Genomic DNA, 115,343 nt, shown 5'->3' on the forward strand with positions numbered 1-115,343 from the left:
GGTGCCTGCCGTGGGCTCGCCGCACCCCCCCCGGGGGGGCGGGGCGCCGCGGGCCCCCCGCGCCCGGGGGCGGCCGGGCTCCCGCGGGGCGCTGGCCCGCCGCCAGCAGCTCGCCCCCGCCCCGGGCCGGCCGGCGATTCGCTCAGGAATCGAAGCCGAGGCCGAAGCGGTCGAGGGTGCGCAGCCAGAGGTTGCGGTGTCCGGCGTTGGCGTCGGCGCGGGTGAGGGCCCACTGGGTGATCCCGATGCCGATCGAGCGGGCCGGCTCGGGCGGGAAGGGCAGCGGCTTGCGACGGACCATCTCCAGGGCGGTGCGTTCGGTGCGGGCGCCGGCCAGGAGGTCGAGCATCACCTCGGCCCCGAAGCGGGTGGCGCCGACGCCGAGGCCGGTGTAGCCGGCCGCGTAGGCGACCCGCCCGTCGTGGGAGAGGTCGAAGAAGGCGCTGAACCGGGTGCAGGTGTCGATCGCGCCGCCCCAGGCGTGGGTGAACCGCACGCCCTCCAGCTGGGGGAACGTCCGGGCGAAGTGCCGGGCGAGGGTGGCGAAGGTCTCCGGCCGCTGGTCGCGTTCGGCCCGGACCCGGCCGCGGAACCGGTGGACCACGTCGTAGCCGCCGAACAGGATGCGGTTGTCGGCGGAGAGCCGGACGTAGTGGAAGTGGTTGGCGCTGTCCGAGAAGCCCTGGCGGTTGCGCCAGCCCACCGAGGCGAGCTGGGCGGCGGTCAGCGGTTCGGTCATCAGCGCGTAGTCGTAGACCGGCACGGTGTACGGGCGGTGGCGGCGCAGCAGGGAGGGGAAGGCGTTGGTGGCGAGTGCCACGCGGCGGGCGCCGACGCGGCCGTACGGGGTGCGGACGGTGATCCCGCGCGGGGAGTCGGTCAGGCCGGTCGCGGGGGTGTGTTCGAAGATCCGCACGCCCTGGTCGAGGCAGGCCCGCTTGAGGCCCCAGGCGAGGCGGGCGGGGTTGAGCATGGCGACGCCCTCGCGGTCCCACAGCGCGCCGAGGAAGGTGGGGGAGTCGATCTCGGCGCGGACGGCCTCGCGGTCCAGGACGTCGGGCCGGCTGCCGTAGCGCGCGGCGAGGTCGGCGAACTCGTGCAGCTCGTCGACCTGGTGGGGCTCGGTGGCGACGACGAGGGAGCCGGTGCGCTCCCAGTCGCAGTCGATGCCGTGGCGCTCGACGGTGTCCTCCATGGCCTGGAGGTTGGCGGCCCCGAGGCGTTCCAGCGCGTCGAGTTCGCCGGGCCAGCGCTGGTACCCGTTGGCGAGGCCGTGGGTGAGGCTGGCTTCGCAGAAGCCGCCGTTGCGGCCGGAGGCGGCCCAGCCGGTCTCCTGCGCCTCGATGAGGACGACGTCGAGCGAGGGGTCGCGTTCCTTGGCGATGAGTGCGGTCCACAGTCCGCTGTAGCCGCCGCCGACCACGAGGAGGTCGCAGCGCACGTCGCCGACGACGGCGGAGGCGGCGGCGGGCCGGGCTGGGTCATCGAGCCAGAACGGCAGGGGCTGGGCGTCCTGGAGGGCACGGACGGGGTCGGCCATGGCGGTGGCTCCTTCGGTGCATGGCGGCGGTGCACGGAGGCCGGGCCTCCGTATGCCGCCATCAGACCGTCGCGCCGGATTCAACGTCAATGGTGTTGACATAAGGGTTGGGCCGACTGCCGTGAGCCCGATCCGGTCCGGGATCCCGGCTGGTGGGGTGTGCTCAGGATCCGGCCGGACGCGGGGGCAGGCCCGTGCCCGCGGCGGACAGCCCGCTGGCCGGCCTGCGCGTGCTGCTGACCAACGACGACTCCATGCAGACCGCCAAGGCCTCGAACGCCGACGGCCCCGGTCTCTACGAGCTGCGCCGCGCCCTCTGCGCGGCCGAGGCGGACGTCGCGCTGCTGCTCGGCTTCACCGCGCACGAGTTCGCCGCCCCGGGCTCCCAGGGTGACCGGTCGGACACCGAACTTCCCCTCCTGCTCAGCGCGTTGGGCCTGGACGAGCACCGGGCCGCGCGCTTCCTGGCCGAGCGGCCGGGCGCGGCGGAGGGCGAGGCGATCACCGACTGGCTGTTCCGCGCCCCGGCCCTGGCCATCGCCGAGGCCCGCGCCGAATGCGAACGGCCCACCTGGCTCTACCAGTTCGACTGGTCCGGCACCGCTCCCGGCCGCACCGGCCAGGCCTACCACTGCATCGACCTGCCCTTCGCCTTCGATCTCCTGCACGCCGAGGGCGTCACGGCGGCTCTCGGTACGGAGCCACCGCAGGATCTGGCCGACGCCGTCCACGGCGCCTGGGTCGCCTTCGTCCGCGACCTCGCCCCGGGTGCCGCCTGGCCCCCCTACCGGGACGGCCGCGCCACCATGCGCTGGCACGCCGAGCCGCGGCCGGAACGCGACCCGCTGAGCTCCGTGCGGGAGATCTGGCTCGGTGCGACATGCCCGCCGCCCCTGGGAGCCGCCCGGCGGATCGTGTGACTGTCCCCCGATCGGATCGTCGCTCCGATCGGGAGCGGCAGGGGAATCGGGAGGCGATGGTGCGGGCCTCTGCCCCACCTGGCCCTGCCCCCGGCGGTGCGTCGGGGGCAGGGCGGCCTGGTCGGCGTCAGTCCTGCGGCACGACCAGGGCGATCGCGAGCGGCCGGTCCCCGGCGCTGCGGCCGGCCTCGACGGTGTGCACGCCCGGGTTGACGCGCCAGGCGCGGGCGGCGGTGTCCCAGCTTTCCACGGCTCGGCGCGGGACGGTGATCCGCGCGGTGGCGACGGCGCCCGGCGCGGCCTCGACCACCGCGAAGCCGGCCAGCTGGCGGTCCGGGCGGCTGCGGTCGGAGCCGTCGGTGGCGAGGTAGACCTGCACCACCTCGCGCCCGGGGCGCTCGCCGGTGTTGCGCAGCCGTACGGTCACCTCGGCGAGCGCGTCGGTGGTGCCGTCCACCAGCCGTGCCTCCAGGCTCTCGTAGGACCAGGCGGTGTAGCCCTCGCCGGCTCCGAACCAGTACGCGGGTGCGGCGCCGGCCCGGCGCTGCCAGGCGCGGTAGCCGATGAACAGGCCCTCGCTGTAGTCGAGCCGGCCGTCGGTCGGCGTGACCTCCCGGACCGGGCTGTCGGCCTCCTCGGCGGGCCAGGTGGTGGGCAGCCGGCCGGTCGGCTCGACCGTGCCGAGCAGGACGTCGGCCAGCGCCTCGCCGGCCTGCTGGCCGGGGAACCAGCCGAGCAGCACGGCCGCCACCTCCTCGCGCCAGGGCATCAGGACCGGGGCGCCGGCGTTGACGACCACCACGGTGCGCGGGTTGGCGGCCGCGACCCGGGCGACCAGCTCGTCCTGGCGGCCGGGCAGCCGCAAGCCGGCCCGGTCCACGCCCTCGCTCTCCACCTCCTCGGTGGTGCCGACCACGACCACCGCGACCTCGGCGTCGCGAGCGGCCGCGACGGCCTGCTCGATCAGCTCCTCCGCGGAGGCGGCCGGCTCGGCGTGGCCGAGGGCGAAGGAGACCAGGCCGAAGCCGGCGACGTCGCCCGCCTCCGGCATGGTGTACGTCAGCGCGACCGCGACCTGTCCGTCCTCGGCGACGTCCAGTTCGACGCGGTGCTCCGGCGGGTTGAGGAAGGCCGCGGCCGGGTCCTCGCCCTCGGCGTTCAGCAGGCCGTCGAAGAGCACCCGGCCGTCCGCCTCCAGCCGGAACCGGCCGACGCCGCGGACGGCCAGCTGGTGCCGCCCGGCCGCGTCGGCGGTCAGGGTGCCGGTCAGCCGGACCTCGCGGAGGTCCTCGAAGGGAACTCCGCCGGGCAGGGCGCCGAGCCAGCGGACACCGCCGTCGGCCAGCGCGGTCGCGCCCAGGGAGCCCTCGGCGCCGCGTAGTTCGGCGCGGCACGGGAAGGCGGCCGGGGGGAGGAAGGTCCGTGGGTCGGCGCCGACCGCGTGGACCAGGCGGGTGCGGTCGCCCAGCGCGGCGCGCAGGCCGTCCAACGGGGTGACCAGTGTGGTCGGGAAGACCTGGGCGCTGCCGCCGCCGCCGATCCGGGGTTCGGCCGCGGCCGCGCCGAGCAGCGCCAGCGAGGCGGGGGCGGGATCCAGCGGCAGTACGCCGCCCTCGTTGCGCAGCAGGACGAAGGAGCGCGCCGCCAGCTCGCGTACCAGCGCCTCGCCGTCGATGGGCGCGGGCAGGTCCGCCGTCGGGACGGCGGCCGGCGAGCCGGCCAGCAGGCCGACCCGGGCGGCCAGCCGCAGGACCCGGCGGGCCATGTCGTCGACCACGGTCTCGGGCACCAGGCCCTCGCGGACGGCCCGCACCAGGTGTTCGCCGTAGACGGTGGCCGGGCCCGGCATCGCGACGTCGAGGCCGCCGAGCGCGGCCCGCACGGTGTCGCGGGCCCCGGTCCAGTCCGAGACCAGGATGCCGTCGAAGCCCCACTCCTCGCGCAGCACCGTGGTGTTGAGCTCGGTGTGCTCGCTCATGGTGGGGCCGTTGACGGCGTTGTAGGCGGCCATCAGGCCCCAGGGGTGGGCCTTCTTCACGATGGTCTCGAACGGCGCCAGGTACAGCTCGCGCAGGGTGCGCTCGTCCACCCGGACGTCGACGGTGTACCGGTCGGTCTCCGAGTCGTTGGCGACGAAGTGCTTGGGCGTGGTGCCGACGCCGCCGTCCTGGACGCCGGAGACCAGGGCGGTCCCGATCTCGCCGGTGAGCAGGGGGTCCTCCGAGTAGCACTCGAAGTGGCGTCCGCCGAGCGGGCTGCGGTGCAGGTTGACGGTCGGCGCGAGCACCACGTGGGCGCCCTTGCGCCGGGCCTCCTGGGCGAGCAGCCGGCCGGCCCGGCGGACCAGGTCGAGGTCCCAGGTGGCGGCGAGCGCGGTCGGCGAGGGCAGGGCCACGGACGGGTCGTCCGGGGTCCACTGCTCGCCGCGCACGCCGGCCGGGCCGTCGGACATCACCAGCCGGCCGAGGCCGATCTCCTCGTCGGCCGGCAGTGACCACATGTCGGCCCCGGCGAGCAGGGCGACCTTGGCGGGCAGGTCCAGGCGGGCGAGGGCGGTGTCGACGGCGGCCTCACGCCGGGCGTCGGTGGTCACGGAGGTCTCCCTGAGGTGTTTCTCGCGGTGGTTCACGGTTCAGATCCACCCTTCCAGCGCGGCCATGAAGCCGGCGTGGTCGTCCCGGTGGACGGTGTGCCCGGCGCCCGGCACGGTGCGCACCTCGAAGCCGCGCCCGCGCAGCAGCTCGGCGTCCGAGGCGCTCACCAGGAAGCTCTGGTCGGCCAGGACCACCAGGGAGGGCACGGCGGGGGCGGTCGGCAGGCCGGACTCCTGGCCGGGCATGGCCAGGGCGGAGTCCGGGTCCCAGGCGGCGAGGGTGGCGAGCTCGACGTCGATGTCGGCGTCCTCCCAGCGCGGGTTGAGGGCGGCGACCTGGTCCCGGGTGGCGTTGCGGAATTCCACGAACATTGCCGGGTCGACCCCCTCGGCCTGCGCGAACTGCCAGCCCGGGTCGACGTAGACGGCGCGGGCCGGCTTCAGCCGCTCGACGGCGCGCAGCAGGGTGATGCCGCCGAGCGAGTGCCCGATGGCCAGCTCGGCCCCGGCGGGCAGGGTCTCGACCAGGTCCTCGGCGTAGGCGTCCAGGGCGTAGCGCTCCTGCGGGGTGCCGCCGGTGCCGCGCGGGCTCAGCCCGTGGCCGCGCTGGTCGACGGCGATGACCCGGTAGCCGCGTTCGGCCAGGGCCGGGCCGACCCGCCGCCAGGTGCGGTGGTCGGACATGATGCCGTGCACCAGGAGCGCGACGCGGTCTCCGGTGCCCCACTCGTGGGTGTGCAGCTTCATAGAGGAGAAACCTTTCTGGTGAATGACCGGAACGTGGGCTAGCGGACGCCTCGGATCGGGCGGACCGCCAGGGCGCCGGCCGCCGCGAGTGCGGCGCCGAGCAGGAACAGGGGGGTGTAGCCGCCGAGGCCGACCACGGCGGAGGCCACGAAGGGCGCGACGATCTGCGGCCCGGAGTTGGCGATGTTGAGGACGCCCATGTCGCGGGCGGCGTCCTCGGCCTTGGGCAGCACCATGGTGACCAGCGCGGTGTCGACGGCCATGAAGCAGCCGAACGCGAGGCCGTTGACGGCGGAGAAGACGATCATGGCGGGCCAGGTGGGGCTGATCACCGGGATCAGCAGGGCGATCCCGGAGAGCGCCGCCGAGAGCGAGACGAACAGCTTGCGGCGGTCCAGCCGGTCCGAGAGCACCCCGCCGACGACGGTGGAGACGGCCATGGCGACCGAGGAGACCGGGGTGAGGATCGCGATCGCGCCCTCGGGGGAGAGGCCGCCGGGCAGGTCGATGTGGTCCTGGAGGATGTACAGCTGGTAGCCGACGACGGCGAAGTAGCCCAGGACCAGCAGCGCCCGGCCGACGAACGCCCAGCGGAAGTCCGGCACGCGCAGCACGCCGAGGAAGGCCGCGGCCTGCTCGCGCAGCGGCGCGGGCTGCTTGGCGGGCATGCGGCGCTCGCGGGCGAGGCCGCTGAAGAGCGCGGCAGCCAGGGCGACCAGCAGTCCGAGTACGAGGTAGCCGGTGCCGATGCGGTCGGAGAAGGCGGAGGCCGCCAGCACGCCGAGGGTGGAGCCGACCGGCAGGCCGAGTCCGACGGCGGCGGAGGCGGTGCCCCGGCGCTCCGCCGGGACGCGGTCGGGCACCACCGAGGTGAGCGCGGCCTGGTAGAAGTTCATCGCCGCCTGGCCGAGGCACCAGGCGATGCAGACCAGCAGCACCGAGTTCACGCTGCCGAGCAGGGCCATGGCGGCCACCGTGGCCAGGCCGCCGCCCAGGATCCACGGGTTGCGCCGGCCGGAGCGGTCGGACAGGGCACCGGCGAACGGGTTGAAGAAGGTGGCGAAGATCGCGGCCACGCCGCTGACCAGGCCGAGGTTGGCCACCTTGGAGGCCGGGTCGAGGTGCTCGATGTGCAGCGGTAGCAGCACGCTGCCGATGCCGAGGTAGAGCGCGTACATCGCCGTGTTGCCGGCGAAGAGCAGCGGCAGCAGGCCGCGGGTGGCGGGCGCCGGGTCGTCCGTACGGACTCTCGGGCCGTCCTGCGGCACGTCGCGGGCGGGGGAAAGGGCCACATTGCCCTCCGGGAGAGAGTGCCCGGCGGTCGGGTGGGGACCGGGCGGCGGATCTGGAATCAGGTTACACGTGTAACGGTTACTCGTGTAACCAGCTGTTTAGCAGGGGATTCCACCCCACGGCCAGAGCCGGCCGTGAAAAGATTCGAACCGTTATGAACAGAGACCCCACCGAACCCAGCGCCCCGCCGCCCACCAGCGCCGATGTCGCCCGGCTGGCCGGCGTCTCCCGCGCCACGGTCTCCTTCGTGCTCAACAACACGGCCGGCGGCCGGGTCAGCGAGCAGACGCGGGCCAAGGTCAGGGCCGCCGCCGACCGGCTCGGCTACGTCCCACACGCCGCGGCCCGCTCGCTGCGGGCCGGCCGTACGGGCCTGGTGCTCCTGGCCGGCGCCGCCGTACCGATCGGCCCGTTGTTCAGCGGCTTCCACCGTGAGCTGCAGGAGGCCCTGAACCGCCGGGGCTACACCGGGGTCCTGCACGGCTCCACCCCGGGCGGCGGCGAGGACGCCGCCCGTGCCTGGGCCGAGCTCCGGCCCACGGCCGTGCTCTGCCTCACGCCCGGGCTCACCCCCGACGGCGTGCGGATCCTGCGGCGCTCCGGCACCCGGGCGGTGCTCACCCTCGGGGCCCCACCGGTGTCCGGCGCGCACGCGCTGATCATGGACCAGCGTGAGGTCGGCGTCAGTGCCGTCGCCCACCTGCTGGACCGTGGCCGCCGCCGGATCGGCGTCGTCATGCCGACCGACCCGGGGCTCGCCCTCTTCAGTGGCCCCCGGCTGGCCGGTGCCCGGAGCGCCGCCGCATCGGCGGGCTCCGGTGCCCTGGTCGAGCCGCTGCCGCTGGACTACACCGAGGAGTCCGCCGCCGAACTCGCCGTCCGGTGCCGCGAACTCGCCCTGGACGGACTGTTCGGCTACAACGACGAGTACGCGATGCTCGCCCTGCGCGCCTTGCAGGACGCCGGTCTGGACGTCCCCGGGGCGGTGGCCCTGGTCGGTGCCGACGACCTGCTGCTCGCCCGGCTGCTGCGGCCCCGGCTGAGCTCGGTCCGGATGAGGCTGCCGTCCGGCGAGGAGCTGGCCGAGCTCGTCGACCGCGTGGTCTCCGACCCGGAGGCACCCCCGCTCAACCGGGACCTGATGACCGTCGAGCTGATCGCCCGCGACTCCTCGTAGAACCCTCCTCGAACTTCCGTCGCCGGCCGCCGGCGGGGACCGCCCCCGGGTGCCTGGACGCCCGGGGGCGGCGTGTTGACGGACCGGTCGACGGCCGATCGCCGAAGGTGCGGCAGCGCGACCAGCCCACCCTTCGTCCTGCGGTTGTGGAGACCGGGCCCTCCGGTCCGCCGGAGGGCCCGGGCGCCATGTCGGTTCCTCCGGCGGGAAAGGGGAAACGGCCCCACCGCCCAATCGCGGTGGGGCCGCCTTCAATCCAGGAACGGGGCGTCAGTGCCGGTGGCTCCGACGGCGGGAGGCGAGGACGAGGGCCGCGCCGCCGAGGACGACGGCGGCGCCGATGCCGCCGATCAGCGCGACCTGGCTGCCCGTCGCGGCGAGGCCGCCGCCGCCGCCGCCGTTACCGCCGGCGCCCGGCTGCTGCGTGCCGGTGGGCTCCGGGTGGGAGCTGGGGCTGCCGGTCGCCGTCGCCGAGGGCGAGGACGTCGGGGACGGCGTCGACATGGTCACCGTCACCGTGGCGGTGCACTCGCCGGCGGTCGAGCCGACCGGGCAGGTGCCGCCGGGCCGGTCGGACACCACGGTGTTGCGCAGCGTGTGGTCCCCGGCGGCCGGGTCGTTCACCTTCACCGTGTACGTCACCCGGGCGCTGCCGCCGACCGGCAGGTCGCCGGTCCAGCCGAGCACCGGCTGGGCGTAGGACACCTTGCCGGAGGTGGCGGTGGCATCACCGTTGTACGTGGCGTCGTCGAGGACGGCGCTCAGGTCGTCGGTGACGTTCAGCCCGGTGATCGGCGCGTTCCCGGTGTTGGTGATGTCCACCTGGTACTTCACGGTGTCACCGGGCAGGGCCTGGGCCTTGTCGGCGGTCTTGGCGAGCCGGTAGCCGGCGTGCTCGGAGACGGTGTTGCGCACGGTGTTGCTGGTGCGCTGCTGGTCGCGGCCGGTCTGGGCGCCGCGGTAGGCCAGCGAGGAGGTGTTGTCGAGCTTGGTGCCCGGCGCGAGCCCGGCGTCGACCCGGGCGCGGAAGGAGACGGTGGTCTCGGCGCCCGGCGCGAGGTCGGCGGCGGTGCAGGTGACGTTGCGTCCGGCGGCGGTGCAGCCGGGGCCGGAGCCGTCGACGTAGCCGGTGCCGGTGGGCAGCACGTCGGTCAGGGTGACGCCGGTGGCGGTGTCGAGGTCGGCGGTGCTGCCGTCCTTGCGTCGGTTGGCGACGGTGAAGGTGTAGGTGATCTCGGCGCCGGGGTCGACGGTGCCGGGCGGGTTGTTCGTGGTGGAGCCGGCCGGCTTGTTGGCCTTGGTGATCTGCAGATCCGGTTCGAGCGCGTCGACGGCGAGCCAGGCCGCCTGCGGGTGCAGCGCGTCGCCCGCGCCGTTGATCCGGAGCACGGCCTGGGTGCTGCCGGCGGGGATCTTGCCGGTGACGTCGATCATCCGGGCGTCGTAGCCGTAGTTGTTGACCGGCGCGGGGTCGCGGGTCGTGATGTTGGTGCCCGTCCCGTTCGCCGCGACGTGGTCGATCCGGCCGGCGAAGGCGTTGTCGGTGGCGGCGCCGGCGGGGCCGGGCATCGACAGCAGCGTCAGGTTGTCGGTCGAGGAACCGATCAGCAGCTGGTCGCCCTGGATCGGTGCGTCGCCGTCGCCGACGGTGACCCCCATGGTGGCCCGCGGGGCCGTGGCGGGCGTGTGGATGCCGGAGAGGGTGAGCGTCGCCAGGTTGTCGGGGTGGCGCAGCAGTTGGAAGCCGTCCCAGACCTGGAGGTAGCGCAGCGGCTCCGCCTGGTTCTCGTAGGCCACCACCAGCGACCAGCCGCCCCAGCAGCCCACGTTGTTGCCGCCGTAGTTCTGCGCGGAGGAACGTCCGGCGCACGCCTGGATGTTCGAGACGGTGTAGTTGCCCGGGCCGGCGGCCTTCACCTGGGCGGTGACGTCCTTCACGCCCGCCCCGGCGAGCAGCGGCTCCGGCGGGTTGCCGCCGACCTGCTGGTCGAACCAGTCGTAGGTGTCGGCGGTGAGCTGCTCGTAGGAGGAGCCGCCGGGGACCTTCCAGGACACCGTGTTGCCGGTGTTGATGTCCCCTGAGGTGCCGCCCGCGTTGCTGGTGTTGGTCGGGTTGAACTGCCAGTACAGACGGGCCGACAGCACCTGGGACCCGGCCGGGATCGCCAGCTGCGCGGAGGACGCGTTGTTGCCGGGCGCGTTCGGGTCGGTCTTCACGTACTTGGTGCGGTTGTTGTTGGTGCCCTCGGTGTCGTTGCAGACCGAGCCGTCGCTGTCGTCGCAGGTCAGCACCGAGTTGGACGCCATGGTGAGGTTGCCGTGCGCGAGCAGGTCCACCGTCGGGGCCGGGCCGATCGGCCGCTGGGCGGCGGCCCCCCGAGCGGCCTTGCCCGCCGGGGCCTTGTCCGCGGTCGGAGCGGCCGACGCCGAGGGGGCGACGAGCGCCGCGGACGGGGCGAACGCGAGCGCCGAGGCGGCGAGAACCCCGAGGACCGCCCTGCCGGGCAGGCGCCGGGGCCGGCGTTCGGCTGCCGGGCGTTCCCCGCTGCTGGCGGATGGTATGCGGTCTCTCATGGGGGACTCCAGGAGTTGTTCGGGGGTTCAGGAGGGTGAGGGTGTGCCCTCCGGGAGGAATCGTGACGATACGTCCGGATTCGACCGGGCCCAATAATATGTCACATCCCTTTGTTCATCGCTCAACAGTTTCGCCGCAGCCACCGAACAGGAGTCCGGGAAGCCCCGGTGGCCGCGCCGGACCTCTTTGCCGAACGCGCGATCGACCCCGTCGACACCCGCGACCGCGCCGCGCCGGCCGCCGCCGTGGCCACCGGCGCGGCGCCCAAGTGGCCGGTGTTCCGGGGTCATCAGGAGCAGCGCGACGGGGAGCTCGGGGCCGGGGTGGGAAGCGTCCCGACCTGGGGCCGTGGCTCACCGAGGGCCAAGGCGAGTGGGACGCGATGGTGTGGGCGGTGGTCGCCGACGTGACGTTCACCAGCGCCGACCGCCCGGATCACCCCTCGGTGTTCACCAGCCGTCGGTGAGCCGGAAGGGGCGTGTGAAGGAGGCTCCGCCCGTGTTGACCCATTCGTCGAGGACGCCGTAGGTGTCGTTGCGGGCGATGAGGTCGGCGTGGCCGGTGCCGCGGAAGTCCCCGGCGAGCGTCTGGGAGAACGGGCCCCAGCCGTCGGTGACGAGGACGCGGCTGCCGAAGGTGCCGTCCCCGTTGCCGGGCCACAGGTACAGGTTGCCCGTCGGGTCCTCCCGGGCCATCAGGTCGGCGTGGCCGGGGCCCAGTAGTCGTACCTGGCCGGGAGGTCGGCGCCGTCGGTGTCCTGGCTGTGGTCGGCGCCGTCGCCGGGAGCGGAGGTGTAGGAGGTGGTGAGCGTGTAGGGGTGGTAGGGCGCGGTGGTGATCCCGTTGGGGATCCAGAGGCTGACCAGCTGGTTCTCGTCCGCGGCGACCGGGAAGGCGGTGGGGTCGCTGTAGATCTCGCCGCCGGGCGGGATGACGGCCTGGCCGGATCGCCGAACGTCAGGGTGACGGGCGCGGCGGTTGCCGTGGCCGGGTTCCCGCTCCGGGCCGCGGTCCCGTCCTGGGCCGCGATGGTGGCGTGCCCGATGGTCACCGGGGCCGGGCTGAAGGTGTTCGCCAAGCGGATCCGGGCGGAGCTGCCGCCGATGCTGGTGTGGATGACCATGCGCAGCGTCTGCCGGCCCGTCACGCCCGAGGAGGCGGGTGGTCCGGCCAGGCTCATGGCGGTGCCCCAACTCCCGGTCCAGGCCGAGGACGCGGGCCGGGGTGCGCTCGGGCCGGACGCCGGCGCGGCAGCCAGCGGCCCGCAGCCGGTGGTCGCGTACGCGGGGGCCGTGGGCGGCAGGGTGACGAACGCGCCGACGACGACAGCGGCCGCCGTCATGGCGGACGAGCACCCGACCGCGATCGTCGACGGAAACGGCGTCCTCCACGTGTTCGCCGTCGGCACCGACGGCCGCGTCTACTTCCGTGCGGGCACCTCGGCCACCGGCTTCGGCGGCTGGCAGGGCCTGCCGCTCTGACCGCACGTCTCGCCGGCCGGTCGGGGGCGGTCCCGACCGGTCGGCGGGCCCCAGGTCGGCGGGCCTCGTGTGGCGGGGTGGGCCGAGAGGCCCGCTTCGCGCATGGAGGGCTTTCTCCGTGCCGCGCGGGCCGTTCCCGGTAGCGGGATCGATCAGCCGGACGGGAGCCACCGCGGGACGCCGGCCGCCGAGGTGGTGGACGAGCAGCCGTCCGCGGTGGTCGTGATGGTCCTGCCGTTGACGGCGATCGGTGAGAGCGGTCCGTGCTGTCGGCGCCGCCGGCGCTGTCCGCAGCCCCGCCCCGCCCGGCCCCGGCACCAGGGCGGGGCCCGGCCGGGCGCACCCGATCGGGCCGCCCAACCGCGCACCCGGTAGAACGCCGGCTCGTTCCGCAAGGCGTCAGCCGGCCCGGGCGGTGGGGGACCTCCTGTGAGCGTGAAGACGGCTACCCGGCAGCTGCACGGCGGGTGCCTCCACTCCTTCCGGGAGTCCGGCGCCCCACTCCCGGAAGGCGGAGGCGCCTGACCCGGCGTACGGGAAGGGGCGGGGCGCGCTCAGGCGCCGTGCCAGGACTTCCACAGCGCGGCGTACCCGCCGCCGGCCGCCAACAGCTCTTCGTGACTGCCCAGTTCGGTCACCCGACCGCCTTCCATGACCGCGACCCGGTCCGCGTCGTGGGCGGTGTGCAGGCGGTGGGCGATGGCGATCACGGTGCGTTCCCTGAGCACGGCCGCCAGCGAGCGCTCGGTGTGCCGGGCCGTGGTCGGGGCGAGCAGGGAGGTGGCCTCGTCCAGGATCAGCGTGTGCGGGTCGGCCAGGACCACCCGGGCCAGGGCGAGTTGCTGGGCCTGCTGAGCGTCCAGGCGGAGCCCACCGGCACCGAGTTCGGTGTCCAGCCCGTCCGGCAGCTCGTCCACCCAGTCGATGTCGACGGCGGCCAGCGCCGCGTGCAGGTCCTGGTCGGCCGCGGCGGGCGCGGCGATCAGGAGGTTGTCCCGGACGGTGCCGAGGAAGACGTGATGTTCCTGGGAGACCATGACGACGTGTCGGCGCAACTGGGCCGGGTCGAGCTCGGCGACAGGTACCTGCCCCACCGTCACCCGTCCGGTGCGGGGCGTCTGCACCCCGGCCAGCAGCCGGCCCAGAGTGGACTTGCCGGCTCCGGACGGGCCGACGACCGCCAGCCGCTCGCCCGGACGGACGGTGAGGTCGACGCCGTGCAGGACGTCCCGCTCGCCCTGGTAGGCGTACCGGACGTCGACCACGTCGATCCGGTCGTCCGCGGGCCGGCCGCCGCCGGTCACGGCCGGGGCGTCCACCTGGCCGACGCCCTCGACTCGGGCGAAGGAGGCGTTGCTGCGCTGGAGTTGGTCGAGCCAGAGCAGGACCTTGTCCAGCGGCTCGGAGAGCTTCCAGAAGTAGAGAGCACAGGCGACCACCGCGCCGGTGGTGACCGCGCCGGTGTCGCGCAGGGCGGCGCCGAGCAGCAGGATGCCCGCGACCGGGGCGATGTACGAGAACTCGACCACGGGAAAGAGGACGGTGCGCAGGTTGAGGGTGTGGGTACGGGCGACCCGGCAGTGCTCCACCGCCTCGGCCGTGGCGGCGATCCGGCGGTCCTGGAGGCCCAGGGCCTCGACGGTGCGGGCCCCTGCCGCGGTGGAGGTGAGGATCTCGATCAGCGCGGAGTTGGCGGCGCCTTCGGCGAGGTATCCCGCGTGTGCACGGTGCAGGTACCAGCGGGTGGCGAACCAGATCCCGGAGAGGCAGAGCAACCCGCAGATACCGAGCAGCGGGTTGACCGCGAGCATGGCGACCAGGATCAGGAGGATCTGGACGAGCGCCACCGAGACCTCCGGCCCGGCGTCGCGCAGGGTGGTGCCGACGGTGGCGACGTCGGCGGTGCCGCGCGTCAGCAGGTCACCGGCGCCGGCGCGTTCGGCCACCGAAGCGGGCAGGGCGAGGGAGCGGTCGACGAACCGCTCTCGGATCCGCGCCAGAGTCCGCTCGCCGAAGCGGTGAGCGGCGTAGCGGGCGAAGCGGCCGAGGAGCAGCTGCGCGAGCGCGAAGCAGAGGATGCCGAGGGCGAGTCGGTCGACGTGTCCGACCCCGGCGCCGCCCCGGACGTCGTCGATGATCCGGCCCAGCAGCCAGGGGCCGCCCAGACCGGCGGCCGCGGCCAGTCCGTTGAGGGTCAGCATCGCGGCGACCGCACGGCCGTCCTGCCCCATCAGGCGCACGGCGGCCCGGCGGACCTCGGCGGGACCGGCAATCGGGAGCCGTCCGGGGGCGGTCTCGGTCTGAGCGGTCATCGGACGGCCTCCTCGGCGGGCGTGGACCCGGTGGCGGTGTCGCCGCGGGCCACCAGCGCGCGGTAGCCGGGCTCCGATGCGAGCAGTTCCTGGTGCGGGCCGGCCGCCGCCAGACGGCCGTCGACGAGGTAGCAGACGGTGTCGGCCTGCTCCAGGAGGACGGGGGAGGTCGAGGTGAGGGCGGTGGTGCGCCCGGTCCGCGCCCGGCGTAGCCCAGCGGCCATGGCGGCCTCGGTGTGGGCGTCCACGGCGGAGGTGGGCTCGACCAGCAGGAGCACCTCCGGGTCCGCCAGCAGGGCACGGACCAGCCGCAGCCGCTGGCGCTGACCGCCGGAGAGGTTGCTGCCCTGGGCCTGGATCACGGTGTCCAGGCCCTCGGGCAGTGCCCGCACGATGTCCTCCGCCGCGGCGTCTCTGACGGCCTGGGCGATGAACGGGCCGGTGTGCTCGGACCGGCCGCCGACCACGGTGCGCAGCGTGCCGGAGAAGAAGTCGGCGTCGTTGTCCGCCACCACGATCCGGCTGCGGATCTCGGCCAGGGCGACCTCGGCGAGCGGCACGCCGCCCCAGGTCGCAGCGGATGCGCTGTACCGGCCGAGCCGGTCGACCACGGCCGCGGAATCGGCCGGGCGAGCGCTCACGATCGCGGTCAGCCGACCCGGGAGCAGTTCCACACCGGTGTCCGCGTCGTACAGGACTGAGGGCTCGTCACGGACTGGCCGGAGTGTTGCGGCGTCTTCGAAGGCGGGCTTCAGGTCGAGCATCCGGACCACCCGACGGGCGGCCACCAGACCCCTGGTGAGGTCGTATCCGCCCTCGATGAAGTTGGAGACCGGCACCACCAGGACGGCGACGTAGCCGTAGACGGCGACCAGCGTGCCGATCGTGATGGTGCCCTCGGCGGCCATCCGGGCGGCCAGCCAGGTCACCAACGCGAGGAAGAGGGCGGGCAGGCCGACCGAGAGCGCCTGGATCCAGCTGGTCACGGCGCCGACCCGGTATCCCTCGGCCTGCAGGTTCTGCGATCCGCGCAGGTAGCGGCCGGCCATCATCTCCTTGCCGCCGATGCCGTTGAGTACGCGCATGCCGCCGACGATGTCCCCGAGCCGGGCGGTCAGCGCCCCCTGCTGCTCGCGGTACTCGGACTCCGCGCCCTGGAGGCGTTCCAGTAGCGGCCCGACCACGACCGCGAGCAACGGCACCCCCAGCAGGACCACGAGGGCGAGCGGGACGGAGACCGACATCAGCAGCGCGGCCGCCACCAGGTACGCGACGACAGCACCGACGCCCGGGCCGGTGATCGTCAGTGTCTGGCTCATCTGCGCGACGTCGCCCACACCGATGCCGACCACCTCGCCGGCCGTCACCTTTCGGGGCAGTTCGGCACCCAGCCGAGTGGAGTGCGCGACCACGACCTTGATGGTCCGGAAGGTGGCGTCCATCCGGACCCGCGTCATGATGCGGTGGCGTATGATGCCGAGCCATGCGTTGAGCAGCGCGGCGCCGACCAGTGCGGCCACCCAGCCGACCAGGACGCCGGTCTTCCCCCGCTGGAGCCCGTCGTCGATCGCACGCTGCATGAGGTACGGCGGCAGCAGGAGGCAGACCATCCAGAGGGTGCCGATCACCGCACCACCTGTCACCCGTCGGCGCTGACTCATGGTCAGCCACCACAGGTAGCGCGCAGCACTTCGGTGGTCCGGGGTTCCCGGGTCGGCATACGAATCCGTCATGAGTGGAACCCTAACCACCTTTCCTGGTCCTTGTCCGGAATTTCCTTCCATCTCCCGACCGACCGCCTGTGGCTGTAGCCGCCACGGGCAGGAGCTGCTTCATCATGAAGAAGCAGCTTCGCGGAATCTGTGCGGGCTGCTGGAACCGGCTCGACCAGGCCACGGGATGCCGAAGTGCGGGGGAGAAGCGTTTCACCCCGCATTCTGCCGCCCTTCAGAATATTCGCCGAGGATAATCCGGCGAGAAATCCGCCAGGGAGTTCTCGACCCCTTGGACATATTGATCAGACCGGCCTCGATCGACGCCGCGAGAACGGCTGGGAGATTTCCGTCGAGATGGTCGCGGCTCGCGTCCACTCCTGAGGATTCCCTTCCCTGTGGCCACTGCCGGGTGGAAGTTCGGCCCTGACCGCCGGGTGGACGGACGCCGCTCGATCCCGGTGCGCGGGGGGATCCGGCCCCAGGCCTCGGTCCAGTCCCGGACGCCCAGTTGCCGATCCGACCCGGGGCGCGCGCCCGGCGGCCGGTGGGGCCGCGTCATGGCCCCACGGTTCCGCGTCCCGAGCCGGCCGCACCGGCCTCGGAGCGAACCCGGACGAGAGCGGCTCGACTTCGGCTGACCTGTCGCCCCCCGGCACGTCGCGTAGCCGGACCGGGTCTGCCCGCCCGTGACCTGTGGGAGTGCCACCGTGGCACGGAGCGGGACGGCTGCCTACGCGGATCGCAACCTGGAAATACTGCCGCATTCCGGGAAAGTCGAGCAGGGTAAAGCCCTGGAAAGGCCGGGGCAGTGTGGGGGCAAATGTTCCGTTGAATCAGCGTTGTGTGCCGGGGCACTTGTGTGCTACAGTTTTGCTGATTATAAATGGGCTCGCGCGAGGGGTGGGGTCGGTGGGCTCGCGACGGCGATCGGGTCCCGCGGCGGTGCGCGGATAAGCGTGTGAGGCCACGATCGGTGGCCCTGTGGGGTGCGGTTCGGAACTACTTTCAGCCCGTGGGCGTTGTGCTTTTGGCGTGACTTTTCCCGGTCATGAGTACATGGGGGTAATCATGATTCAGTTTCGCGTGCTCGGCCCGTTGGAGATCGTTCGGGACGGCGAAAGAGTCGTTCTGGGGGGCGTGAAGCAGCGTGCGCTGCTGGGGCGTCTCCTGCTCGAATCAAATCAGGCGGTCGCGGCCAGTCGATTAGTGGATTCCCTGTGGCCGGACGGTGAGCCGCCCATTACGGCGAGGAAGATCCTCCAGAATTCGGTGTGGTCGCTCAGGTCGGTCCTGCGGTCGCTCCAGGAGCGCGAGCCGCATCCGGCGCTGATCACGCGGTCGCCCGGCTACCTGCTCCACATCGACGAGGACACGGTCGACGTGCACGTTTTCGCCCGGCAGCTGGAGCTCGGGCGCAAGAAGATGGCCAACGGGTTCCCGGCGGAGGCGGCCGCGATCCTGCGGGACGCGCTGGACCTGTGGCGCGGGGACGTCCTGGCGGATCTCGCGGAGGTCGGGATCGTCTGGCCGGAGTCGAACATCGTCGAGAACGCGCGGATCGACGCCCAGGAACTGTACTTCGAAGCCAAACTGGACTGCGGCCACCACCGTGAAGTGATCAGCGGCATCGAGAAGATGGTGGAGGCGGAACCGCTGCGCGAACGGGCCCGCGGGCTGCTGATGCTGGCCCTGTACCGGTCCGGCCGCCAGACCGAGGCGCTCGACGTCTACCACCGCACGCACACCGACCTCGTCGACCGGCTCGGCCTGGAGCCCGGTCCGTGGCTGCGGGACCTGCAGCGGCGCATCCTGTCGCACGATTCGACGCTGAACGGGCTCTCCCGGGCCGAGACCGCCGGGGAGGAACCCGAGTCGGCCGGCGGGCCGGTGGTGGTCGACGCGGGTGTCCGGCCCGCGCCGTACGAACCCGCCGACGAGGACGGGCTCGTGTACGGCCTGCTGGATGTATCGGGCCGGCCGGGGGACCAGGCGTCCTCCCAGACGCGGTCGCACCGGCGCGAGGTGACGGTGATGATCGTCCGGACCCACGTCGGATCCGGGGCGGGGACGGGGCACCCCGTCGGCGTCGACGAGCTCCTCGACGGCATCCACACCCTGGTCAGGGCGGGCGTGGAGTGCAGCGGGGGAGAGGTCGTGGCCTCCGTGGGCTCCGCGACGATCGCCCTCTTCGACCTGGACGACCCGCGGAAGGGCGCGGCACGGGCGACCCAGCTCGCCCTGCTGCTGCGGGACAGCCTCGACGTGTCGGACGAGAACCGGCACGGGCTCACCATCCGGGCCATGGTGGCGACCGGCGACCTCCAGCGGCACTTCGACCCTGCGCCCCGCCGGAGCCGGGTATCGGCCAACGGCACGCTGCTGGACCAGTGCTGGGAGATCTTCCCGCAGGTGCCGGTCGGCATGATCTGGGTGTCCGACCGCACCAGGTCGCTGACCCTCGACCAGGTGTCGTACCTGACCATGGCGGCCGGCAAGCTGCCGTACTGGGTCGCCGAGGCGCGCTCGGTGGAGTACCCGGTCGAGACCAAGCCGTTCATCGACCGGGACCACGAGATGGAGATCCTGCAGCGGACCTTCGAGCGGGTCGAGCAGCGCAGCCTTCCACACCTGGTGACCGTCCTCGGCGACCACGGGACGGGGAAGAGCCGCCTCCTGATGGAGTTCTGCCAGTTGCTGGAGGAGAAGGCCCGGACGGCTCCGCTCATCGTGAAGTACCGGGTGAGGAGGTCGGTGAGCATCGACCCGTCGGCGTTCGTCGAGCCACTGCGGTCGCTCCACCGCGAGGTCGGACCGCTCGCCCCGCCCGAGGCGGCCGGTCCGATCCGCCCGGAAGCGGCGAGCGACGTGCACGAGGCGGAGGCCCTCGTGCACGCGCTCGCCCGCAAGCACCCGGTCGTCATCGCGGTGGACGACCTGCACCTCGCCGACGAGGCCACCCTCGCCTTCTTCGACGGCCTCGGCGCGAGCGGCCAGTCCGGCAGGCTGCTGATCGTGGCCTGCGCCAACGAGGACTTCCACCGCAGGTTCCCGCAGTGGGGGCTGGGCCGGCTGAACAGTACGCGGATCCTGTTGGAGCCCCTGTCGGTCGACGCCGTCGGCCAGCTCTTCGAGAACCTGATCGCGACCATCGGGGACTGCATCTCCGAGTCGACCTGGCGGACCTTCCACCGCATCTTCGGCGATCCCGCTTCCGCTTCGGCGAAGCGGGCGCGTCTGCTGCGGGCGCTTCCGCTGGTCGTCGGGACGAATTCCTTTCCCGGCGACCACGCGCCCGACGAATGGGTCAGTAGCCCTTGAAGAATCCGTACAGCCGGTTGATCCGGCCGCCCTCGAAGGTGGCGACGTCGAATCCGCTCGCCACGGGTGCGCCCCCTGCGGGGCCGACCTGCCAGGAGAAGTGGACGGCGTCGTGATGGGTCAGGACCGGGCCGAGGGTGAAGAGCATTCCTGTGAAGTTGTGCTGCGCCATGGCGAGGTAGTCGCCGATGGCCGCCGCGCCGTGGGCCACGATGTTCGGATCGGTGTACGTCGCGTTCGCGGTGAATACCTCTTCGATCAATTCCCGCCGGATCCGGCCGTCGGATTCGTTCCAGATCCCGATGTATTTCCCGACCAGTTGGTCGACGCCATTCCTGTCCATGAGTCAGCACCTTAGCAGTGGATGTGTGATTGATTGGGTCGTTCGGTGGAATTGCTCCGGTCGGCCGGAATGCGGCGGAACAGCCACCTTCCGGCCGACCGGAGCGGAGCCCCGACCGGCGGGTCAGCCGGTCGGCGGCCCCGGACGGGACGGGTCACCCGAGGTCGTCGACCATGGCGAACAGGTCCTCGTCATCCGCGTCCTCCAGGTCCCTGAGCTCCTCCTCGAGCCGGTCGTCGCGGCCGTCGCCGGCCGCCGGAGCGCCGCCGACGAGCTGCCGGAGCCGGTCCAGCTCGTCCGGGCCGAGCCGTCCGTCACCGATCAGCGCCTCCAGCCGGTCCAGGAGCGGCGCGGCCTGACGGGCCGCCACGATGGCGCGCAGCCGCTCGGCCAGCAGGGCCGGCGTCGGATGGTCGAACACCAGCGTGGTCGGCAGGCGTTCGCCGGTGAGCGCCGTCAGCCGGTTGCGCAGCTCCACCGCCGTCAGCGAGTCGAATCCGAGGTCCGTGAACGGCGCGTCGGAGGCGATCGCCGACACTCCGTCGTGCCCGAGGGCGGCCGCGACCTCACGGCGGACCAGTTCGAGCGCGGCCCCCGGCCGGTCCCACGGGATGTCCGCCGACTGCTGCGCCGCCGGCCGGGCCGCTCCGCCGCGCGTGGCGGCGGCCGGTGCGGGCCGGGGCGCGAGATCCCGGAGCACCGAGGGCGGGTTCGGGGCAGCGCCGAGGGCGGCCCGGTCGACGCCGGTCACCGCGAACACCGCGTTCCGGCCGCCGTCGGCCGCCGGGCCGGTGAGTTCCGCGGTGGCGGCGTCGAAGGCGGCCAGCGCCTCCGGCACCGCGACCGGACGCAGCCCGAGCGCGAGGATCCGCCTCAGGTCCGCCCCCGACAGCCCGTCGCCCATCCCGGTCTCCCACAGCCCCCAGGCCAGCGAGACCGTCGGCAGGCCGCGGGAGGTGCGGTACTCGGCCAGGGCGTCCAGGAAGGTGTTCCCCGCCGCGTAGTTCGCCTGCCCGGCGGTGCCGAGCAGCCCGGCGATCGAGGAGTACAGCACCAGGGGCCGGTCACCGGCCTCCTCGTGCAGATGCCAGGCGGCGTCGATCTTGGGCCGCAGCACAGCGTCGACCTGTTCGGGCGTCAGCCCGTCCAGCGTGCCGTCGTCCAGCGTCCCGGCGGCGTGCACGAAGGCCACGGGCCGGTGGCGGGCGACGAGTGCGGCCAGTGCCGCGCGGTCGGCGACGTCGCAGGCCGCCGCGGTGATCTCGACGCCGTCACCGGCACCCGCGATCTCCGGGGCCGTCCCGCTCCGGCTGACCAGCAGCAGCGAACGGGCGCCGTGCTCCGCCACCAGGTGCCGGGCCAGCTCCGCGCCCAGCGCACCGCTCGCGCCGGTGATCATCACGGTGCCCTCGCGCCAGGGGAGCGCCGCACCGGCCGGGGCGTGCGCCCCCGCCGTGGGCTCCGCCTCCTCCGGCCGGGTGTCCGCCGACCGCCGGTACCGGGCCAGCCGCGGGACGAGGAACTCCCCGTCCCGGACCCGGACCTGCTGCTCGTCCAGGTCCCCGGCCGTGGCCAGGAGTTCCCGTACGGCGTCCCGGACGTCGCCCGAGCCGTCCCAGTCCGGGTGGTCCACCAGCAGGAACCGGCCGGGGTGTTCGGTCGCGGCACTGAGGACCAGGCCCCGGACGCCGGCGTGGGCCAGGTCGGAGCCGACCACCACGGCGAGCCGTCCGCCGGTGTCGCGGTCCAGCCGGTCGCGCAGCACACCGAGGGTGTGATGGACGGCGTGGCGGGCCCGCTGGGGCAGGTCACCCGGGCCGGCCTCGGCCTGCACCACGGTGTGCCCGGTGCCGTCGGCCACCGGACCGGACGCGTCCGGCCGGCGCCAGACGGGGGTGTACAGCAGGTTCTCGCCGGCCACGGGGGCCGGGAGGCCGGTGAGCGGACGCAGCACCAACTCGTCGACCTCGGCCAGGACCCGGCCGTCCTCGCCGCAGACCAGCAGGCGCACCGTGTCCGGACCCGTGGGCGTGATCCGGGCCCGCAGGACCGTACCGTCGGCCCCCGCGGCCGCGTGGAACCGCACCCCGCTCCAGGCGAACGGCAGGGCGGCCGGCCGGTCGTCGTCGGCGACGCCGGGCAGCAGCGCGTGCAGGACCGCGTCCAGCAGTGCCGGGTGCGCGGCGAACCCCGCGGTCGGCAGGGCCGGTTCCGCCGGGGCGACGACCTCGGCGAACAGCTCCTCGCCGTGCCGGTGCAGCGCCCGCAGCCCCCGGAAGGCGGGGCCGTACGCGTACCCGTGCTCCGCCACCCGCTCGTACAGCCCGGTCAGGTCGATCTCCGTGGTCCCGTCCGGCCAGGGCTCGGCCTCCGGGACGGTCCCGGACGTCTCCGGTGCCAGGGTGCCGACGGCGTGCCGGGTCCACCCGGGGCCGTCCGGACCGGCGTCCCCGCTCCGGGACCAGAGCGTGACGTCGCCGCCGTCGACCACCAGCTGGAGGACCAGGGCGCCGGACTCCGGCACCACGACTGGTTCGGTGACGGTGAACTCCGCGAGGTCGCCCGCCGATGCGGCCAGTTCCACCAGCGCCGTGCCGGGGACCAGGACGACGCCCCGCACCCGGTGGTCGGCGAGCCACGGCTGCCCCGCCAGGGTCAGCCGGCCCGTCGACACGGTGGCGCCGCCCTCGCCGGTGGCGCCCGCGGCGAGGTCGACCGCCGCACCCAGCAGCGGGTGTTCCGCGGAGCGCAGCCCGGCACCGGCCACATCGGTCCGGCCGGCCGGGGCGAGCCAGAACCGCTTGCGCTGGAAGGCGTACGTGGGCACGTCGGCCGGTCCGGCACCGGGGAACACCGCGCTCCAGTCGATCCCGACGCCCCGGGTGAACAGGGCGCCGAGCGCGCCCGCGACGCCGTCCGCCTCGGGCCGGCCGTGCCGCCGAAGCGGTACGGCGACCGGGGCGTCCGGCTCGTCGGCGGGGAAACCGGCGGCGATCATGCCGGTGAGCACCGCGTCGGGGCCCACCTCCAGCACCGTGCGCACGCCCTCGTCCCGGGCGGTCTCCACCGCCTCGTGGAACCGGACGGTGGCCCGCACCTGGTTCACCCAGTACTCGGGGTCGGTCCACTCCCCGGCGGACCGACCGGTGACCGTGGAGATCGCGGGGATCACCGGGGCGTGGTACGTGAGCTCCCGGGCCACCTTCCGGAACCCGGCCAGCATCGGCTCCATCAGCGGGGAGTGGAAGGCGTGGCTGACGGACAGCCGCTTGGTCCGCCGGCCGGCGAACCGCTCCTCGACGAAGGCCAGCAGCGGCTCCTGTGCGCCCGACAGCACCAGCGAGGCGGGGCCGTTGACCGCGGCGACCGCCACCCCGGCGGGCAGCTTCGTGCCGTCCAGTTCGGTGGCGGCCGCCTCGACGGCGACCATCGCGCCGCCGCGGGGCAGGGCCTGCATCAGGGCGCCGCGGGCGGCGACCAGCCGGGCCGCATCGGGCAGCGACAGCACGCCCGCGACGTGCGCGGCGGCCAGCTCGCCGACCGAGTGGCCGAACACCACGTCGGGCCGGACCCCCCACGACTCCGCCAGGCGGAACAGCGCGACCTCCACGGCGAACAGCGCGGGCTGTGCCGTGCCGGTCTCGTCCAGGCCGTCCCCGTCGGCGATCGCCGCCCGGACCGTGGCCCGCAGTGTGGCGTCGAAGTGGGCGCAGACCTCGTCGAAGGCCGAGGCGAACACCGGGTGCGCGGCGGCCAGTCCGAGGCCCATGCCGATCCGCTGCGCGCCCTGTCCGGTGAACGCGAAGGCCAGTCGGCCGCCCGCCGCCCGGACCGGTACGGCGTCCCGCAGTGCCGCCGGGCAGGCCGCCGCGATCCGGTACGGCAGGGCGGCGCGGGTGGCCAGGGTGTACGCCTCGTCCGCGGTGGACAGGTCCGCGACCCGCTGCGCCTGCTCGGCCAGCGCCTGCTCGGTCCGGGCGGACAGCACCCACGGGACCGGGGCCGGCGCGGGGCCGGCCGGTGTCGCGGAGACCGGGGCCGGGACGGCCTCGGCCTCCTCGACGATCACATGGGCGTTGGTGCCGCCGAACCCGAAGGAGGACACCCCGGCCCGGCGGGGCCGGGCCCCGCGCGGCCACGGGCGGGCCTCCGTCAGCAGCTCGACGCCGCTCCCGGACCAGTCGACGTGCCGGGACGGGGTGCCGACGTGCAGGGTGGCCGGGGCGATCCCGTGCCGCATGGCCTGCACGACCTTGATGATCCCGCCGACGCCGGCCGCCGCCTGGGTGTGCCCGAGGTTCGACTTCAGGGACCCCAGCAGCAGTGGCTGCTCCCGGTCGCGTCCGTAGGCGGCGATCACGGCTTCGGCCTCGATCGGGTCGCCCAGCTTGGTTCCGGTGCCGTGCGCCTCGACGAGGCCGACGTCGGCCGGGGCCAGGCCGGCCGAGTCGAGCGCGGCGCGGATCACCCGTTCCTGGGCGGGACCGTTGGGAGCCGTCAGCCCGTTCGAGGCGCCGTCGGAGTTCACCGCCGAGCCGCGCAGCACGGCGAGCACCCGGTGCCCGTTGCGCCGGGCGTCCGACAGCCGCTCCAGCACCAGCATGCCGGCGCCCTCGGACCATCCGGTGCCGTCGGCGTCGTCGGAGAAGGACTTGCACCGGCCGTCGTCGGACAGCCCGCGCAGCCGGGAGAACTCCACGAACGGCGTCGGCGTGGCCATCACGGTCGCGCCGCCCGCCACCGCGAGCCCGCACTCGCCGCGGCGCAGCGCGCTCGCGGCCAGGTGCACCGCGACCAGCGACGACGAGCACGCCGTGTCCACGGTGAGGGTCGGTCCCTCGAACCCGAACGTGTAGGCCAGCCGGCCGGAGGCGATGCTGCCGGCGCTGCCGCTGTACAGGTAGCCCTGCACGCCCTCCGGCGGCAGGTTCGGCCGGGAGCCGTAGTCGCTGTACATGACCCCGACGAACACGCCGGTCCGGCTGCCGCGCAGGGACTGCGGGTCCAGCCCGGCCTGCTCCACGGCCTCCCAGGTGGTCTCCAGCAGCTGCCGCTGCTGCGGGTCCACGGCGAGCGCCTCCCGCGGCGACAGGCCGAAGAACTCGGCGTCGAAGCGGTCCGCGTCGTGCAGGAACCCGCCCCGGCGGGTGGTGGAGGTGCCCGGGTGGTCCGGGTCGGGGTGGTACAGCCCGGCCGGCCAGCCGCGGTTCACCGGGAACTCCGAGGTGGCGTCCCGGCCGTCGGCGACCAGCTGCCACAGGTCCTGCGGCGAAGCGACCCCGCCCGGGTACCGGCAGGCCATGCCGACGATCGCGATCGGCTCGTCGAGGTTCCCGTCCGTCGCCGGCCGGCTCGCGGCCGCCGGGGGCAGCGGCCGCTCCCCGGCCGCGGCGAGAGCGAGCAGGTGCTCGGTCAGCGCGGCCGGGGTGGGGTGGTCGAACACCACGGTCGCGGACAGTCGGTGGCCGGTCGCGGCGCCGAGCCGGTTGCGCAGCTCGACGGCCGTGAGCGAGTCGAAGCCGAGCTCGCTGAACGAACGTTCCTCCTCGACCTCGGCCGGGTCGGCGTGGCCGAGCACCGCGGCGATCTGGTCGCGGATGATCTCCCGCAGGTCGGCGCCGCCGGCCCCGGGCGTCTGCGCACCCGGCAGGCCGGATTCGCCGTCCGGTACGGCCGCCGGGGTGGCCGCGGCCGGTCCGGCCAGGTCACGCAGCATCCCGGGGAGGTCGGTGCGGCCGCGGAGCGCGGAGCGGTCGAACCGGGTCAGGGCGAGCACCGCGGCACCGTCGCCGGCGGCCGCGCCGAGGGAGGCGTCGAACAGGCCCAGCCCCTCCGCGGTGTCCAGCGGACGCAGGCCCGAGCGGGCCAGCCGCCGGACGTCGGCGTCGGTCAGCCCCTCGGAGATGGTGCTGGTCTGCGCCCACAGGCCCCAGGCCAGCGAGACCGCGGGACGGCCCAGGGCGCGGCGGTGCTCGGCGAGGGCGTCCAGGAAGGTGTTGGCCGCCGCGTAGTTCGCCTGGCCCGCGGTGCCGAGCAGCCCGGCGACCGAGGAGTACAGGAACAGCGGCCGGTCCCCGGCCAGTTCGTGCAGGTGCCAGGCCGCGTCCACCTTCGGGCTGAGCACCGCGTCGATCCGCTCGGCGGTCAGCCCGGCGATCGTGGAGTCGGCGACGACTCCCGCGGTGTGCACCACCGCGGTCGGCGCGTGGGCGGCGAACACCCGCTCCAGGGCCTGCCGGTCGGTCACGTCGGCGGCCACCAGGCTCACCTCGGCGCCGAGGCCGGTCAGTTCGTCCCGCAGGTCCGCCGCGCCGGGCGCGGCCTCGCCGCGGCGGCTGAGCAGCACCAGGCGCCGAACCCCGTGCCGGACGACCAGGTGCCGGGCCAGGACGGTGCCGAGGGTGCCGGTCGCGCCGGTGATCAGCACCGGGCCCGCGGTCAGGGCCGCGGTGCCGGCCGGGGCGTCCGCCGCGGTGCCGGCCGGGCGGGCCAGCCTCGGCACCAGGATCCGGCCGTCCCGGAGCGCCAGTTCCGGCTCGGGTGTCCGCAGTGCGGTCTCCACCTGCGCCGCGTCGGCGGTTTCGTCGGCCTCGACGAGCACCAGTCGGCCCGGGTTCTCCGCCTGGGCACTGCGCACCAGGCCACGGATCGCGGCGTGCGCCAGGTCCGGGGTGATCACGAAGGCGTGGCGGCGCCCGTCGTCCTCGGCGAGGACCGCCCGGAGTTCGCCGAGGACGGAGTGCACCAGGGCCTTCGCCCTCGTCGGGACGTCCTGCTCCGGGCCGTCGGCCACGGCCGCCACCCGGTGCAGGACGGCCGGTTCGAGGCCGGCCCCGGGGGTGGGGGCGTCCCGCCAGAACACGGTGTGCAGGCCCGCCGGCGCATGGCTGCCGCCGACCGACAGCAGCGCCAGCTCGTCGACCGTCAGCACCGCCCGACCGTCGCGGTCGTGGACCGCCAGGCCCGCCGTGCCGCCGCGGACCGTGACCCGCGCGGTCAGGGCCGTCGCGCCGGTCGCGTACCGGGTGACCCCCGTCCAGGAGAACGGCAGGACCGCCGGGGCGGCGGGGTCGACGACGCCGGGGAGCAGCACGTGCAGCACCGCGTCGAGCAGGGCCGGGTGCACGCCGTAGCGGGCCGCCTCGCTCCGGTGGCGCTGCGGCAGCTCCACCTCGACGAAGCGGTCCTCGCCGGTGTGGCGCACCGACCGCAGGCCCTGGAACGCCGGGCCGTACCGGTAGCCGTGCCCGTCGAGCCGCTCGTAGACGCCGGTCAGGTCGGCCTCCTCGCCCACGGGTTCGGCGGCGGCCGGGGCCGCCCGCCGCCCGGGGGCGAGGACGCCGTGGGCGTGCCGGGTCCACTCGGCGAGGTCACCGGCGGCCCGCGGGCGGGAGTGGATCAGCAGCGCGCGGCTGCCGTCCGGCTCCGGGGCCTCGACCCGGACCTGGACCGTCACCCTTTCGCCGTCCGGTACGGCCAGCGCGGTGGTGAGGGTCAGTTCGGCCACCGTCGGGCAGTCCACCCGGGACCCGGCGTGCAGCGCCATGTCCAGCAGCGCCGTGCCGGGGACCAGGACCTCGCCGCGGATCCGGTGGTCGCCGATCCAGCCGCCCGCACCGATCTCACCGGTCAGCACGGTGGCGCCGTCGACGAGGGTGACCGCGGTGTCCAGCAGCGGATGCTCCGAGGACGGGGTCTCCAGCCAGTACCGGCGGTGCTGGAACGGGTACCGCGGCAGCGGGACGGGCCCGGTCGTCGGAAGGACCGCCGACCAGTCGACCGGCACGCCCCTCAGGTGCAGGGCGCCGAGCGCGGAGAAGGCCGTCTCCACGTCCCCGCGTCCGGACCGCAGCATCGGTACCGCGGTGCCGATGCTCGGGTCGGCGTCCCCGTCCTCGTCCGCGACGGCCTGTCCGACCATCGCGGTCAGCGCGCCGTCCGGGCCGAGCTCGACGAACTCGGTGACCCCGCCGCGGCGCAGGGTGCGCACCCCGTCGAGGAACCGTACGGCTTCCCGGACATGGGTCACCCAGTAGTCCGGGGAGGCCAGCTGTTCGGCGGTGGCGATCTCGCCGGTGACGTTCGAGACGACCGGGATCCGCGGCTCGTGGAAGACGACGGTGTCCAGCGCGGCGCGGAAGCCGGCGAGCACCCCGTCCATGTGGGGCGAGTGGAAGGCGTGGCTGACCGAGAGCCGCCGGGTCCGCCGGCCGAGGCCGGACCAGTGCGCGGTCAGCGCGGTCACGGCGCCCTCGTCGCCGGACACCACCACGGCCCGGGGGCCGTTCACCGCGGCGATCGCCGCGCCGGGAACCAGCGACTCGCGCACCTCCTCCTCGGAGGCCTCCAGCGCGGCCATCGCACCGTCGTCGCGGGCGGACTGCATGGCGGCACCCCGGGCGGCGACCAGCCGGCAGGCGTCGGGCAGGTCGAACACGCCGGCCACGTGCGCCGCGGCCACCTCGCCGACCGAGTGGCCGAGCAGGTAGTCGGCGGTGACGCCGTGGTGCTCGGCGAACCGGTGGAGCGCCACCTCGACCGCGAACAGCGCGGCCTGGGTGTACGCGGTCTGGTCGAGCAGCGCCGCGTCGGCGGTGTCGGGCTCGGCGAACAGGACGGCGGTCAGCGGCCGGTCGAGCACCGGGTCGAGGTGGGACGCCACCTCGTCGAGCGCGGCGCGGAAGACGTCGGACCGCTCGTACAGTTCGCGCCCCATCCCGGCCCGCTGGGCGCCCTGTCCGGTGAACAGGAAGGCGGTGGCGCCGCGGCCGGTGCCGTGTCCCTGGACCACGCCCGGCGCGGCGGTGCCCGCCGCGACGGCGTCGAGGCCGCGCAGCACGGACTCCCGGTCGGAGCCGAGGACCACGGCCCGCCGCTCCAGCAGGGCGCGCCGCCCGGCGAGCGTGCCGGCGACGTCGGCGAGGCCGAGCTCCGGCCGCGCGTCCAGGTGGGCGCGCAGCTCCGCGGCCCGGGTGCGCAGTGCCCGGTCGGTCCGGGCCGACAGCACCAGCGGCAGCACCGGCGCGGCGGCGCCGGGCTCCTCGCCAGGGCGGGTCCCGGAGGTCCGGGCGGGAGCCGGGGACGGCCCGGCCTCCTCCAGGATCACGTGGGCGTTGGTGCCGCTGATCCCGAACGCGGACACTGCGGCGCGCCGCGGGCGGCCGAGGGCCGGCCACTCCTGCTGCTCGCCGAGCAGCTCGACCGCGCCCGCGGACCAGTCCACGTGTGGCGACGGCGTGCCCAGGTGCAGGGTGCGGGGCTGGATGCCGTGCCGCATCGCCTGGACCATCTTGATCACGCCGCCGACGCCGGCGGCGGCCTGGGCGTGCCCGATGTTCGACTTCAGCGAGCCCAGGCGTACGGGCTGTTCGCGGTCCTGCCCGTAGGTGGCCAGCAGGGCCTGGGCCTCGATCGGGTCGCCGAGCCGGGTGCCGGTGCCGTGCGCCTCGACCAGGTCGATGTCGGCGCCGTTCAGGCCGGCGTCGACGAGGGCGGCGCGGATCACCCGTTCCTGCGAGGGCCCGTTCGGGGCGGTCAGGCCGTTGGAGGCGCCGTCGGAGTTCACCGCGGAACCGCGCAGCACCGCCAGCACCTGGTGCCCGTTGCGGCGGGCGTCGGACAGGCGCTCCACCAGCAGCAGGCCGACGCCCTCCGACCATCCGGTGCCGTCGGCGTCGGCCGAGAAGGACTTGCACCGGCCGTCCTCGGAAAGGCCCTTCTGCCGGGAGAACTCGACGAAGGTGCCCGGGCCGGACATGACCGTGACGCCGCCCGCCAGCGCGAGGTCCACCTCGCCCGAGCGCAGCGCGTTCGCGGCCAGGTGCAGGGCGACCAGCGAGGACGAGCACGCGGTGTCGACGGTGATCGCCGGGCCCTCCAGGCCGTAGCTGTACGCCAGCCGCCCGGAGATCACGCTGGAGGTGTTGCCGGCCAGTAGGAAGCCCTCCACCTCCTGCGGGGTGGCCGGGAGCCGCGAGGCGTAGTCGTCGTACATCACGCCGGTGAACACACCGGTGCGGCTGCCGCGCAGGCCCGTCGGGTCGATGCCGGCGTCCTCGAAGGTCTCCCACGCCGTCTCCAGCAGCAGTCGCTGCTGAGGGTCGGTGGCGAGTGCCTCGCGGGGGGACATGTCGAAGAACGCGGCGTCGAACAGGTCCGCGTCGTGCAGGAACCCGCCGCTCCTGGTGTAGCTGGTGCCGAGGTGGTCCGGGTCGGGGTGGTACAGCCGGTCCAGGTCCCAGCCGCGGTTGACGGGGAACTCGGAGATCGCGTCCCGGCCGTCCAGGACCAGCTGCCACAGGTCGTCGGCCGAGCGGACGCCGCCGGGGAAGCGGCAGGCCATGCCGACGATGGCGATCGGCTCGTCGGTCCGGCCGCGGTTCGCGCGCCGCCGCGCGCCGCCGGCCGCCCGCTCGTCCGGTCCGCCGTCCGGGTCCTGGGCGAGGAACGAGGCCAGGGCCTGCGGGGTGGGGTGGTCGAAGACCAGGGTGGCCGGGAGCCGCCGGCCGGTGGCCGCGATCAGCCGGTTGCGCAGGTCGACGCCGGCCAGGGAGTCGAAGCCCTGCTCGCGGAACGCCCTGCCCATGTCGAGCGCGCCGGGGTTGGGCAGGCCGAGCACCGCGGCCGTGGTCGTTCGGACGAGCTCCTCGGCCTGCTTCGCCGTCAGCGTCCGTCCGGCGCGTCCGGCCGCCGCGGCGGTGCCGGCGGGCTTGCGGCGGCGCCGGACCAGGGCGGCCAGCAGGGGCGGTACGGGGTCGGTGGCGGACAGCAGCGACGGCTGGAGGACGGCCGGGACGGGCAGGGCGGTGGTCGTGCCCGTGGTGTCCGTCGCGCCCGTGGTGTCCGCCGTCTCCCGCGACAGGGCCCGGTCGAACAGGGCGAGACCCTGCGCGGCGGTGAGCGGTGCCACGCCGGACCGGGTCCAGCGGCCCAGGTCGGAGGCGCCCAGGGACTGCCCCATGCCCTCCTCCCACAGGCCCCACGCCAGGGAGGTCCCGGGCAGGCCGAGGGCGCGGCGGTGCGCGGCCAGCGCGTCCAGGTAGGTGTTGGCGGCCGCGTAGTTGGCCTGGCCGGCGGTGCCGAGCAGGCCGGAGATCGAGGAGAACAGGACGAAGGCGTCCAGCTCCCGGTCCGCGGTGAGCTCGTGCAGGTGCCGGGCGGCGTCGGCCTTGGCGGCCATGACCGTGCGGACGCGCTGCTCGGTCAGCGCCGGGATCGTGGCGTCGTCGAGCACCCCGGCGGTGTGGACCACCGCGGTCAGGGCCGCGTCGGCCGGCAGGCCGTCGACCAGCGCGGCCAGCGCGGCCCGGTCCGTCACGTCGACGGCGGCGATGCGCACGCCGTCCAGCTCGGCCGCCAGGGCGGCGGCGCCGGGCGCGTCCGGGCCGCGGCGGCTGACCAGCAGCAGGTTCCGCAGCCCGTGCCGGTGGTGGAGGTGCCGGGCGATCAGCGCGCCCAGCCCGCCGGTGCCGCCGGTGATCAGGACCGTGCCACCGGGGTTCCAGCCGAGTCCGGTCCCGTCGGCCGCGGCGCCCTCGGGGGCCTGGGCGGCCCTGGTGATCCGGGGCACCAGGAGCGCGCCGTCGCGGACGGCGAGCTGCGGCTCCCCGGTCCGTACGGCCGCCTCGACGGTGTCCACGGCGGGGGCGGTGCCGGCGAGGTCCAGCACGACGATCTGGTCGGGGTACTCGCTCTGGGCGGTGCGGGCCAGGCCCCACACCGCGGCGGCGGCCGGGTCGGCCACGGCATCCCCCGGTGCGGCCGCGACCGCGTCCCGGGTGACGAGGACCAGGCGCTCGCCCTGGTCGTGGCTCGCGGCCGCCCAGTCCCGGACCGCGGCGAGGGCGGCGGCGGCCGCGGCCGCCGGGCCGTCGGCCGGGGCCACCTCGACCACGGTGGGCCGGAGCGGGCCGTCGGCGTCCGCCGCTGGGGTGCCCGGGGGCTGCCAGGCCAGTTCGTACATCGGGACGGCGTCGGTGCGCGCCGACGCCCGGAAGGCCAGGCCGTCGACGGTGGCCACCGGCTCCCCGGTCGCGTCGGCGAGCAGCAGCTCGTACCTGTCGCCGCCGGCCGGGCGGATCCGGGCGCGGAACTCCGTGCCGCCGGTGGCGCCCGGGTGCAGGCGCACCCCGCTCCACGCGAACGGCAGGCGCGTCCCCTCCCCGCCGTCGACCAGGCCCAGCACGATCGGGTGCAGCACCGCGTCCATCAGGGCCGGGTGCATCAGGAAGCAGGAGTCCGCGGCGAAGTGCCCGTCCGGGAAGCGGACTTCGGCGTACGCGGTGTCGCCGTCGCGGTACACCGCCCGCAGCCCGCGGAACACGCCGCCGTAGGCGTAGCCGCGTTCGCCGAGCAGCTCGTACGCGTCGTCGACAGGCAGCGGGTCGCCGACGGGCGGCCACTCCAGCCGGTCCGCCGCGTCCGGCTCCGCGGCCGCGTCGCCGTCGAGCAGCCCGGACGCGTTCCGGGTCCACCCCGGTTCGCCGTCGCGCCGCGAGTGGATCGCCAACTGCCGCTCGTGCACGGTGACCTGGAGCTGTACGGAACCGGCGGCGGGGAGCTCCAGCGGGCTCTCCAGCGTCAGGTCCGCCACCCCGGACAGGCCCACCCGCTCGCCGGCGAACAGCGCCAGCTCCAGGAACGCCGTTCCGGGCAGCAGGACCGCACCGTCGACCACGTGGCCGGCGAGCCACGGGTGGTCGGCCACCGAGACGGTGCCGGCGAGCACCACCTCGTCCCGGTCGACGAGTTCCACGACCGAGTCGAGCAGCGGGTGCCCCGAGCCGCCGCGCGCCGCGCGCGGCGGCAGCCAGTAGCGGTCGCGGCGGAACGGGTGCGTCGGCTCCTCGCCCCGGAGCCGGGCCAGGCCCGCGGTGAGGACCTCCGCCTCGGACCCGGCGGACCGGCCCAGCGGGACGGCCCGCCGCACGCCGGCGGACCTGACCAGCGGGGTGAGCGCGGCCGACGGCCCGATCTCGGCGAACAGGCCGGCACCGGCCTCGCGCAGGGCGGTCACGGCGTCGTGGAACCGCACGGTGCCGCGGAGTTGGGTGACCCAGTGCTCGGCGTACCCGGAGGGGTCGGCGGGCAGCGGGCGCCCGGTCACGGTGGAGATCACGGGGATCCGCGGCGGCCGGTGGCCGACGGTCTCGGCCACCGACCGGAACTCGTCGAGCACCTCGTCCATGTGGGGGGAGTGGAAGGCGTGGCTGACGGTCAGCCGGGTGACCCGGCGGCCGTGCTCCCGCCACCCGGCGGCGACGGTCTCGGCGGCCTCCGCGTCGCCGGCGATCACCACCGACACCGGGCCGTTCACCGCGGCCACCACGACCCCGTCGACCAGGGTCCCGGCGACCTCCGCCTCGGAGGCCTCCACGGCGATCATCGCGCCGCCGGAACGGGCCCGCTGCATCAGCCGGCCGCGGGCGGCCACCAGCTTCGCCGCATCCTCCAGCGAGAACACCCCGGCCACGTAGGCGGCGGCGAGTTCGCCGATGGAGTGCCCGGCGAGCAGGTCGGCGCCGAGCCCCTGGTCGGCGGCCAGCGCGGCCAGCGCCACCTCGAAGGCGAACAGCGCCGGCTGGGTGTAACGGGTCTGGTGGAGGACGGCCGCGGCGTCCGGCCCCTCGTCGAACATCAGCTCCTTCAGCGGCCGGTCCAGGTGGGCGTCGAACGCGGCGCACACCTCGTCGAGGACGCGCGCGAACACCGGGAACCGCGCATGCAGTTCGCGGCCCATGCCGGGGCGCTGCGCCCCTTGGCCGGTGAACACCAGGGCGGTCGGGGTCCGTTCGCCCTCCTCCAGGACGACGTGGGCGTTGGTGCCGCTGATGCCGAAGGCGGACACCGCGGCGCGGATCGGCCGGTCGGCGCGCGGCCACTCGCGAGCCTGCGTCAGCAGCTCCACCCGGCCCGACTCCCAGTCCACGCGGGAGGTCGGGACGTTGGCGTGCAGGGTCCGCGGCAGCACCTCGTGCCGCATGGCCTGGACCGCCTTGATCACGCCGGCGACGCCGGCCGCGGCCTGGGTGTGGCCGATGTTCGACTTCAGCGAGCCCAGGTACAGCGGGACATCGCGGTCCTGTCCGTAGGTGGCGAGGATCGCGTCGGCCTCGATCGGGTCGCCGAGCGAGGTGCCGGTGCCATGGGCCTCCAGCAGGTCCACGTCGGCGCCGGTCAGGGCGGCGTCGGCCAGCGCGGCGCCGATCAGCCGCTGCTGGGACAGGCCGCTGGGCGCGGTCAGCCCGTTGGAGGAGCCGTCGGAGTTGATCGCGGTGCCCCGGATCACCGCGAGCACCGGGTGGCCGTCGCGCCTGGCGTCCGAGAGCCGCTTCAGCACCAGCATGCCCACGCCCTCGGACCAGCCGGTGCCGTCGGCGTCGGCCGAGAACGGCTTGCACCGCCCGTCGGCGGCCAGCCCGTGCTGGCGGGAGAACTCCTCGAACATGCCGGGAGTGGCCATCACGGTCACGCCGCCGGCGAGCGCCGCCGACGCCTCGCCGCTGCGCAGGGCGCGCACCGCCAGGTGCAGGGCGACGAGCGAGGAGGAGCAGGCCGTGTCCACGGTGAGGGTGGGGCCCACGAACCCGAACTGGTAGGCGATCCGGCCCGACAGCACGCTGGGCGTGGTGCCGGTGAGCACGTAGCCCTTGACCTCGTCGCCCGCCTCGTGCATCCGGGGGCCGTAATCGGAGGAGGTGCCGCCGACGAACACGCCGGTGCGGCTGCCCCGCAGGGACTTCGGGTCGATGCCGGCCCGCTCCAGGGCCTCCCAGGTGGTCTGCAGCAGCAGCCGCTGCTGCGGGTCCATGGCCAGCGCCTCCCGGGGGGAGATCCCGAAGAACTCGGCGTCGAACTCGGCCGCGGTGTCGAGGAACCCGCCGGTCCGGGAGTACCCCTCACCGGGCTGCCAGCCGCGGTCGGTCGGGAAGTCGCCGTACACGTCCTGCTCGCCGGCGACCACGCGCCACAGGTCCTCGGGGGAGGCGAGCCCGCCCGGGAAACGGCAGGCCATGCCGACGATCGCGATCGCGTCCTCGTCGGCGCCGGCCGCGGCGCGGGTCCGGGCGGACGGCGCGGCCGCGGACGGGCCTCGGCCCGCCGCGCGGCCGGGGCCGACGCCGGTCTCGGCGAAGTAGCCGATCAGCTCCTGCGGTGTCGGATAGTCGAACAGCAGACCGCTGGGCAGCGGGCGTCCGGTGGCGGCGGACAGGCTCTCGATCAGCTCCACCGTCATCAGCGACGAGAAGCCGAGGTCGCGGAAGTTGGTGTCGAGTTCCACGGAGTCCGGGACGGCCGCCCCGAGGGCCTCGGCCACCTGCGCCCTGACCAGCGCGGTGGGGTCGGTGCCGGGGGAGTCCGCGGCGGCCGCCGCGGCGGGGTGCTCGCCGGTCCAGAACCGCTCGCGCTGGAACGGGTAGCCGGGCAGCCGGACCCGGCCGGCGCCGACGTCCGCGAACGCGGGGCTCCAGTCGACGTCCTCGCCGTTCACGAACGCGGTCGCGAGGGCGGTCAGGAGCGCGGTCCGGTCGTCGGGGAGCCCGGCGCCGTCCGCCGCCCCGGGCCCGGGCTCCGCGGTCGTGACCAGGTGCGGGGCGGAGCGCCCCTGCGCGAGGGCGTCCAGGCCGGCGTGCAGCTCCTCGGCGTCCGCGGCGAGCACGACGGCCCGGTGCCGGAACGCCGTCCGGGTGGTCGCCAGTGAGAAGCCGAGGTCCTGCGGGGCGAGTCCGGACGCGCTCAGCAGGGCGGCGTGCGCCCGCAGCGCGGCCGGGGTGCGGCCCGAGACGGGCACCGGCACCGCGACCGGCGCGGCCTGCGCCGCCGGTGCGGCGCCGTCGGTACGGGCCTCGGCCGGCGGCTCGCTCAGGACCACGTGGGCGTTGGTGCCGCCCATGCCGAACGAGGAGACGCCGGCGATCAGCGGGCGGCCCGGGTGCGGCCAGTCGGACGGCTCCGCGGCGACCCGCAGCCCGAGCTCGTCGAAGGGGATGGCCGGGTTGGGCGTCGCGAAGTTCAGGCTCGCGGGCAGGCGGCGGTTGCGGATGCTGAGCACCGCCTTGAGCAGGCCGGTGATGCCGGCGGCGCCTTCCAGGTGCCCGATGTTGGTCTTGACCGAACCCACCAGCAGCGGGTCGGCGGCCCCGTCGGCCCGCCCGGCGAAGACCGCGCCCAGCGCGGCCGCCTCGACGGGGTCGCCCACCGGGGTGCCGGTGCCGTGGAGTTCGACGTACTGCACCTGCTCCGGAGCGACGCCGGCGCGCCGCAGCGCGGCCCGGACGACCCGCTCCTGGGCCTGCGGGCTGGGCACGGTCAGGCCCGGAGTGGCGCCGTCGTTGTTGACCGCGCTGCCGCGCAGCACGGCGTAGACGTCGTCCCCGTCGGCCAGGGCCGCGCGCAGCGGCTTCAGGACCAGGGCCACGGCGCCCTCGCCGCGGACGTAGCCGTTGGCCCGGGCGTCGAAGACGTAGCTGTGGCCGTCCGGGGACAGTCCGCCGAACCGCTGCGCGCCCAGCGCCCCTTCGGCGAGGAGGTTGAGGTTCACGCCCGCCGCGATGGCGATCGGCGACTCGCCCGACCGCACGCTCTGGGCGGCCAGGTGGACCGCGACCAGCGACGACGACTGGGCCGTGTCCACCACGACGCTGGGGCCGCGCAGGTCCAAGGCGTAGGAGACCCGGTTGGCGATGACCCCCCGGTGCACGCCGGTGTTGGTGTGCTGGGAGATCGCTCCGTCGCCGCCGCTCAGCACGAGGCCGGCGTAGTCGTCGCGGAGCGAGCCCACGAACACCGAGGCCGCGGAGCCGGCCAGGGCGGCCGGGACGATCCCGGCGTCCTCCAGCGCCGCCCACGCCAGCTCCAGCACCAGGCGTTGCTGCGGGTCCATCGCCGCCGCTTCCCGGGCGGAGACGCCGAAGAACGCGGCGTCGAAGTCCCCGATCCCGTCGAGGAAAGCACCGAAACGCGTGCCGCCGTCGAACCTGACCGAATCCGAAATGCCGTCCCGCCGGTCCTGCGGGACCTCGGTTATCGCAGTGCGGCCGTCCCGCAGGAGATTCCAGAATTCCGCCGCCCCGGTCGCCCCGGGTAACCGGCAGGACATCCCGACGATCGCCACCGATTCGTCATGACCGTCCTCGTGCCCGTCGTGCCGTGTCGTCATCTGAACAGCTCTTTCCTTCGTCATCCTGGAAATTCGCCATGCGAGGGGTGCGGGGTTCCGGGTTCAGGAAGTCCGTCGCCGAGCTCACGGGACCCTAGTGAGCGGATTCCCCGGCCGGTCCCGGCGGCAGGAAGGCGGCGCCGTTCTGGTCGCGGAGCACGGTCAGCAGCCCGCGCAGCCCCGCTTCCAGCCGGTCGGTCTCGGCGTCCGTGAAGTGGACGGACGGCTCCAGCCGCAGGGTGTTGACGGCGCTGGCCGTCGGGAGGATCCGCAGGGCGTGGACGCGCAGCAGGTAGCCGGACAGCAGGTAGCCGAGCAGCCCGGCACGGGCCTGCCCGGCGATCACCTCGGCGGCGGAGTCCGACTGGTCGTGGAACTCCAGGCCGAGCATCAGGCCCTTGCCGCGGACGTCCTTGACGACCGTCCCGAACTCTCGCTGGAGCCCGCGGAGCATGTCCGCGAGCCTGCTGCCGCGCTCGGCGGCCAGCCGGTACGCCCGGCCGCCGTCCGCCTCCAGCAGGTCGACCGTCCGAACGGCGATCGACGTGGAGAACGCGTCCTTCGCGAAGGTCGAGCTGTGCACCAGCTCGAACTCCTTGCGGTAGCGCGAGCCGCGCACCAGGGTCACCGCCGCCTTGGCGACGCCGCCGCCCAGACTCTTGGCCAGCGTGATGTAGTCGCCCTGCAGGCCGAGGTGCGAACTCGCGAAGAAGGCGCCGGTGCGGCCCATACCGCTCTGCACCTCGTCGACGACGATCGGGATGCCGGCCGCAGCGCAGGCCTGCCGGATCCGCTCCGCGGTCTCCCGGTCGAACACCCGGATCCCGGCCTCGCCCTGGACCGGCTCCAGGACGAAGGCGGCGACGGTCGGCAGTCCGCGCTCGACGACGCGCACCGCGCCGCCGTCCACCGCGAGGTCGAACACGGTCCGGCGCACCGACTCGATCGTCTTGGCCAGGGCGTCCGGCTCGTGCACCGCGACGAAGCGGCACTGTGCCGCCAGCGAGGAGAACGGGGTGCGGAAGCCGGGGTTGTGGGTGAGCTGGACGCTGCCGACCAGCTTCCCGTGGAACGAGCCCTCCGGGGCCAGGAACACCGGGGGCGCCGCCAGGCGTGGTGCATTGGCGCGGCGGATCCCGGCGATCACCTCGTCCAGCGGGGCACCGGCCGCGACGCCCCCGGCCGCGGCCAGACGGTCGTACGCGGCCCCGCCGGCGAGTCCGGCCCCGCCGGCCGCCGCCACACGGGCCTGCTCGATGTTCCCGTCGATCTCCCCGGTCAGCTCGGTGAGGCGCGCGACCCGGTCGAACTCGGCGTGCTTCATCGCGATCTCGACCGCTTCGGCACCGCTGTTGGCGAAGATCGCCGAGTAGGGCTCGTCCGTGCCGAACTCGCGCCGGATGACGGCGTTCACCTTCTGCGCCAGCTCGTTGGCGTACGGGTGCTTCGAGAACTGCGCGTGGACCGGGACGCCTCCGTCCAGCAGCTCCTTCGCGTAGCCGACGATCTCGGGGTTGCCGTGCCCGAGGATCGTCGAGCCGTAGCCGCCGACGAGGTCGAGCACCGGGACCTCACGCCCCGTGTCATCGCGGAAGAAAAGGGTGTCCTTTTCCGCCCTGGAATAGTGGACGTTCAGGCCGAGTGAGGCGAGCAGACCCCCGAGATAGGGCTCCGCAAGGTCTTGCTCTGCAATCTCCGGGTTCATTTCGACTCGGGTTCCCAATCTGTGAGGGCCGACGTGTCCGGAACCATACCGACGGACCCGTAACGGGTCTGTAATCACGCGCTAATCGGCGCATCAGCCCGTGGTCACCGCGAGCTGTTCCGCCGGGAAAGAGCGCCGGGTTACCACTTCACGGAAGCCCGTGGACGAGACTGGTCGGCGGTTTGCGAGTCGCACGAGAAGTCCTCCATGAGAAGTCCTCCGGGAAAGGAAAAACCCGTGCACGGTAGCGAGGAATCGGCAGGCACCTCTCCTGCGGAGATCCCGGGAGCTGAGGGCGCGTGAGCACCGACGAGAACCAGCTCCGCCAGTACCTCAAGCGCGCTGTCGCCGACGCCCAGGCCAGCCGCAGGCGGCTGCGCGAGATCGAGGAGAAGGACCGCGAGCCGGTCGCGATCATCGGGATGGCCTGCCGGTATCCCGGCGGCGTGGACTCCCCGGAACGCCTGTGGCAGGTGGTCGCCGACGGCGTGGACGCGGTGAGCCCGTTCCCCGAGCACCGCGGCTGGCCCCTGGACCGGCTCTACCACCCCGACCCCGACGCGGTCGGCACGTCGTACACCGACCAGGGCGGATTCCTGCATGACGCGGACGGGTTCGACCCGGAGTTCTTCGGCATGTCGCCGCGGGAGGCGCTGGCCACCGACCCGCAGCAGCGGCTGCTGCTGGAGACGGCCTGGGAGAGCTTCGAACGCGCCGGGATCTCCGCCGACGCCGTCTCCGGCAGCCGGACCGGCGTGTTCATCGGGTCGATGTACCACGACTACGGATCCCGCCCCCACCTGCCGCCCGAGGAGTTCGAGGGCTACCTCTACAGCGGCAGCGCCGGCAGCGTCGCCTCGGGCCGGCTGTCCTACGTCTTCGGCCTGGAGGGCCCCGCCGTCACCGTCGACACGGCCTGTTCCTCGTCGCTGGTCGCCGTCCACCTCGCGGCGGCGGCGCTGCGCCGCGGCGAGTGCGACCTGGCCCTCGCCGGCGGTGTGACCGTCATGTCCACCCCGCAGGCCTTCGTCGAGTTCTCCCGGCTGCGCGGCCTGTCGGCCGACGGGCGCTGCAAGTCCTTCGCCGCGTCGGCCGACGGCACCGGCTGGGCCGAGGGTGCCGGTGTCCTGCTCGTGGAACGGCTGTCCGACGCCCTGCGCAACGGGCACGAGGTGCTGGCCGTGATCACCGGAACGGCCACCAACCAGGACGGCGCGAGCAACGGGCTCAGCGCACCCAACGGGCCCGCCCAGGAACGGGTGATCCGTCAGGCCCTGGACTCCGCCGGACTGACCGCCGCGGACGTCGACCTCGTCGAGGCGCACGGCACCGGCACCCCCCTCGGCGACCCGATCGAGGCCAACGCCCTGCTCGCCACCTACGGAAAGGGCCGCCCCGCGGACCGGCCGCTGCGGCTGGGCTCGTTCAAGTCGAACGTCGGGCACACCCAGGCCGCCGCCGGCGTCGGCGGGATCATCAAGGTGGTCGAGGCCATCCGCCACGGCGTCATGCCGAGGACCCTGCACGCCGACGACCCGACCCCGCACGTCGACTGGAGCTCCGGCGCGCTGGCCCTGCTCACCGAGCAGCGGGACTGGCCGGAGCTGGACCGGCCGCGTCGGGCCGCCGTCTCCGCCTTCGGCTTCAGCGGCACCAACGCGCACGTCATCGTCGAGCAGGCGCCGCAGCCGGCCGCCGAGCAGCCGACCGCTGAGCAGCCCGAGCCGCAGCCGGCCGCCGCAGAGCCCGAGCCGCGGCGGGCCCCGGCCGCCGCACCGCCCGCGCCCGTCCTGCCGTACGTCCTGTCGGCACGGTCCCCGCAGGCGCTGCGGGCGCAGGCCGAGCGGATCGCCGGGCTGCTCGCCGAGCGCCCCGACCTCGACCTGCTCGACCTCTCCTGGTCGCTGGCCACCACCCGGACGGCCATGCGGCACCGCGCCGTCGCCCTCGCGGGCGACCGCGAGGAGCTGCTGGACGGCCTCGACGCCCTCTGCGAGGAGGACCCGGCCGCGATCACCGGCAGCAAGGACGAGGGCCGGATCGCGTTCATGTTCACCGGCGGCGGCGCCCAGCGCGTCGGGATGGCCCGCGAACTCGTCGAGACCTTCCCGGAGTTCGCCGCGGCCTTCGACGAGGTCTGCGCCGCCCTGGACGCGCACCTGCCGCGCCCGCTGCGCACGGTGATCGAGTCCGGTGACGAGCTGGACCAGATCGACTACACCCTCGCCGCGCTCTTCGCGGTCGGGGTCGCGCTGTTCCGCCTCTTCGAGACGTGGGGCGTCCGCCCGGACTACCTGGTGGGCCACTCCACGGGTGAGCTGATCGCCGCCCACCTCGCGGGCGTGCTGTCGCTGTCCGACGCCGCGGTCCTGGTGACCGCCCGCGGGCGCCTCATGCGGTCGCTGCCGGAGGGCGGCGCGATGGTCGCCGTCGAGGCCACCGAGGAGGAGGTCCTCGAAACCCTCGACCCGGACGGGCGCGCCGTGATCGGTACGGTCAACGGCCCGCGTGCGGTGGTCCTCTCCGGCGACGAGGACGCCGTCCACGCCGTCGCGGCGGTCTGGCGGGAACGCGGCCGGTCCGTCAAGGTCCTGCCGATCCTGCGGGCCTCCCACTCCCACCGGATGGAGCCGATACTCGACGAGTTCCGCGGCATCGCTGAGCAACTCGCCTTCCATGAGCCGAAGTTCGGGATCGTGTCCACGGTGACCGGCAAGGTGGACCACGGCGACTGGACCACGCCCGAGTACTGGGTGCAGCAGATCCGTCGACCGGTCCGCTTCCTCGACGCGGTGCGCACCCTGGAGGCCGAAGGCGTCACCACCCTGCTGGAGCTCGGCCCGGACGGCGTCCTGTCCGCGCTCGCCGCCGCCGGCGCGGACCACGCGGTCGCGGTGCCCGCCATGCGCCGCAAGCAGCCGGAGCCGCAGTCGCTGGTGCACGCGCTCGCCGTGCTTCACACCCGGGGCGTGCCGGTCGACTGGCAGGCCTTCTTCGGCGCCGCCCGGGTGCGGCGGGTCGGTCTGCCGACGTACCCCTTCCAGCGCGAGCGGTACTGGCTGGAGCCCTCGGCCGATGCCGCGGCCGCCGCCGGTGCACCGGCCGGCACACCGGAGCCGCTCGGCTCGCTCCACCAGGTCGGCTGGCTCCCGGACGTCGTACGCCCGGCCGCTCGGGCTGTGCCCTGGGCCCGGCTCGGGAAGCCCGGCGACGCGGCGGACGGCAGCGCCGCGTCCTACGCCGACCTGGCCGCCTTCGGGCGTGCGCTCGACGCCGGCGACTCGGTCCGGGCCCTCGTCGTGCCGATCGACGCCCACCCGGACGGTGGGGACGCCCACCCGGAGGGTGGGGACGCCCACCCGGACGGGGCGCCGCACCGGCTCCTGCGGCAGACCGCGGACCTGCTGCGGGACTGGCAGGCCGACGAGCGGTTCGCCGACACCCGCCTGGTCCTCGTCACCCGGGGCGCCGTCGCCACGGCGGACACCGAGGCGCCGGACCCGGCCGCCGCGGCCGTCTGGGGCCTGGTCCGCTCCGCCCAGTCCGAGTCGCCCGACCGGATCCTGCTCGTGGACACCGACACCGACACCGACACCGACGCCGACACCAACGCCGGCGCCGAGCCGGTCCCCGTGGCCCTGCTCGCCGCCCTGCTCACCGCCGACGAGCCGCAGGCCGCCGTCCGGTCCGGCCGGGCCTTCGTACCCCGGCTCGGCCGGATCCGCGCCTCCGCCGTGCGCGGCGGCCAGGACGGCCCGGTGTGGAACCCGCAGGGCACCGTCCTCGTCACCGGCGGCACCGGCGTGGTCGGCTCCGCCGTCGCCCGCCACCTCGTCACCGAGCACGGCGTCACGCACCTCCTGCTGGCCGGTCGTACCGGCGCCGACGCCCCTGGCGCCGACCGCCTGGCGGCCGACCTGGCGGAGCTCGGGGCGACGGTCCGCATCGCCGCCTGTGACGTTGCGGACCGCGAGGCCCTCGCCGCGCTGCTGGACGGCATCCCCGCCGACCGGCCGCTGACCGGTGTCGTGCACGCGGCCGGAGCCCTGGACAACAGCCTGCTGCCGGCCATGACCCCGCAGCAGCTGGACGCCGCCCTGCGCCCCAAGGCGGACGCCGCCCGGCACCTCGACGAGCTGACCCGCGACGTGGACCTGACGGCGTTCGTGCTGTTCTCCTCGACCGTCGGGCTGTTCGGCGGACCGGGCCAGGCCAACTACGCCGCCGCGAACGCCTACCTCGACGGGCTCGCCGGGCACCGCCGGGCCCACGGCCTGCCCGCGACCTCACTGGCCTGGGGCCTGTGGGACGTCGAGGGCGGCATCAACGGGGCACTGGGCGACCTCGACCGGGCCCGCTTCGCCCGCGACGGCTTCGTGCCGATCGGCGTCAAGGAGGGACTGGAGCTCCTCGACACCGCCCTCGCCTCGGGCCGGCCCGCCGTGGTCACCACGGCGTTCGACCTGGAGGCCCTGCGCGCGCTCGACCGGGTCCCCCCGCTGCTGCGGGCCCTGGTCCCGGCCGAGACCCGGCGCGCGGACGGCGGCCCCGAGGTGCCGACGGCCCAGCAGCTGTCCGCGCTGCCTGCCGCCGAGCGCGCGAAGTTCGTCCTCGACCTGGTCCGCGGCCGGGTGGCCGCCGTCCTCGGCCTGGGCGACCCCGACGCCGTCGACCCCGAACAGCCCTTCCGGGAGCTCGGCTTCGACTCGCTCACCGCCGTCGAGATGCGCAACCGGCTCAACACCGTCACCGGCGCCCAGCTGCCGGCCACCGCGGTCTTCGACCACCCGACGCCGTCGAAGCTGGCCGCGTTCCTGCTCGCCCGCATCGCCTCCGAGGAGGCACCGCAGCCGCAGCCGGCCGCGCTCGCCGCCCTGGACGAGTTGGAGCAGGCGCTCGCCGCCGAGGACGGCAACGGCACCGGCGACGACCGTGACGAGATCACCGTCCGACTGCAGACCCTGCTGTCGCGGTGGCTGGAGACCGGCACACAGCCGGGAGAGGGGGCCGAAGAGGCCTTCGACGACTCCCTCGCCTCGGCGTCGACCGACGAACTCCTCGACCTCATCGACAACGAGCTCGGCCGCGCCCACCACTGACCTCCGACTCCTGGAACAGGTAACTCCCCTCATGGCGGATGAGAAGAAGCTCGCTGACTATCTGAAATGGGTCACCGCTGACCTACGCAAGGCCCGCCAGCGCATCGCGGAACTGGAGTCCGGCCGCACCGAGCCGGTCGCGATCGTGGGCATGGCCTGCCGCTACCCCGGCGGCGTCCGCTCGGCCGACGACCTGTGGCGGCTCGTCGCGGACGGCCGGGACGGCATCACCGAGTTCCCCACCGACCGCGGCTGGGACGTCGCCGCGCTCTACGACCCCGACCCGGACGTTCCGGGCACCACCTACACCCGGGAAGGCGGCTTCCTCGACGAAGCCACCCGGTTCGACGCCGGCTTCTTCGGCATCTCGCCACGCGAGGCGCTCTCCATGGACCCCCAGCAGCGGGTGCTGCTGGAGACCGCCTGGGAGACCTTCGAGCACGCGAGGATCGACCCGACCACCCTCAAGGGCTTCGACGTCGGCGTGTTCGTCGGCGCCGTGGAACAGTCCTACCTGGGGCTGGAGGGCCCGGAGGAGTTCGAGGGCTACCTGCTGACGGGCAAGCTCGGCAGCGTCGTCTCCGGCCGGCTCTCCTACTCCTTCGGCTTCGAGGGCCCCTCCATGACCGTGGACACGGCGTGCTCGTCGTCCCTGGTCGCCATGCACCTCGCGGCCCAGTCGCTGCGCACCGGCGAGTCGAGCCTCGCCCTCGCCGGCGGAGTGACCGTCGCGGCCACCCCCGGTGGGTTCGTCGACTTCTCCAGGCAGCGGGGCCTCGCCCCCGACGGCCGCTGCAAGTCCTTCGCCGCCGCCGCCGACGGCACCAGCTGGTCGGAGGGCGCCGGGCTGATCCTGCTCGAACGCCTCGGCGACGCCGTCCGCAACGGACACCGGGTGCTCGCCGTCCTGCGGTCGTCGGCGGTCAACTCCGACGGCGCCTCCAACGGGCTCACCGCCCCCAGCGGCCCCTCGCAGGAACGGGTCATCCGCACCGCGCTCACCGGCGCCCGGCTCGACGCCGCTGACGTGGACGCCGTCGAGGCCCACGGCACCGGCACCCGCCTCGGCGACCCCATCGAGGCGCAGGCGCTGCTGGCCACCTACGGGGCCGCCCACACCCCCGAACGCCCGCTGTTCCTCGGCTCGTTGAAGTCCAACATCGGGCACTCGGTGGCGGCCGCCGGGGTCGGCGGCGTGATCAAGATGGTCCAGGCGTTGCGGCACGCGGAACTCCCGAGGACCCTGCACGTCGACGAGCCCACCCCGCTCGTCGACTGGGACGCGGGTGCGGTCGCGCTGCTCACCGAGCACCGCCCGTGGCCGCGGACCGGCCGGCCGCGCCGCGCCGCGGTGTCCGCGTTCGGCGTCAGCGGCACCAACGCGCACCTGATCCTGGAGCAGGCACCCGAGCAGGAGCCCGTCCCCGTCCCCGTCCCCGTCCCCGCCCCCGTCCCCGCCGCGCCCGCGCTGCTGCCGCTGTCCGCCCGGAGCCGCCAGGCCGTGGCCGCCCAGGCCCGCAGCCTGCTGGCCTTCCTGGCGGACCACCCCGGCCTGTCCGCCGCGGACCTCGCCCACTCGACGGCCACCACCCGGGCCGCGCTGCCGTACCGGGCCGTGGTCGTCGGTGCGGACACCGAGGCGCTGCGCGCCGCGCTGCGGCCGCTCGCCGAGGACGGCGGCCGCACCGCCACCGCACCGCCCACCCGCGGCGGGCTCGCCTTCCTCTTCACCGGCCAGGGAGCACAGCGCGCCGCCATGGGCCGCCGACTGTACGAGGCCTTCCCGGTGTACGCCGAGGCCTTCGACGCGGCGTGCGCCGCTCTCGACCCGCACCTCGACGTCCCGCTGCGCGAGGTCCTCGACGACGAGGACCTGCTGCACCGGACGGGCAACGCGCAGTCGGCGCTGTTCGCCCTGGAGGTCGCCCTGTACCGACTGTACGAGGCGTGGGGCGTCACCCCCGACCACGTCGCCGGCCACTCGATCGGCGAGTTGGCCGCCGCCCACGTCGCGGGCGTGCTGTCGCTGCCCGACGCGGCGGTCGTGGTGGCCGCCCGGGGCCGTCTCATGCAGGCCCTGCCCTCGGGCGGTGCCATGGTGGCCCTGGAGGCCGCCGAGGACGAGGTCGTAAAGCTGCTGGAACGGTCCGAAGGGGCCGTGTCGATCGCCGCCGTCAACGGCCCGGCGGCGACGGTGGTTTCCGGCGACGCCGACGCCGTCGACGAGATCGCCGCGACCGCGCGGTCCTGCGGTCGGCGCACCAAGCGGCTCCCCGTCAGCCACGCCTTCCACTCACCGCACATGGACCCGATGCTGGAGGAGTTCGGACGCGTCCTGCGGAAGGTCACCTTCCACGCGCCGTCCGTCCCCCTCGTGTCGACGCTCACCGGCCGCCCCGCCACCGAGGAACAGCTCCGCTCCCCGGAGTACTGGGTCGACCAGGTCCGCCGGCCGGTCCGGTTCCACGACGCGGCCCGCACCCTCGCCGAGCTGGACACCACCGTCGCCCTGGAACTCGGCCCGGCCGCCGTGCTGTCGGCGCTGGTCGCCGAGGGCACCGACATCACCCCGGTGCCCGCCGTGCGCACCGGCCCGGCCGAGGCGCAGGACGCGCTCGCGGCGCTCGGCGCGCTGTGGTCCGCCGGGATCCCCGTCGACTGGCCGGCGGTCTTCGCCGGAACCGGCGCCCGTACGGTCGACCTGCCGACCTACCCGTTCCAGCGCGAGCGGTACTGGCTGGAGCACGTCCCGGCCGCCGCGCCCGCGACGGCGGCGCCGACCGCACGGGAGTCGCTGCTCCACGTCGGCTGGACCCCGTTCGACGCGGCCCTCCCGGTCTCCCCGCCCGCCCCGGCGGTGCTGGACCTCGGGGACGCCGACGTCCTGGGCCTGCCCGAGTCCGCCGGGAGGTCCTTCGCCGACATCACGGACGCGCTGGCCGCCCTGGGCACGGACACCCCGTACGACGCCCTGCTCGTCCCGCTGGCGTCCGACCCGGGCGGGGACGTGCCGCAGCGGGCGCAGGACACCGCGCAGCGGGTGCTGGCGCTGGTCCGGTCCTGGCTGGCGGACGACCGGACCGAGGACGTCCCGCTCGTCGTCCTCACCCGCCGCGCCGTCGCCGCCGACGAGGCCGGCACCGATGTCGCGGACCTCGTCGCCGCACCCCTGTGGGGCCTGCTGCGCTCGGCGCAGTCCGAGGCGCCCGGCCGGATCGTGCTGGTCGACGTGGACGAGGACCCGGGCTCGCGGGCGGTCCTGCCGGCGGTCCTGGCCTCCGGCCGGCCGCAGGTCGCGGTCCGCTCCGGCCGGCTGCTCGCCCCCGGCGTCGCCGACCTCCCCGCCGCGGTTCCCGCAGACGGCACACCGGGGGGCGGGACCCGGTGGCGCACCGGCGGCACCGTCCTCGTCACCGGCGGCACCGGTGCCCTCGGCGGGCTCTTCGCCCGCCACCTGGTCCGCGTCCACGGGGTGTCCCGGTTGCTGCTCGTCAGCCGCAGCGGGCCGCAGGCGCCCGGCGCGGCCGAACTGGCCGCCGAACTCACCGGCCTCGGCGCCGAGGTGCACCTCGTCGCCTGCGACCTCGCCGACCGGGACGCCCTCGCCGCCCTGCTGGACGCCGTTCCGGACACCCACCCGCTCACCGGGGTCGTGCACGCCGCCGGCGTGCTCGACGACGGCATGATCCGGGACCTGACCCCGGACCGGCTGGCCGCCGTCCTGCGGCCCAAGGTGCACGCCGCCTGGCACCTGCACGAACTCACCCGGGACCGCGAGTTGGACGCCTTCGTCCTGTTCTCGTCCGTGGCGGGTGTCATCGGCGGCACCGGCCAGGCCAACTACGCCGCCGCCAACACCTTCCTCGACGCGCTGGCCGCCCACCGGTCCGCCCTCGGCCTGCCCGCCGCCTCCCTCGCCTGGGGCCTGTGGGCGCACGAGCGCGGCATGAGCGGGCACCTGACCCGCACCGAACTCGACCGGATCGCCCGCTCCGGCCTCCTCACCATCACCGAGGAGACCGGCCCCGAGCTGCTCGACCTGGCGCTCGCCACCGGCCGCCCCGCCCTCGTGGTCACGCCGGTCGACCGGGCCGCGCTGCGGAGCAACGTCCGCCGGGCGCCGCTGCTGCTGCGCAGCCTCGTCCACGACCCGGCGGACACGGACGGGTCCGAGGCCCAGGCCGAACTGCGGCCGGAGCGGCTGGCCGGACTGCCCCAGGAGGAGCGGACCGCGCTCGTCTCCGCGTTCGTCCACCGCGAAGTGGCCCTCGTACTCGGCCACTCCGCAGCCGGGGCGGTCGAGGGCGAGCAGCGCTTCTCCGACCTCGGGTTCGACTCGCTCACCTCGGTCGAACTGCGCAACCGGCTCGGCGACGCCACCGGCCTCAAGCTGCCGCCCTCGCTCGTCTTCGAACACCCCACCCCGGCGCGGCTGGTGGAGCACCTGGCGGCCCTGCTGTCCGCCGCGGGCGGGGGAGCGTCCGGCGCCGCCGGCGCCGACCTCGCCGCGGAGGTGCGTCTCGACGCCGAGATCCGGCCGACCGGCGAGGTCAGCCGGGTGGCCGCCGACCCCCGCGAGATCCTGCTCACCGGCGCCACCGGGTTCCTCGGCGCCTTCCTGCTCCGCGACCTGATGCGATCCACCCGGGCCACCGTGCACTGCCTGGTGCGGGGCACCGACCCGGCCGAGGCGACCCGCCGGCTGTACGAGAACCTGGAGTGGTACCGGGTCCGCGACGACATCGACCCGGACCGGCTCTCCGTCGTCGTCGGCGACCTGGCCGCCCCCCGGTTGGGGCTCACCGAGGCCGCGTTCGACGACCTCGCCCGCCGGGCCGATGTCGTCTACCACGCCGGCGCCACGGTCAGCTGGGTGCGGCCGTACACCGAGCTCGCCGCCGGCAACGTGGGCGGCACCCGGGAGGTCCTGCGCCTCGCCGCGGCCCACCGGACGGTCCCGGTGCACTACGTGTCCACCACGGGCGTGTTCCCCGCGCCCGGCCCCGCTGCCGCGCCGGCCACCGTGACCGACCCGACCGGCCCCGGGCACCTGCTGCACAACGGGTACCTGCAGAGCAAGTGGGTGGCCGAGCAGGTCATCGAGCTCGGCAGGAGCCGCGGACTGCCCGTGTCGGTCTACCGGGTCGACGTCGTCAGCGGCGACCGGGAGAGCGGCGCCTGCCAGACCAAGGACTTCGTCTGGCTGAGCCTCAAGGGCCTGCTGGAGACCGGAGCGGTCCCCGACAGCCTCGCCGGTGTCCTCCACATGGTTCCGGTGGACTACGTCAGCGGCGCGATCACCCACCTCGCGACCCGGGAGGACGCCGCCGGCCGGACCTTCCACCTCTACAACCCCCAGGACCAGACCTTCACCGAGTTCGTCGGCCACCTCCGCGCGTTCGGATACGACCTGCCCGAACTGGACTGGGACGCCTGGTCGGTCCGGGTCCGCCAGGACCGGAGGAACGCCGTCGTCCCGCTGCTGGACTCCTTCGAGGGGATGAACGCCGGCAGCGGTACCACCACCTATCCGCCCATCGACGTCTCGGAGACCGACCGCGCCCTGCGCGGCACCGGCATCACCTGCCCGCCGGTCGACCGGGACCTCTTCCACACGTACGTGAACTTCTTCGTCCGCGCGGGCTGGTTCCCGCCCAGCGGGCCCGCCCGGGACGAGCAGAAAGGGTGACCACCACCGTGGAGAAAGCTGACCGAGAGCGCGTAATCGTACTCGGCGCGAGCATGGCGGGCCTGCTGGCCGCGCACGTGCTGGCGGACCGGTACGCCGACGTCGTCGTGATCGACCGCGACGACCTCGCGGAGGACGACTACGGCCGGGCGCACAACGAGACCCGGCGGGGTGTTCCGCACGGCGGGCACCTGCACAACCTGCTGGCCGCGGGCCTGCTCGCACTGGAGGACCTGCTCCCCGGCATCACCGAGGAGCTCACCTCGGGCGGCGCGGTGGCCGGCGACGGCACCGCCGACGTGCGGTGGGTCGTGAACGGCACCCGCATGCCCAAGCCACGCTCCGGCCTGCCCCTGCTGTCGGTCAGCCGGCCGCACCTGGAGCGGCGGATCCGCCGGCGGGTGCGCGCGCTGCCCGACGTGACCTTCCTGGAGCGCACCGAGACGGTGGAGCTGCTGACCACGCCCGACCGGTCCGCCGTCGTCGGCGTCCGCGTCCTCCAGGGGGACACCCACCGCGACCTGACCGCCGACCTGGTCGTCGACGCGACCGGGCGGCGCACCCGGACCCCGGGGTGGCTCGCGGAACTCGGCTACCCCGTGGTCGAGGAGGAGCAGCTGGTCGTCAACGTCGGCTACACCACGCAGTACTACCGGCTCTCCGCGGACCGGACGCCCGCCGAGGTCTCCATCGACGTCGGCGGTTCGGCGGCGGTGCCGAGGGGCGCGCTCTGGGCCAGGATCGAGGACGGCTGCGGCGTGGTCACCGGCTACGGCGTGGCCGGCGAGTACCCGCCCCGCGACACCGCCGGCTTCCACGACTTCCTCAAGTCGCTGGCCGCCACCGACATCTACGAAGCGGTGCGCGACCAGGAGACGCTCGGCGAGCCGTTGTCCTACCGGTTTCCGGCGAACCTGCGCCGGCGCTACGAGCGGATGGAGTCGTTCCCCGACGGGCTGCTCGTCATCGGCGACGCCGTGTGCAGCTTCAACCCCGTCTACGGGCAGGGCATCTCGGTGTCGGCCCTGGGCGCCACCGTGCTGCGCGACCACGTCTCCCGGCCGGGGCCGGTGGACCCGAGGGCGTACCTCGCCGACCTCGCGGCGAGGGCCGTCGACCACGTGTGGGAGCTGACCACCGGCGCCGACAGTGCCTTCCCCGGCGTGGGCGGCGAGCCGACCGAGGAGCAGCTGGCCGAGTACGCCTACCTGGACCGGCTGCTGGACGCGGCGTCGCGGGACGGGCAGCTGCTCGTCGCCTACGCCCGGGTCGCCTTCCTCCTCGACCCGGTCGCGGCGCTGGTCGCGCCGGAGGTCCAGGAGGCGATCGAGCAGGCCCTGGGCCCGGCCGACCGGCCGTAGCGGACGGCTCCCCGACGGCGCCGCCGTCGGGCGGTCTTTCCCCGGTAATCGCGCGCGGCACCGCACGGCCGCGCGCGATTACCGGCAGGAGACCGGATCGGGGAGTACCCGCTGATAGCGTCCGGATCAATCCGAGCAGGTGCCACGGAACCGGAATGGAGAAAAGGCGTCGTGAGCGATAGTCAGTACACGCTGGTGGCCGACATCGAAAAGCACCAGGAGGCGTTCGGAATAGCCTTCAACTCCGGTGACGCGGAGGCGGTCAACGCGATGTACACCGACGACGCGGTCGGAATGTGGGATCCCGGATTCCCGGTCTACGGCGAGGACCGCCGGGTCTACGTGACGGAATTCCTGGCCAAGCGCAAGCCCTCCGTCGAGGCGACCGTCCGCCAGCAGCTGGTGGTGGGCGACACCGCGATGCTGATCGTCGAGTGGCAGATGGAGGCGCTCGACGAGAACGGCGAGCCCGAGCACCTCGAGGGCGTGGCGATCGACGTGCTGCGCCAGGGCGAGGACGGCTACTGGCGCTACGTCGTCGACAACCCGTTCGGCGTGAGCGGCCCCTGGGACGCCGAGGACGCGCCCCAGGGCTGACCCCGGCGCCGCAGGCGTGCCGCACCCGGCTCCCCGACCGCCGCCGGCTCCGGCGGACCCCTCTTCACAACCACCGCGGCCCGCGCCGCACGAGAACGAGTACGGAGACTCCCGTGACCACCTCTTCCCCCGCCGATTCCCCGGTCACCGTCGTCGGCCTGGGCCTGATGGGCCAGGCGCTCGCCGCGGCCTTCCTGGCCAAGGGCCACCCGACGACGGTCTGGAACCGCTCGGCCGGCAAGGCCGACCAGCTCGTCGCCAAGGGCGCGACCCTCGCCGACTCGGTCCGGAGCGCGCTCGAGGCGAGCCCGCTCGTCGTCGTCTGCGTCTCGGACTACGACGCCGTGCACGGGCTGCTGGACCCGGCCGTCTCCTCCCTGGCCGGCCGCACCCTGGTCAACCTGACCACGGCGAGCTCCACCCAGGCCCGGGAGACCGCCGAGTGGGCGGCCAAGGCCGGCATCGACTACGTCGACGGCGCGATCCTGGCGATGCCCCAGGCCATCGGCACCGCCGAGGCGACCCTGCTGTACGCCGGTCCGAAGGACGCCTTCGAGAAGCACCAGGCCACTCTCCTGGCGCTCGGCGAGACCGGCACCGTCTACCTCGACGAGGACCACGGCCTGTCGGCCCTGTACGACATGTCCGTGCTGAGCATCATGTGGGGCGTCCTCAACAGCTTCCTGCACGCCGCCGCCCTGCTGGGCACGGCCAACGTCAAGGCGACGACGTTCGCGGAGATGGCCACCACCGCGATCAACGTGACCGCCGACTACGTCTCGGCGTACGCGCAGCAGATCGACGACGGGGAGTTCCCGGCCACCGACGCCACCGTCAACGTCCACGTGGGCGGCATGCAGCACCTGCTCGAGGAGAGCAAGGCGCTCGGAGTCAACGCCGACCTGCCGCGCTTCTTCCTGGAGCTGGCGCAGCGCGCGGTGGCCGACGGAAACGCCGAGGACAGCTACGCGGCGCTGATCAAGCAGTTCCGCAAGCCGTCCGCCTGATCTTTTCCGCGGCGGGTGAAAGCGAAGCGGGGAACCCGGGTCGGTTGCCTTTCGATCCGGATTCCCGGCTTCGTCGATTTTTCACAGAAACGTTTCATCGAACCTGAGTCCGACCAGACGGGGGAATACTTGTGTCCGACAGTCACGGCAGATCGAAGAAGGCCGCGTCCCGCAATTCCTTCTCGCGGAGGGACGTGCTGAGAACGGGTGGCCTGGCCATCGCGGGAACCGCGCTCGGCGCCGGTCTTCCCGGAATCGCGGAGGCCGCCGAAGGCGGGGACGTCACCTTCCGTAACACGTACGACACCATCGTCGTCGGGGCCGGCATGGCCGGCCTCACCGCGGCCCGCGAACTGCGGAAGAAGGGCCAGCGCGTCCTCGTCCTGGAGGCGCGCAACCGCATCGGCGGGCGCACCTGGACCGACACGTTCAACAGCTGGGAGATCGAGCGCGGCGGCGCCTGGGTGGACCCGCTGCAGCCGCACGTCTGGCGCGAGATATCCCGCTACAACCTGACGGTCGTGGCCGACCAGGGCCCGGAGCGCGTGCTCATGCCCTCCCCGACCGGGTTCGCCGAGAGTGACCCGGTCACCGCGTACACCCGGCAGGGCGAGCTGTTCACGCCCTTCTTCGAGGGCTCGCGCGAGTACTTCCCCAAGCCCTACGCGCCGTTCACCCGCGAGGACCTGATCACGCCGCTGGACCGCTTCTCCCTGCGTGACCGGCTGGACCAGCTGAACCTCTCGCCGGCCGACGAGATGCGGATGACCGGCACCACCGGCCTGTACGGCTCGCCGAGTTCGCGCGGTTCGCTGCTGCAGCTCGCCCAGTGGTGGGCCCTGGCCGGCTGGAACTACACGGGCTTCTCCGGCGTCAACACCTACCGCCTGGCGCGGGGCACCATCGCGCTGGCCCAGGCGATCCTGGCGGACGGCCAGCCGGACCTCAAGCTGGGCTCCCCGGTCGCCTCCGTCACCCAGCAGTCCGGCCAGGTCAAGGTCGTCACCCGGGCCGGACACGCCTACACCGCGGCCCAGGTCGTCATGGCCGTGCCGGTCAACGTCTGGAAGGACATCACCTTCAGCCCGGCGCTGCCGCAGGCCCACCGCGACGCCACCACCCAGGGCTACGGCGTACCGCGCCAGCGGAAGCTGTTCCTGGACCTGGCCGCCCCCGCCGACCGGTTCATCGCCGAGGCACCCGAGGGCTCGCCGTTCGTCATCATGGGCCGGCTCAACGACAACGCCCCCGTCGTCGCCTTCTCCGTCGACGCCACCCTGGACGTGAGCAATCGCTCCCTGGTCGAGGCCGCCGTGCGGCGGATCCTGCCGTCGGCGACACTGCGCGACTACACCGTGACGGACTGGGAGGCGAACGAGTTCTCGCGCGGCGGTCCCGCGTACCGCCGGCCCTACCAGCTCACCCGGTTGCACAAGGCGATCAACCAGCCGTTCGGCCTGGTGAAGTTCTGCGCGGACGACCTCGCCCTCGGCTGGATCGGCTACATGGACGGCGCCATCGAATCCGGCCTGCGGGCCGCCGGCTCGCCGACGCTGTCGCCGACGCCCGGCGCGACGCCGCCGTCGGCCGTCGCCCAGCGCGTGGCCCTCCCGGCGGTCGACCGCAAGGTCTACCGGTCCATCGTCGGTCTGTGACAACAACTCAGCGGCCTTCAGATCAGGGGTAGTCATGCCGGCGCAAGAGAAATCCGCAACCGAACCCGTGGAAGCGCTGTTCTCCTGGTTCCGCCAGATGCAGGGACAGCACGCGATCCACCACGACGACGAGTACGGGTGGCAGCTGTTCCGCCACGCGGACATCACCCGAGTGCTCACCGACCCGAAGACCTTCTCCTCGGACACCGTGCGGCTGTTCAACGAACCGCAGCCGGACCTCGACCTGTTCCTCACGGGGAACCTGGTCACCAACGACCCGCCCCACCACCGCAGGCTGCGTCGGGCCGTCAACCAGTCCTTCACCCCGCGCGCGGTGGCGGGCCTCGCGGAGCGGATCACCCGGACCACCGAGTCCCTCCTCGACGGGCTGTCCGGAGCGGACACCTTCGACCTGATCGACGCGGTCGCCTACCCGCTGCCGATCATCGTGGTCGCGGAGATGCTCGGCCTGCCGCCCGAGGACGTGCCGATGTACCGGGCCTGGGGCGACGCGCTGGGCGCGCTCGACGCGGCGACCGTGCCGCCGAAGGTGATGGAGTCCGAAGTCGCCCCGGCCATCCGGGAGATGAACGAGTACATCCTGGGCCACGTGCACCGACGCCGGCAGAACCCGGCCGACGACATGCTCACCGGGCTGGCACACGCGGTCGTGGACGACGAGCCGCTCCGGGACGCCGACCTGATCGGTCTGGTCGGCCTCACCCTGTTCGCCGGACACGCCGCCTCGATGGCGATGATCGGCAACGCCATCCTCACCTTCGACCGCCATCCCGAGGCACTGGCCGCCGTACGCACGGACCGCGGGCTGCTGCCCGGCGCCATCGAGGAACTGATGCGCCTGTACCCGCCCTTCTCCCGGATGGCGCGGGTGACCACCACCGAGACCGAGATCCGCGGGCAGCGGATCGGCAAGGACGAACTGGTCACCCTGTGGGTCGGCGCGGCCAACCGGGACACCGAACGCTTCACGGACCCCGACCGGTTCGACATCCACCGCGACACCGGCGGGCACATCGCCTTCGGGCAGGGCATCCACTTCTGCCTCGGCGCCCCGCTGGCCCGGCTGGAGGTCGGCATCGCGCTCAACGCGCTGTTCGACCGCTACGACGACATCGCCGTGGACCACGCGGCCGGCGTCGAGTTCGAGAACCCGATGCAGATCATCTGCCCTCGGCGGCTGCCGGTCCGGGTGTCCGGCTGACGCCGGCCCCGCAGCCGACCCGCGCGGCCGTGTGCAACCAAGCGCCGGGCCGCGCGGGGTGAGCGGGTGAAGGGGCAGGGGCCACGGGTGGCCGGCCGGGGCGTGCCCCCGTGCTCCGGCCGGTCTCCCGGGTCCCTGCCCCTCCACCGCTCGCAGCTGCCACCACCCGCCTGCGGCGTTCAGACCGTGGTGGCCCCGGATGTCTGAGTGGCCGTCAGGCCACCGTCCACGGCGTGCCGCCGCGCCCGCCGAGGCGTGCAGTGCTCACCCGGTCACCTCGCGCATGACGCCTGTGCCTGCCCCGAGCACGGCCAAGGCGTGACCCAGGCGTACCCGGGACACGCCCATCGCTTCAACTCGCGCAGCCGCCGATCAGCCGCCTCAGCCCGCCAGCAGCGCCTTCGCGGCCGCGATCACCGGCACGCCCACCTCGCCGACCAGCGCCGCGATTCCGGAGATGCGCTGCACCAGGCCACGCCGGCGCTCCGCAGACGTCTCCTCGGCGATCGAGCCGGCCGCCGTGTCCACCTCTGCCCGGTCGTTCTCGTCCAGGTGCGGGCGCAGTTTCTCGATCTCCCGCAGGAGGGCCTCCACCGCGGGTCCTCCTGCGGTCGTGCCGACGGTCTTGCCGCCGGCCACGATGTCACCGGAACCGGTGTGCTCGGCCTTGCCGATGCTGCCCGAGCCGTACTGCTGGATGTGGTCGCCGCTCATGATCCTCCGATGTTCCCGCTACCGCTGTGCTGGGCCTTGCCGATGCTGCCGTCGCCGTACTGGTGGATGACGTCCCCCTGCACCGCGTGGGCCACGTTGATGACTGTCTGTGCGACGTCGGGATTGCCGATCGCCTTGGTGATCTCGTAGATCAACTGCTGGATCTCCTCCTGCCGCGTGGACCAGACGGCCTCACGCTGGGTGCCGGAGGTGTTGAGGACCAGGCCGTACACCGGGGGCTTCTGCAGGGCCGAGACCAGCCTCCAGACCAGAAGCGCCTCGACGGCGAGGAAGACGATCGTTCCCACGGTGCCGGCGAAAGAGGCGAATATGCCGCCCAGGATGAACCAGCCGATGCTCTGGAGGATGAACTTCCTCCACGCGGCACCCTTGTCGACGGTCAGTCGTCTCTGGCCGACATGGGAGATGTTGCGCAGCGGATAGGCCTCGCCACCTACCCACAACACACCTTCATTGATTGTTACTTGGGCCACCAAGGGACCCTCCTGCCCACTCCTGGACGATGAGGTGTGGAGCATAGCGAAGCCGATGCGGACACGAGAGGGAAATCACACGTTCCGCCCGTCACTTTCGAGTGACCGTCGTGGCGACGGGCCGAGCTCGAGCAAGATCCGGTGGCGAAGAGGAGGATCGACCGTCACGGGGCACGTGTTGCACCCGCTGCCCGGTCCACCGGCTCCGGCGATCAAGATGCTCAAGCGCCGGATATTCGGCCGGGGCCGGCTTCCGGCTGCTGGGGGCGCAGCACCGGGGTGGTCCCCGGACTGCGGAGGTGAGCGGGCCACTCGAGCATCTCGGCGGCGTGCGGTTCGGTGGCTTTCGCCACCCCCGGGGCCTGGACGGCCAGCAGACGGTGGGACTCGGGCCGGAGGGCCGGGCCGAGGGCGACGGCGGCGCTGCGCACGGCCTCGGCGGTGGCCGGGGCGACGCCGGGCAGGTGTTGGGCGGCGAGACGCAGGGCGCGCTCCTGGACGGCATGAGCCGGGTGGGCGAAGGCCACGCTGACGGCGGGCAGCAGGCCGTCCGCCGTGGCGGGGTCGCGGCGCAGGGCGGCGGCGGCGCGGCTCAGCTGGGAGGTGGCGAGGGTCTTTTCCGGGCGGGCCAGGACGGCGGCCGTCAACTCGGTGAACACCTCGGCGGAGAGCCGGTCGTCCACGGGCACCAGCGCCGCCTGGGCGGCCTTGGCGGCGGTCGGTGCGCCGTCGGCGGCCAGCCGGACGTGATCGCCGGCTCGGGCGAGGACCTCGTCGGGGTCGAGCGCCAGCGCGGCGTACAGCCGGAGGAAACCTCGCAGGTTGCCGGGCCGGTCGCCGCGCAGGAGCTTTCCGAGGCAGAGGTCGATCAGCTCGGCGCGGTCGAGCACGCCCTCGCCCGCCAGGGCGGTGAGCGCCTTGGGCCACTCGTTGTCCGGCCCGAAGCGGGCGGCGTAGGGATCGGTGAACTCGGTTCCCACGTCCGGGACTTCGAACAGACGGCGGACGAACTCGGACAGCCTGGGCTGGGCGCGCAGCCAGGAGAGCAGGGTGTCGTGGTGCGGCACCGGCTCGCGCAGGCCCCGCATGGCGAACCACTCGCCGATCTCGCGGTGGTAGGGGTAGCGGATCGAGCCACCCTCGCGCAACCAGCCGATCAGGTAGCCGTCGGTGACGGGGACTTCGGCGCCCGACCAGACGGCGAGGCCGTGGGTGATCAGCCACCGGTCGTGGCGGCCCCGCGCGGGCAGCCACTCGGCGAGCCGGACCGCGAGTTCACGGTGGAACGCCTGGTCCCGGTGCGGCGAGAGCAGGGCCGTCAGCAGGACGTGGTGGTCCGGGTTGGTGGAACCGCCGCCGGGCAGGGGCCAGGTGATGTCGAGGAGCGGGCGGGCCGTCAGCCATTCGAGGGCCTGGGCGGCAGTGGCGGCGGAGTGGATCCCGGCGAACTGGAGCGCGGCGAGCTGATCGTAGGCGGCGGAATACCGGGTGGTGTCGCCCGAGGAGAGCTCGCGCGAGAGCTCGGCGCGGAGCCTGCGCAGCGGAGCGCGCAGATGGCCCAGCTCGGCGGCGGGCACGGGGGAGAGCCGTTCGATCACCCCCTGCGGAACCCGTGCGGCGATGAGTGCGCGCATCTCCTCCCAGCTGATCGTCCCGCTCTCGGGATCCGTCACGATGCCCCCTCCACCAGGTCTGATCGACGTTCGTGAACATAGCGCTCACCCCTGACAACCGTGCGGCCGGGCTGCCAGGGGTGTGACCGGCGCTCCGGGGCCACCAGCCGGAACCGCCCGGCCGACCACCCCGCTCTCCGGCTCCTCACGGCCGAACGGCCGAACGGCCGACGGCCGGGTGCGGTCGGCACCTGTCGGACCGTCGGGCGGTCAGAGTGCGGCCTTCGGCTCCCGAACGTCCCCTCCGGCGCGCCCGGCCGCCCGGAGCAGGCGCGGCGGGAGGTAGGGCGACCGGACGTGGACGGCCCAGCCGCGGCTGCGGCGGGCGTGGCAGGCGAGGCCGAGGACGTCGAGGCTGAGCGCGGCACCCGTGTGGGCGGCACGGTCGGCGACGGAGTGGTGGTCGCGGTGGGCTTCCAGGGCGTCCAGCAGGGCGAGGTTGAAGCTGGTCTCGTCGCCCCGGACCAACTGTGAGAAGAGGACGACCGGAGGCGGGAGGAAGCCGTGGCCCCGGGTTCGTTCCAGCTCCTCCAGGGCCCGTTCGGTGGCCGGGAGCGGGTCGGCTCCGCGCAGGTGGTCGTGCAGGGCGGTGCGGTACGAGGCGAACGGGTAGCGGTCCTCGGCGGCGATCGCCGGACCGGCCAGCACGAGGGGTTCGAGGTCCTCGGAGCTGCCGGTGATCAGGACGAAGGACAGGGCCGTCTCCCAGAAGGTCGGCCCGAAGTCCCTGTCCCGGCGGGCGGGGAAGCGCAGCATCCGCCCGTCGATCGTCACCTCGGCCTCGGTGCCCGGCTCGGCGAGGGCGACCCGGAACACGGCGGCCCCCAGCTGGGAGCCGAGCCGCAGGTTGGCGAGCAGGGCATCGGTGGCGTCGACGGACTCCGAGGCGCGCGCCGACAGGAGGCGGCTCTGGTGGCGCAGGGCACCCGTGAGCTCCCACGCGTCCAGTGGCTCGCCCTCCTTCGGCGTGATGGCCTCCAGGGTGCGCCGCTCGAACCGCGCCGCGCCGTCCGGGCTGAGCGGCCGGGCCGGGAACGGCCGGTCGAGGTCGACGGGCCCGGCGGCGAGCCGGGCCACGGCGTCGGGGCGCGGGTCGCGGCCCAGGGCGCGGACGCGCGGGCCGGGGGTCTCGAAGCCGGTGACCAGGGCGTGGGGGAGGTAGTCGGTGTCGACCGCCGGGGTCCAGCCGTGGGTGCGGTACGCGAGGGCGGCGAGGGCGATCGGGACGAGCGGCAGGAGGCTCGCGGGCCCGGTGCCGTGCGGGCCGTTCTGGACGAGCGCGAGGAGGGCGGCGTCGAAGGCGTCGCGGTCCCCGTCGGTCAGGGCGCGCAGCGCGCGCAGACCGGGCTGTGGTTCGGTGGACGCGGCGGGGAGGCCGGCCTCCCCGAAGAAGTGCGCGACGAAGCCGTCGACGAGTTCGAGAGCGGGGGTGACCGGCTCGTCCGGCATCAACTGCCGTGCCCAGCTGAAGGCCTCGCCGTGGACGGAGACCGTGTCGGCGACGATCGCCAGGCAGAAGGCGTCGAGCCACTCCCGGGCGGTGACCCGGTGGCGGGGGTCGCGGTCCTGCCCGTACTCCGGGTCGTACCCCATCCCGAAGTTCGGGTAGTCGAGGAAGACGCTGAAGCGGTCGTGCGGGTAGTAGGCGGCGAAGGAGACGGCTCCGGCGGCGGCCTCTGCGGCGTCCGCGAGGACGGCCCTGGCCTCGGCGGAGTCCAGGCCGGGCCGGGTGGTGGAGAGCGCTCCGAGGTAGTCGAGGAAGGAGTCGGCGATCAGCTGCCACTCCGTCGTGGTCATCAGGCCGGCGCGGGAGTAGGAGTGGACCTGTCTGCCGATCCGGTTCACGAAGTCCTCGCCGGCCTGCGTCACCCGCTCCCCGTCCACCTGGTGACGTTCGATCCGCACGGTCCTGCCCCCTTGATCGTCGACTTGGACCCAGAGTAGGCAGCGGGTCGGACATCACGGTCCGCCGGGTCCCGCGGCAGACCGTCCCCGGTCCCGCAGGTCTGGTCACGGGGGTGTGGGCCTGACAAGCTCTCAGGCGCCAACGTGCCGGAACGATCGGGAGGATCAAGGATGCGCATGCCCGGACTGAGACGGTTTCTGTCCCGCCGACTGGCGGTGGCCGCACTGCTGCTGGGAGGTCTGACCCTGGCCGGTGCGCCGGTCGCGCAGGCGGCCGCGCAGACGGCCGGGACGCAGGTCGCGCAGACGGCCGGTGCGCAGGTCGCGCAGACGGCCGGTGCGCAGGTCGCGCAGACGGCCGGTGCGCAGGTCGCGCAGACGGCCGGTGCGCAGGTCGCGCGGACGGCCGGGACGGTGAAGGCCGTGCGGACCGCGCAGCAGGCCGGCGGGACGACGACGATCTGTGGCTACACCCCGGTGCCCACCGGCTGGGTGATCGTCAGCGAGCAGTGGTCCGGCTGCAGCGGCTACGGGCTCTTCACCATCGCCGACGCCTCGGCCCTGACCTCGGTCCAGGCCTGCTCGAACGGGCCGATACCCGCCGGCTGGGTGATCACGGCGATGCAGAGCGGCGCCGGCACCTGCGGGAGCTACCCGCTGTACTCGTTGCTGAAGGTCACCGACCAGACCGTTCTCCAGGACTGCGGGCAGTCCCCGATCCCGTCGGGCTGGGTGATCACGGCGATCCAGACCGTCTCCCCGGCCTGCGGCACCTACGGCACCTACACCCTTGTGCCACTGGGCGACCGGACCTCCGTCCAGGCCTGCGGCAACTGGCCGGTTCCGGCGGGCTGGGTGATCACGGCGATGCAGAACGGAGCGGGCTGCGGGAGCTACCCGCTGTACTCGTTGCTGAAGGTCACCACCCAGACCACCCTCCAGGACTGCGGACAGTCCGCCGTCCCCACCGGCTGGGTGATCACCGCGATCCAGACCACCTCCGCCGCCTGTGGCACCTACGGGACGTACACGGTCGTCCAGTTGACGAACCAGACGAGCATCCAGGCCTGCGGGAACTCCCCGGTTCCGGCGGGCTGGGTGATCACGGCGATGCAGAACGGAGCGGGCTGCGGGAGCTACCCGCTGTACTCGCTGTTGAAGGTCACCACCCAGAGCACCCTCCAGGACTGCGGTCAGTCCGCCGTCCCCACCGGCTGGGTGATCACCGCGATCCAGAGCACCTCCGCCGGGTGTGGCACCTACGGGACGTACACCATCGTCAGGGTCGCCGACCAGACCGGCATGCAGGTCTGCGGGCCGTCCCCGATCCCGGCCGGCTGGGTCGTCACCAAGCAGGGTTCGGGAGCCCAGTGCGGCGTCTACGCCGTTTACACCATCACCAAGTCGTCCTGATTCCGGAGGCGTTCGATCGAACCCGCCCCCCGGCCGCCCGGGGGCGCCGTCCAACCGGTAACTCCGCTGAGGCGCCCCGGACGCACCCGGGCCGGCTCTGGCAGGCGGCGGGTGGGTTCGGCCGGCAGGTCCTCGGTGGCGGCCGACAGGGCCTCGGCGACGGCCGTCGCGACGACCTCGGCGACCGGGTGCGGGGCCTGACTTGATCGCTTCGAGGCGGCGGCCCCGCGCGTGGGAAGTCGACGGGCTGCCTTCCCGCGCGCGGGGTGGGGGCCGGTTCTTCCCGTCAAGGGCGGAATTGCGGGCATTCGACGCGCAGTTCCGGACAATATGATGACGTGTCCATGTCGTGAGCAAATCGGCTGCGCCGGCCCCCGTTAGGGTCGCGGCAGCTCCACGAACCGGCACCGTGCGGCCGTCGTGCGGTGCCGCACGGACCTGCCGATGGGACTGGTGTGACGTGATCAGAGGACATCACCGACTGCTGGACCGTTCGCCCTGGGCGGCCCTCCGGGGCCGGCTCGCCGCCGTGGCGGGGGTGGTCGCGCTGCTGGCGGCCGTCCTCACCGGCACCGCGGCGGGCACGGCGAGCGCCGCGCCCGCCGCGCCACCCGCTGCCTCCGCCCCGTCCGCCCCGTCCGCCCAACTGGCCGGCGCCGGCTGGATCTGCCGGGGGACGCCCGTGCCGCCCGGCTACGTCATCACCGGGTACGACGCCGGTCGCTGCAACGGAGCCGGCGGCTCCTACGTGCAGCCCGCACAGGACCCGCTGTGGATCTGCGCCAGCTCGCCGATCCCGGCGGGCTACGTGCTCACCGACCACAACCCCAGCAGCAGCCCCTGTCTCGGCGACGCCTGGCTCATGCGGCTGGTCACGGACGGGATCTGGACCTGCGCGGGCTCGCCGATCCCGGCCGGGTACGTCATGACCGGCCACTACGGCACCGGCTGCCGAGGCATCGGCTCCTGGTTCCAGCAGCTGGCCGCGCCCGGGCTGTCGATCTGCCCCGGCAACGCGGTCCCGGCCGGCTACCACCTGGGCGCCTACAACAGTGCGGGCTGTGCGGGCCTGGGCTCCTGGGTCCTGCTCCGCGACTGACCCCGATCGGGGGCGCCGCCCCGGCCCGCCCGGATTCCGGGTGCGGCACGGGGCGGCGTCCGGGCGCACCGGGCGCACCGCACGGACGGTGAAGGGCGCGGCGGCGGGGCCACGTCCGCCCCGTGTAGCTCGGGCTCAGCCGAACGCGAGCAGCACCAGCGGCGTTCCGGTCGGCTGCGGTGATCCACCGGCGGGTTCGACGGTGACGCCGACCCCGCTCGCGGCGTTCAGAGGACCGTTGAGCATCAGAGCCCCGCTCGCCGTGGGCAGCAGTCCGGCAGGGCGCATCGTTCCGTCGTCGTCGAACCACAGCTGATAGGTGGTGCCCCCGGCCAGCGGGGGCAGTCCGGCGGCCAGGAATCCCGCCGCGCCCTGGGTCTGTGACCACACCACCGTGGCCACGCCGCTGCCGGTGACCTTGCCGCTGGTGGTGCGGGCATCCGGTGCGGTCAGCAGAGCGGTGATCCGGCCCTGCTGCTGTTGAAGGGCCGCTGCCGTGGCACGCGCCTGGTCGGCCCGGTGGTGCTGCTGGATGGCCAGGCAGCCCGCGCCGATCGCCAGCGCCAGGCAGGCCGCCGGCGCAAACCGCGGCAGCGCCCGGCGCAGCACCCCTCTGCGTCGCCCCGGCAGTTGCGGTGCTTCGCCGGGGGGCTCCTGCCGCACCGCCTCCAGAGCGCCCATGACGCGTTGCTTGAACTCCGCGGCGACAGGTACGGCCTGGGCCGATCCGAGCCGTGTCAGGGTCGCGATGAACTCGGCGACCTCCTGTGCACAGGCCGGGCATCGCTCCAGGTGCCGCTCGAACTCCTCGCGTTCGTCCGGTCCGAGGGCGTGCGCGGCATACGCGCCGGTGAGAGTGTGCAGGTCGGCGGCACTCATACGGTTACCCCCAGGCAGTCGCGCATCCGGATCAGCCCATCGCGCATCCGTGTCTTGACGGTGCCCAAGGGGACGCCCAGCAGTTCGGCGACCTGCGGGTAGGTGCAGCCCCGGAAGTAGGCCAGGGTCAGGGACTCGCGCTGCAGCTCGGTCAGGCTTTTGAGGCAGCGCCGGACCTGCTCGCGCTCCAGCCGTCCCTCGACCTGCTCGGCGACTTCGTCGAATGCCGGGGCATGGGAGGCGGCGGCGAGACGCTGCTCGCGGTCGGCGCAGGCCTGCGCGGTGCGGACCCGGTCCACCGCGCGGCGGTGCGCGATGGTGAGGACCCAGGCGAGCACCTCGCCGCGGTCCGGGCGGTACTGGGCCGCCTTGCGCCACACCTCCAGCAGTACCTCCTGCGCGACCTCCTCCGACTGGGCCGGGTCCCGTAGCACCCGCCGCACCAGCCCGAGCACCGGTCCGGCCACCACGTCGTAGAGCGCGCCGAAGGCTTCCTGATCGCCCAGGGCCACCCGGCCGACGAGTTCCTTCAGATCGGGCCCGGGACGCCCCGGACCCGACAGGTGCACCACAGCTCTCACCGCGGCACCCCCTGCGGCGGGTGGCCGAGCAGCCAAGTCAACGGCGCATGCGACAACATCAGGTGACCCTCCCACGGGTCGGCGGTAAGAACCCCGCCGAGACGACGAACGACTCCCACCCCCTTCTTCGCAGCTCGCACGGCCGCGGATTGGCCCGAGGCACCGGACGGGCACCGCGCCAGGTCCTGATCGGGCACGAAGGGAACGCCGGGCGCACCACGGCGCCTTCGCACCCTCACCGGCAGGCCCTCCTTCACGGCGAGCCGCGTTCACCCTTGGGGGTGAACGCGAAAGCGCCACCCATCCGGCCGCCACCGCGCCCCGAATGGCCGACGTGAGCAGTCAGAAACCCACCCCACGGCGCCCCCTTCGGGCCAGGATCCCCCGGGCCGCAGCCGCTGCCGCCACCGGGCTCGCCGCCGCGGCGGCGGCCGTGGGCGCCGGCGATCTGGTCGCCGCCTTCACCGGGCCCGACACCGATCCGGTGTACGCGGTGGGCTCGGCGGCGATCGACCTGACGCCCACTGCGCTCAAGGAGTACGCGGTCCGCACCTTCGGCACGAACGACAAGCCGGTCCTGCTCGGCGGGATCTACGTGACCATGGCACTGCTCGCGGTCCTCGCCGGACTCCTCGCCGCCCGCCGTCCGATTCTCGACGCCGCGGTTTTCGCCCTCTTCGGGATGGTCGGAGTCTGGGCCGCACTGTCGCGACCCGGCGCCGCGCCCGCCGACGCGGCACCCGCCGTGGTGGCCGGCCTCGTCGGAGCCGCCACGACACTGCTCCTGGCGCACCTCCTCGGCTCAGCCACCCGACCCCGGGCCGCCGTACCACCGGCCCCCGAGCCGACTACAGCCGCGGCACCTGAGGCCGAGGCGGGCCGGCCCGGCACAGAGCGGCACGGCCCCGCACGTCCCGCAGCCGCCACCAGCCGCCGCACCGCCCTGGTCGCAACCGGCGGCGCACTCGCCCTCGGCGCCGTCGCCGGTTTCGGCGGAAGAGCCATCTCCGATCGCCGTTACGACATCGGCACCGCCAGGGCGTCCGTGCGGATCCCGCCACCCGCCGACCCGCTCTCCACGCTGCCCACCGGACTGCACCCGGCAGTCCCCGGCCTGTCGCCGTTCACCACCCCGAACGCCGACTTCTACCGGGTCGACACCGCCCTCACCCTGCCCCGCATCGACCCCCGCCACTGGTCGCTGCGCATCCACGGCATGGTCGACCGCCCGCTCCTGCTCACCTTCGACGACCTACTGCGCCTTCCGCTCCAGGAACTCGACCACACCCTGTCCTGCGTCTCCAACGAGGTCGGCGGCCCCTACGTCGGCACCACCCGTTGGCTCGGCGCCTCGCTGCCCGCGCTGCTGCGGCGCGCGGGCGTCCGGTCGGGCGCGGACCAGCTGGTGGGCCGCTCCCAGGACGGCATGACCATCGGCACCCCCCTGGAGCCGGTCCTCGACGGCCGCCGGGCGCTGCTCGCGGTCGCGATGAACGGCGAGGCGCTGCCGGTGGCCCACGGCTTCCCCTGCCGCACCGTCGTCCCCGGCTTCTACGGCTACACCTCCGCCACCAAGTGGCTGGTCGACCTGGACGTCACCACCTTCGCCGCTTACACCCCGTACTGGGTCCGGCGCGGCTGGGACCGGCGCGGCGAGGTACGCGCCGCATCGCGCATCGAGGTGCCCGCCCCGTTCGCCCGGGTCCCGGCCGGGGACGTCACGCTCGCCGGAACCGCCTGGGCCACCCACCGGGGGATCGCCGCCGTCGAGGTACGCGTCGACGGCGGACCCTGGCAGACCGCGCGGCTCGCCGCCGACGGCGGACCCGACCTCTGGCGCCAGTGGTCCCGCACCTGGAGCGGCGCGACGCCCGGCACCCACCGCATCGAGGTCCGCGCCACCGACGCCGCGGGCGCGGTCCAAGCCGAGCGGCGCGCATCCCCGTTCCCGGCCGGCGCGACCGGCTGGCACAGCACCGTCGTCACCGTCACCTGACGGCCCGCCCGGCCCCCAGGCGGGCACCCCTCAAGGCTTCGGGTGGCGTCCATGCCGCCCGGATGATCACGAACTGCCGCACACCCACCGATTCGTCCCAGGAGATATCGCATGTCGCTGACCAGCATCCGCCGTTCCTCCGTTGCCACCGTCCTGGTGGCCGGTGCGCTCGTGCTCGGCCTGAGCGCCTGCAGCAGCAGCGGCGGCGGTTCGGCCATGGACAAGGCCTCCGCCACCGCCGCCGTCTCGCAGACCGCACAGGCGACCGCTCCCGTCGAGCAGGTGGCGGACCAGCCGTTCGGCGCCGCGTGCGCGGCTGTCCCCAAGGACGGGGCCGGGTCCTTCGCCGGCATGGCGAAGGACCCGGTCGCGACCGCTGCGTCCAACAACCCGCTGCTCTCCACGCTGGTGACGGCGGTGAAGCAGGCCGGCCTCGTGGACACGCTCAACTCAGCGCAGAACATCACCGTGTTCGCTCCGACCAACGACGCCTTCGCCAAGCTGCCCAAGGCGGCGCTGGACGCGGTCCTCGCCGACAAGGACAAGCTCACCAAGATCCTCACCTACCACGTCACCCCCAACCGCCTTGCGCCGACCGCCCTGCCCGGCAGCCACAAGACCCTCCAGGGCGGCGAGGCCGAGGTCAGCGGCTCGGGGGAGGACTTCACCGTCAACGGCAACGCAAAGGTTCTGTGCGGCAACGTCCAGACCGCCAACGCCACCGTCTACATCGTCGACACCGTCCTCATGCCCGCCTCCTGACGACCAGATGGCTGTGCCGCCCACGAGCTGGGCGGCACAGCCACGAGCCCTCTGGTAGTTCTGTGGGAGGCCCTCTGGGCAGGGTTGTCGTGGTGGCGGCGCCGAGCCGGACGTGGCTCGGCGCTGCCACCCGCCCGTTCCGGTGCGGCCCCTGCACCGAGTCAGGGGTGTCTCAGGGCCTGGGATTCCGGAAGGGGATCGCGTTCCCTTCCTCGCGCTGTTCGGCCTCGGAGTTGTTCCTATTGGCGTCTGCGGTGAGGACGGCTGCGGCGAGGACGGTCAGGCGGAGGGGCGTTGCGGGAGGGCGGCGAGGCGGCGGCGTTCACGATACGGAGGTTCGGGAACGCGACCCACGGCACAGGCCGGTGCCCACTCCTCGGAGCGGGCACCGGCCTGTGCCGGGTGTTGGCGGTCGGGTCCTTGACGGTGGTTACCGGTGGGATGCGGCGTGCCGGGGCTTGCCCACGGCCTGCAGCCTGCGGGTGCGCCTGGCCGTGGGGATGGTGAAGGCCGCCGCGGCGGCGAGCAGTGCGGTGACGGTCAGGAACCAGAAGGTGCCGGTGTAGCCGGAGTCCTTGGGGAATGGATGGGTGGCCGTGATCCCGGAGGAGAGGATGCTGGCCGCCACCGCGCTGCCGATCGCGCCGCCGATGGTGCGGATGTTGGCGTTCATGCCGCTGGCCGCGCCGGTCTGGGAGGGTGGGACGGCCTCGACGACGATGGCGGACATGGCGGAGAAGGCGAGGCCGAGGCCGACGCCGACCAGGGCCGAGGCGGTGTAGATCTGCCAGGCGTGGTCGTGGCTGATGGCCAGCAGGACGAACGGTGCGACGGTGATCGCGCTGCCGCCGATCAGGACGTGCTTGGAGCCGAAGCGCGCGGCGAGCGGGCTGGCCAGGACGCCGAGGGCGAACATGCCGATCGTCATCGGCAGCATGTAGAAGCCGGACTGGGTCACGCTCGCGCTGAAACCGTAGCCCGCGAACTTCTGCGGGGTCTGCACCAGTTGGGGCAGGAACGTCATCGTGGTGTACATCCCGACGCCGAACAGCAGCGCGACCAGGTTGGTGGTCCACACGGCAGGGATGCGCATCATCCGCATGTCGATGAGCGGCGCGTCGGAGCGCAGTTCGACGCGGATCCAGTAGCCGGCCAGGACGACGGCGGCGGCGAACAGGGCGAGGATGCGCTTGGAGGCCCAGCCCCATTCCGATCCCTCGCTGACGGCCAGCAGCAGGGTGACCAGCCAGGCGGACAGCAGCGCCGCCGCGCCCCAGTTGATCCGGCCCGATGTGCGGACGGGGGATTCCGGGACGAAGAGGTGGGTGGCGATGGTGGCCAGCGCCGTCAGGGCCATCGGGAGCCAGAACAGCCAGTGGTAGTCGAGGTGGTCGACGATCGGCCCGGCCACGACCAGCCCGAGTCCGGCCCCGACGGCGGTCAGTGCGGCGGCGGCGCCGACTGCCCCGCGTACCTTGGCGGCGGGGAACTCGTCGCGGATGATGCCGAACGCGAGCGGGACGACGGCGCCGCCGAAGCCCTGGATGACGCGGGCGACGATCATCAGGCCGATCGAGTGGGACGCGCCGGCCAGTGCCGATCCGGCGGTCAGCGCGGTGAGGGTGACGGCCAGCATCCGCTCCTTGCCGACCTTGTCGCCGATGCGGCCGAGGATCGGGGTGGCGACGGAGGCGGACAGCAGGTTGGCGGTCATCAGCCAGGTCGCGGTGGACTGGCTGGTCTGCAGGTGCTCCATCAGGGTGGGCAGGACCGGGACCACCAGGGACTGCAGCAGTGAGTACGCGACGATGCCGACGAGCAGGACGGCGAAGGTCACGTTGTGGTGCGGACGGTCGGATGTGCGGGGCATGGGTGGGGGCTCCAGGAGGGACGGGCGGGGAGTGGGGGGTCAGGCGGTCGGCTGGTTCTGCCAGTGGTGCAGGGGCCTGATCAGCCGGCTTCCGGCCTGGTGGTCGACGGCCCCCGGCCCTTGATTCATTGGTCGAATGCGGAGAGTTCCTTTGGTTTGCGCTCCTCCGGCGCTTCTCACCCTGCTAGTCAACGGCCGCAACATGTCCCCAGTCCAACACTCTTTGTCGACCACGTGACAGCCTCAGACTGTTACGGTGGAAGGGTGGACCTCGACCTGCGCCAGGTGCGCTACGCCGTCACCCTCGCCGACGAACTCCACTTCGGCCGGGCCGCGAGCAGGCTCGCCATCGCCCAGCAAACCCTCTCCGCCCAGATCAGGGCCCTGGAGAAACGCCTCGGCGTCCCGCTGTTCACCCGCGACCGCCGCCACGTCGCCCTCACCCCGGCGGGGGAGACCCTCGTACGGCGCGGGCGACGCCTTCTCCACGACGCCGAACGGCTGGTCGACGAGGTCACCCACACCCGCGCACCCCTGCGCATCGATGTCCTCACCGAGGGCCTTCCCTCCACGCTCCTGATCCACCACCTGCGTGCCCAGACCCCGGACCTGCCGTTCGAAGTGGTGCAGAGCCACGGCCTGGCCGCAGCCGTGCCCCGGCTGCTCAGAGGCGACCTCGACCTCGCCTTCGGCCGCCCGCACGGCCTCGGCAGCCCCCTCGGAGCCACCCTCGCCACCATGCCGGTCGGGCTGGAACCCATCGGCGTCATCGTCCCCGCCGACCACCCCCTCGCGGCCCTGGACGAGGTACCTCTGGCCGTCCTCGCCGAACATCCGCTCCTGGTCCACGCCGCGGACGAGTCCGCCGAGTGGCGCGACTGGGTCGACCAGGCCGTCGAAGCCTTCGGCCTGACGGTGGCCACCCGCGTACGCGGGCACGGCCGCACCTCCGCCCAGGCGGCCGTCCAGGCACTGCGCCAGCCGGCCTTCGGCCTCGCCGCCGTCCACCTTCCCGAGGGCCTCACCGCCCGCCCGCTGACCGACCCCGTCCCGCTCTACCCCTGGCACGCCGTCTGGAACACCGCCACCGCGCACCCCGCCGTCAACCAGGTCCTGGAGCTCATCCACACCTACGCCCGGACCCGCTCCTGGCACCGGCCTCCGGCCGCCAACTGGTGGCTCCCGCAGCCCGATCGCGACACACTGCCGGCCACCGGCCGGTCAGCAGCAGCCCCGTAGCCACCGGTCCGCGGCGGCTTCGCGCGGCCCACCAGGAACTCGTCGCCCGGCCGCTGGGAGTCGGACTCGACGCGGACGACCAGCCCGCTGTCCCCGAGTCGGACCCGGTCGCCGGTCCGCGGGCCGTGCACAGCGGCGTACTCGGCCGCCTCGATCGACTCGCTGCTGCTGCTCATCGCCGGCTCTCCTCCGCCTGGCCTGCCTCGTTGTCACGGTTCGCCCCGAGGTAGCCCTGTTCGGCCACTCGGCGCAGTGCCTCCCGCCGGACGCGGGGCGAGTCCAGGGGTCCGTCCACGAGCCCGGCGAAGCCGATCGCGACTCGCTCGCCGCCGATCGGGACCAGCCCGACCTCGACGTCCGTGCCCGGGTCGAAGCGCACCGAGGAGCCGTCCGGGACGGCCAGGTGCATCCCGTACGCGGCGGCGCGGTCGAAGTCCAGGCGCGGGTTGGCCTCGAAGAAGTGGAAGTGCGAGGTGACCGAGACCGGCACCTCGGCGGTGTTGCGCACGGCCACCGTGCGTACCGGGCGTGGGGTGGGGTCGCTGTGATCGGCGAGGAGGACGGCGCCGGGCGCCGCCTCGCCGAGACCGCCGCCGCCGAACGGGTCGGCGATCACGGCGAGGCGGGTGCCGTCCTCGAACACCGCCTCGACCTGGATCTCGGTGACCAGGTCCGGCACGCCGGGGAGTACGTCGTCGGGGGAGAGGACCGCCCGCCCGCGCGCGACGGCCTCGGTCAGCCGCAGGCCGTCGCGGGCGGCCTCGCAGACGGTGTCCGAGATCAGCGCGGTGGCCTCGGGGATGTTGAGCCGCAGGCCGCGAGCGCGGCGGGCACGGGCGAGTTCGGCGGCAGTGAAGATCAGCAGCCGGTCGCGTTCGGTGGGGGTCAGCTGCACGGGGTCGGTTCTCCCTTGGGGCGGCGGGACGGCGGGGTGGCGAGGCGGCGTCAGACGGCGGGCTGGTCGTGGGTGGAGCAGTGGATGCCACCGCCGCCGGACGCGATGGTGTCGATCTGTAGGGGGACGATCTCGCGGTCCGGGAACTGGTCCTTGAACACCTCCTGGGCGTGCCCGTCGGCCCGGGAGTCGCCGAACTTCGGCAGGTACACGCCCTTGTTGCCGATGTAGAAGTTCATGTACGAGGAGACGAAGGCGTCACCGCGCCCGGTGATCTTGTCCGGGTCGGGTTGGCTGACCTCAACGACCTTCAGCTGCTTGCCGGTTGCGTCGGTCGCCTCCGCCAGCACGGCGCGGGCCTGGTCGGCCGCGCGGGACCAGACGTCCGCCGGGGTGCCGGGGAAGGCCCGGTCCAGGAAGACGACGCCGGGTGCGGCGAAGCGGGCCAGGCAGTCGACGTGGGCGTCGGTGATGTCCTTGCCCTTGACTCCCGCCAGCCAGATCACCTTGGTGACGCCCAGGGCCTGCTTGAGCTCGGCCTCGACGTGGTCGCGGTCGAGGCCCGGATTGCGGTTGGCGTTGACCACCGAGCTCTCGGTGACCAGCAGCGTCCCCTGGCCGTCGCTCTCGAAGGAGCCGCCCTCGGCGACCAGCTGGGTCGCGACCCGTTCGATCCCGTACGTGTCCAGCACCGCCCGGGCGATCCGGGCGTCATTGCCGTGCTCCTGCTTGCCGCCCCAGCCGCTGAAGTTGAAGTCGACGCCCTTGATCTTTCCGCCTTCCTCGACGAACACCGGAACGGTGTCGCGGGCCCACAGGTCGTCCACCGGGACGGACAGCAGCTCGACGTCCTTGCCGCAGGCGTTGCGGGCCGAGTCCTCCTGGCCGGGACGGACCAGCAGGACCAGCGGCTCGCGCTGACCGATGGCCCGGGCCACGGCGGCGATGTCCTTCCGGACGGAGTCGAGCTGCTCGCCCCAGACGTTCTCGGAGGCGGGCCAGGACATGAAGGTCCGCTCGTGCTTCTCCCACTCGCCGCCGAGCCGGCGCCCGTGCGCGGGGGCGGGCGCCGAGGGGTTCGCCGAGGCCGGCCCGGACGGCGGCTCGGCGGCACCGGAGGACGGGGCGGCCGGCTCGGCCGGGCTTTCGTCGGCGGCGCAGGCGGTCACGCCGAGGGCGAGCACACCGGCACCGGCGAGGGAGCGCAGCACCGTGCGGCGGGCGAGGGAGGACTGGGACACGGTGATCTCCGGTGGGGGCCGAGGGCGGATCTAGGTGCGGTGGCTGTGCGCAGGCGGCGGTCGGCGGCGGATCGGCGGACGCGAGTGGTCGGGGCCGTGAGTCGACGGGCGCGGTCGGCAGCGCCGGGACTGAACTCTCGCATTGACTGAAAAATCAGTCAAGCTCTACGGTGAGGCCACCGAACCACCCCGAGACGACCCGGGCCGCCCACGCGGTTCCGGTCCCGACGATGAAAGGCCGGGTGAGGCGGAGATGCTGCGCAATGGTCTGGAGCCCTGGCACCTCCTGATAGTGCTGGCGGTCGTGGTACTGCTCTTCGGAACCAAGAAGCTGCCCGACATGGCGCGCGGACTGGGCAAGTCGATGCGCATCCTCAGGGCGGAGACGGCGGCCATGCGGGAGGAGGACCCGCCCGCCGCCGGCGCGCCCGCTGCCGGCGCGCCCGCTGCCGGAGCGCCCGCGGCCGGCGCGCCCGTCACTGGAGCGTCCGCCCCCGGAGCGGCCGATCCGGGGGCGGACGCTCCGACCGGTCCCGTCGCGACGCCGGAAGCGCCGAGAGCCCGTCGCCCTCACCACCGAGTGGAGGAGGGACGACGGGCTCTCGGCCGTGCCGACCGGGTCAGCCGTTGCGGCGGTAGTGGTCGAGCGACACTCTGACCGGTCCGTCAGCGCCGGCCGTCGACAGCACCCGGACCACCGCGAGTTCCTTGCCGTCCGCGGACCGGACGCAGAAGGAGCCGCGCGCGCCGACCGCGCTGAACGGCAGCCGCGCGGTGGGACGGCTGCCGAGCCCCTGGAGGCACTCGGCGACGCCGAGACCGGCGCCCCGGCCGATGTAGGAGTCGGAGGTCTCCGGGATGAGGAACTCGCTGTCGGTGCGCCCGACGTACCAGCTCGCGCTCTCGGTCGGCACCACCGTGCCCGAGGCCAGGTCGAACTCGTACCCGGGGTCCGTCGAGGTGAGCTCGACCGCCCGGTAGTCCACCGTGTAGTCGGCGGCGGGTGCCGACGGCGCCGGGCGGGTCGGCGAGGCCGTCGCGGGGCCCGGGGATCCGCCGGGCGTCGACGAGGCGGAGGGTGCGCCGGGCACGGGGGAGTCGGACACCGGGGCTTCGGCCGTCGCCGCCTCCACCGGCTCCGGGTCGTCCAGCACGAACACCGCCGCCGCGGCGCCGAGGGCCAGGGCGACGGCAGCCATCAGCGCGGTACGTCCGAGAGCCCGCTTCGACCGCGCGTCCGGCTTCGCGTCCGCACGCCTGCCCGGCCCCGGCGCCGCGCCGGGGCCGGGCAGGCGTGCGGCGGAGGCCGCCACCGGGGCGGGCGTGGCGGAGAGCAGGGTGGGCGTCGGCCCGGCCGATGGCGCGAGGACCGTCGGGGCCGAGTCCAGGCCGGGGCGGGCGGCCTCGGCGGGCACCTGGGGCAGGTCGGCGTGCCGGGTGATCTGGCTGGTCAGCGGGTACGGCAGCCAGTCCTCGCCGAATCGGAGCTGCCCGCCCACCGCCGGGTGGTTGCGGGCGGCGGCGATCACCTCGGCGGTGGTCGGCCGGTCCTCCGGCCGTTTGGCCAGGCATTGCCGGAGCAGTTCGCGAAGGCTCTCCGGGACCCGGTCGAGGTCGGGCTCCTCGTGGACCGTCCGGTAGAGCGCCGCCGGGTCCGGTCCGTCGCCGAAGGGCGGGGTGCCGCCCGCGACGTGGACGCCGAGGGCGCCCAGGGCGTACACGTCGGTGGCCGGTGTCGCGCCCTGTCCCATGGCCTGCTCGGGGGCCATGTAGGCGGGCGAGCCGATCCGCAGTCCGGTGCCGGTCAGCGCGCTGGCGTCGGCCGCGCGGGCGATGCCGAAGTCGATCACCCGGGGGCCGTCGGCGGCGATCAGCACGTTGGCCGGCTTGAGGTCGCGGTGGACCACCCCGCTGGCGTGGATCGCCTGGAGCGCTTCGGCGATGCCGGCCAGCAGCAGCAGGACGGTCCGTTCGGGGAGCGGGCCGAAGCGCTGCACCAGCTGCTGCAGGGACGGGCCCGGCACGTAGGTGGTGGCCAGCCACGGCGTGGCGGCGTCCGGGCCGGCGTCGATCAGCTGGGCGGTGAACAGGCCGTGGATGCGCCGGGCGCTGGCCACCTCCTGGGCGAACCGGGCCCGGAACTCGGGGTCCTCGGCCAGCTCGGGCCGGACCACCTTGAGCGCCACCGGCCGACCGCCCGGGGTGTACGCCAGGTAGACCCGGCCCATGCCGCCGGCGCCGAGCCGTGCGTACAGCAGGTGGCCGCCGATCTCGCGCGGGTCGTCCGCGGTCAGCTCCTGGAAGACCGGCTGGAGGGCGAAGGGGGATCGGTCAGCGGACATGCGGGCTGCCTCTCTCGGCGGACAGGGACGGGACGCGGAGCCGTCCAGGCCCTGGGTGGGCAGGCGACGGCTCGCTGGCGCCGCAGAGTTTAGAGGTTTCGTCAGGATCCGCCGAATCCGCCCCCGGCGACCGGGGCTGCCCGACCCGGTCGCGGGGCGTCCAACTCGGCCTCGATCGCGCCGCGGAGCAGCCGGCGCGCCTGCTCGATCGGCAGCGAACCGCTCAGCCAGCGCACGCTGAGGCCTTCCACCAGTGCGGTCAGGCGTTCGGCGGTGGCCGTGTGGGAGGGGGCGGTGCCGTCCGGGGCGGCCTGGGAGAGCAGGCCGGCGATGTCGTGGACCCAGCCGTGGGTGCTGCGGGCGAGGTCCTGCCGCAGCTCCGGTTCGAACACGGCGGTAGCCCGCAGCTCGCCCCAGGCGGTGCTGTTCTCGCGGACCTCGGTGGTGTCCTGGAGCTCCAGCAGCAGGACCTGTTCGAGGTCGGCGCGCGGGTCCTTGGGCTGGTTGTGGCCCTGGTCGGGGGCGGGGCGGTCCTCGGCGGTGTAGTGGTCGGCGCGGTCGCCGATGTACTCCAGTGTCTGCCGCAGGATCCCCGCCCGGTCGGTGAAGTGGTAGTAGATCAGTGCGGTGGACACGCCGGCCTCGGAGGCCAGCTCGCCCATCCGCAGTCCGCGCACCCCGCGTCGGGCGATGACACGGGTGGCGGCCTGGAGTATCGCTGTCCGGCGGTCTGACATGGACGCCAACTGTACCCGCCCCGGATGCGGTCTTGACGGAATCCTGACTACTTTGTCAGTCCCTTTGGTTTTGTTCGGCCTACAGGGTTGACTGAATTTTCAGTGAGGTACAGGATGCGGGGCAACCCCCACACCTCTCCCACCACTTCCAGGGAGCGTTTCATGATCATCCCCACGTCTTCCGAGGCCACCCCCATGCCCTCGCGCAGAAAGCTGCTCCAGTTCGGAGCCGCGGCCCTGCCGGTGTTGGCCCTCGGCGCGGTACTGCCCACCGCCGCTCACGCGGCGAGCACCGACTACGCCCCGGGCGACCTCGCTCCGAGCACGGACTACGCGTCGAGCGCCGGTCTCCAGGCGGCCACAGCCACTCCGCCGCTGCGGATGCCGGCCGAGACCGACCGGCACGACCGCACCTTCATGGCCTGGCCCGCCCTGTCCACGATCTGGGGCCGACAGCTCTCCGGCGTCCGCGACGACATCGCCCGGGTCGCCTACGCGATCTCCAAGTACGAGCCGGTCGTCGTGGTGGCCCGCCCGAGCCAGGCCGCCGACGCCCGGTACTGGCTGGGCCGGGGCAGCACCCACGGCATCACCGTGCTGGAGATCGCCAACGACGACCTGTGGATCCGGGACTTCGGCCCGACCTTCCTCACCGCCCCGGGCGCGGTCGCCGGGCTGGACACCAACTTCAACGGCTGGGGCAAGAGCGGTACGTCCTACTACCAGCCCTACGCCGAGGACGCCGCCGTCGCGGCCACCCTGCTCCACGGCTACGGCGTCAACCGGATCACCGCCCCGTTCACCGGCGAGGGCGGCTCGCTGGAGACGGACGGCCAGGGCACCCTGCTGGCCACCGTCAGCTCGCTGGTCAACGCCAACCGCAACCCCGGCATGTCCCAGGACCAGGTCGAGCAGGCCCTCAAGGACGGCCTCGGCGTGAGCAAGGTGATCTGGCTCCCGGGCCTGGCCGGCCAGGACATCACCGACGGCCACATCGACTGCCTGGCCCGCTTCACCGCGCCCGGCCGGGTCATCCTCGACCAGCCCGGCCCGGGCACCGCGCAGATCTGGATCGACGTCTACCAGGAGTCCAAGCGGATCCTGGCGAACGCCACCGACGCGCAGGGCCGCCCGCTGGCCATCACGGAACTGCCTGGCCCGGACCGGCAGTCGATCCGCGGCAGGGGCAAGGACTTCCTGTCCAGCTACACCAACTACTACACCGCCAACGGCGCCGTGTTCGTCCCGCAGTTCGGCGACGCGGTGGCCGACGGAGCCGCCTACGCGATTCTCCAGGCCGCCTACCCGGACCGCGACGTCGTCCAGCTGAACATCGACAACATCGCCGGCGGCGGTGGCGGCATCCACTGCGCGACCCAGTCCCAGCCCAGCGTCCCGCCGGCCGTCTGAGTCACCACCCGAGACTCCCGGCGGCCCGCAGGCCAACCCCACGGAGCGGGCCGCCGGGTCCACCGTTCCACCCGCACACCCGATCCCGAAGAGGTATCCCGTGACCGTCCAGTACCGCATGCCCGCCGAGTGGACCGAGCACGAGGGCTGCCTGATGGCCTGGCCCGTCCGTGAGGACCTGTGGGGCGCCACGCTCGCCGAGGTGAAGCGCGAGTACGCCGAAGTCGCCCGCACCATAGCCGAGTTCGAGCCGGTGACGATGGTCGCCCCGCCCGGCCACGGCGAGGAGGCACGTGCCCTGTGCGGCGCGGGCGCCGCCGGAGTCACCGTCGTCGAGCTGCCGCTGGACGACTCCTGGTTCCGCGACTCCGCGCCGATCTTCGTGCTCGACGCCGAGGGCCGCCGGGCCGGCGTGGACTTCCGCTTCAACGCCTGGGGCGGCAAGCACCACCCCTGGGACGCCGACGACCGGATCAGCGGCCTGCTGCTGGAGCACCTCGACGTCCCGGCCGTCCGCTCCGAGATGATCCTCGAGGGCGGCGCGATCACCGTCGACGGCGAGGGCACCCTGATCACCACCGAGCAGTGCCTGCTGCACCCCAACCGCAACCCCGGCATGAGCCGCGAGGAGATCGAGGCCGAGCTCAAGCAGCGCCTCGGTGTCACCAAGGTGATCTGGCTGCCCTACGGCGGGCTGCTGGACACCGAGACCGACGGCCACGTGGACGGTGTCTGCGCCTTCGCCGCCCCCGGCAAGGTCGTCGTCCAGCTCCCGGCCGACCCGGAGCACCCCGACTACGCCCGGATGCGGGCCAACCGCGCCGTGCTGGAGCACTCCACCGACGCCCAGGGCCGCCCGTTCGAGATCGTCGACGTGCCGCAGGCCGCCTTCGTCGAGGTGGACGGCCGCGAGGTCGAGGTCGGCTACCTCAACTACTACCTGGCCAACGGCGCGGTCGTCGTCCCGGTGGCCGACCACCCCGCCGACGAGGGCGCCCTCGCCGTGCTGGCCGGGGCGTACCCGGGCCGCAAGGTCGTCGGCGTCCGCTCCCGGGTGATCGCCTGGGGCGGCGGCGGCATCCACTGCATCACCCAGCAGGTCCCGGCCGCCCGCGCCTGACGTCCCCTGCGCGGCCGCCCGGAAGCAGGGCCGTACGCCCACCCAACCCTCACCAGCGGCCGGACCCGACCATGGTCCGGCCGCCAGCGGTCCGGACCGGACGCCCGCGAGACCGCGCGGCCCCACGTCCTCTCTCCGCTCCGACCGAAAGCCCACCCCCATGACCCTCACCCCCGCGAGACGCATCCCCTCCCCGGGCCGGCTCGTCCTCGCCGCCACGGCCCTGCTCTCGGCCGCGGCCCTGGTCGCGGCCTGCTCCGGCCCGCCGCGCAACGGCGGCGGCGACCAGGCCGGCGTCCAGCTCTCCGCCACCACGCCGACCGCCAAGGGCGACATCGACTCCTTCACCTGGGCCACCTACGCCGAGCCGCCCACGCTCGACTACGTCCAGGCCTTCGACTACCCGCAGAACACCATCCTGTCCAACGTCTGCGAGAGCCTGATGCGCTGGACGCCCCAGCTCACCCTGGCCCCCGGACTGGCCGAGAAGGCCTCGAACCCGGACCCGGTCACCTGGGTCTACGACCTGCGCTCCGGCGTGCACTTCCACGACGGCTCGGTGATGACCGCCGACGACGTGGTCTACAGCTTCGGCCGCCAGACCAACCCGGACAACGCGGCGGCCTGGGCCCAGGTGTTCCAGAACGTCGACTCGGTCACCGCGACCGGCCCGCTGCAGGTCACCGTCAAGCTCAAGCGCCCCGACTCCCAGTTCCCGCAGTACATGGCCACGGCCGCCGGCGTGGTCGCCGCCAAGGCCGGGGTGGAGTCGGCGGGCAAGGACTACGGCACCGCCGGCAGCCTGGACTGCACCGGGCCCTTCAAGCTGGGCGCCTGGGCCAAGGGCCAGTCGATCGTGCTGGAGCGGTTCGACGACTACCGGGGCACCAAGGCCAAGGCCAAGAAGGCCGTCTTCCGCTTCCTCACCGACCCCTCCGCCCGCACCAACGCGATGCTCAGCGGTGAGGTCGACGGCGGCTACCTGATCCCCACCGAGAGCTACGACCGGCTGAAGGAGACCGGCCCGGGCACGCTGTACTTCGGCGAGGGCCTGAGCACCGTCAACCTCAACGTCACCAACATGCAGGGCGCGCTCGGCGACGTCCGGGTCCGCAAGGCGCTGTCCCTGGCGCTCGACCGCTCCGGCTTCGTCAGGACCGGCCTGGCCGGCGCCGGCACCGTCACCGGCTCGCTCACCACCAAGGCCGCCTGGGCCGGGGCCCCCGACGACGTCCGCGAGAGCGCCTTCGATCACCTCACCCCCACCGCCCAGGACCTCGACCAGGCCAAGGCCCTGATCAAGGAAGCCGGGGCGAACGGCAAGACCATAGCCGTCGCCACCAGCACCATCGGCCAGGACGTCTCGCTGCTCGCCACCGCCGTCCAGTCCGCCGGCGCGCAGATCGGGCTGAACATCCAGCTCAAGACCATCGCCCCGAACGCCTTCACCGCGCTGTTCACCGACCCCAAGGCCCGCGAGGGCCTGGACCTCATCCCCGAGACCTACTACGACTCGGTGACCGACCCGCTCGACCTGCTCACCAACTTCAAGACCGGCGCCTACCAGAACTTCGGCGGCTACAGCGACCAGGCCTACGACGCCCTGGTCGACCAGGCCACCGCCGAGTACGACCCGGCCAAGCGCGCCACGATCGAGGCCCAGCTCCAGCAGACCGCCTCCCGGCAGCTGCTCTGGATCCCGGTCGCCGAGTGGCCCACCGCCCTCTTCCTCAACAAGCGGATCACCGGCGCCCCGACCACCATCTCGTACATGTACTACCCGTGGGCCGCCGACGTGGGGGCCGCCCGGTGAACTCCCCCGGAGCGATGGGCTTCCTGAGGTGCGCGGCCCGGCGCCTGCTGGAGATGGCGGCCACCCTGCTCGGCGCGTCCTTCGTGGTGTTCGGCGCGATGTACCTGGCGCCGGGCAACCCGGCGAGCTTCCTGCTGTCCGGCCGGTCGGCCTCCCCGGAGGCCCTCCAGGCGATCAACGAGCAGTACCACCTGGACGACCCGTTCCTGGTCCGCTACCTCCGGTGGCTGGGCCAGGTCCTCCAGGGCGACTTCGGGCGCTCCATCACCTACCGCACCGATGTCTCCAAGCTGCTGGCCGACCGGCTCCCGGCGACGATGCTGCTGGTGGTCATGGCCCTGGTGGTCGTGGTTGTCGTCGGCCTGCTGCTCGGCCGGCTCGGCGCGGTGCGCGGCGGCGCGACCGACTCCACCATCCTGGTCACCACCACCTTCGCCCTCGGCACGCCTTCCTTCGTCGCGGCCGTCCTGCTCCAGGGCCTGTTCGCGGTGAAGCTGGGCTGGTTCCCGACCAGCGGCGCCGGGGACGGCCTCGGCGACATGCTCTGGCACCTCACCCTCCCGGCGATCGCCCTCGCGCTGTACCTGATCGGCATGCTCGCCCGGGTCACCCGCTCGGCGATGCTGGAGGCCCTGGAGGGCGAGCACGTCACCGTGGCCCGCAGCCGGGGCGTCCCGGAGCGCGAGGTGATCAGCCGCCACGTGTTCCGCAACGCGCTGGGCACCGTGCTGACCACCGGCGGCCTGATCGTCTCCACCCTGCTGGTCTGCACGATCCTGGTGGAGTCCGCGTTCAGCGTCGGCGGGCTCGGCCAGCTGCTCGAACTGTCCACCACCACCAAGGACTTCCCGACCGTCCAGGCCATCTCACTGATCATCGTCGCCCTGTTCATGACCGTGAACCTGATCGTCGACCTGCTCCACCCGCTGGTCGACCCCCGGGTCACCCTCGGCTCCAGGAGGTCCGACGCATGAGTACCGGTCTCACCCAACGGCCGGGCCTCACCCGCCGCCCCGGCCTCGCCCGGATCAAGTCCGCCGGCGGCCCGCTCCACCTGATCTGCCTCGGCTTCGCCGCCCTGGTGGTGCTCGCCGCGCTGCTCGCGCCCTGGCTGGCGCCGTACGACCCGAACGGCGTCGACCTCGGCAACGCACTCGCCGGGCCCTCGCCCGACCACCTGCTCGGCGTCGACGCCGCCGGGCGCGACACCCTCTCCCGGCTGCTGACCGGCGCCCGCACCTCGCTGCTCGGCCCGCTCGGCGTGGTGGTCTTCTCCACCGTCGCCGGCATCGCGGTCGGCCTCGCCGCCGGCTGGCGGGGCGGCTGGCTCGACTCCGTCCTGTCCCGCAGCACCGAACTGGTCTTCGCCTTCCCCGGCATGCTGCTCGCCATCCTGATCGTCTCGGTGTACGGGGAGGGCCTGCTTGCCCCCGTCGTCGCCCTGGCGATCGCCTACCTGCCCTACGTCTCCCGCCTCACCCGCTCGCTGGTGCTGGCCGAACGGACCCGCCCCTACGTCTCCGCGTACCAGGTCCAGGGCCACTCCGCGGTGCAGATCTGCCTGCGGCACGTCCTGCCCAACATCGCGCCGATCGTCCTCGCCCAGTCCGCCGTCAACTTCGGCTACGCCCTGATGGACCTCGCCGGCCTCTCCTTCCTCGGACTCGGCGTCCCCGCCCTCACCCCCGACTGGGGCCGGATGGTCTTCGACGGCCAGACCGCGATCCAGCACGGCTACCCGCTCTCCGCGATCCTGCCGTGCGCCCTGATCGTGCTCACCGTCGTCGCCTTCAACGTGGTCGGCGAACGCTGGGCCGACCAGGTCGCCCGGAGGTCCGCATGAACGGGAAGCACATGAACGACCACCGCACCACCGGAGGGACCGCGTGAACGCCCTCGACATCCAGGGCCTCCGGCTCCGACTGCCCGGCACCGCCCGCCCCGTCCTCGACGGCGTCGACCTCACCGTCGGTGCCGGCGAGACGGTCGCCCTGGTCGGCGAGTCCGGCTCCGGCAAGACCCTCACCTCCCGCGCCGCCCTCGGCCTGTTGCCACCAGGCGCCGAGGCCGAGGGCAAGATCCTGGTCGGCGGCCAGGACGTCCTGACCATGGACCCCGGCCGGCTGCGCGCCCTGCGCACCGGCCGGGCCGCGATGATCTTCCAGGACCCCCGGGCCGCCATCAACCCGCTGCGCCGGATCGGCGACTTCCTCACCGAGAGCGTGCGGCTCACCGGGGCGATGAGCGCCGCGGAGGCCGACCGGCGGGCCGTGGAACTCCTCGACGCCGTCGGCCTCGGACCGGAACTGCTGCGCCGCTACCCCGGACAGCTCTCCGGCGGCATGCTGCAACGCGTCATGATCGCCGCCGCCCTGATGGGCGACCCGGTCCTGCTGCTGGCCGACGAGCCCACCACCGCGCTCGACGTCACCAGCCAGGCGGAGGTGGTCGCCCTGCTCGGCCGCCTGCGCGAACGCTTCGGCACCGGCCTGCTGTTCGTCACCCACGACCTCGGCCTCGCCGCCGCGATCAGCGACCGGGTCTCCGTGATGTACGCCGGGCGGATCGTTGAGCACGGCCCCGCCGCAGCGCTGTTCGAGCGGCCCCGCCACCCGTACACCGCCGCGCTGCTCGCCGCCACCCCCGCACTGGACGCCCCGGCCGGCCGGCTCGCCGCCATCGACGGCCAACCACCGGACCTGCGGAGGGAGTTGACCGGCTGCGCGTTCGCCGAACGCTGCCGCCACGCGACCGGGATCTGCCGCGAGCAGGTGCCCGTGCAGCAGGGCGAGCACCCGGCCGCCTGCCACCACCCGCTCGAAGGGAGCCGCACCGATGGCTGAGCCCGTCCTGCGGGTCAGCGGACTGCGCCGCACCTTCGGCTCCGTGCGGGCCGTGGACGACGTCTCCTTCACCCTCGATGCCGGCGCCTCGCTCGGCATCGTCGGCGAGTCCGGCTCGGGCAAGACCACCACCGCCCGCATCGTGGTCGGCCTCGAACAGGCCGACGCGGGCGAAGTGCTGGTCCACGGCCGGGCCCGGAGCGGCCGGGCGCGGGGGAGGGCCGAACGGCTGGCCCGCGCCCGCGAGGTCCAGATGGTCTTCCAGGACCCGTACCTCTCCCTGGACCCGCGCACCAGCGTCGAGGCCGTGCTCCGCGAGACCCTGCGGCTGCACTTCCCCGACACCGACCACCCGGCCCGGATCCGGGAACTCCTCGACCAGGTCGGCCTGGGCACCCGGGCCGCCGAGGCACTGCCCCGGCAGCTCTCCGGCGGCCAGCGCCAGCGCGTCGCCATCGCCCGGGCGCTGGCCGTGCGACCGGCCGTCCTGGTCCTGGACGAGGCGGTCGCCGCCCTGGACGTCTCGGTCCAGGCGCAGGTGCTCAACCTGCTCGCCGACATCCGCGAGGAGACCGGCATCGGCTACCTCTTCATCACCCACGACCTCGGCGTGGTCCGCTGCGTCACCGACGAGGTCGTCGTGATGCGCCACGGACGGATCGTCGAATCCGGCCCCACCGCCCACGTCCTGGACTCCCCCGAGCACGCCTACACCAGGCTGCTGCTGGAGTCCGTCCCCCGGCCCGGCTGGGATCCCGACCGGATCGCCGCCGCGCGCCGCGCACTGTGAGACGGCCCGGGCCCCGACAGGTGGTGGGACCTGCCGGGTCCCGGGTGAACGAGCACCACCGGCGGACGGCGCCGGACCGGCAGCGACCCTGCCGGCCCGGCGCGTTCCGCCGCAGAAAGGACGACCGTGCAGGTCACCACCGACGAAACCGCCGCGACCGAACCGGCCGTGCGCCCGGCCTCCCGACGCCGCCGCCACTGGCGGTTCACCGCCGTCCTGGCGGTGGTCATCACCCTCTGCGGAGCGGGCATCGGGCTGTACCTCAACGAACGCAACACCCGCGAGCAGACCAGGGAGCTGGCGATCCCGTCGGCCCCCGACTGGATCGAACTGGACGTCACCGCCCAGGATGTCGACCCGACGGGCCAGCAGCTGACGCTCTACGTCACGCCCGTCCCGCACGGCAAGCTCGCCGCCGAACCGGACTCCCAGGCCTTCGCCCGCCCGGTCGAGATCACCCTGGCCGGCCTCCCCAAGGCCACCATCAAGGCCGCCGAGGGCGAGAGCGCGGCCGCCCAGGCCGTCCAGGTCGGCCTGTACGAGGGCACCAAGACCGACTACCCCTTCGACCGCTACCGCACCGAGGTCGGGTTCAGCGCCACCAGCGGCGGCAAGGCCGTCCCGGTCGGCCTGGTCTTCACCGACACCGACCCGTTCTTCGTGGTGCGCCCGCAGGCCAAGGCCTCGGCCACCGGCAGCGTGACCCTGGACGCCAGGATCACCCGCTCCCGCAGCACCTTCATCCTCTCCTGGTTCATGATCGCCGCGATGTGGGCCATCGCCCTGGCCGTCCTCGGCGCCGCCGAGGTGCTCTACCGCAAGCGCGAGGGGCTGGTCTGGCCCTCCCTGGGCTGGATGGCGGCGAGCCTCTTCGCCCTGATCGGCATGCGCAACGCCGCCCCCGGCTCGCCGCCGATCGGCTCGCTGATGGACTACGTGGCGTTCTTCTGGGCCGAGGGGATCATCGCCGCGAGCCTGGCCTGCACCGCGTGGTGCGGCATCCGCACCGAGCACCGGCTGCGCCGCGAACGGGAGGACGCAGAGGCCGCCGACGCCTCCTGAGCGGACGGCGGGTGGGTGGATTCGCCGAACGGCGGAGGCGCGCCGCGCCGGATCCTGATCTTCCTGTCAGTAGCCTGCGGAGCCGAACCCCGACACCCACCGGAACGAGGATCCATGGCTCACCCCCGGCCGTCCCGCCGCGCCCTCCTGCAGTCCGCGGCCGCGCTCGCCGCCCTGGCCCTGGCCGGCGGTTGCTCCTCCGACGGCGGCGCGGAGGAGCAGCCCGGGCCGAGCGGCGTGGCCTCGGGCAGCGGCCCGGCCGCCGCCGGGAGGGCGATGCCCGCCGAGTCGAGCCCGCACACCCGCACCTTCATGGCCTGGCCGGCCCTGGAGGAGGTGTGGGGCGACCAACTCCCCGGCGTCCGGCAGGACATCGCCTCGCTGGCCCAGGCCGTCGCGGGCTTCGAACCGGTCGTCCTGCTGGCCAGGCCCGACCAGGCCGACCAGGCACGCCAGGCCTGTGGCTCCTCGGTCGAGGTGCTGGAGCTGATGGTCGACGACCTGTGGGCCCGGGACACCGGCCCGACCTTCGTCACCGGCTCCCAGGGCCTCGCCGGGGTCGACTTCAACTTCAACGGCTGGGGCGGCAAGCAGACCCACGCCAACGACAGCCAGGCCGCCCGCAACCTCCTCGACCACTACGGCATCACCCGCCTCCAGGCGCCGATCACCGGTGAGGGTGGTGGCATCGAGGTGGACGGCGAGGGCACCCTGATGGCCACCGAGAGCTCCTGGGTCAACGACAACCGCAACCCCGGCAAGAGCCGCGACCAGGTCGGGGCGAGCCTCAAGGAGCTGCTCGGCGTCGAGAAGGTGATCTGGTTCAAGGGCGTCGCCGGGCAGGACATCACCGACTGCCACGTCGACGCCCTGGCCCGCTTCGCCGAGCCCGGCACCGTCGTGCTGCACCGCCCGGCCGCCGACACCCCGCCGGACGTCTGGACCAGCGCCTCCGCGCAGGCCCTCCAGGTGCTGCAGTCCGCGACCGACGCCAGGGGCCGGACGCTCAAGGTGGTCGACCTCCCCGAGCCGGACCTCGGCCTGCTCCAGGGCGCGGGCAAGAACTTCCTCGCCACCTACATCAACTACTACGTCTGCAACGGCGGCGTCATCGTCCCGCGCTTCGGCGACAAGGCCGCGGACGACCGGGCGGCCGGCATCATCGGCGACCTCCACCCCGGCCGCAAGGTCACCCAGCTGACCATCAACCACATCGCCGCGGGCGGCGGCGGCATCCACTGCGCCACCCAGCAGCAGCCCGCCGCCGGGACCATGACGTCGGGATCGTGACGAGGGGGTGTGGCGGGGGGCCGTCATGACAGGCCGTCATGACAGGTCGTGACGACCGGCCGCCCGTCCGGTTCGGGGTGGGCGTGGCGGCGGGCCCACCGGCCGGTCACGCCCTGGCGGACAGCGAGTCCAGCAGGGTCCGCAGCACCCGGCCGTCGTCCACCGTCCCGTCCAGAGACCCGATGGCGGCGAGCCCGTCCACGGCGGCGGCGAAGGCCTCGCCGAGCGGCACCGGGTCGGCGCCGCTGCCGCGCTCCTCGACCAGGCACCGGAACAGCCACACGAAGGCGGAGCGCCAGCGCGCGTACTCGGCCTCCAGGGCGGTGCGGACGCGTTCGTCGTTCAGGGCCAGCCAGTGCAGGGCCGCGTGCAGCCGAGCCAGGTCGGGGCTCTCCGGCCGGGTGAGCAGCGCCAGGACCCGGTCAGCGCGCTCGGCGTAGCCGCCCGGCTCGGCGACGGCCTCCTCAAGCGGCGTGATCCACTCGGGCCGGATGTCCTGCACCACGGCGACGATCAGCTCGGTGCGGTCCGCGAAGTGGTAGTGGCACATCCCGTGCGAGACCCCGCACAGCGCGGCGACGTTGCGGGTGGTGAACCGCCCGGCGCCGTCGCCCGCGAGGAGCGTGCGGGCGGCCGCGATCAGTCGGGCCCGGGTCTGCTCGCCCTTGGCGGAGGCGCGCCTCCGGCCGCCGCCCGGTCCGGAGTCCGGTCGCGGGGCCGCGCCGGTCGCCTGTGTCGCCATGGCCGTCACTGTAGCCACTCCGGGGGCGGCAGCAGGGCGGATCGGTGCGGATGCCTGCGCGAAGTATTGACCGAGCGCTTGGCCAGTTTTACCTTTTCGGTCAACTCGTCCACTTCCAAAGGACATTGACAGGGAGACAGTGATGGAGGAAGGCTTCAGACCCCACACCACCGACGACCCCCAACCGGCCGTCGAGGCGCGGCTCGGCCGCCGCGGATTCCTGACGGCCGCCGGGCTCGCCGTCGCCGGTACCGCGCTGGCCGGTGCGACCGCCGGCCAGGCCCGGGCTGCTGCCCGGGGCCGCGGCGCCGCGCCCGCCCCGCGGCTCGCGGCCGGCCTCCGGGTACCGCTGGACACCGTCCCGCACACCCGGACCTGGATGGCCTGGCCGGACAACAGCACCATCTGGCGCGGCAAACTCGGCGGTGCCCAGTCCAACATCGCCCTCGTCGCGCGGACCATCGCCAAGTACGAGCCGGTGACCATGTGCGCCAACCCGGCCAGCGTCGCCAAGGCACGTTCGATGTGCGGCTCGGCCGTCACCGTCATCGGGGACATCCCCGTCGACGACTGCTGGATGCGCGACACCGGCCCGGTCTTCCGGACCGACGGCCTGGACGGCCTCGACACCATCGGCCTCAACTTCAATGGCTGGGGCAACCACCAGAACCCGCACGACAATGACGCCCTGGTCGCCCAGCGCGTCGCCGCCTACCTCGGCCTGCCGTTCACCGCCGCCGGGCTGGTCTCCGAGGGCGGCGCCATCGAGACCGACGGCGCCGGCACCCTGATGGCCACCCGCAGCAGCATCATCAACGCCGACCGCAACCCCGGCATGTCCCAGGCCGCGATCGAGAGCGCCATGTGCGCCGCCTACGGCGCCACCGAGGTGATCTGGTTCCCCGGCATCGCCGGCCAGGACATCACCGACGACCACGTGGACGCCACCTCGCGCTTCCTCGGCGCCGGCACGGCCGTCGTCCAACTGCCGCTGCCCACCGACACCGACCCCTGGTCCCAGGACGAGCGCCGGCAGTACGCGATCCTCGGCTCTGCCACCGGCGCCCAGGGGGCCCCGATCTCGGTCAGCACCATCCAGGGCCCCGACTACTACAAGATCCGCTCCGCCGACCCGAACTTCGTCGGCTCCTACGCCAACTACTACCTCTGCAACAACGCGGTGATCTCGGCCCAGTTCGGCGACACCCAGGCCGACGGCGCCGCCCGCGCCGCTCTCGCCCGGCTGTTCCCCGGCCGCACCGTCGAACAGCTCAACATCGACTACCTCGGGGCGGGCGGCGGCGGCATCCACTGCGTCACCCAGCAGCAGCCCGCCGCCTGACGTCGCGCGCGAGCCCGACGGGGCCGGATCCGGCCCGTCGACCGGCCCGTCCCCGAAGGGTGGCCGGCCCGGGGCCCGTCAACAACGGGTCCCGGGCCGACCCGCACGGTCAGCCGAGCGCGGGGATGTCGTGGGTGGCGCAGTGGATCCCGCCGCCACCGGCCGCGATCGCGTCGATCTTCACCGGGACGATCTCCCGGCCCGGGAAGTACTGCTTGAGCACCTGCTGCGCCCGCTCATCGGCCCTGGCGTCGCCGAACTTCGGCAGGTAGACGCCCTTGGAGCCGATGTAGAAGTTCATGTACGAGGAGACGAAGGCGTCGCCGCGCCCGGTGATCTTGTCCGGGTCGGGCTGCTGGAGCTCGATCACCTGCAGCTTCCTGCCGGTCGCGTCCGTGGCGCTGTTGAGGACGCCGCGGGCCTGGTCGGCCGCGCGGGACCAGACGTCCGCAGGGCCGCCGGGGAAGGCCTGGTCGAGCAACACCACGCCGGGGGCGGCGAAGCGGGTCAGGCAGTCCACGTGGGCGTCGGTGATGTCCTTGCCCTTGACGCCCGCCAGCCAGATCACCTTGGTCACGCCGAGCACCTTCTTGAGCTCCGCCTCGACCTGGTCCCGGCTCATCCCCGGGTTGCGGTTGTCGTTGACGACGGAGCTCTCGGTCACCAGCAGGGTGCCCTGGCCGTCGGTCTCGAAGGAGCCGCCCTCGGCGACCAGCCGGGTCTCGATCCGCTCCACGCCGTACTTGGTGAGCACCGTCCGGGCGACCTTGGAGTCGTTGCCGCGCTGCTGCTTGCCGCCCCAGCCGTTGAAGTTGAAGTCGACGCCCTTGACCGTGCCGCCCTCCTCGACGAACACCGGCAGGGTGTCCCGGGCCCACAGGTCGTCGACGGCGATCGGCACCACCTCAACGGCCGAGCCGCAGGCCTTCTTGGCGGCGTCCACCTGCTCGGGGCGGGCCATCAGGACGACCGGCTCGCGGGCCGAGATGGCCTGGGCCAAGCCCGCCACGTCCCGGCGGACGTCGGGCAGCTGGTCGCCCCAGACGTTTTCCGAGGCGGGCCAGGACATCACCGTGCGCAGGTGCTTCTCCCACTCGGCGCCGAAGCGGCGCGGGCCGGCGGTGCCGCCCGGCTGCGGCGGCACGGCGCCGTCGACGTCCTCGACGCCGTTGGGGTCGCAGCCGGTGAGGCCGAGGGTGAGGACACCGACTCCGGCGCCGACGCCGGCGAGGGAGCGGATCACGGTGCGGCGGGACAGGGCGTTGGTCATACGGGTAACTCCGGTCATGGTGGCAGGACGGAGGCGTGCGGCGGGCCCCCGGGTGGTCGTGCGGAGGGCCCTCGGGGCGGTCCTCCGGAGGGTGGCCGGTGCCGCTATGGCATCGGCTCGTGCATGGTCGAGCAGTGGATGCCGCCGCCTCCGGCCATCAGGCGGTCGACGTCGAGCTGCACCACCTCGCGGCCGGGGAAGGCCGCGGCGAGGGTGTCCCGGGCGGCGGCGTCCTTGTAGGCGTCGCCGAACTGGGCGGTGATGACCCCGCCGTTGACGAGGTGGAAGTTGAGGTAGGAGTCCACGAACTTGGAGCTGCGCGAGCGGACGGTGTCCGGGCCGTGCACCACGACGACCTGCAGGCGGCGGTCCCGGGCGTCGGTCGCGGAGGAGAGGATCGTGAACTGCTCCCGGGCGTCCCGCGCCCACTCGTCATTGCGGTCGGTGGGCGGCAACTGCACCATCACCACGCCGGGGCGGACAAACCGGGAGGTGACGTCCACGTGGTCGTCGGTGATGTCCTGGCCCCTGATGCCGGGCAGCCAGATCATCTTGTCGGCGCCGTAGGCCTCCAGGACGGCCTCCTCGATCTCGTCCCGGCTCATACCGCGGTTGCGGTTCTTGTTGACCAGGCTGCTCTCGGTGGCCATCACCGTGCCGTCGCCGTCGGTCTCGATCGCGCCGCCCTCGCCGACGAAGTCCGCGTAGGTGTGGCGCAGGCCGCGGCGGGTGGCGAGGCGTTCGGCGACCCGGGCGTCGTCGTAGTGGACCTGCTTGTTGCCCCAGCCGTTGAAGTTGAGGACCACGGCGTCCAGGCCGCCGTACCCGTCCCGGCGGAACACCGGCGCGGTGTCGCGCATCCACAGGTCGTCGGTGGGGATCGCGGTGATCACCTCCACCCCGGAGCCGCAGCGGGACCGGGCCTTGCCGGCGGTCCAGTCGTCGGGGGCGCACATCACCACCGGCTCGAACTCGGCGATGGTGCGGGCGATCAGCGCGATGTCCTCCTGGACGCCGCCCAGGCGCAGGCCCCACACGCCCCGGCGGGAGGGCCAGGACATCCAGGTCCGCGCGTGCGGGACGTCGTCCGCCGGCACCCACGGGTAGGTCTCGGCGGCGTGTGCGTCGTGGTAGCTGGTCATGAGGGTCTCCAGTTCGTGCGACGGTGCCGGGCCAGGGTGCGGGGCCGTCAGGACCACTCTTCGCGAGGCGACGCACCGGCGCACACGGGAAACGGGCCGGCGGCAGCACCCTGCCTGCGGGTTCAGGCTCGCATTGACTGAAAAATTAGTCAAAGTCGGCGGCGTGCCATGACTCCGCAGATGGAAAGTACGTACGGAGCGTGACGAATCGGGCGTAAGGAGGCCTGGAACGCGGGCTGGGTGGCGGCCCGGCGCGGGACCCGGTCAGGGCCCGGTCGGATGCCGCTCAGGACCCGAGCCGGGACACCTCGGCGTCGATCGCGTCCATCATCAGCGTTCGGGCGTGCGCCAGCGGCAGGCTGCCGCTGAGCCAGCGGGTGCTCAGCCCCTCCAGCAGCGCGGTCAGCCGCTCCGCCGCGCCGGCCAGCGCGACCGCCGAGGACATCGGCCGCACCACGCCCAGCAGTTCGGCGATCTCCTGGACCCAGATCCGGGTGGCCCGCGCCAGGTCCTCGCGCAGGGTCTCGTCGAACACCGCGCTCGCCCGCAGCTCGCCCCAGGCGGTGCTGTTCTCCCGGACCTCGGTGGTGTCCTGGAGTTCCAGCAGCAGGGTCTGCTCCAGCTCCTCGCGGGGCGTCAGCGGCGGAGCGTCCTCGGCACGTTCGGTCGTGTACCGCTCCGCCCGGTCGTTGATGAACTCCAGTGTCTGCCGGAGGATCCCGGTGCGGTCCTTGAAGTGGTAGTAGATCAGCGCGGTGGACACGCCGGCCTCGGCGGCGAGCTCCTCCACGCGCAGCCCGCGCACCCCGCGCCGCGCGATCACCCGCGCCGCTGCTTCCATGATCGACGTTTTACGGCTAGACACGATTCACCACCTTACCCGCGGGTCGGGCGAAGGGTCGCCCGCTGTGCTGAAAGTCCGGTCAGCTGGGACGCGGAGTCCGGAGCGGCCGCAGGCCGGCTTTCGGACAAGCTGCGGCCCGGGGGAGGAATGCTTGAATCTGCCTGGGGGCGGCTCCCGTTTCGTCGCCGGGCACGTCGGGACCTGCCGGCTGAGCGAGGCGAGGGCCGCGCGTGCTCACTCTGAGTAATGATCAGCTGACCGTGCGCCTCACCCTGGGAACGGCCGACACCGTTCGGGCCGCCGTCGCGGGCGAGGGGCACGCGCAGGACAGCTGGAGCGCGCTGGAAGCTCGGCGTAGGCCCGGTGATCCGGGATCGGCACAGACCCGATCGGCACAGCCGCTGAACAATGGGTGTGTCCAGGCCAACGGTGTAACTCGTGTGATGTGAGCGGACGGGCACGACCGGGTGGGTGTGGCGTGCCGAAGGCCGGATGACGCAGGCCGACCGGCCGAATGAGGCCGATCAGCGGTGGGGCGGGCGCTGTTCGCCCGAGCCGCGGGCGATGAGGCGGGTATCGACCACTGTGGTGCGGGCCCGGCCGCGGTCGCCGTCGAGGCGGGCCAGGGCGGCGCGGGCGGCGGCGGTGCCGAGCGCGGCCGGATCCTGAGCGACGACAGTGAGGGCGGGCTCCAGGATGTCGGCCAGGGGGATGTCGTCGAAGGCGACCAGGGCGACTCCGCGGCGCCGCGCGTGGGCGAGGGCGGAGACCGTCCCCATGGCGGCGAAGTTGTTGGCGGCGAACAGTGCGGTCGGTGGTTCCGGGAGGGAGAGCAGCCGGTCGGTGGCGGCGGCCGCGTCCGGCTGGCCGTGGGCGCCGACCACCAGCGTTCGGTCGTACGGGAGGCCGGCGGCGGCCAGGGCGTCCTTGTAGCCGGCCAGGCGTTCTCGGCGGGTGTAGAGGGTGGCCGGAAGGTCGCCGATGAAGCCGATCCGGCGGTGGCCGTGGGCGATGAGGTGGGCGACGCCGGTGCGGGCGCCGTCCCGGTTGGAGGAGACCACGCAGTCGGCGGCCAGGCCGCTGCCGGGGCGGTCCAGGAAGACGACCGGCAGCCCGGTGATCCGGGCGGACCTGAGGTGGGCGTGGTCCGACCCGTCGGCCGGGACGACCATGAGCGCGCTGACCCGCCGGGCGAGGAAGGTGGCGATCAGGTCGCGCTCGCGGGCCGGGTCGTCGCCGGAGGAGCCGAGCAGCAGGGTCAGTCCGCGTTCGCGGACGGCGGACTCGATCCCGCCGGCCACCGTGCCGAAGAAGGGGTTGCCCATGTCCGGGACGACCAGGCCGATAGTGGTGTCCGGGCCGCCGGTGCGGATGTTGCGGGCCATCAGGTTGGGCTGGAAGCCGAGCCGTTCGACGGCGGCGAGCACCTTCTCCCGGGTCGCGGCGGACGTCGGTCCGTCGTTGTTGAGCACCCGGGAGACCGTCTTGGCGCTCACGCCGACCTCCTGGGCGACGTCGTGCAGCGTCGGACGACGGGTCGAGGCCATGGACCACCGTTTCTGTCGGGCGGCGGCCCGGCCCCCCGGCCGGGCCGCCCAGGACTGCTCAGCTGGCGCGGACCCCGGCGGCCCTGGCGGCGTCGGCGTCCGCCACGACAGTACCGCTGCCGTCCTCGGCGACGGTGAGCGCACCGGTCATGATGGCCACCACCTCGGACATCGAGTGGTCGCCCGGCTTGATCAGCGCGGCCCGCCGCCCGAGCCGGTGGACGTGGATCCGGTCCGCGATCTCGAAGACGTGCGGCATGTTGTGGCTGATCAGCACGACCGGCAGGCCCCGGTCCCGTACCCGTCGGATCAGGTCGAGTACCTGACCGGACTCCTTGACCCCGAGCGCCGCGGTCGGCTCGTCCATCACCACCACGCTGCGCGCCCAGGCCACCGAGCGGGCCACCGCGACGGCTTGCCGCTGGCCGCCGGAGAGGGTCTCCACGGGCTGGGTGAGGGAGCGCAGACCGATCTTCAGCTCGGCCATGTGGGCGGCCGCCTCGTCGCGCATCCGCTTGCGGTCGAGCGAGCGGAACACCGTGCCGAGGACGCCCGGGCGGCGCAGCTCGCGGCCGAGGAACATGTTGGCGGCGATGTCCATGGAGGGGGCGACGGCGAGGTCCTGGTAGACGGTTTCGATGCCGGCCGCCCGGGCGTCCTGTGGGCCGGCGAAGCGAACCGGCTCGCCGTTCAGCCGGATCTCGCCCTCGTCCGGGGTGATCGCGCCGGTGAGCGCCTTGATCAGGCTGGACTTGCCGGCGCCGTTGTCGCCGATGACGGCCAGCACCTCGCCGGGCATGAGGTCGAAGTCGGCGCCGTCGATCGCGGTGACGTGCCCGTACCGCTTGACCAGGCCGCGGGCCTGGAGGACGGGGGTGGTGGTCATCGGCTGGCTCGCTTCCGGGAGATCTGGTCGACGGTGACGGCGAGGATCACCAGGACGCCGGTGATCAGGGTCTGGTAGATCGAGGCGACGCCCATCAGCTGGAGCCCGTTGCGGAAGACGCCGACGATCAGCGCGCCGATCAGTGAGCCGAGCACGCTGCCCCGGCCGCCGAAGAGGCTGGTGCCGCCGAGCACCACGGCGGTGATGGAGTCCAGGTTGTCGGTCTGCCCGGCCTGGGGGTCGCCGACGCCGGTGCGGGAGACCAGTAGCAGGGCGGCGATGCCGTAGACCAGGCCGGCCAGGGCGTAGAGGCCGACGGTGAGGCGGCCGGTGCGGATGCCGTTGAGGCGGGCGGCGTCCCGGCCGTTGCCGAGGGCGTAGACGTGGCGGCCCCAGGCGGTGCGGGAGAGCAGGTAGGCGAAGAGCGCGAACAGCGCCAGCGCGAGCACCGAACCGTACGTCACGTCGGTGTCGCCGAGCGGGAAGGTGCCGCCCAGGAATGTCAGCGGGCCTGGCAGGTCGGTGACGGTCTGCTCGTCCGAGTAGATGTGGGTGAGCGCGAAGGCGACGTTCAGCATGCCGAGGGTGACGATGAACGGCGGCAGCGGGATCAGCTGCACCAGCAGGCCGTTGGCCAGGCCGAAGGCCGCGCAGACCGCCAGGCCGAGGGCGATGGCGACCAGCGGCGGCACGGTGCCCTCGGCGGCGAGCCGGGCCATGGTGATCGAGCCGAAGGCCATCACCGCGCCGCACGAGAGGTCGATGCCGGCGGTCAGGATGATCAGGGTCTGCCCGATCGCCAGCGTTCCGACCACCATCACCTGCTGGATGATCAGCGAGAAGTTGCCGCCGGAGAGGAAGGTGTCGGTGGTGAAGGTGAAGAACGCGCAGGCCAGCACCAGCGCGGCCAGCGGTCCGGCGGTCGGGGCGGTGAGCAGTCGGCGCGCGAGTGGCGGAGCCTGGAGTTCCGCGTACGGGGCGGTGGTCGTGGTCATCGGACGGTCCTTGGGGGAGCGGGGTGGTGGTGGTCTGGAAGCCGGTCAGCCCCAGCAGTTCTCCAGGCCGTAGCCGGTGTCCGTGGCGTCCACGTCGGTCTGCGGCTGGTCGGTGATCAGGGTGACGCCGGTGTCGGTGTAGCCGGTGGGCTTGGCGCCGCCCTTGGCGTAGTCGGCCACCGCCTTGACGCCCTTGGCAGCCATGAACAGCGGGTACTGCTGCGAAGTGGCCGCGATTTTCCCGTCCTTGACGGCCTGGGTGCCGGTGCAGCCGCCGTCGACCGAGACGATGAGCACCTCCTTCTCGCGGCCCTTGGCCTTGAGCGCGGTGTACGCGCCCAGCGCGGCGGGCTCGTTGATGGTGTAGACGAGGTTGAGGTCGGGCGCCTTCTGCAGGCAGTTCTCCATCGCGCTCTGGGCCTTGGCCTGGTCGCCGCCGGTGTCCTGGGAACAGACGATCGACGGGTCGCCGGCGGGGACGCCGAAGCCCTGTAGGAAGCCGTCGTGGCGCAGCCGGCCGACGGCGACGCCGGGGGCGAGGTCCAGGGTGGCGATCTTCGGGGTCTTGCCCGCCATGGCGGCCTTGGCGTACTGGCCGATCAGCACGCCGGCCTTCTTGTTGTCGGTGGCGAACAGGGCGTCGGTGCCGTCCTGCGGATCGGTCGGGCTGTCCAGGGCGATCACCAGGACGCCCTTGTCCCGGGCCTTCTTGATCGCGGGCAGGATCGCCTTGGAGTCGCTGGGGGTGATCAGGACGCCCTTGACGCCGCTGGCGACCATGTTCTCCAGGGCGGCGATCTGGCCGGCGTTGTCGCCGTCGAACTTGCCGGCCGCGGTGACCAGGGTGGCGCCGTTCTCCTTGGCGGACTTCTCGGCGCCCTGCTTCATCTTGACGAAGAACGGGTTGGTGTCGGTCTTGGTGATCAGGCCGACCTTGACGGTGCCGCCTGCGGAGCCGGCGCCGGACCCGGACGAGCCCTTGGAGCCGGAGCCGCAGGCGGTGAGGGCGAGTGTAGCGACGGTGACGCAGGCGGCGAGGCGGGGGAGGGCGGTGGTACGGGGCATGCGTGGGCTCCCTGATCTGCGTGTGTGGAGGTCCGAGGCGAAGTCAGGCCTGGCGACCGATGATGTCAACGTTGACATCGCTTGCCGAGGATGATGAAGTCGACCCCGCGCGGCGGGCAAGCCCCCTGGGCGTAACAACTGGGTAACGCGGTCGAAACCTGCTGCTACGAACCGGAGTTGACGGGCCGTGCCGCGCGACATTCCTTCACCGATCCATGAGAGGCGGTCCTTCGTGTCCCAGCGATTCGTCGCGGTCCTCGGCGAGTGCGTCGCCGACACTTTCGCCGACCCGGCCGGTGCCCGTCCGGGTGAGCTGGCCCTGCGTGTGCTGCCCGGCGGCGGGCCTGCCAACACCGCCGTCGCGCTGGCCCGGCTCGGCACGCCCACGCGCTTCCTCGGCCGGATCTCCACCGACGTCTTCGGCGGCCTGTTCCGCGCTCACCTCGGCTCCGCCGGGGTCGATATCGGTGCGGTGGTGGCGGCCCCCGAGCCGAGCGCGCTCGCCCTCGCCACCGTGGACGGCCTCGGTCAGGCGCGCTACGCGTTCCACGCCGATCGGGCCGCCGACTGGCAGTGGAGCGCGGCCGAGTTGGCCGCCGTGCCGCTCGCCGACGCGGACTGCCTGCACACCGGCTCGCTCGCGCTGGTCCGCGAGCCCGGCGGCGCGCTGGTCGAGCGGCTCCTGGACCGGGCCCGGGCCGGACTCACCGTGTCGATCGACCCCAACGTCCGCCCGCAGTTGGTGGATCCGGAGGTCTACCGGGCGCGGCTCGACCGGTGGTGCGCGCTGGCGGACATCCTGCGGCTCAGCTCGGACGACCTGGAGCTGCTGCTGCCCGGCGTCTCGCCCGAACGGGCCTGCGACGGCTGGCACGCGGCCGGCGCCCGGCTGGTGGTGATCACCCTCGGCGGCGCGGGGGCACTGGTCTCGCTGGACGGCGAGCGGGTCCGGGTGCCGGCACCCGAGGTCGTGGTGGTGGACACCGTCGGTGCGGGCGACTCGTTCACCGCCGGGCTGCTGCACCGCCTCGCGCGGCTCGGCCGACTTGGCGGGCGGCTGGCCGGGTTGAGCCTTGCCGAGGCCGCCGCCGCCTGCCGGTTCGCCGCCGAGGTCGCGGCCCTGACCTGCTCGGTTGCCGGCCCCAATCCGCCGTGGGCGGAGCAGTTCGGCATACCCTGCCAGCGCCAGGGCTCTTGACGGGGCGTCGGCACGCGCCCATCATCCTCCGCAGTCGCTGTCATCGATGACATGAGTCAACGATGACACCCTCTCGGAGGAGCACCCACCATGCCTGTTCCCCCTGCGCCGGTTCCCCGTGCCCGCCGGCTGATCGCCGCCCTCGTCCCAGCCGCCCTCGCTTTGGCGGCCCTGCCGCCGACCCCGGCCTCGGCCGCCACCAACCATGGGGCCGCCTACCAGGAGCCCTACCGCCCGCAGTTCCACTTCTCGCCGGCCCGGAATTGGATGAACGACCCCAACGGCCCGATCTACCACCACGGTGCCTACCACCTGTTCTTCCAGTACAACCCGGCCGGCACCACCTGGGGCAACATGTCCTGGGGCCACGCCACCAGCCCCGACCTGGTGCACTGGACCGAACAGCCGCTCGCCATCCCGCAGGACGACACCGCGATGATCTTCTCCGGCGGGGTGGTCGACGACCGCACCAACTCCAGCGGCCTGGGCACCACCGACAACCCGCCGCTGGTCGCGGTCTACACCAGTGCGGCCAGGACGCCCGACGGCCGCCAGACGCAGTCGCTCGCCTACTCCCTCGACGGCGGCAGCAGCTGGACCAAGTACCGGGGCAACCCCGTCCTGGACATCGGCTCCTCCGACTTCCGCGACCCCAAGGTGCTCTGGAACGACCGGACCGGCAGCTGGCTGATGGCCGTCGCCCTCTCCGACCGGCACCAGATCCGCTTCTACTCCTCCCACGACCTCAAGTCCTGGACCAGGCTGAGCGAGTTCGGCCCGGCCGGAGCCACCGGCGGGGTCTGGGAGTGCCCGGACCTCTTCCCCCTCGCGGTTGACGGCGACCCGGCGCGCACCAAGTGGGTGCTGACCGTCTCCACCAACGGCGGCCCCCAGCACTCCACCGCCGTCCAGTACTTCATCGGCGACTTCGACGGCACCAGCTTCACCGCCGACGACCCGGCCGGCATCTACACCCCTCCCGCCGGCACCCTGGTGAACGGTTTCGACGACGGCACCTACGGCGGCTGGACGGCCACCGGCACGGCCTTCGGCACCGCTCCCGCCCCCGGCACCCTGCCCGGCCGACAACCCGTCTCCGGATTCACCGGCCCCGGCCTGGTCAACACCTTCCTCGGCGGCGACGCCGCCACCGGCGACCTCCTCTCGCCGCCCTTCACCGTCACCCGCCGCTACCTCAACTTCCAGGTGGGCGGCGGAAACCACCCGTACGTCCAGGGCTCCGGCGACGGCTCGGCACCTCCGGGCAGCACCCTCGCCGACTTTCAGGGCCCGGTCCTTCCTGCCGGCTGGACCGCCACCGGTGGCCTCGCCGGGATCACCCCCACCAAGGAGCACCTGGACGGCAGCCTCGGTGGCAGTGTGCTCGACACCTTCACCCCCGCCGCCGGGGACGCGGCCACCGGCACGATGACCTCACCCGAGTTCACCATCGACCACCGCTACCTCAACCTCCTGATCGGCGGTGGCAACCACCCGGCCGGCACCGACGGCGAGACCACCGTCAGCCTCGTGGTGGACGGCCGGGTGGTCCGCACCGCCACCGGCCGCGACAGCGGCGAACTCAACTGGAGCAGCTGGGACATCGGCGAGTTCGCCGGCCGCCGGGCGACCGTCCGGATCGTCGACAACGCCACCGGCGGTTGGGGACACCTGATGGTCGGCGGCCTCCAGCTGTCCGACCAGCAGGCCCGGCCCAAGGACCGGCAGACCGCCGTCAACCTGCTACTGGACGGCCAGGTCGTCCGCAGCGCCACCGGCAGTGACAGCGAAGCCCTGGACTGGACCTCCTGGGACCTCGCCGACCTGATCGGCCGGCAGGTCCAGGTGCAGATCGCCGACCACGCCACCGGTGGCTGGGGCCACGTGCTCGCCGACCGGTTCACGCTCGCCGACGCCCCGGCCCTCGGCATGGTGCAGCGCGCGCACTGGCTCGACCACGGCGCCGACTTCTACGCCGCCACCAGCGTCAACGACGAGCCGCACGGCCGCCGGGTGGTGATCGGCTGGATGAACAACTGGGCCTACGCCGACAAGATCCCGACCTCGCCCTGGCGCGGCGCCGACACCTTCCCGCGCGAGCTCGCGCTCACCACCGTCGACGGCCGTACCGTGCTCGTCCAGCGCCCCGTCAGGGAACTGGAGGAGCTGCGTGAGAGGCGGCCCTGGCGCGGCACCGACCTGCCGGTGCGCGACACCCGGCTCCCGCTCCCGGTGAGCGGCGCCGCCCTGGAGATCAACGCCCGGCTGCGGGCCGGCACCGCCCGGGAGTTCGGCCTCGCGGTGCACGACGGCGGCGGGCACTGGACCCGGATCGGCTACGACACCGCGAGCGGCGAGCTGTACGTCGACCGCACCGCGTCCGGGACCACCGCCTTCCACGAGTCCTTCGCGGCCGTGCACCGGGCGAAGCTGCACCTGGACCCGAACGGCCGGCTCGACCTGCGCATCCTGGTCGACGCCTCCTCGGTCGAGGTCTACGCGGGCGACGGCACGCTCGTGCTCACCGACCAGATCTTCCCCGACCCGTCCGACACCGGCGTCGCCCTCTACGCCGACGGGGGCGCCGCACGGGCCGAGTCGCTGACGGTCCGCCACCTGAGGTCTTCCTGGCGGGGGTAGGGAGGGTCCGGCGACTCCCGTCGCGAGCCCGGCGGGAGTCGCCGGACCTCCGGTGCCGGGGAGGAGGCCGCCTCGCGCTTCGACGCGGCGACCTACCCGCAGTGGGAGCTGCCCCCTGCCGACTGGGCCGTCCTGACAGCTGCGGGCGTGCTGCTGCCGGTGCTGCCGACCGAGTACGGGGGGCGCGACAGTCACTCGGAGATGTGCCGGGTCGTCGAGGTCCTGGCCGAGCAGAACCTGGCTGTCGCCGTCTACACGGCGATCGTCACCGGGCCGGCGCTGCGGCCCGTCGTGCTGTGGGCCGAGGCCTGAACCGTCTTCTGACCCCACGTGCCCGCCTCCGGCACCCGCTGTGGCTGTGACGGCTTCGCCGCCCGGCATCCCACGACGGCTCGGCTGCCGATCAGGAGGTGCGAGCAAGTCGCCGTGTGGAGCGATTCCGGCGAGATCGTCACGTGCTGCGAACAGCACGAACACGCACGTCAGGAGCGCGGTGCAATCTCCAACGAGTTTTCCATGCACCGGAGTTGGTGGTGTGTGCCGGCTTCGCTCCGGCTCGGCCCGTACGGTCAGGCGCCCCGCCCCGGCTTCGCACCGGGGTCGATCCCCAGCCGTGCGACGTGGTGACGGCACGTCAGGACTGGGGTCTTTCCACGGTTCGAGCGGACCGGGCCCGGTGCTGTCCTGGGGGTGGCACCCAGCGAAGCGAGGAGCTCCGATGACATCGATGCCCGTGGCGGGCCTGCGGCCCGGCAAGGAAGGCGACCGCGCCGAGCTGGTCGTCCGCAATGCGCGGATCCACACCGGCGACCCGCGCCGCCCGGTGGCCTCGGCGCTGACCGTGCGCGGCGGGCGGATCGGCGTGGTCGGCGACGACCGGGACGTCGCGCCGCACATCGGGCCGGACACCCTGGTGGTGGACGCGCAGTACCGCAGGGTCGTCCCCGGGCTGAACGACTCGCACTGCCATGTCGTCCGCGGCGGCCTGCACTTCGTCCTGGAGCTGCGGTGGGACGGCGTGCCGTCGCTCGCGGTGGGGCTCAGGATGCTGCGGGAACAGGCCGCCCGGACACCGGCGGGCCAGTGGGTCCGCGTCGCCGGCGGCTGGAGCGTCGAGACGGTCGCCGAGCACCGCCTGCCCTCGCCCGCCGAGTTGAACGCGGCGGCGCCGGACACGCCGGTGATCATCACGCACCTGTACCAGTCCGCGGTGCTGAACCGCGCCGCCCTGCGCGCGGCGGGCATCACCCGCGACAGCCCCGACCCGGCGGGCGGGCAGATCGTCCGCGGCCACGACGGCGAGCCGACCGGGATGCTGATCGCCGCCCCGGCCGCCGGGCTGCTCTACGCGACGCTCGCCAAGGCACCGGTGCTCGATCCCGCGTTGCAGAAGGCCTCCACCGCCCACTTCCTGCGCGAGCTCAACCGGTTCGGCCTGACCTCGCTGGTGGACGGCGCCGGCGGTTTCCAGGACTTCCCGTCGGGCTACACGGCCGTCACGGAGCTGGCCGCCGCGGGGGAGCTCACGGTGCGCGTCGCGTACCACCTGTTCCCACAGACGCTCGGGCAGGAGGTCGAGGACCTGCGGCGCTGGGCCGCCCTGGTCAAGCCCGGCGACGGCGACGAGTGGCTCAGGTTCAACGGCGCCGGCGAGAACCTCGTCTGGGCCGCCACCGACTTCGAGAACTTCGCCCAGCCACGTCCTGAACTCGGTCCGTACGAAGCCCAGTTGGAACAGGCGGTGCGGGTCCTGCTGGAGAACGGCTGGGGATTCCGGCTGCACGCCACCTATGACGAGACCATCCGTCGCGACCTCGCAGTCTTCGAGAAGCTCGCCGCCGAGGGGCTCTTCCCGGGGCCGGGACGGTGGCTGTTCGACCACGCCGAGACCGTCTCGCCGGAGAGCCTGGACCGCATCGCGGCGCTCGGCGGGTCGCTGGGGGTGCAGCACCGGCTGGCGTACCAGGGCGAGACCTTCGCGCGCCGGTACGGCGCCGCCGTGGCGGCGGCCGCCCCGCCGCTCGGCGCGATGCTCGACCGCGGGCTGAGCGTCGCGGCCGGAACCGACGCGACCCGGGTCTCCACCTACAACCCCTGGGTGGCCCTGCACTGGCTCGTTTCCGGGCGCACCGTCGGCGGCCTGCGCACCCGTTCGGCAGCACACTGCGTCAGCCGGGAGACCGCGCTGGAGATGTACACCGCCGCCGGGGCCCGCCTCACCGGCGAGCAGGACGTGAAGGGCCGGCTGAGCCCGGGCTTCCTCGCCGATCTCGCGATCCTCACCGACGACTACTTCACCGTCGCCGAGCAGGACATCCCGCTCATCGAAGCCGCCCTCACCGTGGTCGGCGGCCGGATCGTGCACGCGGTCGGCGAGTTCGAGGGCCTCGCGGCGCCCGCGCCGCCGGTCGAACCCGCCTGGAGCCCGCTCGCCCACTTCGGCGGCTACCAGGCCGGCCCGCGTCGGGCCGGCGACGGCGTGGTCCAGGCCGAGCTGCTGGGCCAGGCCGCCGTGGACTCCGAGGAGCAGCGGCGTCGGCCCGGCCGGCGCGGGGCCGCCCCCGGGGCGGACGCCGTCGCCCGGATGTCCGATCCCTGTTTCGGGTGATGCGAGCGAGGAGAGCGCGGTGAACACCGGGCTGTTGATCCTGCGCGTCGTCACCGGCCTGCTGCTGGTCTGGCACGGTGGGCGGCCTGCTCGCCCCGGGTCCTGCCGCACCGCGCGTCGCCCTGCGCGGTCTTCCGTCACGAGCACCTGAATCCCCCCGCACCGCACCACCGATCCCGAAGGGCCACTCCATGAGCCAGTCGATGAACGCCCCGGCGAACCGCCGGGCCCTGCTGCGCACGGCGGCCGTGCTGCCCGCGGTCGCCGTCGCCGGCACCGCCCTGGGCGGCACGGCGGCAGCCTCCCCGACCGCCACCCCCGGCCTCCCCGACTTCGCACCGGTCCCGCTCGCCGCGAAGGGGCCGGCGATCAACGACGCGGGCTACTACGTCGGCCGGATCGACGGGAACCTCCACTGGGTCACCGACGGGTACTACCAGGCGATGTTCCTCAGCACCCGGGAAGGCGTCGTCCTGGTCGACGCCCCGCCGACCATCGGGCACAACCTGCTGCGGGCGATCGCCGACGTGACGCGGGCCAACGGCCGTCCGTCACAGGTCACGCACCTCGTCTACTCGCACTCGCACGCCGATCACGCGGGCGCCTCGTCGATCCTCGGCAAGGACGTCGTGCGGATCGGCCACGCCGAATGCCGTCGCCTGCTGCTGCGCGACGGCGACCCGAACCGTCCCGCGCCGACCGTCACCTTCGAGGACCGCTACACGCTGGAGGTCGGCGGCGAGCGCCTGGAGCTGGCCTACCACGGCCCCAACCACAGCCCGGACAACATCTTCATCCACGCGCCGCAACACAGGACCCTCATGGTCGTCGACGTCCTGTACCCGGGCTGGGTGCCGTTCAAGAACCTCGCGGTCTCCCAGGACATCCCGGCCTGGCTGCGGGCGCAGGACATCGCCATGGGCTACCCGTGGCGGACCCTGGTCGGCGGCCACCTCGGCCGGCTGGGCGTGCGGGCGGACGGCGACCTCCAGCGCGCCTACACGGCCGACTTGGAAGCCTCCACCCGGGCCTCGATGAACCTGGACCCCACGCCGTACTTCGCGAAGTACGGCCCGCAGGGCAACTCGTGGGCGATCTTCAAGACCTACCTCGACGCGGTGGCGGCGCAGGCCGCCGCACCGGTGATCGCCAAGTACACCGGCGTGCTCGCCGCGGCCGACGTGTTCACGCTCGAGAACGCCGCGGCCATGGTCGAGTCCCTCCGGATCGACGCCGGGATCCTCGGCCCGTTCAGCACCCGCCCCTGAGACCCGGTCCGGCGCACCGTCAGGCCAGAACCGGTACCACCCGAGTTCGCTCCCGAGAAAGGGCACGCGGTCATGACCGGTCCGATCCCCGTCCTCTTCATCCACGGCCTGTGGCTGCACAGCGCCTCCTGGCAGCCGTGGATCGACCTCTTCCGCGAGGAGGGCTACGCCCCGTCAGCGCCGGGCTGGCCCGGCGACCCGGACACCGTGGAGGAGGCCCGGCAGAACCCGGAGAGCATCGCCGACCACGGCATCGACGACGTCGTCGAGCACTACGCGACGATCATCCGCGGCCTGGGAACGCCGCCGATCCTCATCGGCCACTCCTTCGGCGGCATGATCGCCCAGAAGCTCCTCGGCCAGGACCTGGCGGCGGCGGCCGTGGCGATCGACGCGGCCCAGATCAAGGGCGTCCTGCCGCTTCCGCTGTCCGCCCTGCGGTCGACGCTGCCGGTGTTCAAGAACCCGGCGAACAAGCACCGCGCGGTGTCCCTGACCGCCGAGCAGTTCCGCTTCGCGTTCGGCAACGCGCTGAGCGAGGAGGAGTCCGACGGGTTGTTCGAGCGGTGGACCATCCCGGCACCGGGCAAGCCCCTGTTCGAGGCCGCCGCGGCGAACTTCGACCCCCACTCGCCGGCCGAGGTCGACACCGCCAACTCCGCACGCGGCCCGCTGCTGCTGGTCTCCGGCGGCAAGGACCACACCGTCCCGGAGTCGGTCACCCGTGCCACGTTCAAGCAGTACCGGCACTCCGAGGCGGTCACCGAGTTCATGGCCTTCCCCGACCGCGGGCATTCGCTGACCATCGACAGCGGCTGGCGCGAGGTCGCGGACGCGGCGCTGGCCTGGCTGCGGCGTCAGGGTGGGCAGGCCTGACCACCTCGCCGACGGCGGCACGGCCGACGTCCGCCGAACCCGGCACCCCGTCAGGGGCCGCCGATCCTCCGTCACCCATCACCGACCCTGGAGTACTGAGTGAGATTCCCCCTGCCCGGAACCCGCAGCAACCGCCGACTGCTCGGCGCGGCCCTGGCCGTGGCCGTCGCCGTGGGCACGACGGCGATCGGCGCCGCCGCGGCCCCCACGTCCGCCTCCTCCAGCTCGTCGACCTCGTCCGCCGGTGAGCGGATGCCCGCAGGGTTCAGCGAGCACCGGACCCGGGCCGCCGGCATCGGCCTGCACTACGTGATCGGCGGCCACGGGCCGACGCTGGTGCTGCTGCACGGCTACCCGCAGACCTGGTACGAGTGGCACGGCATCATGCCCGCCCTGGCCGAGCACTACACGGTCATCGCCCCGGACCTGCCCGGTGCCGGGCAGAGCGACGCCCCGCCCTCGGGCTACGACAAGAAGACGATGGCCGCCGAACTGCACGCGCTGCTGGTGTCGCTCGGCAAGGACGACGACGTGCGGATCGTCGGCCACGACATCGGCACGATGGTCGCCTACTCCTACGCCGCGCAGTACCCCGCCACCGTCAAGAAGCTGGTCCTCAGCGAGGCGCCGATCCCGGACCTGAGCATCTACCAGATCCCTTCACTGACCCAGCGGGGCCCCGGGGTCTGGAACTTCGGGTTCTTCAACCTGACCGACGGCCTGCCGGAGAACATGATCCGGGGCCGTGAGGTCACCTGGACCGCCGGCTTCATCGGCGGGTTCGAGGGTGTCCCGGGCGCGGTGAGCCAGGACGACATCCGGGTGTTCGCCCACTACCTGCGCGACCCCGCCCATCTGGCGGCGAGCCTGGCCTGGTTCCGGGTGTTCCCGCAGGACATCCGCGACGACGCGCAATTCCAGCGAACCCCGCTCCCGATGCCGGTGCTCGCCATCGGCGCGTCGGGCAGCCTCGGAAGCGCCGAGGGCGACCAGGTCAAGGCGTACGCCTCCGACGTCACCGGCGTGACCATCCCGGACTCCGGCCACTGGATCTACGAGGAGCACCCCGAGGAACTGACCGCCATGCTGCTCGACTTCCTCGGCCGGCCCTGAACCCCCGGTGTCGGAAAGGGCGATCGTGATCAAGGGTTTCCCCACCTTCGAGCCCACCCCGTCCGGCGCGGCCGTGCGGGCCACCGCCTGATCAGGCGACCACGGGGCGGCGAGGCAGCGCGGCGACGCGCGGTCCCGCCGCCCTCGACGCGGAAGGAGAACGATCCATGCCCGAGAGCCGGAACCACGGGCCCCTGCCCGCGCTGCTCCTGGCGCTGACGGTGGCGACCGGGCTGGTCGACGCCGTCAGCTACCTGGTGCTCGGCCACGTTTTCGTCGCGAACATGACCGGCAACGTCGTCTTCTCCGGCTTCGCGCTCAGCGGCGTCGGGGGAGTGTCGTGGAGCGCGACGCTGCTGGCCGTGGGAGCCTTCGGCGCCGGGGCGTACCTCGGCGGGCGCCACGTCGGCGGCAGCACCACGCACCGCGGGCGGCTGCTGGCGCTCTCGACCGCCGCGCAGTGCGCCTTCGTCATCGGGGCCGCCGTGCTGGCGGCGCTCGCCGCCCCGGGGCGGCGTACGGTTCAGCTGGCCCTCGTCGCCCTGCTCGCGGTGGTGATGGGGATGCAGAACGCCGTCGTACGGCGCCTGGCCGTCCCCGACCTGACCACGACGGTGCTCACCCTGACCACCGCGGGACTGTTCGCCGACCGGACCGCGTCCCGCGTCCGCGGACTGCGCGTCGCCTCGATCCTGGCGATGGCCGCGGGCGCCTTCGGGGGCGGACTGCTGCTGCGGCACACCGACGTGGCAGCCCCGCTGTGGACCGCCGCGGGGCTGCTCGCCGTCTGCTCGGCCGTCGCCGACCGGCTCAGCCGCCGGCGGTCCGCCGAGGCCTGGGGCTGACCCGACGATCCCACCGCGGCACTAGCCGGAGGTCGAGGGACCGTCGGCGAGTCCGGTCGGATCGAGTGCGGCGGCGATCTTCCGCCGCGAGGTGATGCCGAGCTTGCGGAACACCTTGTTCAGGTGGAACTCGACCGTCGAGGTCGTGATGAAGAGCCGGGAGGCGATCTCGGCGTTGGTCAGTCCCGAGGTGGCCAGCAGCGCCACCTGTCGTTCCTGGGGCGTGAGATCGAGCCTGGTCCCCGGGACACGTCTGCGCGCCGTCTCCCCGGTCGCGAGCAGCTCGGCCCGGGCCCGCTTGGCGAACAGCGCCGCGCCCCCGGCCTCGAACAGCTCGTGCGCGGCCCGCAGATGTGTCCTGGCCTCGGACCGGCGCTTGCGCCGCCGGAGCCATTCGCCGAACAGCAGTCGTGACCGGGCGTGTTCCGCGGCCAGCGGAACGCGCCCCAGCAGATCGATCGACTCCGCGTACCACTGCTCGGCCTCGGCGTCCTCGGCCACCAGCGCCCGGCAGCGGGCCAGCAGCCCCAGCGCCCACGGCGTTCCGGCGAGCGGCGCACGCGCCTCGAGCCGCTCCAGTGCGAGGGCCGCTGCGCGCCGGTCGCCGACGCGGACGGCGGCCTCGACGAGCAGCGGCAGCACCAGGTTGCCCTGTGACGGTGCGTCCTCGTGGTAGACGGTCAGCGCATGGCGCAGCGCCTCGTCGTAGCACCCCCTGCCGAGCTCCAGGACGCAGAGCGCGTGGAGCGCCAGTTGGCGCAGCAAGCCCAGTCCGTAGGTCTCGGAGACGGCCTCCATCATCGCCACGGCGGCGCGCGCCTCGCCCTCCCGGCCCATCCACGCGTACAGCAGGGCTCTGCGCACGTCCCCGTGCGTCGCCAGCCCGATCGCGCTGGCGTAGTCGTCGGCCTCCGCGTAGAGCGCCTCGGCCGCGGCCAGCCGCCCGTTCCAGATCTCGGTGTACGCCAGGTCCGACAGGGACAGGCTGAGGCTGTAGAGCGCTCCGTGGCCGCGGTCCACGGCCGCCAGTCGGCTGACGATCTCCGCGTACGCCTCGATGTCCCACACCTCGGTCGCGGCGATGCTCACCAGGATGCTGAACGGGCTGGCCATGTTGCGGAGTTCGGCTGCGGAGCGGAGCCGGGTCAGGGCCGCCCGGATGGTCGTCACGCTGCTGCGGTAGCTGCCGGCCGACCGCAGGGCCAGGCCTTCGATCAGCTCGCCGGGGCTCCAGGGCGGGGTGTCCGGCTCGGGCGGGGCGGCGGTCACGGCCTCGGACACGGCGGCCGAGGTGGTGCGGTAGACGGGATCACCGGCGATGACGGCGGCGTGTACGGCCTCGTAGAGCAGCTTCCGGGTCGTCCGGGGGTCCGCGTCGGCGAGTTCGGCCACGGCGTCGAGCATCATGGCCGGGACCCGGTCGATGCGGGTGTTGAACAGCTCGACCGAGGCCCGGATCCGCAGCGCGCGGGCCCGGGCGGCGGGATGGTCGAGGGTGGGTGCGGCGAGGTCGAGCAGGGGTTGCACCGCGGCGTGGTCGCCGGAGGCCAAGTGGGCCTGGGCTGCCGCGAGGTAGCGCTCGGCGCGCTGGGTCGGGTCGGTGGTGAGTTCGGCGGCCTTGGACAGGAACAGCGCCTGGGCGGAGTAACCACCCCTGGCCCGGGCCCAGTCCGAGGCGGCGTCCAGGTCCGCGGCCGCCGAGTCGTCGGTGCCGAGGGCCGCCTCGGCCCGGTGCCAGGCACGCCGGTCGGGAACGCGAGCCGGATCGCTGGCCGCCGCGAGCGCGGCATGGACCCGCCGCCGGTTGTCCCCGGAAGCCGCCGCGTAGACCGACGACCGGATCAGCGGATGCCGGAACCCGCCGCCGGCCCCGTGGTTCAGGATCCCCGCGTCAACGGCCGCGGCGGCGGCCCTGGCCGGCAGGCCCAGCACGCCTGCCGCGTGCCACACCACCGCCATGTCGTCGGTCGGCGCCGCGGCCATGAGCAGGAGCAGTGTCCGGGTGTCCGAGGGCAGCGCGGCAACCGATTGCCGGAAGTGTTCCTCCAGTAGCCTGCCAACCGGCAGCGGCTCGGGCACCGGCGCGACTCCGGCCAGCTGTTCGGCGCCCAGGTTGGCGCCCAGTTCGATGAGCGCCAGCGGATTGCCCCCGGTGCCGGCCACGATCCGGTCCGCGACCGCCGTGGCCAGGTGGCCGGGAACAGTGAGGGAGAGCAGTTTCCTGGCGTCGGTGGCGGGCAGCCCCTCGACCTGCAGGTGCGGCATGGCGTCGAACAGCCCGCGGCCGGCCAGGTCCTGCCTGGCCGCGAAGATCAGTCCCAGCGAGTCGGCGTGCAGCCGCCGGGCGACGAAGGCCAGTGTCTCGGCCGACTCCCGGTCGAGCCAGTTGACGTCGTCCACCAGGCAGAGCAGCGGCAGCTCCGATGCCACGTCGGACAGCATGGTCAAGGCCGCAAGACCCACCAGGTGCCGGTCCGGCGCCGCCGCGTCCGCCAGGCCGAATGCCGCGTTCAACGCGTCCCGCTGCCTTGTGGGAAGGCGGTCGGCGCGGTGCAGGTGCGGCCGCAGCAGCCGGTGCAGCGCGCCGTAGCCCAGGGGCTGTTCGGCTTCCACGCCGACCAGCCTCGTCAGCTGCACCCCGGCGGCCAGGGCCGCCGCGTGGTCCAGCAGCCGGGTCTTGCCGATCCCTGCCTCGCCCACGAGTACCAGGACGCCGCTGAGCCCGTCCCGCACCGCATCGAGCAGCCGTGCGATTGCTTCGCGTTCGACGGAGCGGCCGACCAGCGGCCGAACCGCCCCGGTGTGAGGCCCGTGCCACACCATGGAACCCCCTTGTCCTCGAACCCTGACCGGGGAAACGCTAGGCGGATGACGACCGGGTGATCGAGCGTCATGTGACGTCGGATCAACGCAAGGCGCCGGCCACCGCGTTTCGCAGCTCGGTGCGCGAGACGACGCCGAGCTTGGGGAAGATCCGGTGCAGGTGCGAGCTGACCGTCCGGTGCGACAGGTAGAGCCGCTGGCCGATCTCACGGTTGGTCAGGCCGTCGGCGGCCAGCCGCACGATCTGCAGCTCGTGCGGGGTCAGCCGGTCGCGGGCGTCCGGAGCCCGGCCGCGACTGGTCTCACCGGCCGCCCGCAGCTCCCGGCGTGCCTTCTCCCCCCAGGGAATCGCACCGAGCGCGTCGAACATGTCGCGGGCGGTGCGCAGGTGCTCCCTGGACTCGACGCTGCGGCGGCGCCGCCGCAGCCACTCGCCGAAGGCCAGGTGCGTACGGGCCCGGACCAGCGGCAGGGCGCTGAGGTCGGTGCCCAGCGCGGCCTCGAAGAGCGGCTCGGCGTCGCCGTCGGCCGCCACCAGGGCCCGGACCAGGCGCAGATCGGCGTGCAGGGCCGGCGCCGGCGTCAGTTCGGCGACCGCCTCGAGTTCCGCCACGACAGGCAGCACCGCCTCCGTGCGTCCGCAGTGCGTCGCGGCGTCGACCAGGTCGCCGAGGGTGGTCAGCCGTAGCGCGACCTGGAACGCCGGGTCCGCCGGATCGTGCAGCCGCCGGAAGTGTCCGTAAGCCTCCTCGAACCGGCCCTGGCCCAAAGCGGCAAGACCGCGCGCCATCGCCGCGGTCGCCAGCACCGGACGCGCCCCGACCGGCAGGCCGATCTCCTCGGCCGCCTCGGCGAGCAGCAGGGCGTCGTCCTGCTCGCCGCGCAGCGCCGCGAGTTTGGCGGCCGTGGCGGTCATCAGGGCGTACATCATGGTCTGGCTGGTCTCGCGCGCCAGCCGCCGGGACTCCTCGGTCGCCGTGATCGCGGCGCCGAGGTCGCCGGTGACCAGGGCACTCCACGCGTCCGCGCCGACCGTGCGGGCCAGCAGCCCCAGGCGCCCCTGGGCGCGCAGCCCCGCGCTGCCGGCCTCCGAGAAGGACCGGGCCAGGCCGAAGTCACCGGCGAGCAGGGCCGCCGTGCTCAGCATCCGGTAGGCGCGCCCGTCGTCGCCCTCCCGCAGGACGACGTCCCGGGCCCGGTCCAGGACGTACGCGCCGCGTTCGACCGGCGCCGCGTAGGCGCAGATGGCCAGCCGCCACGGATCGAGTTCGTCCGTCACCATGCGCTCGACGGCCGCCAGGATCTCGCGCCGGGCCTCGGGGCCCGGGGCGGACCAGAAGCAGAGCTGGGCCGCGCTCCACAGGATCCGCAGCGCGAGCACCGGATCCTCGGCCGCCATCTCCTCCGCCAGGGCGGTGAGCGAGAGGGCGCCGGAGGAGTGGCTGTGGAGCCCTTCGTCGCAGCTGCCGCGCAGCCACACCGTCCTGGCGTGCTGCTGCCTGGACAACCGCCCGGTCAGGGCGTGGTCCAGTAGTCTGGTAACGGTCTCCGGCCGGCCGAGTTCGGCGGCGAAATCGGCCGCCAGCAGCAGACGTTCGGCACGCCGGTCGGCGTCCTCACTGAGGGCTGCGGCCTGTTCCAGTGCGGTGACCGCCGCAGCGATGCCGCCGCGGCGGGCTGCCCGTCGCGCCGCATCCTGCAGCGCGGCGGCGATGGCCTCGTCGGGGGTCCCGGTCGCGGCGGCACGGTGACGCACCTGCCGGTCCGGGTGGCCGTCGAGTACCGAGGCGAGCGCGGTGTGCGCGGCGTTGCGGACCTCGGCCGCCATCGCCTGCTGAATCGCCGAGCGCATCAGCGGATGCCCGAAGCGGAGCTCGGTCGCGACGACTTCGACCAGACGGGCCCGGACGGCCGGCTCCAGGTCCGCCGCCCCGACGGCCGAGCCCGTGAGCACCCGGGCCGCGCTGTACAGCTCCGGAAGTGAGGAAGCGTCGTCCAGGGCGGCGATCTGGAGCAGGCTGCGGGTGACCTCCGGCAACGTTCTGAGCCGATCGGTGAAGGCGCGCTCGAGTCGCTCGGTGAGCGGGATCTCGGCGAGCTGCGGACTGCCGGATGCGCCCACCGCGCGCGACAGTTCGGTCAACGCCAGCGGATTGCCGGCCGCGGCGGCCAGCAGTCGCCGGTGGGCGGTCGGCCGCAGGTGCGGAGCCCGGTCCGCGAGCAGCACCGTCGCCTCGTCGTCGGACAGCGGCTCGAGCTGCACGGTGGTCATCTCGTCGGGGTTCAGGCGCGATCGGTAACCGTCGCGTGCGGCTCCCACCATGACCACCGGCTCGGTGCCGACCCGGCGCGCCATGAACGCCAGGATGCTGACGGTGGCGTCGTCGAGCCACTGCACGTCGTCGGCGAGCAGCAGCACCGGGGCGACCGCGGCGGCGTCCGCGATCAGGTTGAGGGCCGCCAGGCCGACCAGGAAGACGTTCGGGATGTCGGCCTCGGTGCGACCCCGGGCGGCGTCCAACGCCTGTCGGTGCGGCGCCGTGAGCTCCGGCGTCCCGGCGGCCAGTGGGTGCAGGAGCATCTGCAGGCCGGCGTACGGGATCTCGCTCTCGGCCTCGACGCCGCTGGTGCGTAACACCCGGTACCCCGAGGCTTCGGCGAGGACGGCGGCTTCGGCGAGCAGGGCCGTCTTCCCGATTCCGGCCGGACCACGGACCAGCACGGCATTGCCCCGGCTCCGCGACTCGGACAATAGACGGGCCAGCAGGTCCACCTGCTTCTGTCGGCCGACGAGCTCCACGTTCCTCCAGCCACTCGGATCACTGGGGGGCGGACACACCCGAACGCTCATGCTACTGCGCCGAACTGATGCCATGGGATGTCACCGCAGCGTGGCGATGACTCGTCCTGGCCCGAAGGAGAATGCGAACATCGTCGGCACCGCTCCGATGCCCACCTCCTGACTCACCGTCAGCTGCGGAGCTCGGCGAGGCGGCCGATCGTCTTCTCGGCGTCGACTGCCGGGGCTCTCTCCGTTCTTCCGTCGGCGCCGTTCGCGATGCCACGGCGACCTCCTGCCGCCGTCGGTGTGGCTAGGCCGAGAGCAGGATTCGAGTTCGAATCGAATTTGAGTTTGGAGTCGCGCCATGACGAGATGTCAAGGTCCTGGTGACAGACCGGACGGTCACGATCGAGCAACGCTCCCGTCGGCGGCGGCCCGGCGCCGCCGTCCGTGCAGGCGGGTGGCCGGTTCCTTGGATGCGTTTCCTCATGGAGAAGGACTTGTCCGCCTTCCTCTGCCGGCTGGCGCACGAACTCGGACCGCGCGGGGTGGCGCAGCAACAGGCGACGGACCGATGCCGCAGTCTTCGGCCATGCCGAGGAGCACGTCCGCAAAGGACGGCACAGCAGGGTGAGTACACGGACATGACGGCCGGCCTTGAAGCCGACAGCTGCTACGCGGCCTCCTGGGGCGCGTCACCGTCGACCGCGAGGGCCGACTCGACGAACACCCGGTAGCCCCGCACCGGGTCGAACCCGTGGATCTCCTTGGTGTCCAGGGCGTCCATGAAGTCCAGGATGTCCTTGCTGAACTCCTGGCCCGGCACCAGGATCGGGAAGCCGGGCGGGTACGGGGTGACGAAGATGGTCGATACCACCGGCAGGCCGGCCTCGACGCGACGCCGGGCTTCGGCGGGCGAGACGAACTCGCCCAGCTCCTCCCGGTACGCCATGTAGTAGGCCTTGCGCATGTCCCCGTCGCCGGCCTCCCCGGCAGGGTCGGCGCGGAAGGCCGCGTGGAACCGGGAGAAGTCCGGCAGCGGTGGGTGGTCATGGGCGAGGGCGTCGGCCCGCAGGTCGAACGCGCGCCTCTGCTCGGGCGACATCTGGCCGAGCTCGGCCTCCAGCTCCTCCGCGATTCCGATCAGCGCCCGCAGCAGGTGAGCGAGGGCGCTGCGGGTCGTCCCGATGTTGGTCATCGCCAGCACCGTGTTGCGGGTGGTCTTGTTGATCTGGATGCCCCAACGATCCATCAGCTGCGCGTGCTTGAAGGTGTCCCCGTCGATGCCGGTCGCCGAGATCTCGATGGTCAGCCGGCAGGGGTCGAGGACGAACTCGTCGGTGCTCCACGCCTCTTCCATCGCCACCGGCCCGAGCCGCAGCGGGTCCTCGTGGCCCGACACCCGGTAACGGTCCGGGATCAGGTCCCCGCTGCCGAGAACCCGGAAGTACTTGGACAGCAGCGGGTGTTCGGCGATCCGGTCGCGCAGGGTCATGGCCAGTTCGAGCTGGCGCTGCACCAGCCCGTACCCCTCCAGCTCGACCTGGCGCCGGCCGACGTCCAGCGAGGCCAGCACCTGGTAGTTCGGGGAGGTCGAGGTGTGCGTCATGTAGGCCTCGTGGAAGGCCTCCTCGGTCCGCCGGCTGAAGTCCTCGTCGTGGACGTGGATCACCGACCCCTGGCGCAGCGCGGTCAGGGTCTTGTGCGTCGACTGGGTGGCGTACGCCCGGATCCGCACCTGGTCCGGGTCCGGGAGCAGTGGCTCGTGGGCCAGTTCGTCGTCCGTCATGCCGCGGATGCGCTCGGCGTGCCGCTCGTACTCGGCCCGGTACTCCGGCGTGCGCAGGCGTTCGGTGAGCCGCTCCGCGGTGGCCATCGCGGTGCGCCGCCGGTACACCGGGTGGAAGCGGGCGAACGCGAACCAGGCCTCGTCCCACAGGAAGGCCAGGTCCGGCTTGATCGCGAGGCACTCGGTCATCACCCGTTCGACGTCGTAGACGACGCCGTCGAAGGTGCAGTTGGTGAGCGAGATCAAGGTGACCTGGTCGAGCCTACCCTCGCGACGGTAGGTCAGCAGGGTGCGCTTGATGTCGGACAGCGGGATCGCGCCGTACATGGCGTACGCGTCGATCGAGTAGCTGTCGAGGTAGGCGACGTTGGAGCCGGCCATCACCTGCGCGTAGTGGTGCGACTTGTGGCAGTTGCGGTCGACCAGGACGACGTCGCCCGGTGCCACCAGCGCCTGGGTGACGATCTTGTTGGCGGTGGAGGTGCCGTTGGTGACGAAGTAGGTGCGCCGCGAGCCGAAGGCGCGCGAGGCCAGGTCCTGGGCCTCCTTGATCGTGCCGTGCGGCTCCAGCAGCGAGTCCAGCCCGCCGGCGGTCGCGGAGGTCTCGGCGAGGAAGATGTTCAGCCCGTAGAAGTCGCACATGTCGTGGATCCACGGCGAGGCGACGACCGAACCGCCCCGGGAGACCGGCAGCGCGTGGAACACCCCGGTCGGCTTGCGGGCGTACTCCAGCAGGGCCGAGTAGAAGGGCGTGCGGTACCGCGTTCCGACTCCGCGCAGGATCGTCAGGTGGAGGTCCAGGACGTCCTCCTGCTGCAGGAAGATCGAGTCGTACTCACGCCCGACCTGGACCGCGAGCTGCTCGACCGAGGCCTGCTCGACCAGGTAGAGGTCGAGCTCGGGCCGATCCCGCCGGATCGCCCGGGCGATCGCCCCGGCCCGCTCCGCGGCCGTGAGGTGGTCGAAGCCCTCGACACCGCCCGGGGGTACCAGCCCGTCTAGGAGGGAGAGGTCGACGCTCGAACGGCCGTGGCAGTCGGGGCGGACGACGACCGCCTGGATCTCCGGGTTGATCAGGATGGCGACCATCGCGTCGACGAAGCTCGGGACCGTGACGAGCTCGTAGAGGAACGGGTCCTCACGGCGGCGCAGCGCGCGCAGCCCGTTGCGGACCTTCGCCTCCTCGGCCTCGGAGAGGTCGGCGACCACCAGCACGTCGAACCGGGGACGCCGGTCGGCGGCCTCGGACCCGGCGTCCGCGGCCGGTTCCTCCGCACCCGTCACCGCGGCGGTCGGGATCGGCATCTCGGCGATCATTCCGCGGCCGATCCGCTCCGCCGTCCGGCTGAGCTCGAGGTAGGACTCGGAGGCCAGTGCGCGCAGCGCCGCCGCGACCTGACGCCCGGGGCGGCTGTAGTAGTGCGTCAGCACCTCGACACCCGCGAGATCCTCCTCCAGGACGGCCTCAGCCTCGGCCTGCTCGGCCGGGTCGAGATCGGGCTTCGCGAGCCGGCGCGCGGCGTTCGCGATCGACCACCAGAGGTCGGTCTGCAACTGCGCGACGCTGTTGTAGGCGGTGAGTCCCAGCCCCAGCCGGGCCTGGCCGGCGCCTTTCCGGGTGGTGGCCTCGCCCCTGGTGGTGGTTTCGCCGGGCGCCGTTGACGGTTCCATGGCCTCGACTCCCTAGAACTGGGCTCGGGACGTACACGGCGATGCTATGGCGGGGCCAGAACGGACGCATCCCGGTCCGCCGGGGCGTCGTTGACCGGAGCTCGCCCCCGTCCGGCGCCGGATCAGTCCACCGGTCAGTCCGTTCGAGCAGCCGCGTTCGTCGCCGCGTACGTCTCCAGGTAAGCGCTCACCATCCGCTTCGCCTCCGCCATCACGACCTCGT

At 73.5% G+C, this 115,343-nt stretch carries 68 protein-coding genes and 2 pseudogenes (1 of these 70 running past the window's edge); 35 read left to right on the forward strand and 35 right to left on the reverse strand.

The genetic code is table 11. The features are described 5' to 3' along the window. Window positions 1–142: 142 nt before the first annotated feature. Window positions 143–1,540, reverse strand: a complete 1,398-nt coding sequence (locus ACIQ87_RS01380) for an NAD(P)/FAD-dependent oxidoreductase (RefSeq protein WP_402399774.1) — start codon at window positions 1,538–1,540, stop codon at window positions 143–145. 194 nt (window positions 1,541–1,734) lie between these two features. Between ACIQ87_RS01380 and ACIQ87_RS01385 the strand changes: the two genes are divergently transcribed. Continuing rightward, on the forward strand, window positions 1,735–2,460 hold the full coding sequence (locus ACIQ87_RS01385; protein ID WP_402399777.1) for a carboxylesterase family protein: 726 nt from the start codon (window positions 1,735–1,737) through the stop codon (window positions 2,458–2,460). Window positions 2,461–2,587: 127 nt separating this feature from the next. On the opposite strand, the gene ACIQ87_RS01390 is transcribed toward ACIQ87_RS01385, so the two are convergent. From ACIQ87_RS01390 to ACIQ87_RS01400, 3 genes are read right to left on the reverse strand one after another with little or no spacing between them, the layout of a single operon-like run. Next, window positions 2,588–5,053, reverse strand: coding sequence for a beta-glucosidase (locus tag ACIQ87_RS01390; RefSeq protein ID WP_402399779.1), 2,466 nt, complete (start codon window positions 5,051–5,053; stop codon window positions 2,588–2,590). Between the two features lie 39 nt (window positions 5,054–5,092). Next, window positions 5,093–5,800 (reverse strand): alpha/beta fold hydrolase, encoded by a 708-nt coding sequence (locus tag ACIQ87_RS01395; RefSeq protein WP_402399782.1) that lies wholly within the window; start codon window positions 5,798–5,800, stop codon window positions 5,093–5,095. A gap of 38 nt (window positions 5,801–5,838) precedes the next feature. Then, window positions 5,839–7,092, reverse strand: coding sequence for an MFS transporter (locus ACIQ87_RS01400; protein WP_402399785.1), 1,254 nt, complete (start codon window positions 7,090–7,092; stop codon window positions 5,839–5,841). A 155-nt stretch (window positions 7,093–7,247) separates the two neighbouring features. Here ACIQ87_RS01400 and ACIQ87_RS01405 point away from each other — a divergent pair, with 155 nt between their 5' ends. After that, window positions 7,248–8,270 carry a LacI family DNA-binding transcriptional regulator gene (locus ACIQ87_RS01405; protein ID WP_402399788.1) on the forward strand — a complete coding sequence of 341 codons (1,023 nt, stop codon included), beginning with the start codon at window positions 7,248–7,250 and terminating at the stop codon, window positions 8,268–8,270. A gap of 270 nt (window positions 8,271–8,540) precedes the next feature. On the opposite strand, the gene ACIQ87_RS01410 is transcribed toward ACIQ87_RS01405, so the two are convergent. Further along, window positions 8,541–10,844, reverse strand: coding sequence for a hypothetical protein (locus ACIQ87_RS01410; protein WP_402399791.1), 2,304 nt, complete (start codon window positions 10,842–10,844; stop codon window positions 8,541–8,543). Between the two features lie 450 nt (window positions 10,845–11,294). Next, on the reverse strand, window positions 11,295–11,792 hold the full coding sequence (locus ACIQ87_RS01415) for an FG-GAP-like repeat-containing protein (protein ID WP_402400015.1): 498 nt from the start codon (window positions 11,790–11,792) through the stop codon (window positions 11,295–11,297). A gap of 95 nt (window positions 11,793–11,887) precedes the next feature. Between ACIQ87_RS01415 and ACIQ87_RS01420 the strand changes: the two genes are divergently transcribed. Continuing rightward, window positions 11,888–12,325 carry a hypothetical protein gene (locus ACIQ87_RS01420; RefSeq protein ID WP_402399793.1) on the forward strand — a complete coding sequence of 146 codons (438 nt, stop codon included), beginning with the start codon at window positions 11,888–11,890 and terminating at the stop codon, window positions 12,323–12,325. A 554-nt stretch (window positions 12,326–12,879) separates the two neighbouring features. Here ACIQ87_RS01420 and ACIQ87_RS01425 read toward each other — a convergent pair. After that, a complete protein-coding gene (locus ACIQ87_RS01425; protein ID WP_402399796.1) occupies window positions 12,880–14,637 on the reverse strand; it encodes an ABC transporter ATP-binding protein in 1,758 nt (585 codons plus the stop codon). Next, window positions 14,634–16,370, reverse strand: coding sequence for an ABC transporter transmembrane domain-containing protein (locus ACIQ87_RS01430; protein WP_402399798.1), 1,737 nt, complete (start codon window positions 16,368–16,370; stop codon window positions 14,634–14,636). Before ACIQ87_RS01430 ends, ACIQ87_RS01425 begins: the two co-directional genes overlap by 4 nt. A gap of 1,119 nt (window positions 16,371–17,489) precedes the next feature. Between ACIQ87_RS01430 and ACIQ87_RS01435 the strand changes: the two genes are divergently transcribed. Further along, complete coding sequence (locus tag ACIQ87_RS01435) at window positions 17,490–19,670, forward strand: BTAD domain-containing putative transcriptional regulator (protein WP_402399801.1); 2,181 nt, start codon at window positions 17,490–17,492, stop codon at window positions 19,668–19,670. Here ACIQ87_RS01435 and ACIQ87_RS01440 read toward each other — a convergent pair. From ACIQ87_RS01440 to ACIQ87_RS01450, 3 genes are all read right to left on the reverse strand, one after another. Continuing rightward, window positions 19,657–20,013, reverse strand: a complete 357-nt coding sequence (locus tag ACIQ87_RS01440; RefSeq protein WP_402399803.1) for a nuclear transport factor 2 family protein — start codon at window positions 20,011–20,013, stop codon at window positions 19,657–19,659. The genes ACIQ87_RS01435 and ACIQ87_RS01440 overlap by 14 nt on opposite strands. A gap of 154 nt (window positions 20,014–20,167) precedes the next feature. After that, the gene (locus tag ACIQ87_RS01445) at window positions 20,168–37,171 is read right to left on the reverse strand and encodes an SDR family NAD(P)-dependent oxidoreductase (protein WP_402399806.1); all 17,004 of its coding nucleotides are present in this window, start codon (window positions 37,169–37,171) and stop codon (window positions 20,168–20,170) included. A gap of 94 nt (window positions 37,172–37,265) precedes the next feature. Then, complete coding sequence (locus ACIQ87_RS01450) at window positions 37,266–38,876, reverse strand: aspartate aminotransferase family protein (protein ID WP_402399809.1); 1,611 nt, start codon at window positions 38,874–38,876, stop codon at window positions 37,266–37,268. 320 nt (window positions 38,877–39,196) lie between these two features. Between ACIQ87_RS01450 and ACIQ87_RS01455 the strand changes: the two are divergent. The 7 genes and pseudogenes from ACIQ87_RS01455 to ACIQ87_RS01485 form a co-directional block, all read left to right on the forward strand. After that, window positions 39,197–43,975 (forward strand): annotated as a pseudogene (locus ACIQ87_RS01455) (type I polyketide synthase); the annotation flags it as partial. 61 nt (window positions 43,976–44,036) lie between these two features. Continuing rightward, complete coding sequence (locus tag ACIQ87_RS01460; RefSeq protein ID WP_402400018.1) at window positions 44,037–49,664, forward strand: thioester reductase domain-containing protein; 5,628 nt, start codon at window positions 44,037–44,039, stop codon at window positions 49,662–49,664. 8 nt (window positions 49,665–49,672) lie between these two features. Continuing rightward, on the forward strand, window positions 49,673–51,025 hold the full coding sequence (locus ACIQ87_RS01465; protein WP_402400021.1) for an FAD-dependent oxidoreductase: 1,353 nt from the start codon (window positions 49,673–49,675) through the stop codon (window positions 51,023–51,025). Between the two features lie 171 nt (window positions 51,026–51,196). Continuing rightward, complete coding sequence (locus ACIQ87_RS01470; protein ID WP_402399812.1) at window positions 51,197–51,622, forward strand: YybH family protein; 426 nt, start codon at window positions 51,197–51,199, stop codon at window positions 51,620–51,622. Window positions 51,623–51,735: 113 nt separating this feature from the next. Next, window positions 51,736–52,629, forward strand: coding sequence for an NAD(P)-dependent oxidoreductase (locus ACIQ87_RS01475; protein ID WP_392871011.1), 894 nt, complete (start codon window positions 51,736–51,738; stop codon window positions 52,627–52,629). Between the two features lie 194 nt (window positions 52,630–52,823). Then, window positions 52,824–54,284 carry a flavin monoamine oxidase family protein gene (locus ACIQ87_RS01480; protein ID WP_402399816.1) on the forward strand — a complete coding sequence of 487 codons (1,461 nt, stop codon included), beginning with the start codon at window positions 52,824–52,826 and terminating at the stop codon, window positions 54,282–54,284. A 97-nt stretch (window positions 54,285–54,381) separates the two neighbouring features. Further along, window positions 54,382–55,506, forward strand: coding sequence for a cytochrome P450 (locus ACIQ87_RS01485; RefSeq protein ID WP_402399819.1), 1,125 nt, complete (start codon window positions 54,382–54,384; stop codon window positions 55,504–55,506). A gap of 381 nt (window positions 55,507–55,887) precedes the next feature. On the opposite strand, the gene ACIQ87_RS01490 is transcribed toward ACIQ87_RS01485, so the two are convergent. From ACIQ87_RS01490 to ACIQ87_RS01505, 4 genes are all read right to left on the reverse strand, one after another. Continuing rightward, on the reverse strand, window positions 55,888–56,220 hold the full coding sequence (locus ACIQ87_RS01490; RefSeq protein WP_402399822.1) for a hypothetical protein: 333 nt from the start codon (window positions 56,218–56,220) through the stop codon (window positions 55,888–55,890). Next, window positions 56,217–56,759, reverse strand: a complete 543-nt coding sequence (locus tag ACIQ87_RS01495; protein ID WP_402399825.1) for a DUF6232 family protein — start codon at window positions 56,757–56,759, stop codon at window positions 56,217–56,219. Before ACIQ87_RS01495 ends, ACIQ87_RS01490 begins: the two co-directional genes overlap by 4 nt. A gap of 176 nt (window positions 56,760–56,935) precedes the next feature. Further along, window positions 56,936–58,387, reverse strand: a complete 1,452-nt coding sequence (locus ACIQ87_RS01500; protein ID WP_402399828.1) for a hypothetical protein — start codon at window positions 58,385–58,387, stop codon at window positions 56,936–56,938. Window positions 58,388–58,597: 210 nt separating this feature from the next. Then, a complete protein-coding gene (locus ACIQ87_RS01505; protein WP_402399831.1) occupies window positions 58,598–60,292 on the reverse strand; it encodes an immunity 49 family protein in 1,695 nt (564 codons plus the stop codon). 177 nt (window positions 60,293–60,469) lie between these two features. Here ACIQ87_RS01505 and ACIQ87_RS01510 point away from each other — a divergent pair, with 177 nt between their 5' ends. Then, entirely contained in the window at window positions 60,470–61,705 is a 1,236-nt protein-coding gene (locus ACIQ87_RS01510) for a hypothetical protein (protein WP_402399834.1), read from the forward strand. 460 nt (window positions 61,706–62,165) lie between these two features. Continuing rightward, on the forward strand, window positions 62,166–62,804 hold the full coding sequence (locus ACIQ87_RS01515; RefSeq protein ID WP_402399836.1) for a hypothetical protein: 639 nt from the start codon (window positions 62,166–62,168) through the stop codon (window positions 62,802–62,804). Window positions 62,805–62,939: 135 nt separating this feature from the next. On the opposite strand, the gene ACIQ87_RS01520 is transcribed toward ACIQ87_RS01515, so the two are convergent. Beyond that, complete coding sequence (locus ACIQ87_RS01520) at window positions 62,940–63,683, reverse strand: anti-sigma factor domain-containing protein (protein ID WP_402399839.1); 744 nt, start codon at window positions 63,681–63,683, stop codon at window positions 62,940–62,942. Next, complete coding sequence (locus ACIQ87_RS01525) at window positions 63,680–64,264, reverse strand: sigma-70 family RNA polymerase sigma factor (protein WP_402399842.1); 585 nt, start codon at window positions 64,262–64,264, stop codon at window positions 63,680–63,682. Before ACIQ87_RS01525 ends, ACIQ87_RS01520 begins: the two co-directional genes overlap by 4 nt. 334 nt (window positions 64,265–64,598) lie before the next feature. Here ACIQ87_RS01525 and ACIQ87_RS01530 point away from each other — a divergent pair, with 334 nt between their 5' ends. Beyond that, window positions 64,599–66,260, forward strand: a complete 1,662-nt coding sequence (locus ACIQ87_RS01530; RefSeq protein WP_402399844.1) for a molybdopterin-dependent oxidoreductase — start codon at window positions 64,599–64,601, stop codon at window positions 66,258–66,260. Between the two features lie 111 nt (window positions 66,261–66,371). After that, window positions 66,372–67,022: a fasciclin domain-containing protein gene (locus tag ACIQ87_RS01535; RefSeq protein WP_402399847.1), complete on the forward strand. Its 651-nt coding sequence runs from the start codon at window positions 66,372–66,374 to the stop codon at window positions 67,020–67,022. Window positions 67,023–67,452: 430 nt separating this feature from the next. Here the strand turns inward: ACIQ87_RS01535 and ACIQ87_RS01540 are convergent, their stop codons facing one another. Next, window positions 67,453–68,892, reverse strand: coding sequence for an MFS transporter (locus tag ACIQ87_RS01540; protein WP_402399849.1), 1,440 nt, complete (start codon window positions 68,890–68,892; stop codon window positions 67,453–67,455). Window positions 68,893–69,156: 264 nt separating this feature from the next. Between ACIQ87_RS01540 and ACIQ87_RS01545 the strand changes: the two genes are divergently transcribed. Further along, window positions 69,157–70,131: a LysR family transcriptional regulator gene (locus ACIQ87_RS01545; RefSeq protein ID WP_402399852.1), complete on the forward strand. Its 975-nt coding sequence runs from the start codon at window positions 69,157–69,159 to the stop codon at window positions 70,129–70,131. Here ACIQ87_RS01545 and ACIQ87_RS01550 read toward each other — a convergent pair. From ACIQ87_RS01550 to ACIQ87_RS01560, 3 genes and pseudogenes are all read right to left on the reverse strand, one after another. Then, a pseudogene (locus ACIQ87_RS01550) lies at window positions 70,116–70,307 on the reverse strand (urease subunit alpha); the annotation flags it as partial. The gene ACIQ87_RS01545 and the pseudogene ACIQ87_RS01550 sit on opposite strands and share 16 nt — an antisense overlap. Next, a complete protein-coding gene (gene ureA / locus ACIQ87_RS01555) occupies window positions 70,304–71,026 on the reverse strand; it encodes an urease subunit gamma (RefSeq protein ID WP_402399855.1) in 723 nt (240 codons plus the stop codon). The gene ureA and the pseudogene ACIQ87_RS01550, both read right to left, overlap by 4 nt. A gap of 50 nt (window positions 71,027–71,076) precedes the next feature. Further along, the gene (locus ACIQ87_RS01560; protein WP_402399857.1) at window positions 71,077–72,267 is read right to left on the reverse strand and encodes an agmatine/peptidylarginine deiminase; all 1,191 of its coding nucleotides are present in this window, start codon (window positions 72,265–72,267) and stop codon (window positions 71,077–71,079) included. A gap of 253 nt (window positions 72,268–72,520) precedes the next feature. Here ACIQ87_RS01560 and tatA point away from each other — a divergent pair, with 253 nt between their 5' ends. Continuing rightward, window positions 72,521–72,925, forward strand: coding sequence for a Sec-independent protein translocase subunit TatA (tatA, locus tag ACIQ87_RS01565; RefSeq protein WP_402399860.1), 405 nt, complete (start codon window positions 72,521–72,523; stop codon window positions 72,923–72,925). On the opposite strand, the gene ACIQ87_RS01570 is transcribed toward tatA, so the two are convergent. Together ACIQ87_RS01570 and ACIQ87_RS01575 are read right to left on the reverse strand one after the other, a co-directional pair. Beyond that, complete coding sequence (locus ACIQ87_RS01570; protein WP_402399863.1) at window positions 72,888–74,609, reverse strand: protein kinase; 1,722 nt, start codon at window positions 74,607–74,609, stop codon at window positions 72,888–72,890. The genes tatA and ACIQ87_RS01570 overlap by 38 nt on opposite strands. Before the next feature lie 101 nt (window positions 74,610–74,710). Continuing rightward, window positions 74,711–75,346, reverse strand: coding sequence for a TetR/AcrR family transcriptional regulator (locus ACIQ87_RS01575; RefSeq protein WP_402399866.1), 636 nt, complete (start codon window positions 75,344–75,346; stop codon window positions 74,711–74,713). Between the two features lie 162 nt (window positions 75,347–75,508). Between ACIQ87_RS01575 and ACIQ87_RS01580 the strand changes: the two genes are divergently transcribed. From ACIQ87_RS01580 to ACIQ87_RS01620, 9 genes are all read left to right on the forward strand, one after another. Further along, a complete protein-coding gene (locus ACIQ87_RS01580; protein WP_402399869.1) occupies window positions 75,509–76,756 on the forward strand; it encodes an agmatine deiminase family protein in 1,248 nt (415 codons plus the stop codon). 100 nt (window positions 76,757–76,856) lie between these two features. Then, entirely contained in the window at window positions 76,857–77,876 is a 1,020-nt protein-coding gene (locus ACIQ87_RS01585) for an agmatine/peptidylarginine deiminase (protein WP_402399871.1), read from the forward strand. Window positions 77,877–78,036: 160 nt separating this feature from the next. Further along, on the forward strand, window positions 78,037–79,689 hold the full coding sequence (locus ACIQ87_RS01590) for an ABC transporter substrate-binding protein (RefSeq protein WP_402399874.1): 1,653 nt from the start codon (window positions 78,037–78,039) through the stop codon (window positions 79,687–79,689). Window positions 79,690–79,703: 14 nt separating this feature from the next. Further along, the gene (locus tag ACIQ87_RS01595; protein ID WP_402400024.1) at window positions 79,704–80,663 is read left to right on the forward strand and encodes an ABC transporter permease; all 960 of its coding nucleotides are present in this window, start codon (window positions 79,704–79,706) and stop codon (window positions 80,661–80,663) included. Further along, window positions 80,660–81,532, forward strand: a complete 873-nt coding sequence (locus ACIQ87_RS01600) for an ABC transporter permease (RefSeq protein ID WP_402399877.1) — start codon at window positions 80,660–80,662, stop codon at window positions 81,530–81,532. The genes ACIQ87_RS01595 and ACIQ87_RS01600 overlap by 4 nt, the downstream gene beginning before the upstream one ends. Window positions 81,533–81,575: 43 nt before the next feature. Further along, entirely contained in the window at window positions 81,576–82,532 is a 957-nt protein-coding gene (locus ACIQ87_RS01605) for an ABC transporter ATP-binding protein (RefSeq protein WP_402399879.1), read from the forward strand. Beyond that, window positions 82,525–83,322, forward strand: a complete 798-nt coding sequence (locus ACIQ87_RS01610; protein ID WP_402399880.1) for an ABC transporter ATP-binding protein — start codon at window positions 82,525–82,527, stop codon at window positions 83,320–83,322. The genes ACIQ87_RS01605 and ACIQ87_RS01610 overlap by 8 nt, the downstream gene beginning before the upstream one ends. A 126-nt stretch (window positions 83,323–83,448) precedes the next feature. Beyond that, the gene (locus tag ACIQ87_RS01615; RefSeq protein ID WP_402399882.1) at window positions 83,449–84,384 is read left to right on the forward strand and encodes a DUF4436 family protein; all 936 of its coding nucleotides are present in this window, start codon (window positions 83,449–83,451) and stop codon (window positions 84,382–84,384) included. A gap of 114 nt (window positions 84,385–84,498) precedes the next feature. Next, entirely contained in the window at window positions 84,499–85,674 is a 1,176-nt protein-coding gene (locus ACIQ87_RS01620) for an agmatine deiminase family protein (RefSeq protein ID WP_402399884.1), read from the forward strand. A gap of 106 nt (window positions 85,675–85,780) precedes the next feature. Here ACIQ87_RS01620 and ACIQ87_RS01625 read toward each other — a convergent pair whose 3' ends face one another. Continuing rightward, on the reverse strand, window positions 85,781–86,416 hold the full coding sequence (locus tag ACIQ87_RS01625; RefSeq protein ID WP_402399887.1) for a TetR/AcrR family transcriptional regulator: 636 nt from the start codon (window positions 86,414–86,416) through the stop codon (window positions 85,781–85,783). A gap of 142 nt (window positions 86,417–86,558) precedes the next feature. Here ACIQ87_RS01625 and ACIQ87_RS01630 point away from each other — a divergent pair, with 142 nt between their 5' ends. Next, on the forward strand, window positions 86,559–87,758 hold the full coding sequence (locus ACIQ87_RS01630; RefSeq protein WP_402399890.1) for an agmatine/peptidylarginine deiminase: 1,200 nt from the start codon (window positions 86,559–86,561) through the stop codon (window positions 87,756–87,758). 109 nt (window positions 87,759–87,867) lie between these two features. Here the strand turns inward: ACIQ87_RS01630 and ACIQ87_RS01635 are convergent, their stop codons facing one another. The 7 genes from ACIQ87_RS01635 to ACIQ87_RS01665 form a co-directional block, all read right to left on the reverse strand. Beyond that, the gene (locus tag ACIQ87_RS01635) at window positions 87,868–89,028 is read right to left on the reverse strand and encodes an agmatine/peptidylarginine deiminase (protein WP_402399893.1); all 1,161 of its coding nucleotides are present in this window, start codon (window positions 89,026–89,028) and stop codon (window positions 87,868–87,870) included. A 104-nt stretch (window positions 89,029–89,132) separates the two neighbouring features. Further along, entirely contained in the window at window positions 89,133–90,170 is a 1,038-nt protein-coding gene (locus ACIQ87_RS01640; RefSeq protein ID WP_402399896.1) for an agmatine/peptidylarginine deiminase, read from the reverse strand. A gap of 286 nt (window positions 90,171–90,456) precedes the next feature. Beyond that, window positions 90,457–91,011 (reverse strand): TetR/AcrR family transcriptional regulator, encoded by a 555-nt coding sequence (locus tag ACIQ87_RS01645; protein ID WP_402399899.1) that lies wholly within the window; start codon window positions 91,009–91,011, stop codon window positions 90,457–90,459. Between the two features lie 527 nt (window positions 91,012–91,538). Next, window positions 91,539–92,561, reverse strand: coding sequence for a LacI family DNA-binding transcriptional regulator (locus ACIQ87_RS01650; protein WP_402399902.1), 1,023 nt, complete (start codon window positions 92,559–92,561; stop codon window positions 91,539–91,541). Between the two features lie 58 nt (window positions 92,562–92,619). Beyond that, window positions 92,620–93,447, reverse strand: a complete 828-nt coding sequence (locus ACIQ87_RS01655; protein ID WP_402399905.1) for an ATP-binding cassette domain-containing protein — start codon at window positions 93,445–93,447, stop codon at window positions 92,620–92,622. Beyond that, window positions 93,444–94,442, reverse strand: a complete 999-nt coding sequence (locus ACIQ87_RS01660; RefSeq protein WP_402399908.1) for an ABC transporter permease — start codon at window positions 94,440–94,442, stop codon at window positions 93,444–93,446. The genes ACIQ87_RS01655 and ACIQ87_RS01660 overlap by 4 nt, the downstream gene beginning before the upstream one ends. 45 nt (window positions 94,443–94,487) lie before the next feature. Continuing rightward, a complete protein-coding gene (locus ACIQ87_RS01665) occupies window positions 94,488–95,507 on the reverse strand; it encodes a sugar ABC transporter substrate-binding protein (protein ID WP_402399911.1) in 1,020 nt (339 codons plus the stop codon). A gap of 232 nt (window positions 95,508–95,739) precedes the next feature. On the opposite strand from ACIQ87_RS01665, the gene ACIQ87_RS01670 reads away from it, so the two are divergent. The 8 genes from ACIQ87_RS01670 (at window position 95,740) to ACIQ87_RS01705 (ending at window position 106,055) form a co-directional block, all read left to right on the forward strand. Further along, window positions 95,740–96,705 carry a carbohydrate kinase gene (locus ACIQ87_RS01670; protein ID WP_402399914.1) on the forward strand — a complete coding sequence of 322 codons (966 nt, stop codon included), beginning with the start codon at window positions 95,740–95,742 and terminating at the stop codon, window positions 96,703–96,705. 90 nt (window positions 96,706–96,795) lie between these two features. Next, window positions 96,796–99,345: a GH32 C-terminal domain-containing protein gene (locus tag ACIQ87_RS01675; RefSeq protein ID WP_402399917.1), complete on the forward strand. Its 2,550-nt coding sequence runs from the start codon at window positions 96,796–96,798 to the stop codon at window positions 99,343–99,345. 147 nt (window positions 99,346–99,492) lie between these two features. After that, on the forward strand, window positions 99,493–99,657 hold the full coding sequence (locus tag ACIQ87_RS01680; RefSeq protein ID WP_402399920.1) for a hypothetical protein: 165 nt from the start codon (window positions 99,493–99,495) through the stop codon (window positions 99,655–99,657). A gap of 406 nt (window positions 99,658–100,063) precedes the next feature. Further along, a complete protein-coding gene (locus tag ACIQ87_RS01685) occupies window positions 100,064–101,953 on the forward strand; it encodes an amidohydrolase (protein ID WP_402399923.1) in 1,890 nt (629 codons plus the stop codon). 191 nt (window positions 101,954–102,144) lie between these two features. Further along, the gene (locus ACIQ87_RS01690) at window positions 102,145–103,221 is read left to right on the forward strand and encodes an MBL fold metallo-hydrolase (protein WP_402399926.1); all 1,077 of its coding nucleotides are present in this window, start codon (window positions 102,145–102,147) and stop codon (window positions 103,219–103,221) included. A 72-nt stretch (window positions 103,222–103,293) separates the two neighbouring features. Next, window positions 103,294–104,097 carry an alpha/beta hydrolase gene (locus ACIQ87_RS01695; RefSeq protein WP_402399929.1) on the forward strand — a complete coding sequence of 268 codons (804 nt, stop codon included), beginning with the start codon at window positions 103,294–103,296 and terminating at the stop codon, window positions 104,095–104,097. A gap of 99 nt (window positions 104,098–104,196) precedes the next feature. Continuing rightward, entirely contained in the window at window positions 104,197–105,210 is a 1,014-nt protein-coding gene (locus tag ACIQ87_RS01700) for an alpha/beta fold hydrolase (RefSeq protein ID WP_402399932.1), read from the forward strand. A gap of 167 nt (window positions 105,211–105,377) precedes the next feature. After that, entirely contained in the window at window positions 105,378–106,055 is a 678-nt protein-coding gene (locus ACIQ87_RS01705) for a YoaK family protein (RefSeq protein ID WP_402399934.1), read from the forward strand. Between the two features lie 21 nt (window positions 106,056–106,076). On the opposite strand, the gene ACIQ87_RS01710 is transcribed toward ACIQ87_RS01705, so the two are convergent. The 4 genes from ACIQ87_RS01710 to ACIQ87_RS01725 form a co-directional block, all read right to left on the reverse strand. Next, complete coding sequence (locus ACIQ87_RS01710; protein WP_402399937.1) at window positions 106,077–108,878, reverse strand: AAA family ATPase; 2,802 nt, start codon at window positions 108,876–108,878, stop codon at window positions 106,077–106,079. 82 nt (window positions 108,879–108,960) lie between these two features. Then, a complete protein-coding gene (locus ACIQ87_RS01715; RefSeq protein ID WP_402399940.1) occupies window positions 108,961–111,678 on the reverse strand; it encodes an ATP-binding protein in 2,718 nt (905 codons plus the stop codon). Window positions 111,679–112,333: 655 nt separating this feature from the next. After that, entirely contained in the window at window positions 112,334–115,120 is a 2,787-nt protein-coding gene (locus ACIQ87_RS01720) for an aminotransferase class I/II-fold pyridoxal phosphate-dependent enzyme (RefSeq protein WP_402399943.1), read from the reverse strand. 134 nt (window positions 115,121–115,254) lie between these two features. Then, on the reverse strand, window positions 115,255–115,343 hold the 3' portion of the coding sequence (locus tag ACIQ87_RS01725) for a TetR/AcrR family transcriptional regulator (protein ID WP_402399946.1). Its footprint extends 601 nt past the window's final position; the window shows 89 of its 690 coding nt (coding positions 602–690); its start codon lies off the right edge, out of view; it ends in the stop codon at window positions 115,255–115,257.

Origin of the sequence: Kitasatospora sp. NPDC096204, assembly GCF_044763205.1 — a bacterium.
In the GTDB taxonomy this organism is placed as follows: Bacteria; Actinomycetota; Actinomycetes; order Streptomycetales; family Streptomycetaceae; genus Kitasatospora.

Bases quoted from the DNA above. Each gene is read 5' to 3' on its own strand.
- tatA (WP_402399860.1), top strand. From the start codon at position 72,521: ATGCTGCGCAATGGTCTGGAGCCCTGGCACCTCCTGATAGTGCTGGCG.
- ACIQ87_RS01645 (WP_402399899.1), bottom strand. From the start codon at position 91,011: ATGGAAGCAGCGGCGCGGGTGATCGCGCGGCGCGGGGTGCGCGGGCTG.
- ACIQ87_RS01705 (WP_402399934.1), top strand. From the start codon at position 105,378: ATGCCCGAGAGCCGGAACCACGGGCCCCTGCCCGCGCTGCTCCTGGCG.
- ACIQ87_RS01635 (WP_402399893.1), bottom strand. From the start codon at position 89,028: ATGACCAACGCCCTGTCCCGCCGCACCGTGATCCGCTCCCTCGCCGGC.
- ACIQ87_RS01490 (WP_402399822.1), bottom strand. From the start codon at position 56,220: ATGAGCGGCGACCACATCCAGCAGTACGGCTCGGGCAGCATCGGCAAG.
- ACIQ87_RS01405 (WP_402399788.1), top strand. From the start codon at position 7,248: ATGAACAGAGACCCCACCGAACCCAGCGCCCCGCCGCCCACCAGCGCC.
- ACIQ87_RS01590 (WP_402399874.1), top strand. From the start codon at position 78,037: ATGACCCTCACCCCCGCGAGACGCATCCCCTCCCCGGGCCGGCTCGTC.
- ACIQ87_RS01685 (WP_402399923.1), top strand. From the start codon at position 100,064: ATGACATCGATGCCCGTGGCGGGCCTGCGGCCCGGCAAGGAAGGCGAC.
- ACIQ87_RS01710 (WP_402399937.1), bottom strand. From the start codon at position 108,878: ATGGTGTGGCACGGGCCTCACACCGGGGCGGTTCGGCCGCTGGTCGGC.
- ACIQ87_RS01570 (WP_402399863.1), bottom strand. From the start codon at position 74,609: ATGTCCGCTGACCGATCCCCCTTCGCCCTCCAGCCGGTCTTCCAGGAG.
- ACIQ87_RS01675 (WP_402399917.1), top strand. From the start codon at position 96,796: ATGCCTGTTCCCCCTGCGCCGGTTCCCCGTGCCCGCCGGCTGATCGCC.
- ACIQ87_RS01425 (WP_402399796.1), bottom strand. From the start codon at position 14,637: ATGACCGCTCAGACCGAGACCGCCCCCGGACGGCTCCCGATTGCCGGT.
- ACIQ87_RS01540 (WP_402399849.1), bottom strand. From the start codon at position 68,892: ATGCCCCGCACATCCGACCGTCCGCACCACAACGTGACCTTCGCCGTC.
- ACIQ87_RS01535 (WP_402399847.1), top strand. From the start codon at position 66,372: ATGTCGCTGACCAGCATCCGCCGTTCCTCCGTTGCCACCGTCCTGGTG.
- ACIQ87_RS01630 (WP_402399890.1), top strand. From the start codon at position 86,559: ATGGAGGAAGGCTTCAGACCCCACACCACCGACGACCCCCAACCGGCC.
- ACIQ87_RS01410 (WP_402399791.1), bottom strand. From the start codon at position 10,844: ATGAGAGACCGCATACCATCCGCCAGCAGCGGGGAACGCCCGGCAGCC.
- ACIQ87_RS01430 (WP_402399798.1), bottom strand. From the start codon at position 16,370: ATGACGGATTCGTATGCCGACCCGGGAACCCCGGACCACCGAAGTGCT.
- ACIQ87_RS01485 (WP_402399819.1), top strand. From the start codon at position 54,382: ATGCAGGGACAGCACGCGATCCACCACGACGACGAGTACGGGTGGCAG.
- ACIQ87_RS01640 (WP_402399896.1), bottom strand. From the start codon at position 90,170: ATGACCAGCTACCACGACGCACACGCCGCCGAGACCTACCCGTGGGTG.
- ACIQ87_RS01580 (WP_402399869.1), top strand. From the start codon at position 75,509: ATGATCATCCCCACGTCTTCCGAGGCCACCCCCATGCCCTCGCGCAGA.
- ACIQ87_RS01625 (WP_402399887.1), bottom strand. From the start codon at position 86,416: ATGGCGACACAGGCGACCGGCGCGGCCCCGCGACCGGACTCCGGACCG.
- ACIQ87_RS01575 (WP_402399866.1), bottom strand. From the start codon at position 75,346: ATGTCAGACCGCCGGACAGCGATACTCCAGGCCGCCACCCGTGTCATC.
- ACIQ87_RS01510 (WP_402399834.1), top strand. From the start codon at position 60,470: ATGCCCGGACTGAGACGGTTTCTGTCCCGCCGACTGGCGGTGGCCGCA.
- ACIQ87_RS01610 (WP_402399880.1), top strand. From the start codon at position 82,525: ATGGCTGAGCCCGTCCTGCGGGTCAGCGGACTGCGCCGCACCTTCGGC.
- ACIQ87_RS01650 (WP_402399902.1), bottom strand. From the start codon at position 92,561: ATGGCCTCGACCCGTCGTCCGACGCTGCACGACGTCGCCCAGGAGGTC.
- ACIQ87_RS01655 (WP_402399905.1), bottom strand. From the start codon at position 93,447: ATGACCACCACCCCCGTCCTCCAGGCCCGCGGCCTGGTCAAGCGGTAC.
- ACIQ87_RS01620 (WP_402399884.1), top strand. From the start codon at position 84,499: ATGGCTCACCCCCGGCCGTCCCGCCGCGCCCTCCTGCAGTCCGCGGCC.
- ACIQ87_RS01440 (WP_402399803.1), bottom strand. From the start codon at position 20,013: ATGGACAGGAATGGCGTCGACCAACTGGTCGGGAAATACATCGGGATC.
- ACIQ87_RS01695 (WP_402399929.1), top strand. From the start codon at position 103,294: ATGACCGGTCCGATCCCCGTCCTCTTCATCCACGGCCTGTGGCTGCAC.
- ACIQ87_RS01380 (WP_402399774.1), bottom strand. From the start codon at position 1,540: ATGGCCGACCCCGTCCGTGCCCTCCAGGACGCCCAGCCCCTGCCGTTC.
- ACIQ87_RS01420 (WP_402399793.1), top strand. From the start codon at position 11,888: ATGGTCACCGGGGCCGGGCTGAAGGTGTTCGCCAAGCGGATCCGGGCG.
- ACIQ87_RS01595 (WP_402400024.1), top strand. From the start codon at position 79,704: ATGGGCTTCCTGAGGTGCGCGGCCCGGCGCCTGCTGGAGATGGCGGCC.
- ACIQ87_RS01520 (WP_402399839.1), bottom strand. From the start codon at position 63,683: ATGAGTGCCGCCGACCTGCACACTCTCACCGGCGCGTATGCCGCGCAC.
- ACIQ87_RS01660 (WP_402399908.1), bottom strand. From the start codon at position 94,442: ATGACCACGACCACCGCCCCGTACGCGGAACTCCAGGCTCCGCCACTC.
- ACIQ87_RS01720 (WP_402399943.1), bottom strand. From the start codon at position 115,120: ATGGAACCGTCAACGGCGCCCGGCGAAACCACCACCAGGGGCGAGGCC.
- ACIQ87_RS01600 (WP_402399877.1), top strand. From the start codon at position 80,660: ATGAGTACCGGTCTCACCCAACGGCCGGGCCTCACCCGCCGCCCCGGC.
- ACIQ87_RS01445 (WP_402399806.1), bottom strand. From the start codon at position 37,171: ATGACGACACGGCACGACGGGCACGAGGACGGTCATGACGAATCGGTG.
- ACIQ87_RS01395 (WP_402399782.1), bottom strand. From the start codon at position 5,800: ATGAAGCTGCACACCCACGAGTGGGGCACCGGAGACCGCGTCGCGCTC.
- ACIQ87_RS01665 (WP_402399911.1), bottom strand. From the start codon at position 95,507: ATGCCCCGTACCACCGCCCTCCCCCGCCTCGCCGCCTGCGTCACCGTC.
- ACIQ87_RS01495 (WP_402399825.1), bottom strand. From the start codon at position 56,759: ATGCTCCACACCTCATCGTCCAGGAGTGGGCAGGAGGGTCCCTTGGTG.
- ACIQ87_RS01450 (WP_402399809.1), bottom strand. From the start codon at position 38,876: ATGAACCCGGAGATTGCAGAGCAAGACCTTGCGGAGCCCTATCTCGGG.
- ACIQ87_RS01690 (WP_402399926.1), top strand. From the start codon at position 102,145: ATGAGCCAGTCGATGAACGCCCCGGCGAACCGCCGGGCCCTGCTGCGC.